General features: G+C 69.1%; 111 protein-coding genes and 1 tRNA gene (1 of these 112 only partly in view). 34 read left to right on the top strand and 78 right to left on the bottom strand.

Translation table 11 applies throughout. The features are described from left to right. Nucleotides 1-15: 15 nt before the first annotated feature. From EAT49_RS21835 to EAT49_RS16025, 5 genes are all read left to right on the top strand, one after another. On the top strand, nucleotides 16-129 hold the full coding sequence (locus EAT49_RS21835) for a 2-oxo acid dehydrogenase subunit E2 (protein WP_425459536.1): 114 nt from the start codon (nucleotides 16-18) through the stop codon (nucleotides 127-129). Between the two features lie 328 nt (nucleotides 130-457). After that, nucleotides 458-793 (top strand): TfoX/Sxy family DNA transformation protein, encoded by a 336-nt coding sequence (locus EAT49_RS16010; protein ID WP_123643312.1) that lies wholly within the window; start codon nucleotides 458-460, stop codon nucleotides 791-793. A gap of 69 nt (nucleotides 794-862) precedes the next feature. Further along, the gene (locus EAT49_RS16015) at nucleotides 863-1,033 is read left to right on the top strand and encodes a YqaE/Pmp3 family membrane protein (protein WP_123643313.1); all 171 of its coding nucleotides are present in this window, start codon (nucleotides 863-865) and stop codon (nucleotides 1,031-1,033) included. Next, a complete protein-coding gene (locus tag EAT49_RS16020; RefSeq protein WP_123643314.1) occupies nucleotides 1,033-1,431 on the top strand; it encodes a DUF4112 domain-containing protein in 399 nt (132 codons plus the stop codon). Before EAT49_RS16015 ends, EAT49_RS16020 begins: the two co-directional genes overlap by 1 nt. Nucleotides 1,432-1,539: 108 nt before the next feature. Continuing rightward, complete coding sequence (locus EAT49_RS16025) at nucleotides 1,540-2,583, top strand: cytochrome-c peroxidase (RefSeq protein WP_123643315.1); 1,044 nt, start codon at nucleotides 1,540-1,542, stop codon at nucleotides 2,581-2,583. A gap of 420 nt (nucleotides 2,584-3,003) precedes the next feature. Here the strand turns inward: EAT49_RS16025 and ndk are convergent, their stop codons facing one another. Together ndk and EAT49_RS16035 are read right to left on the bottom strand one after the other, a co-directional pair. Further along, nucleotides 3,004-3,426 carry a nucleoside-diphosphate kinase gene (ndk, locus tag EAT49_RS16030; protein ID WP_123643316.1) on the bottom strand — a complete coding sequence of 141 codons (423 nt, stop codon included), beginning with the start codon at nucleotides 3,424-3,426 and terminating at the stop codon, nucleotides 3,004-3,006. 118 nt (nucleotides 3,427-3,544) lie between these two features. After that, nucleotides 3,545-4,021: a PRC-barrel domain-containing protein gene (locus tag EAT49_RS16035; protein ID WP_123643317.1), complete on the bottom strand. Its 477-nt coding sequence runs from the start codon at nucleotides 4,019-4,021 to the stop codon at nucleotides 3,545-3,547. A 206-nt stretch (nucleotides 4,022-4,227) separates the two neighbouring features. Between EAT49_RS16035 and EAT49_RS16040 the strand changes: the two genes are divergently transcribed. Genes EAT49_RS16040 through EAT49_RS16050 form a run of 3 tightly spaced genes read left to right on the top strand, consistent with a single transcriptional unit; the run spans nucleotide 4,228 to nucleotide 7,371 of the window. After that, nucleotides 4,228-6,081 carry an ABC-F family ATP-binding cassette domain-containing protein gene (locus tag EAT49_RS16040; RefSeq protein WP_123643502.1) on the top strand — a complete coding sequence of 618 codons (1,854 nt, stop codon included), beginning with the start codon at nucleotides 4,228-4,230 and terminating at the stop codon, nucleotides 6,079-6,081. 37 nt (nucleotides 6,082-6,118) lie between these two features. Continuing rightward, nucleotides 6,119-6,736, top strand: coding sequence for a MarC family protein (locus EAT49_RS16045; RefSeq protein ID WP_123643318.1), 618 nt, complete (start codon nucleotides 6,119-6,121; stop codon nucleotides 6,734-6,736). Nucleotides 6,737-6,792: 56 nt separating this feature from the next. After that, nucleotides 6,793-7,371, top strand: a complete 579-nt coding sequence (locus EAT49_RS16050) for a retropepsin-like aspartic protease family protein (RefSeq protein WP_123643319.1) — start codon at nucleotides 6,793-6,795, stop codon at nucleotides 7,369-7,371. A gap of 542 nt (nucleotides 7,372-7,913) precedes the next feature. On the opposite strand, the gene EAT49_RS16055 is transcribed toward EAT49_RS16050, so the two are convergent. Continuing rightward, nucleotides 7,914-8,378 (bottom strand): DNA polymerase III subunit chi, encoded by a 465-nt coding sequence (locus EAT49_RS16055; protein ID WP_123643320.1) that lies wholly within the window; start codon nucleotides 8,376-8,378, stop codon nucleotides 7,914-7,916. 4 nt (nucleotides 8,379-8,382) lie between these two features. Then, entirely contained in the window at nucleotides 8,383-9,852 is a 1,470-nt protein-coding gene (locus tag EAT49_RS16060; RefSeq protein WP_123643321.1) for a leucyl aminopeptidase, read from the bottom strand. 245 nt (nucleotides 9,853-10,097) lie between these two features. Between EAT49_RS16060 and lptF the strand changes: the two genes are divergently transcribed. From lptF to rsmA, 6 genes are read left to right on the top strand one after another with little or no spacing between them, the layout of a single operon-like run. Then, a complete protein-coding gene (gene lptF / locus EAT49_RS16065) occupies nucleotides 10,098-11,228 on the top strand; it encodes an LPS export ABC transporter permease LptF (RefSeq protein ID WP_123643322.1) in 1,131 nt (376 codons plus the stop codon). Continuing rightward, nucleotides 11,225-12,325 (top strand): LPS export ABC transporter permease LptG, encoded by a 1,101-nt coding sequence (lptG, locus tag EAT49_RS16070; RefSeq protein ID WP_123643503.1) that lies wholly within the window; start codon nucleotides 11,225-11,227, stop codon nucleotides 12,323-12,325. Before lptF ends, lptG begins: the two co-directional genes overlap by 4 nt. Then, nucleotides 12,325-14,427, top strand: coding sequence for an LPS-assembly protein LptD (locus tag EAT49_RS16075; RefSeq protein ID WP_185020792.1), 2,103 nt, complete (start codon nucleotides 12,325-12,327; stop codon nucleotides 14,425-14,427). The genes lptG and EAT49_RS16075 overlap by 1 nt, the downstream gene beginning before the upstream one ends. Before the next feature lie 30 nt (nucleotides 14,428-14,457). After that, nucleotides 14,458-15,657 (top strand): peptidylprolyl isomerase, encoded by a 1,200-nt coding sequence (locus EAT49_RS16080; protein ID WP_246003887.1) that lies wholly within the window; start codon nucleotides 14,458-14,460, stop codon nucleotides 15,655-15,657. Continuing rightward, entirely contained in the window at nucleotides 15,654-16,616 is a 963-nt protein-coding gene (gene pdxA / locus EAT49_RS16085; protein ID WP_123643324.1) for a 4-hydroxythreonine-4-phosphate dehydrogenase PdxA, read from the top strand. The genes EAT49_RS16080 and pdxA overlap by 4 nt, the downstream gene beginning before the upstream one ends. Continuing rightward, nucleotides 16,616-17,455, top strand: a complete 840-nt coding sequence (rsmA, locus tag EAT49_RS16090) for a 16S rRNA (adenine(1518)-N(6)/adenine(1519)-N(6))-dimethyltransferase RsmA (RefSeq protein WP_123643325.1) — start codon at nucleotides 16,616-16,618, stop codon at nucleotides 17,453-17,455. The genes pdxA and rsmA overlap by 1 nt, the downstream gene beginning before the upstream one ends. 112 nt (nucleotides 17,456-17,567) lie before the next feature. On the opposite strand, the gene EAT49_RS16095 is transcribed toward rsmA, so the two are convergent. The 5 genes from EAT49_RS16095 to speB form a co-directional block, all read right to left on the bottom strand. After that, nucleotides 17,568-18,176 (bottom strand): DUF4167 domain-containing protein, encoded by a 609-nt coding sequence (locus EAT49_RS16095; protein WP_123643326.1) that lies wholly within the window; start codon nucleotides 18,174-18,176, stop codon nucleotides 17,568-17,570. Between the two features lie 214 nt (nucleotides 18,177-18,390). Continuing rightward, nucleotides 18,391-19,254 (bottom strand): peptide chain release factor N(5)-glutamine methyltransferase, encoded by an 864-nt coding sequence (gene prmC / locus EAT49_RS16100; protein WP_123643327.1) that lies wholly within the window; start codon nucleotides 19,252-19,254, stop codon nucleotides 18,391-18,393. Beyond that, complete coding sequence (prfA, locus tag EAT49_RS16105; RefSeq protein ID WP_123643328.1) at nucleotides 19,251-20,306, bottom strand: peptide chain release factor 1; 1,056 nt, start codon at nucleotides 20,304-20,306, stop codon at nucleotides 19,251-19,253. The genes prmC and prfA overlap by 4 nt, the downstream gene beginning before the upstream one ends. Nucleotides 20,307-20,318: 12 nt before the next feature. Then, the gene (locus EAT49_RS16110; protein WP_123643329.1) at nucleotides 20,319-20,789 is read right to left on the bottom strand and encodes a DUF1499 domain-containing protein; all 471 of its coding nucleotides are present in this window, start codon (nucleotides 20,787-20,789) and stop codon (nucleotides 20,319-20,321) included. Between the two features lie 30 nt (nucleotides 20,790-20,819). Beyond that, on the bottom strand, nucleotides 20,820-21,788 hold the full coding sequence (gene speB / locus EAT49_RS16115) for an agmatinase (RefSeq protein ID WP_123643505.1): 969 nt from the start codon (nucleotides 21,786-21,788) through the stop codon (nucleotides 20,820-20,822). A 260-nt stretch (nucleotides 21,789-22,048) separates the two neighbouring features. Here speB and mazG point away from each other — a divergent pair, with 260 nt between their 5' ends. Beyond that, complete coding sequence (mazG, locus tag EAT49_RS16120) at nucleotides 22,049-22,858, top strand: nucleoside triphosphate pyrophosphohydrolase (protein WP_123643330.1); 810 nt, start codon at nucleotides 22,049-22,051, stop codon at nucleotides 22,856-22,858. A gap of 99 nt (nucleotides 22,859-22,957) precedes the next feature. Here the strand turns inward: mazG and EAT49_RS16125 are convergent, their stop codons facing one another. Next, entirely contained in the window at nucleotides 22,958-24,160 is a 1,203-nt protein-coding gene (locus EAT49_RS16125; RefSeq protein ID WP_123643331.1) for a CapA family protein, read from the bottom strand. 176 nt (nucleotides 24,161-24,336) lie between these two features. Continuing rightward, nucleotides 24,337-26,202 carry an ABC-F family ATP-binding cassette domain-containing protein gene (locus tag EAT49_RS16130; protein ID WP_123643332.1) on the bottom strand — a complete coding sequence of 622 codons (1,866 nt, stop codon included), beginning with the start codon at nucleotides 26,200-26,202 and terminating at the stop codon, nucleotides 24,337-24,339. A 118-nt stretch (nucleotides 26,203-26,320) separates the two neighbouring features. Here EAT49_RS16130 and EAT49_RS16135 point away from each other — a divergent pair, with 118 nt between their 5' ends. Next, complete coding sequence (locus tag EAT49_RS16135) at nucleotides 26,321-27,439, top strand: Gfo/Idh/MocA family protein (protein WP_123643333.1); 1,119 nt, start codon at nucleotides 26,321-26,323, stop codon at nucleotides 27,437-27,439. A 117-nt stretch (nucleotides 27,440-27,556) separates the two neighbouring features. On the opposite strand, the gene iolG is transcribed toward EAT49_RS16135, so the two are convergent. The 6 genes from iolG to EAT49_RS16165 all read right to left on the bottom strand — a co-directional run bounded on the left by iolG (nucleotide 27,557) and on the right by EAT49_RS16165 (nucleotide 33,618). Beyond that, nucleotides 27,557-28,564: an inositol 2-dehydrogenase gene (gene iolG, locus EAT49_RS16140; RefSeq protein ID WP_123643334.1), complete on the bottom strand. Its 1,008-nt coding sequence runs from the start codon at nucleotides 28,562-28,564 to the stop codon at nucleotides 27,557-27,559. Nucleotides 28,565-28,596: 32 nt separating this feature from the next. Next, entirely contained in the window at nucleotides 28,597-29,430 is an 834-nt protein-coding gene (locus EAT49_RS16145) for an ATP-binding cassette domain-containing protein (protein ID WP_123643335.1), read from the bottom strand. Nucleotides 29,431-29,443: 13 nt separating this feature from the next. After that, entirely contained in the window at nucleotides 29,444-30,523 is a 1,080-nt protein-coding gene (locus EAT49_RS16150; protein WP_123643336.1) for an ABC transporter permease, read from the bottom strand. Between the two features lie 90 nt (nucleotides 30,524-30,613). Next, nucleotides 30,614-31,561 (bottom strand): sugar ABC transporter substrate-binding protein, encoded by a 948-nt coding sequence (locus EAT49_RS16155; protein WP_123643337.1) that lies wholly within the window; start codon nucleotides 31,559-31,561, stop codon nucleotides 30,614-30,616. Nucleotides 31,562-31,639: 78 nt separating this feature from the next. Next, complete coding sequence (locus EAT49_RS16160) at nucleotides 31,640-32,458, bottom strand: TIM barrel protein (protein ID WP_123643338.1); 819 nt, start codon at nucleotides 32,456-32,458, stop codon at nucleotides 31,640-31,642. A 128-nt stretch (nucleotides 32,459-32,586) separates the two neighbouring features. Beyond that, entirely contained in the window at nucleotides 32,587-33,618 is a 1,032-nt protein-coding gene (locus EAT49_RS16165) for a LacI family DNA-binding transcriptional regulator (RefSeq protein WP_123643339.1), read from the bottom strand. Nucleotides 33,619-33,793: 175 nt separating this feature from the next. Here EAT49_RS16165 and EAT49_RS16170 point away from each other — a divergent pair, with 175 nt between their 5' ends. The 3 genes from EAT49_RS16170 (at nucleotide 33,794) to EAT49_RS16180 (ending at nucleotide 36,120) form a co-directional block, all read left to right on the top strand. Then, the gene (locus EAT49_RS16170) at nucleotides 33,794-34,108 is read left to right on the top strand and encodes a MocE family 2Fe-2S type ferredoxin (protein ID WP_123643340.1); all 315 of its coding nucleotides are present in this window, start codon (nucleotides 33,794-33,796) and stop codon (nucleotides 34,106-34,108) included. A 62-nt stretch (nucleotides 34,109-34,170) separates the two neighbouring features. After that, a complete protein-coding gene (locus EAT49_RS16175) occupies nucleotides 34,171-35,184 on the top strand; it encodes an NAD-dependent epimerase/dehydratase family protein (RefSeq protein WP_123643341.1) in 1,014 nt (337 codons plus the stop codon). A gap of 150 nt (nucleotides 35,185-35,334) precedes the next feature. After that, nucleotides 35,335-36,120 carry a metallophosphoesterase family protein gene (locus EAT49_RS16180; RefSeq protein WP_123643342.1) on the top strand — a complete coding sequence of 262 codons (786 nt, stop codon included), beginning with the start codon at nucleotides 35,335-35,337 and terminating at the stop codon, nucleotides 36,118-36,120. Between the two features lie 6 nt (nucleotides 36,121-36,126). Here EAT49_RS16180 and EAT49_RS16185 read toward each other — a convergent pair whose 3' ends face one another. Beyond that, the gene (locus EAT49_RS16185) at nucleotides 36,127-38,169 is read right to left on the bottom strand and encodes a GumC family protein (RefSeq protein ID WP_185020793.1); all 2,043 of its coding nucleotides are present in this window, start codon (nucleotides 38,167-38,169) and stop codon (nucleotides 36,127-36,129) included. Nucleotides 38,170-38,543: 374 nt separating this feature from the next. Between EAT49_RS16185 and EAT49_RS16190 the strand changes: the two genes are divergently transcribed. Beyond that, nucleotides 38,544-39,917, top strand: a complete 1,374-nt coding sequence (locus EAT49_RS16190) for a UDP-glucose dehydrogenase family protein (RefSeq protein ID WP_123643344.1) — start codon at nucleotides 38,544-38,546, stop codon at nucleotides 39,915-39,917. A gap of 32 nt (nucleotides 39,918-39,949) precedes the next feature. Here EAT49_RS16190 and EAT49_RS16195 read toward each other — a convergent pair whose 3' ends face one another. From EAT49_RS16195 to EAT49_RS16210, 4 genes are all read right to left on the bottom strand, one after another. Next, on the bottom strand, nucleotides 39,950-41,062 hold the full coding sequence (locus EAT49_RS16195; RefSeq protein ID WP_123643345.1) for a glycosyltransferase family 4 protein: 1,113 nt from the start codon (nucleotides 41,060-41,062) through the stop codon (nucleotides 39,950-39,952). A gap of 105 nt (nucleotides 41,063-41,167) precedes the next feature. Next, nucleotides 41,168-41,515, bottom strand: coding sequence for a response regulator (locus EAT49_RS16200; RefSeq protein WP_123643346.1), 348 nt, complete (start codon nucleotides 41,513-41,515; stop codon nucleotides 41,168-41,170). Nucleotides 41,516-41,545: 30 nt separating this feature from the next. Beyond that, nucleotides 41,546-45,031 carry a chemotaxis protein CheB gene (locus EAT49_RS16205; protein ID WP_123643347.1) on the bottom strand — a complete coding sequence of 1,162 codons (3,486 nt, stop codon included), beginning with the start codon at nucleotides 45,029-45,031 and terminating at the stop codon, nucleotides 41,546-41,548. 275 nt (nucleotides 45,032-45,306) lie between these two features. After that, a complete protein-coding gene (locus tag EAT49_RS16210; protein ID WP_123643348.1) occupies nucleotides 45,307-45,999 on the bottom strand; it encodes a molybdate ABC transporter substrate-binding protein in 693 nt (230 codons plus the stop codon). A gap of 205 nt (nucleotides 46,000-46,204) precedes the next feature. Here EAT49_RS16210 and EAT49_RS16215 point away from each other — a divergent pair, with 205 nt between their 5' ends. Further along, nucleotides 46,205-47,437 carry an MFS transporter gene (locus tag EAT49_RS16215; RefSeq protein WP_123643349.1) on the top strand — a complete coding sequence of 411 codons (1,233 nt, stop codon included), beginning with the start codon at nucleotides 46,205-46,207 and terminating at the stop codon, nucleotides 47,435-47,437. Between the two features lie 138 nt (nucleotides 47,438-47,575). Here EAT49_RS16215 and EAT49_RS16220 read toward each other — a convergent pair. Then, nucleotides 47,576-47,651, bottom strand: a tRNA-Thr gene (locus EAT49_RS16220). Nucleotides 47,652-47,790: 139 nt separating this feature from the next. Between EAT49_RS16220 and EAT49_RS16225 the strand changes: the two genes are divergently transcribed. Next, nucleotides 47,791-48,666, top strand: coding sequence for a hypothetical protein (locus EAT49_RS16225; RefSeq protein WP_123643350.1), 876 nt, complete (start codon nucleotides 47,791-47,793; stop codon nucleotides 48,664-48,666). 155 nt (nucleotides 48,667-48,821) lie between these two features. On the opposite strand, the gene EAT49_RS16230 is transcribed toward EAT49_RS16225, so the two are convergent. Then, nucleotides 48,822-49,097: a DUF2312 domain-containing protein gene (locus tag EAT49_RS16230; RefSeq protein WP_123643351.1), complete on the bottom strand. Its 276-nt coding sequence runs from the start codon at nucleotides 49,095-49,097 to the stop codon at nucleotides 48,822-48,824. Nucleotides 49,098-49,222: 125 nt separating this feature from the next. On the opposite strand from EAT49_RS16230, the gene EAT49_RS16235 reads away from it, so the two are divergent. Next, nucleotides 49,223-49,435 (top strand): hypothetical protein, encoded by a 213-nt coding sequence (locus EAT49_RS16235; RefSeq protein WP_123643352.1) that lies wholly within the window; start codon nucleotides 49,223-49,225, stop codon nucleotides 49,433-49,435. A 3-nt stretch (nucleotides 49,436-49,438) separates the two neighbouring features. Here the strand turns inward: EAT49_RS16235 and EAT49_RS16240 are convergent, their stop codons facing one another. After that, nucleotides 49,439-50,527, bottom strand: a complete 1,089-nt coding sequence (locus EAT49_RS16240; protein WP_246003888.1) for an ABC transporter ATP-binding protein — start codon at nucleotides 50,525-50,527, stop codon at nucleotides 49,439-49,441. 200 nt (nucleotides 50,528-50,727) lie between these two features. Here EAT49_RS16240 and EAT49_RS16245 point away from each other — a divergent pair, with 200 nt between their 5' ends. Continuing rightward, on the top strand, nucleotides 50,728-50,994 hold the full coding sequence (locus tag EAT49_RS16245) for a hypothetical protein (RefSeq protein ID WP_123643354.1): 267 nt from the start codon (nucleotides 50,728-50,730) through the stop codon (nucleotides 50,992-50,994). 160 nt (nucleotides 50,995-51,154) lie between these two features. On the opposite strand, the gene EAT49_RS16250 is transcribed toward EAT49_RS16245, so the two are convergent. After that, complete coding sequence (locus EAT49_RS16250; RefSeq protein WP_123643355.1) at nucleotides 51,155-51,934, bottom strand: SDR family oxidoreductase; 780 nt, start codon at nucleotides 51,932-51,934, stop codon at nucleotides 51,155-51,157. A 149-nt stretch (nucleotides 51,935-52,083) separates the two neighbouring features. On the opposite strand from EAT49_RS16250, the gene EAT49_RS16255 reads away from it, so the two are divergent. Next, entirely contained in the window at nucleotides 52,084-53,100 is a 1,017-nt protein-coding gene (locus tag EAT49_RS16255) for a Hint domain-containing protein (protein WP_123643356.1), read from the top strand. 16 nt (nucleotides 53,101-53,116) lie between these two features. Here EAT49_RS16255 and EAT49_RS16260 read toward each other — a convergent pair whose 3' ends face one another. The 3 genes from EAT49_RS16260 to EAT49_RS16265 all read right to left on the bottom strand — a co-directional run bounded on the left by EAT49_RS16260 (nucleotide 53,117) and on the right by EAT49_RS16265 (nucleotide 54,377). Beyond that, the gene (locus EAT49_RS16260; RefSeq protein ID WP_123643357.1) at nucleotides 53,117-53,380 is read right to left on the bottom strand and encodes a DUF7218 family protein; all 264 of its coding nucleotides are present in this window, start codon (nucleotides 53,378-53,380) and stop codon (nucleotides 53,117-53,119) included. Nucleotides 53,381-53,485: 105 nt separating this feature from the next. Beyond that, complete coding sequence (locus EAT49_RS21285) at nucleotides 53,486-53,623, bottom strand: hypothetical protein (RefSeq protein ID WP_185020794.1); 138 nt, start codon at nucleotides 53,621-53,623, stop codon at nucleotides 53,486-53,488. A gap of 169 nt (nucleotides 53,624-53,792) precedes the next feature. Then, a complete protein-coding gene (locus tag EAT49_RS16265) occupies nucleotides 53,793-54,377 on the bottom strand; it encodes a HupA family protein (RefSeq protein ID WP_123643358.1) in 585 nt (194 codons plus the stop codon). A gap of 157 nt (nucleotides 54,378-54,534) precedes the next feature. Between EAT49_RS16265 and EAT49_RS16270 the strand changes: the two genes are divergently transcribed. The 3 genes from EAT49_RS16270 to EAT49_RS16280 are packed head-to-tail and all read left to right on the top strand — an operon-like array spanning nucleotide 54,535 to nucleotide 57,268. Then, nucleotides 54,535-56,130, top strand: coding sequence for a peptide chain release factor 3 (locus EAT49_RS16270; protein WP_123643359.1), 1,596 nt, complete (start codon nucleotides 54,535-54,537; stop codon nucleotides 56,128-56,130). Continuing rightward, nucleotides 56,127-56,819 carry a hypothetical protein gene (locus tag EAT49_RS16275; protein WP_123643360.1) on the top strand — a complete coding sequence of 231 codons (693 nt, stop codon included), beginning with the start codon at nucleotides 56,127-56,129 and terminating at the stop codon, nucleotides 56,817-56,819. Before EAT49_RS16270 ends, EAT49_RS16275 begins: the two co-directional genes overlap by 4 nt. Further along, a complete protein-coding gene (locus EAT49_RS16280; protein WP_148078745.1) occupies nucleotides 56,798-57,268 on the top strand; it encodes a DUF6869 domain-containing protein in 471 nt (156 codons plus the stop codon). The genes EAT49_RS16275 and EAT49_RS16280 overlap by 22 nt, the downstream gene beginning before the upstream one ends. Before the next feature lie 5 nt (nucleotides 57,269-57,273). Here EAT49_RS16280 and EAT49_RS16285 read toward each other — a convergent pair whose 3' ends face one another. Next, nucleotides 57,274-58,314, bottom strand: coding sequence for a glycosyltransferase family 8 protein (locus tag EAT49_RS16285; RefSeq protein ID WP_123643362.1), 1,041 nt, complete (start codon nucleotides 58,312-58,314; stop codon nucleotides 57,274-57,276). A gap of 329 nt (nucleotides 58,315-58,643) precedes the next feature. Between EAT49_RS16285 and EAT49_RS16290 the strand changes: the two genes are divergently transcribed. Together EAT49_RS16290 and EAT49_RS16295 are read left to right on the top strand one after the other, a co-directional pair. Further along, nucleotides 58,644-60,053, top strand: a complete 1,410-nt coding sequence (locus EAT49_RS16290) for a DEAD/DEAH box helicase (RefSeq protein WP_123643363.1) — start codon at nucleotides 58,644-58,646, stop codon at nucleotides 60,051-60,053. Between the two features lie 92 nt (nucleotides 60,054-60,145). Beyond that, entirely contained in the window at nucleotides 60,146-60,553 is a 408-nt protein-coding gene (locus EAT49_RS16295; RefSeq protein WP_123643364.1) for a PilZ domain-containing protein, read from the top strand. A 166-nt stretch (nucleotides 60,554-60,719) separates the two neighbouring features. On the opposite strand, the gene EAT49_RS16300 is transcribed toward EAT49_RS16295, so the two are convergent. From EAT49_RS16300 to EAT49_RS16405, 22 genes are all read right to left on the bottom strand, one after another. Continuing rightward, nucleotides 60,720-62,384: a ribonuclease J gene (locus EAT49_RS16300; RefSeq protein WP_123643365.1), complete on the bottom strand. Its 1,665-nt coding sequence runs from the start codon at nucleotides 62,382-62,384 to the stop codon at nucleotides 60,720-60,722. Continuing rightward, nucleotides 62,381-63,154 (bottom strand): type III pantothenate kinase, encoded by a 774-nt coding sequence (locus EAT49_RS16305; RefSeq protein WP_123643366.1) that lies wholly within the window; start codon nucleotides 63,152-63,154, stop codon nucleotides 62,381-62,383. The genes EAT49_RS16300 and EAT49_RS16305 overlap by 4 nt, the downstream gene beginning before the upstream one ends. 12 nt (nucleotides 63,155-63,166) lie before the next feature. Next, complete coding sequence (locus EAT49_RS16310; RefSeq protein ID WP_123643507.1) at nucleotides 63,167-63,850, bottom strand: biotin--[acetyl-CoA-carboxylase] ligase; 684 nt, start codon at nucleotides 63,848-63,850, stop codon at nucleotides 63,167-63,169. 52 nt (nucleotides 63,851-63,902) lie between these two features. Further along, nucleotides 63,903-65,342 carry an NADH-quinone oxidoreductase subunit NuoN gene (nuoN, locus tag EAT49_RS16315; RefSeq protein ID WP_185020795.1) on the bottom strand — a complete coding sequence of 480 codons (1,440 nt, stop codon included), beginning with the start codon at nucleotides 65,340-65,342 and terminating at the stop codon, nucleotides 63,903-63,905. Between the two features lie 4 nt (nucleotides 65,343-65,346). Then, nucleotides 65,347-66,927 carry an NADH-quinone oxidoreductase subunit M gene (locus EAT49_RS16320; RefSeq protein WP_185020796.1) on the bottom strand — a complete coding sequence of 527 codons (1,581 nt, stop codon included), beginning with the start codon at nucleotides 66,925-66,927 and terminating at the stop codon, nucleotides 65,347-65,349. Then, nucleotides 66,927-69,086, bottom strand: a complete 2,160-nt coding sequence (gene nuoL, locus EAT49_RS16325) for an NADH-quinone oxidoreductase subunit L (protein WP_123643368.1) — start codon at nucleotides 69,084-69,086, stop codon at nucleotides 66,927-66,929. The genes EAT49_RS16320 and nuoL overlap by 1 nt, the downstream gene beginning before the upstream one ends. Nucleotides 69,087-69,090: 4 nt before the next feature. Further along, nucleotides 69,091-69,396: an NADH-quinone oxidoreductase subunit NuoK gene (gene nuoK, locus EAT49_RS16330; protein ID WP_123643369.1), complete on the bottom strand. Its 306-nt coding sequence runs from the start codon at nucleotides 69,394-69,396 to the stop codon at nucleotides 69,091-69,093. Between the two features lie 97 nt (nucleotides 69,397-69,493). Further along, complete coding sequence (locus EAT49_RS16335; RefSeq protein WP_123643370.1) at nucleotides 69,494-69,928, bottom strand: hypothetical protein; 435 nt, start codon at nucleotides 69,926-69,928, stop codon at nucleotides 69,494-69,496. Next, nucleotides 69,925-70,383 (bottom strand): hypothetical protein, encoded by a 459-nt coding sequence (locus tag EAT49_RS16340; protein WP_123643371.1) that lies wholly within the window; start codon nucleotides 70,381-70,383, stop codon nucleotides 69,925-69,927. Before EAT49_RS16340 ends, EAT49_RS16335 begins: the two co-directional genes overlap by 4 nt. Then, on the bottom strand, nucleotides 70,380-70,994 hold the full coding sequence (locus EAT49_RS16345) for an NADH-quinone oxidoreductase subunit J (RefSeq protein ID WP_123643372.1): 615 nt from the start codon (nucleotides 70,992-70,994) through the stop codon (nucleotides 70,380-70,382). Before EAT49_RS16345 ends, EAT49_RS16340 begins: the two co-directional genes overlap by 4 nt. Continuing rightward, nucleotides 70,991-71,401 (bottom strand): carboxymuconolactone decarboxylase family protein, encoded by a 411-nt coding sequence (locus tag EAT49_RS16350; protein WP_123643373.1) that lies wholly within the window; start codon nucleotides 71,399-71,401, stop codon nucleotides 70,991-70,993. The genes EAT49_RS16345 and EAT49_RS16350 overlap by 4 nt, the downstream gene beginning before the upstream one ends. Then, on the bottom strand, nucleotides 71,398-71,892 hold the full coding sequence (gene nuoI / locus EAT49_RS16355; protein WP_123643374.1) for an NADH-quinone oxidoreductase subunit NuoI: 495 nt from the start codon (nucleotides 71,890-71,892) through the stop codon (nucleotides 71,398-71,400). The genes EAT49_RS16350 and nuoI overlap by 4 nt, the downstream gene beginning before the upstream one ends. Before the next feature lie 21 nt (nucleotides 71,893-71,913). Next, a complete protein-coding gene (locus EAT49_RS16360) occupies nucleotides 71,914-72,324 on the bottom strand; it encodes a hypothetical protein (protein WP_123643375.1) in 411 nt (136 codons plus the stop codon). Nucleotides 72,325-72,411: 87 nt separating this feature from the next. Beyond that, nucleotides 72,412-73,452, bottom strand: coding sequence for an NADH-quinone oxidoreductase subunit NuoH (nuoH, locus tag EAT49_RS16365; protein ID WP_123643376.1), 1,041 nt, complete (start codon nucleotides 73,450-73,452; stop codon nucleotides 72,412-72,414). A 21-nt stretch (nucleotides 73,453-73,473) separates the two neighbouring features. Beyond that, nucleotides 73,474-73,869 (bottom strand): hypothetical protein, encoded by a 396-nt coding sequence (locus EAT49_RS16370; protein WP_123643377.1) that lies wholly within the window; start codon nucleotides 73,867-73,869, stop codon nucleotides 73,474-73,476. A 59-nt stretch (nucleotides 73,870-73,928) separates the two neighbouring features. Further along, nucleotides 73,929-75,950, bottom strand: coding sequence for an NADH-quinone oxidoreductase subunit NuoG (gene nuoG, locus EAT49_RS16375; protein WP_123643378.1), 2,022 nt, complete (start codon nucleotides 75,948-75,950; stop codon nucleotides 73,929-73,931). Nucleotides 75,951-76,432: 482 nt separating this feature from the next. Next, entirely contained in the window at nucleotides 76,433-77,515 is a 1,083-nt protein-coding gene (locus EAT49_RS21745) for a Gfo/Idh/MocA family protein (protein WP_123643379.1), read from the bottom strand. Between the two features lie 3 nt (nucleotides 77,516-77,518). Then, complete coding sequence (locus EAT49_RS16385; RefSeq protein ID WP_123643380.1) at nucleotides 77,519-78,340, bottom strand: sugar phosphate isomerase/epimerase family protein; 822 nt, start codon at nucleotides 78,338-78,340, stop codon at nucleotides 77,519-77,521. A gap of 40 nt (nucleotides 78,341-78,380) precedes the next feature. Further along, nucleotides 78,381-79,451, bottom strand: coding sequence for an ABC transporter ATP-binding protein (locus EAT49_RS16390; RefSeq protein WP_123643381.1), 1,071 nt, complete (start codon nucleotides 79,449-79,451; stop codon nucleotides 78,381-78,383). 5 nt (nucleotides 79,452-79,456) lie between these two features. Continuing rightward, a complete protein-coding gene (locus EAT49_RS16395; RefSeq protein ID WP_123643382.1) occupies nucleotides 79,457-80,317 on the bottom strand; it encodes a carbohydrate ABC transporter permease in 861 nt (286 codons plus the stop codon). Beyond that, nucleotides 80,314-81,183: a carbohydrate ABC transporter permease gene (locus tag EAT49_RS16400; protein WP_123643383.1), complete on the bottom strand. Its 870-nt coding sequence runs from the start codon at nucleotides 81,181-81,183 to the stop codon at nucleotides 80,314-80,316. Before EAT49_RS16400 ends, EAT49_RS16395 begins: the two co-directional genes overlap by 4 nt. Nucleotides 81,184-81,256: 73 nt before the next feature. Continuing rightward, nucleotides 81,257-82,495 (bottom strand): ABC transporter substrate-binding protein, encoded by a 1,239-nt coding sequence (locus tag EAT49_RS16405; RefSeq protein ID WP_123643384.1) that lies wholly within the window; start codon nucleotides 82,493-82,495, stop codon nucleotides 81,257-81,259. Between the two features lie 253 nt (nucleotides 82,496-82,748). Here EAT49_RS16405 and EAT49_RS16410 point away from each other — a divergent pair, with 253 nt between their 5' ends. Next, the gene (locus EAT49_RS16410; protein WP_123643385.1) at nucleotides 82,749-83,768 is read left to right on the top strand and encodes a LacI family DNA-binding transcriptional regulator; all 1,020 of its coding nucleotides are present in this window, start codon (nucleotides 82,749-82,751) and stop codon (nucleotides 83,766-83,768) included. 132 nt (nucleotides 83,769-83,900) lie between these two features. Here the strand turns inward: EAT49_RS16410 and EAT49_RS21290 are convergent, their stop codons facing one another. The 17 genes from EAT49_RS21290 to EAT49_RS16490 all read right to left on the bottom strand — a co-directional run bounded on the left by EAT49_RS21290 (nucleotide 83,901) and on the right by EAT49_RS16490 (nucleotide 96,195). Further along, complete coding sequence (locus EAT49_RS21290; RefSeq protein ID WP_185020797.1) at nucleotides 83,901-84,056, bottom strand: hypothetical protein; 156 nt, start codon at nucleotides 84,054-84,056, stop codon at nucleotides 83,901-83,903. A gap of 32 nt (nucleotides 84,057-84,088) precedes the next feature. Further along, entirely contained in the window at nucleotides 84,089-84,484 is a 396-nt protein-coding gene (locus EAT49_RS16415; protein ID WP_123643386.1) for a DUF5333 family protein, read from the bottom strand. 51 nt (nucleotides 84,485-84,535) lie between these two features. Further along, nucleotides 84,536-84,850: a putative antibiotic biosynthesis monooxygenase gene (locus EAT49_RS16420; protein ID WP_123643387.1), complete on the bottom strand. Its 315-nt coding sequence runs from the start codon at nucleotides 84,848-84,850 to the stop codon at nucleotides 84,536-84,538. A 280-nt stretch (nucleotides 84,851-85,130) separates the two neighbouring features. After that, entirely contained in the window at nucleotides 85,131-86,414 is a 1,284-nt protein-coding gene (nuoF, locus tag EAT49_RS16425) for an NADH-quinone oxidoreductase subunit NuoF (RefSeq protein ID WP_123643388.1), read from the bottom strand. Between the two features lie 24 nt (nucleotides 86,415-86,438). After that, nucleotides 86,439-86,657: a DUF5337 family protein gene (locus tag EAT49_RS16430; protein ID WP_123643389.1), complete on the bottom strand. Its 219-nt coding sequence runs from the start codon at nucleotides 86,655-86,657 to the stop codon at nucleotides 86,439-86,441. 10 nt (nucleotides 86,658-86,667) lie between these two features. Then, nucleotides 86,668-86,967, bottom strand: coding sequence for a hypothetical protein (locus EAT49_RS16435; protein ID WP_123643390.1), 300 nt, complete (start codon nucleotides 86,965-86,967; stop codon nucleotides 86,668-86,670). A gap of 1 nt (nucleotide 86,968) precedes the next feature. Beyond that, the gene (locus tag EAT49_RS16440) at nucleotides 86,969-87,835 is read right to left on the bottom strand and encodes an NADH-quinone oxidoreductase subunit E (RefSeq protein ID WP_148078746.1); all 867 of its coding nucleotides are present in this window, start codon (nucleotides 87,833-87,835) and stop codon (nucleotides 86,969-86,971) included. A gap of 109 nt (nucleotides 87,836-87,944) precedes the next feature. Next, nucleotides 87,945-88,841: an NADH-quinone oxidoreductase subunit E gene (locus EAT49_RS21780; protein WP_342773827.1), complete on the bottom strand. Its 897-nt coding sequence runs from the start codon at nucleotides 88,839-88,841 to the stop codon at nucleotides 87,945-87,947. A 157-nt stretch (nucleotides 88,842-88,998) separates the two neighbouring features. Then, nucleotides 88,999-90,234 (bottom strand): NADH-quinone oxidoreductase subunit E, encoded by a 1,236-nt coding sequence (locus EAT49_RS16450; protein ID WP_123643392.1) that lies wholly within the window; start codon nucleotides 90,232-90,234, stop codon nucleotides 88,999-89,001. Nucleotides 90,235-90,288: 54 nt separating this feature from the next. Next, nucleotides 90,289-90,630 carry a cytochrome c family protein gene (locus EAT49_RS16455; protein WP_123643393.1) on the bottom strand — a complete coding sequence of 114 codons (342 nt, stop codon included), beginning with the start codon at nucleotides 90,628-90,630 and terminating at the stop codon, nucleotides 90,289-90,291. Between the two features lie 85 nt (nucleotides 90,631-90,715). After that, nucleotides 90,716-91,936: an NADH-quinone oxidoreductase subunit D gene (locus EAT49_RS16460; RefSeq protein ID WP_123643394.1), complete on the bottom strand. Its 1,221-nt coding sequence runs from the start codon at nucleotides 91,934-91,936 to the stop codon at nucleotides 90,716-90,718. A 7-nt stretch (nucleotides 91,937-91,943) separates the two neighbouring features. Beyond that, on the bottom strand, nucleotides 91,944-92,342 hold the full coding sequence (locus EAT49_RS16465; RefSeq protein ID WP_123643395.1) for a nuclear transport factor 2 family protein: 399 nt from the start codon (nucleotides 92,340-92,342) through the stop codon (nucleotides 91,944-91,946). Next, entirely contained in the window at nucleotides 92,339-92,947 is a 609-nt protein-coding gene (locus EAT49_RS16470) for an NADH-quinone oxidoreductase subunit C (RefSeq protein WP_123643396.1), read from the bottom strand. Before EAT49_RS16470 ends, EAT49_RS16465 begins: the two co-directional genes overlap by 4 nt. Before the next feature lie 11 nt (nucleotides 92,948-92,958). Then, nucleotides 92,959-93,492 (bottom strand): NuoB/complex I 20 kDa subunit family protein, encoded by a 534-nt coding sequence (locus tag EAT49_RS16475; RefSeq protein WP_123643397.1) that lies wholly within the window; start codon nucleotides 93,490-93,492, stop codon nucleotides 92,959-92,961. 377 nt (nucleotides 93,493-93,869) lie between these two features. After that, a complete protein-coding gene (locus EAT49_RS16480) occupies nucleotides 93,870-94,235 on the bottom strand; it encodes an NADH-quinone oxidoreductase subunit A (RefSeq protein WP_123643398.1) in 366 nt (121 codons plus the stop codon). Nucleotides 94,236-94,304: 69 nt separating this feature from the next. After that, nucleotides 94,305-95,510 (bottom strand): DegT/DnrJ/EryC1/StrS family aminotransferase, encoded by a 1,206-nt coding sequence (locus EAT49_RS16485; protein WP_123643399.1) that lies wholly within the window; start codon nucleotides 95,508-95,510, stop codon nucleotides 94,305-94,307. Nucleotides 95,511-95,550: 40 nt separating this feature from the next. Beyond that, nucleotides 95,551-96,195: an HAD-IA family hydrolase gene (locus EAT49_RS16490; protein WP_123643400.1), complete on the bottom strand. Its 645-nt coding sequence runs from the start codon at nucleotides 96,193-96,195 to the stop codon at nucleotides 95,551-95,553. 100 nt (nucleotides 96,196-96,295) lie between these two features. Between EAT49_RS16490 and glmU the strand changes: the two genes are divergently transcribed. Beyond that, a complete protein-coding gene (glmU, locus tag EAT49_RS16495) occupies nucleotides 96,296-97,639 on the top strand; it encodes a bifunctional UDP-N-acetylglucosamine diphosphorylase/glucosamine-1-phosphate N-acetyltransferase GlmU (protein WP_123643401.1) in 1,344 nt (447 codons plus the stop codon). A 3-nt stretch (nucleotides 97,640-97,642) separates the two neighbouring features. Beyond that, a complete protein-coding gene (glmS, locus tag EAT49_RS16500; RefSeq protein WP_123643402.1) occupies nucleotides 97,643-99,460 on the top strand; it encodes a glutamine--fructose-6-phosphate transaminase (isomerizing) in 1,818 nt (605 codons plus the stop codon). Here the strand turns inward: glmS and EAT49_RS16505 are convergent, their stop codons facing one another. After that, nucleotides 99,461-99,976 (bottom strand): D-galactarate dehydratase, encoded by a 516-nt coding sequence (locus EAT49_RS16505; protein WP_185020798.1) that lies wholly within the window; start codon nucleotides 99,974-99,976, stop codon nucleotides 99,461-99,463. Between the two features lie 84 nt (nucleotides 99,977-100,060). Between EAT49_RS16505 and moaA the strand changes: the two genes are divergently transcribed. Next, the gene (gene moaA, locus EAT49_RS16510; protein WP_123643403.1) at nucleotides 100,061-101,065 is read left to right on the top strand and encodes a GTP 3',8-cyclase MoaA; all 1,005 of its coding nucleotides are present in this window, start codon (nucleotides 100,061-100,063) and stop codon (nucleotides 101,063-101,065) included. 60 nt (nucleotides 101,066-101,125) lie between these two features. Here moaA and murD read toward each other — a convergent pair whose 3' ends face one another. From murD to EAT49_RS16550, 8 genes are all read right to left on the bottom strand, one after another. Continuing rightward, entirely contained in the window at nucleotides 101,126-102,520 is a 1,395-nt protein-coding gene (murD, locus tag EAT49_RS16515) for a UDP-N-acetylmuramoyl-L-alanine--D-glutamate ligase (RefSeq protein WP_123643404.1), read from the bottom strand. 100 nt (nucleotides 102,521-102,620) lie between these two features. Then, nucleotides 102,621-103,703 carry a phospho-N-acetylmuramoyl-pentapeptide-transferase gene (gene mraY / locus EAT49_RS16520; protein ID WP_123643405.1) on the bottom strand — a complete coding sequence of 361 codons (1,083 nt, stop codon included), beginning with the start codon at nucleotides 103,701-103,703 and terminating at the stop codon, nucleotides 102,621-102,623. Nucleotides 103,704-103,708: 5 nt separating this feature from the next. Continuing rightward, nucleotides 103,709-105,151 carry a UDP-N-acetylmuramoyl-tripeptide--D-alanyl-D-alanine ligase gene (locus EAT49_RS16525; protein ID WP_123643406.1) on the bottom strand — a complete coding sequence of 481 codons (1,443 nt, stop codon included), beginning with the start codon at nucleotides 105,149-105,151 and terminating at the stop codon, nucleotides 103,709-103,711. Further along, on the bottom strand, nucleotides 105,151-106,647 hold the full coding sequence (locus tag EAT49_RS16530; protein WP_123643407.1) for a UDP-N-acetylmuramoyl-L-alanyl-D-glutamate--2,6-diaminopimelate ligase: 1,497 nt from the start codon (nucleotides 106,645-106,647) through the stop codon (nucleotides 105,151-105,153). The genes EAT49_RS16525 and EAT49_RS16530 overlap by 1 nt, the downstream gene beginning before the upstream one ends. A gap of 15 nt (nucleotides 106,648-106,662) precedes the next feature. After that, nucleotides 106,663-108,453, bottom strand: a complete 1,791-nt coding sequence (locus EAT49_RS16535; protein WP_123643408.1) for a peptidoglycan D,D-transpeptidase FtsI family protein — start codon at nucleotides 108,451-108,453, stop codon at nucleotides 106,663-106,665. Further along, complete coding sequence (gene ftsL, locus EAT49_RS16540) at nucleotides 108,450-108,800, bottom strand: cell division protein FtsL (protein WP_123643409.1); 351 nt, start codon at nucleotides 108,798-108,800, stop codon at nucleotides 108,450-108,452. Before ftsL ends, EAT49_RS16535 begins: the two co-directional genes overlap by 4 nt. Then, nucleotides 108,797-109,756 carry a 16S rRNA (cytosine(1402)-N(4))-methyltransferase RsmH gene (gene rsmH / locus EAT49_RS16545; protein ID WP_123643410.1) on the bottom strand — a complete coding sequence of 320 codons (960 nt, stop codon included), beginning with the start codon at nucleotides 109,754-109,756 and terminating at the stop codon, nucleotides 108,797-108,799. Before rsmH ends, ftsL begins: the two co-directional genes overlap by 4 nt. 4 nt (nucleotides 109,757-109,760) lie before the next feature. Continuing rightward, nucleotides 109,761-109,899 carry the final stretch of a division/cell wall cluster transcriptional repressor MraZ gene (locus EAT49_RS16550; RefSeq protein ID WP_185020799.1) on the bottom strand. It continues 284 nt past the right edge of the window, so 139 of the gene's 423 nt are visible here — the last part of the coding sequence; its start codon lies off the right edge, out of view; its stop codon occupies nucleotides 109,761-109,763.

A 109,899-nucleotide genomic window follows, 5' to 3' on the forward strand; every position in this document is an offset into this window, starting at 1 on the left:
TGGGAACCCGCCCGAATGCTCCCCCTCTCCCTCTCCTACGACCACAGAGCCATCAACGGAGCCCTCGCCGCAAACCTCGCAACACACATCAAATCCCTCATCGAAAACCCAAAAGACATGATGCTGTAAGCGGAGACCCGCCCGCTCCGGGCCCATCTCGGCGCCCGGCCGCCCACCGCCGCCCGCAGCCGCTTTCCCGCGCCACAGTTTCGCCTTAATGACCGTCCATCCTGACCGGTACGGCTTCTCGAAGAAGGGCCACCTGGGCGGGAAAAGATCGCAGGACGCGAAAGGCAGACCGATGGCGACAGGCACCCAGACCCCGAGCAAGGGCAACGAGACCCAGCAGACGGCGCAAGGCGGCGGCAAGGACGGGACCCCCCAGAAACCCGTGTTCCGCGACTTCGCGAGCATCTGACCGCTTGCGGGACCGGCCGGGGCGGGACATCCTCCGGCCATGGCCCCCGTAAGCAGCATCCGCAATCTCGGCCCGGCGATGGAGGCCGCCTTCTCGGGCGCCGGCATCGACAGTGCCGAGACGCTCCGGTCCCTCGGTGCGGACAGCGCCTATGCGCGGCTGATCGAGAGCGGCCACAGGCCCCATTTCATGGCCTACCTCGCCCTGGTGACCGGCCTGCAGGGCCGCCCCCTGGGGGAATGCACCGGTGCCGAGAAGGCCGCGCTGCGGGCCCGGTTCGATGCGCTGCGCTCCGCGGGCCCCCATCCCGGCACCGCCTTCGAGCGCCACCTCGACGCGCTCGGCGTCCGCCCGCCCCGGCGACCCTCCGTCTGATCCCCAGCGCGGGGAACGCCCGTCCGCCTTCGTCGTTGGGTCGCCAACCGACACGAAAGGACGAACGCCATGGATCTCATCCGCATCATCGCCGCCGTCATCCTGCCGCCACTCGGCGTGTTCCTGCAGGAAGGCCTCGGAAAGCACTTCTGGCTCAACATCCTGCTCACGATTCTCGGCTACATCCCGGGCATCGTTCACGCAGTCTGGATCATCGCCCGGAACCCGAGGGCCGCGTGATGCCCGACCCCCGGGAGGCCGAACTCGAGCGTCTCGACCGGCTGGCGCACCGGATGGACGCGGCCTTCCGCGTCCCGGGTACCCGGCTGCGAATCGGGGCGGATTCGATCATCGGACTGGTGCCGGGAATCGGCGACGTGCTGGCTCTCGCACCGGGGGCGTGGATCATCTGGAAAGCCCGCCAGATGGGCGCTCCCCCGGCCCTTCAGGCCCGCATGATCGCGAATTCGGCCGTCGACACGGTGATCGGATCGATTCCCCTGCTGGGCGACATCTTCGACGTCGGGTGGAAGTCGAACCTGCGCAACATGCGACTGCTGCGCGACCATTTCGGGATCCGGAGCGAAACCCCGCCGGACATCCGCGACCAGGGTCCCGAACTCACCCGCACCGGCTGAGCGCCGCGACGGAAGGGCAGGTCCGGGCCCGGCATTTGACGGAGGTCAAGGCGGACGGGTCCAGGGCCATGGCATCACGGCGCCGTGTACACAACCATGGAGACCGTGATGATCCGTACGATCTGGACCGCGACGGCCGTGGCCCTCGTCGCCACTGCCGCCGCAGCGCAGGACGACGCCGCGCTGCGTGAAGAGGCCCTGTCGTGGTTCGAGCCGATTCCCCTGAATCCGCCCGATCTGCCCGACAACCTCGTGACGCGCGACCGCGTCGATCTGGGCGCGATGCTCTTCTTCGACCCCCGCATGTCGGCCTCCGGGCTGTTCTCGTGCCAGACCTGTCACAACGTCGGCCTCGGCGGCGACGACGGGCTTCCGGTCTCGATCGGCCACGGCTGGCAGCGCGGCCCGCGCAACGCGCCCACCGCCTTCAACGCGGTGTTCAACTCCGCCCAGTTCTGGGACGGCCGCGCGGCCGATCTCGCGGAACAGGCGATGGGTCCCGTTCAGGCCGGCGTGGAAATGAACAACACGCCCGACAACGTCATCGCCACGCTGATGTCGATGCCCGAATATGTCGAGGCCTTCGAGACCGCCTTTCCGGGCGAGGAGAACCCCGTCACCTTCGAGAACTTCGCCAGGGCGATCGAAAGCTTCGAGGCCACGCTGATCACGCCGAACTCGCGGTTCGACCAGTGGCTCAACGGGTCGGACGGCGCGCTGACGGATGTCGAGAAGGCCGGTCTGAACGCCTTCATCGAGGAGGGCTGCGCCTCGTGCCACAACGGGATCAACCTCGGCGGGCAGGACTACTATCCCTTCGGCCTGATCGAGCGTCCCGGGGCCGACATCCTGCCGCCGGGCGACCGCGGCCGCTACGAGGTGACGAAGACCGTCTCCGACGAATACGTCTTCCGCGCCTCGCCGCTGCGCAACATCGGCCTGACCGCCCCCTACTTCCACTCGGGCGCGGTCTGGTCGTTGGAAGAGGCGGTGGCGATCATGGGGTCCGCCCAGCTCGGCATCGACCTGACCGAGACCCAGGTGCAGGAAATCACGGCCTTCCTCGAGACGCTCGAGGGTGAGCAGCCCGAGGTCGTCCACCCGGTGCTGCCGAGGCGCACCGAGACGACGCCGCTTCCGTCGGACTTCTGACCGGTCCCGCAAGGACGGACGGCCCCCGGTGATCCGGGGGCCGTTCCTCATCTCCCGCGGCCACAGCCCTCCCGCTCTTCCTGCGGAGAGCTGACACCTGCAGGGCCGGACCCGAAGCCGCAGCGCCGGCAGACCTTTAAGAGTCGCGGCTCGACATCCTGCAAGACCCGTCCACGCCCCCCGCTCCCTCGCATGGCGAACGGCGCGCCGGACCATGTCCGACGCGGTGCCGCGGCGACGAGAGGCCGGCGCAATCCAGAGCTCCGGAACGCAGGCATGAACCCGGACATCCCGGCCGAGGGTCACGACACCGACGCGCTTCCCGCTCTCGATGGCACGGTCTCGGCGCCCTGACCCCCCTTCAACGACAAAAGGCCCCCGGTCTCCCGGGGGCCCCATCCGTCGCAAATCGACCCGGCGTCAGCCGACCAGCTCGAGCCCCGAGAAGAAATAGGCGATCTCCTCGGCCGCCGCCTCGGGCGAATCCGAGCCGTGGACCGAGTTCTCGCCCACGGACTGCGCGAACTCTGCGCGGATCGTGCCGGGGGCCGCATCGGCGGGGTTGGTCGCGCCCATCACTTCGCGGTTCTTCATGATGGCGCCCTCGCCCTCGAGAACCTGCACGACCACGGGGCCCGAGGCCATGAACTCGGTCAGCTCGCCGAAGAACGGCCGCTCCTTGTGCACGGCGTAGAAGGTGCCCGCCTGCCCGACCGTCAGAAGGATGCGCTTCTGCGCCACGATGCGCAGACCCGCCTCCTCGAACTTGGCGTTGATCTTGCCGGTCAGGTTGCGGGCGGTGGCGTCGGGCTTGATGATCGACAGGGTGCGTTCGATGGCCATGAGCGGTCCTCTTGCAGGTGCAGAAATCGCGGGCCTGCTAGCATGGACCCTTGGCCGTGGAAAGCGCGAAGGCGGCCCCCGAGGGGACCGCCCGTCCCGGTTCCGATCGTCCGGAGGCTCAGAACGTGCTGCCGGTGGTGCCGGTCCCCATCCCGCCTGTGCCGCCGGTCGTTCCTGTGCCGGTCCCGGTGCCCATGTCGGGCTGGGGCTCGTACTCGCGGTCCCGGAAGACATAGGCCTCTGCGGCCTCCGCCTCGTCGCGCGTCAGGTCGAGCTCGATGACGTTCGCGTCATAGTCAATCTGCAGCTCGTCCCAGTCGAGGGCGATGGACTTCGAACCGATCCCGAGGAACCCGCCGACCGAGACGATGGCAGCGTTCACGGCGCCGTCCTCCTCGTCGAGGATCAGGTCCTCGATAGACCCGATCCGCTCCCCTTCCAGCGAATAGACCCGGCTGCCCAGAACCCAGTCGACGCGAAGCTCGCTGCCACCCTGTTCCGGGACGATGACCTCCTCGGCATCCTGCGCCAGCCCGGGGGAGGCTGCTGCAAGGCTGCCGGCGGCGACAAGGGATGCGATGATGCGCTTGGACATGATGTTTCTCCTTTTTCTGGTCCAGCCCGGCGCTGCGGCACCGGGACCTCTGTGGACCAAACGGCCGTTCCCTGGCTCCGGTTCTCGCCCCGGACCGGGCTGCGCGGGCTCATGCCGGTCCGTCGCCTCCGCAGCGGCACCTTTCCGCCGCCGCCGCTGCTGACGCACGGATTGACAATCCCCGCCCCTTGGCTCAGCCCCCCGCCATGCTGCGCATCGACACCATCTCCTATTCCGTCGAGGGCCGCCCCCTGATCGAGGGCGCCTCCGCGACGATCCCCACCGGCCACAAGGTCGGCGTCGTGGGCCGCAACGGCACCGGCAAGACCACCCTCTTCCGCCTCATCCGCGGCGAGCTCGCGCTCGAGGGCGGCGACATCCATCTGCCCAAGGGCGCCCGCATCGGCGGCGTGGCCCAGGAGGTTCCCGCAAGCAAGACCTCCCTCCTCGACACCGTCCTCGCCGCAGACACCGAGCGCGCGGCGCTGATGGCCGAGAAGAGCGACGACGCCCACCGCATCGCCGAGATCCAGACGCGGCTCGCCGACATCGACGCGTGGTCCGCCGAGGCCCGCGCCGCCACGATCCTCAAGGGCCTCGGCTTCACCGATGCCGAGCAGGCCATGCCCTGCCGCGCCTTCTCCGGCGGCTGGCGCATGCGCGTGGCGCTGGCCGCCGTGCTCTTCTCCGAGCCTGACCTGCTCCTCCTCGACGAGCCCACCAACTACCTCGACCTCGAGGGCGCCGTCTGGCTCGAAAGCTACCTTGGCAGATACCCCCATACCGTGCTGGTGATCTCCCACGACCGGGACCTGCTCAATCGCGCCGTGGGCGGCATCCTCCATCTCGAGGACCGCAAGCTGACCTACTACGCCACGCCCTACGACGCCTTCGCCGCCACCCGCGCCGAACGCCTGCGCGTAGCCGAGTCGGAAAACCGCAAGGCCGAGGCCCGCGTCGCCCATCTGCAAAGCTTCGTCGACCGCTTCCGCGCCAAGGCCTCCAAGGCAAAGCAGGCGCAATCCCGGCTCAAGATGATCGAGAAGATCACCCTGACCGCGACCCCCCAGGAGGCGGCCCTCCGCGCCTTCAGCTTCCCCGAACCCGAAGAGCTCTCTCCCCCCATCATCGACATGGAAGGCGTCTCGGTCGGTTACGAGGGCCGGGCGGTGCTGGAAAAGCTCACGCTCCGCATCGACCAGGACGACCGCATCGCGCTCCTCGGGCGCAACGGCGAGGGCAAGTCGACCCTCTCGAAACTCCTCGCCGACCGCCTGCCGCCCATGTCGGGCAAACTCCGCCGCGCGAACAAGCTGCGCATCGGCTATTTCGCCCAGCACCAGATCGAGGATCTCTACCCCGAGGAGACCCCCATCGAGCATGTCCGCCGCCGCCGCCCCGACGAAGGGCCCGCACGGCTGCGCGCCCGCCTCTCGGGCTTCGGCCTCCAGGCCGCCCAGGCCGAGACCCCCGCCGCGCGCCTCTCGGGCGGACAGAAGGCGCGGCTCTCGCTGCTCCTCGCCACCATCGACTCGCCGCACCTGCTGATCCTCGACGAGCCCACCAACCACCTCGACATCGAAAGCCGCGAGGCGCTGGTGGAGGCGCTCACCGCCTACACCGGCGCGGTGATCCTCGTCAGCCACGACATGCACCTCCTGAGCCTCGTGGCCGACCGGCTCTGGCTGGTGAAGGGCGGTCGCGTGGCGCCCTACGAGGAGGATCTCGACGCCTACCGCCGCTCGCTCCTGGTCTCCGAAACCCCCAAGTCCCAGCGCGCGAACGCCGCCCCCGCCCGGCCCGCGGCCCGCCCCGGCCGCGAGCGCCTGCAGGAGCTGCGCTCCGAGGCCCGCAAATGCGAGGCCCGCGTGCGCAAGATCGAGGAGATGCGCGACAAGCTCAGCCGCAAGCTCGCCGATCCCGAGCTCTACGAGGACGCCCGCGCGGGCGAGCTGGCCACCTGGAACCGGAAATACGCAGAGATCATGGAGGGTCTCGACCGCGCCGAGACGCTCTGGATGGCCGCCCTCGAGAAGCTCGAGGCGGCCGAGACGCCATGATCCCGACCCGCCGCCCCCGCCGCGGCCCTGCGGCCCCATGAGCACGGCGGAGCTTCTCGCCGCCTTCACCGCGCTCTTCGTGGTGATCGACCCCATCGGCCTCACGCCGATCTTCGTGGCGCTCACCCGCGGCATGCCCGACCGGGACCGCCGTCTCCTCGGCCTGCGCGCCACGCTGATCGCCGCGCTCCTGCTGCTCCTCTTCGCGGTCTTCGGCGAGGCGCTCCTCGGCGCCGTGGGCATCGGCATGCCCGCCTTTCGCATCGCGGGCGGGGTTCTGCTGTTCCTGACCGCTCTCGACATGCTCTTCGAGCGCCGCCGCGCCCGGCGCGAGGACACCGCCGAGGAGGACCCCTCCGACGATCCCTCGGTCTTCCCGCTCGCGATCCCTCTCATCGCCGGTCCCGGCGCGATCGCGACGATCATCCTGCTCGCGGGCCGCGCCGAGGGCCCCGCCGAGTTCGCCTCCGTCCTCGGCGTGACCGCCGCGGTCCTCGCCATCGTGCTCCTGCTGTTTCTCGCGGCCGGCCCCATCGAGCGCGCCCTCGGCAAGACAGGCGTCAACGTGGTGACCCGGCTTCTGGGGATGCTGCTCGCCGCGCTGTCGGTCCAGTTCATCCTCGACGGCCTGCGCGATTTCGGCCTCGCGGGCTGACCGCCGCTGCGTCCGGGCAGTGGACAAGCCCCCGGGCCACCCCCATATCCTGCCGCATGACCGGAACCGATTACGGCCAGCTCGCCTATCTCGTCCTGCTGCTCTGCGCGGTGGGCGGCTTCGTTCTGGTGCAGAACCGCCGGAACGTGGGCCGGATGGCGAAGCAGGCCGCGGTCTGGGCGCTGATCTTTGCAGCCGTCGCCGGTCTCGTGGGCTTCGGCAACGACCTGGGGCGCGAACTGCAGACCCGGCAGGCGGTGATCGCCGAAGGGACGGTCGAGGTGCCGCGCGGCCGGGACGGCCATTACCACCTGACCCTGACGATCAACGGCGCGCCCGTCGACTTCATCGTGGACACGGGGGCGACCGACATGGTTCTCAGCCTCGCGGACGCCCGCGCCGTGGGCATCGACCCCGACCGGCTGATCTTCTCGGGTCGCGCGCTGACGGCCAACGGCGAGGTCGGAACGGCCCCGGTCCGTCTCGACGAGGTCGCCCTCGGCCCCATCGTGGACCGCAACGTCCGCGCCGTGGTGAACGAGGGAGAGCTCTTCGGCTCCCTCCTCGGCATGGGCTACCTCCAGCGCTTCGACCGGATCTCCATCGAGAACGACCGCCTCCTGCTGGAACGCTGACCCGCCCCCCGCCTACCCCGGCCCGCACCGCGCCCGACCCCGCACCGGACATCCCCCGCCCAAGCTGCCACCGCCGCCCTACCGCGCGCCCCTTCCCCTCCTCATCTGGCCGAAAATACCTCTCGGGGGGACGTCGCCCGCGCAACGCGCTGGCGACGGGGGGGCAGACAGCCCCCCGCCCGGCCGCCACCGGGTCCTGCGCCCGGATCCGGGAGGCCGCGGCAGAAAGGCCTGCCCCGGGCGGATGCCACGCCGTCCGCCAGCCCCGGCGCCCGCGCTGCCGACTTCCCGTCCGGCGCAGCCTCCCCCGTCCCGGCGCGCGCCGCCCCCTCCCCGCGCGCCTCTTTCCCCTCATCTGGCCGGAAATACCTCTCGGGGGGACGCCGGACGCGCCCCGCGCGTCCGGCGGGGGGGCAGACAGCCCCCCGCCCCCGCCGCCGCCGGGCGCCACGATCCGAAGGCCGCACCGGCCCGGAGCGGCAATGTCAGGAATAGTCAAGCAAATTCAATATACTGCGGGGCGTTTCATCGTGTAACGCCCCTCAGCCGCCGCGCTCCGCCCTCTTTTCCCAGCGCCCGCCCTCCTGGCTCCAGTACTGCGCGGCGCAGCCCGCCTCCACCAGACGCGCCCACTGCCCCCGCGCGACCTGCACCGCCGCGGGATCGCCCCCGTCGAAGAGAATGCAGACCCGCTCCAGCGCCGCCACCTCGCCGGGCGCCACCTCCGCGCCCTCCACCGCCATCACGCAGACCGCGCCGTTCGACGCGGCCTCGCCCGCCGTCAGCAGCACCGGCTGGCGCGCATCCTCCGTGCCACCCGCGCGCCCGTGGGGCAGGAAACCCTCCTCCGGCCAGAGCCAGAGCTGCGCGTCGAGCCGGTCCATCGCCGCCGCCGTCCGTCCCCGCACCTCGCAGGCCCAGCCCGCCGCCAGCGCCTTCTCAAGGAGCACCGGCAGCGTCCGCTCCAGCGGATCGCGGGTCAGGTGATAGAAATAGGCCGCGCCCACGACCTCACGCCTCGTAGCGGTCCGCCACGAGCCGGTTGAGCGCCATCACCCCCCAGCCCGTCGCTCCTGGCGGCGAGAGCGGCCCCGCATCGTCCCGCGAGGCGACCCCCGCGATGTCCAGATGCACCCAGGGCGTGCCCTCCTTCACGAAGCGCTGCAGGAACTGCGCCGCGGTGATCGACCCGGCCCAGCGCCCGCCCACGTTCTTCATGTCCGCGATCCGGCTCTTCAGCAGCCTGTCGTAGGCCGGCGCCAGCGGCATCCGCCAGGCGCCCTCGCCCTCCGCCGCGGCGGCCTTCAGGAAGGCCTCGGCCAGTCCGTCGTCATTGGCGAAGACCCCCGCCTTCTCGTGGCCCAGCGCCACCAGCATCGCGCCGGTCAGCGTCGCCAGATCGACGATCCCCGCCGGCCGGTAGGTCTCCTGCGCATACCAGAGCACATCCGCAAGCACGAGCCGCCCCTCGGCATCGGTATTGATGATCTCCACCGTGTCGCCCTTCATCGAGCGCACCACGTCGCCGGGCCGCGTCGCCCGGTCGGACGGCATGTTCTCCACGAGCCCCACGAGGCCCACGACATTGGCCCGCGCCTTGCGCAGCGCCAGCGTGCGCATCACGCCCGCCACGACGCCCGCGCCGCCCATGTCCATGGTCATCGCCTCCATGCCCGCCGCCGGCTTCAGCGAGATGCCGCCCGTGTCGAACACGACGCCCTTGCCCACCAGCGCGAGCGGGGAGGCCTCCCCGCCGCCCTTCCATTCCATGACCACCACCTTCGAGGGGCTGGCCGAACCATGTCCCACCGAGAGCAGAAGCCGCATCCCGAGCGTCGCAAGCTCCTCCTCATCGAGGATCGTCACCTCGAGTCCCAGCTCCTGCATCGCGGCGAGCCGCGCCGCGAAATCGTCGGTGGTCAGCACGTTCGCGGGCTCGTTCACCAGATCCCGGGTGAAGAACACACCCTCCGCGACCGCCGCCTGGTCCCCCGCCTCCCGCGCGACCGCCTCGGGATTGGTCACCATGACGGAGATCTGCGCGGGGTCGGCTGGCGCATCGCCGGTCTTGTGCACGTCAAATCCGTAGCCGCGCAGCACCAGACCGAAGGCGATCTCGCCCGCCGCCTTGTGCGCTCCCGCCACCAGCAGGAGCGGGTCCTTGCCGCGCATCCGCGCCAGCGCGGCGCCTGCCGCCCGCGCCGCCTCCACGCCCGGTTTCCGGCCGAGCTTCAGCACAAGGATGCCCCGCGCGGCCAGGCCGCCGGGCCAGCCGATCTCCAGCGCCTCGCCCGGTTTCAGCTTGCCGAAGGCATCGCTGGCAGCGGCCCGTGCCACGGCCTGCCGGGAGGCCGCGTTGACGCGCCGCGCGCCCGCGTCGAGCCGCCCGTCCTCGTCCACGATCACCGCGAGACGGCCGCTCCAGGCGGCGATGCTGGGGCTGTCCATCTCGATGAAACGCAAGGGCGCGGGGGCTGTCATGGGCGGGCTCCTCTGTCGACGACGGCAGAGGTAGCCTGCCCCCGGGGGGATGACCAGTTCCCCTTCGGCTCCTCACGGGCCGGACCGGCGCGCGCCCGACGCAACGCGGACCGTCCGATGGCCGGGCGGGCGGGTGCCGCCGCAGGCGCAGTCGACCGCCCGGTTCACCGCCCTGTCGCGCGGCCCGGCCTTGCCGTGCCGGTCTCCCCGGGGATAGATGGACCACGTCTGCGCATGGGGGGCCCTTGGGCCGGTTCGACCGATACCTATTCCGGCAACTGATGACGCTGTTCGGCTTCTTCAGCCTCGTGCTGATCCTGCTCTACTGGGTCAACAGCGCCGTGGGACTCTTCGACGAGCTGATCGGCGACGGCCAGTCGGCGCTGGTGTTTCTCGAATTCTCCGCCCTCTCCCTGCCCGGCATCATCCGCTTCGTCGTGCCGCTCTCGGCCTTCGTGGCGGCGCTCTACGTCACCAACCGTCTCAGCCGCGAGAGCGAGCTCGTCGTGGTCCAGGCCACCGGCTTCTCGGCCTGGCGGCTGGCTCGGGCGGTCGGCGCCTTCGGCCTCGTTGTCATGCTGCTCATGGCCAGCCTGACCCATGTGCTCTATCCGGCCGCCCAGGCGAAGCTGTCGGAGCGCGAGGACGAGATCGCGCGAAACGTGACCGCGCGGCTGCTCAATCCGGGCGAGTTCCTGACACCTGCCGAGGGCGTGACCGTCTACATCCGCGAGATCGACGAGACCGGAGCCCTGCGCGACCTCTTCCTCGCCGACACCCGCGATCCGGACTCGCAGGTGATCTATACCGCGGCGACCGCCTATCTCGTGCGCACGGACCGCGGCCCGCAACTCGTGATGATCGACGGGCTGGCCCAGACGCTCCGAACCTCGGACCAGCGGCTCTTCACCACGCGCTTCAGTGACTTCACCTACGATCTGGCGCGTCTGATCCGGTTCGACGGCGGCGGGCGACTGCGCCGCGGGCATCTCCCGAGCTGGCATCTCGTGGCGCCGGACGCAGCCCTGCTCGAGGCGACCGGCGACAGCGCCGAGCGGTTCCGGACCGAACTCCATGAGCGGACCAACCGCGCGGGCATGGCGCTCGTGGCGGCCCTTCTCGGGTTCTCCGCCCTTCTCGTGGGTCCGTTCAGCCGCTTCGGCGTGGGCCGGCAGGTGGTGCTGGCCGTGGTCCTCATCGTCATCGTCAACTCGGTCGACGCCCTCGCCGACCGCCTGCTTTCCATGAGTCCGGGCGCCTGGCCCGCGGCCTATCTGCCCACGGCGACGGGCCTTGGGCTCTCCGCGCTGTTCCTGACGCTGGCGACCCATCCCGAGTGGGGTCCATGGCGCTGGCGGCGGAGGGCCACGGCATGACCCTTCACTGGTATTTCGCGCGGCGGACGGCGGCCTCCTTCGGGGTCGTCGGCGGGCTCTTCTTCATCCTCATCAGCCTCGCCGACCTGATCGAGCAGGCCCGCCGCCATGGCGACGAAGGCGCGGGTCTGCGCGAGGTCGTGAGCCTCACGCTCTTCAACGCGCCGGGATCGCTCTACGAACTGCTGCCGCTTTTGGTGATCCTGTCGGCCATCGCGTTGTTTCTCGGGCTCGCGCGATCCTCCGAGATGGTGGTGACCCGGGCCGCAGGCCGCTCCGCGCTTCGCGCACTGCTGGCGCCCGCAGCCGTCGTCCTCGTGATCGGGCTTCTCGCGCTCGCCGTCCTCAACCCTCTCGTCGCCGCCACCCAGACCGAGTACGAGGACCGGGCCTCTGCGCTCGACGACCGCGGCGCAAGCGTGATCGCAGTGGATGCGAGCGGGCTCTGGCTGCGGCAGGACGGTCCCGGCGACGGCCAGACCGTGATCCGCGCCGCGCGCGCCAGCGGCGACGCCACCCGACTCTCGGGCGTGACCTTCGTCACCTTTTCCCCCTCGGGCCGTCCCACGAGCCGCATCGACGCCCGCGCCGCGGAACTCGTCCCTGGCGCCTGGAGGCTCCATGATGCCAAGACCTGGCCGCTCGGAGAGGCGGCCGTGCCCGAAGCCGCCGCGACCGAGCAGGAGATCCTCGACCTGCCGTCGAGGCTCACCCCGGAGGAGATTCGCGACAGTTTCGGCGCCCCCGCGCTGATCCCGATCTGGGACCTGCCGCGCTTCATCGACCGGCTCCAGGCCGCGGGGTTCTCCACGACGCGCCACCAGATGCATTTCCAGTCCGAGCTGGCGATGCCGATGTTCCTGCTGGCGCTCGTCGCGATCTGCGCCGTCTTCACCCTGCGCCAGTCGCGGGGCAGCCGCACCGGCCTTCTCGTGCTGACGGCGATCGGCGCCTGCTTCCTGCTCTACTTCCTGCGCAACTTCGCGCTCGTCCTCGGCGAGACCGGCCAGATCCCTGTCTGGCTCGCCGCCTGGGCGCCACCCCTTGCGGGGGCGGCGCTGGCCCTGGGCGGCCTCCTGCACCTGGAAGACGGATGATGCGCCGCCTCGCCCTTGCGCTTCTCTTCTGCCTCGCCGCCACGGCGGGGGCGGCGCAGGGCGTGGCGCAGCTCGTGGCCGACAGCGTCACCGTCGAGGAGGACGGCCGCCTGGTCGCGCGGGGTAACGTCGAGGCCTTCTACGAGGGTACACGCCTCTCCGCGACCGAGATCGCCTACGACGAGGACGCGGACCGTCTGACCATCCTGGGGCCGATCCTGATCCGCACCGAGGACGGCACGATCTTCACCGCAGAGCGCGCGGAGCTCGATCCGCAGTTCGAGAACGGCCTTCTGCGCGGGGCGCGTCTGGTGCTCGAGGACCGGCTGCAACTCGCCGCCGCGCGCATCGACCGGCGGGACGGGACGGTCACCCAACTCACGCGCACCGCCGCGACCTCCTGCCGGGTCTGCGGCGACCGTCCCCCCCTGTGGGAAATCCGCGCCACCCGCGTGATCCGCGACGAGACGGCCGAACGGCTCTATTTCGAGAACGCCACCCTGCGCATCGGCGGCCTGCCCGTGGCCTACATCCCCCGGATGCGCCTTCCCGAACCCGGCGTGACGCGCGCCACGGGTCTTCTCGTGCCCAGCATCCGCAGGACCGACAGGCTGGGAACCGGCGTGCGCATCCCCTATTTCATCACCTTCGGACCGTCCCGGGATCTCACCCTGACACCCTATCTGTCGCCCAACACGGCGACGCTGGAATTCGCCTATCGTCAGGCCTTCCTGCGCGGCGATCTCCGGATCGAGGGCGCCCTGACCGACGATACGATCTCCCCCCAGAGCGAGCGCGGCTACCTCTTCGCCGATGCCGATTTCGTCTTCGAAGGCGGCTGGCAGCTCGAGGCGGAAATCCGCGCGACATCCGACAAGGCCTATCTCGTGGACTACGGCTTCTCCGGCGCTGACCGGCTCGACAGCTTCGCCGAGCTGCGCCGGATCGAGGCGGACGAGCGGCTCTCCTTCGGCGTCTCCGTGGTCGAGAGCCTGCGTGAGGGCGACGTCAACGCCGAGCAGCCCTCGATCCTGCCGCGGGCCCGGTACGAGCGCATTCTCCGTCTTCCGCGTCTGCCCGGCCGCTTTACCTTCGGGGCGAGCGCCGATGCCGCGATCCGCGAGTCCCCCGCCGACGCCCGGGGCCGCGACACGGGCCGGCTCGGCGTCAACGCCGACCTGACGCTGACGCCCGTGCTGCCGGGTGGCCTCCTCGCCACGGTCTCCGCCGGGATCGTCGCCGATGCCTACCGGATCGAGGACGACCGCCGCTTCGACACCAGCGCCACACAGGGCACGCCCTACCTCGCCGCCGATCTGCGCTGGCCTCTCGTGCGCAGCGGCGCGAACGGCGTGATCCAGGTGCTGGAACCGGTCGTGGCGCTGTCCTGGTCGGAAACCTACGGCCCGGCCGTTCCGAACGAGGACAGTCAGGTGGTGGAACTCGATGAGGTCAATCTCTTCGGCCTCTCGCGTTTTCCCGGGGAGGACGCGCGCGAGGACGGCCTGCGCGGCGCCGTGGGCCTGACCTGGGGGATCGAGGTGCCCGATCGTCTTTCCGGACGGCTGACCTTCGGCCGGCTCTACAGGGCCGAGCGCGATCCCCGGCTCTCGCCGGGCACCGGGCTCGACGGACTGCAATCCGATATCCTGCTGCGCGCGGGGCTGGAGCTGGAGACCGGCCTCGCCTTCGACATCCGGATGCTCGTCGATCCGGACTTCGAGTTCAGCCGGAGCGAAGCCCGGCTTTCCTGGGAGAATGCCCGCACGGCGCTCGCCGCCACCTATACCGAGCTGAGCAAGGCGCCGGGAGAGAACCGCGACGCGGCCGTCGCCGAATGGGCCGTCGATGCGGCCTACCGCGCCACTCCTTCCTGGACCATCCTCGGAGAGGCCCGCTATGATCTCGTGGCCGAAGAACCCATCGAAGGGACTTTCGGGCTGCGCTACCAGAACGAATGCATCACGGTCGGACTTTCGGTCTCGCGCCGCTTCACCTCCTCCACTACCCTTGAGCCGGAGACCGACTACGGGATAAGCGTGTCGCTCGACGGCTTCGCCGCGGACGACGGCTTCGCACCTGCGCCGCGGGCCTGTCGCTAGACCGGACCGCCGCAGGACGAGACGAGAAGGATGACGACCAGAATGCTGCCCAAGCGCCTAATCGCCGCCCTCCTGGGGCTCTGGATCGCCACGGGTTCCACCGCCGTCGCGCAGTCCTCGTTTAACCCCGCGATCATGGTCAACGAGGATGCGATCACCTTCTACGAGATCGACCAGCGCATCCGCCTGCTGGAGCTGTTCAACACGCCGGGCGACCTGCCCTCGCTCGCCCGCGAGCAGCTGATCGACGACCGACTGCGCAGCCAGGAGCTGCGCCGCGCCCGCCTTTCCCTCAGCGAGGAGGCCCTCGCCCGGGAGCTCGAGGCCTTCGCCGGTCGCGCCGATCTGCCCTATGACCAGTTTCTTGGCGTGCTCGCCCAGAACGGCATCGCCGAGGAGACGCTGCGCGATTTCGTCGAGATCGGGGTGAGCTGGCGCGACTTCGTGCGCAGCCGATACACCTCCCGCTCCGCGGTGAACGAGCGCGACATCGACCTCGAGATCGCCAACCTCGGCGGCGGCGGCAGCCGGATCGAGGTGTTGCTGAACGAGATCATCATCGCCGCCCCGCCGCCCCGCGCCGCCCAAGCCGCCGCCGCGGCCGAGCGGATCAGCCGCCTGACCACCATCGGCGCCTTCCAGGCCGCCGCGCGCGAGGTCTCGGCCCTGCCGTCCCGCGAACGGGGGGGTGCGCTCGACTGGGCGCCGATCGACAACTACCCGCCGCAGATCGGGACGCTGCTCCTCGCCCTCTCTCCCGGCGAGGTGACCCAGCCCTTGCCCATCCCGAACGGCATCGCGCTCTTCCAGCTGCGTGCCGTCCGCGAGGTGGCGGTGCCGCGCGCGGCGCCCGCGCTCATCGACTACGCCGTCCTGACCGTGGCGGGCGGGCCGGCCGAAGCGCAGGCCGTCGCCGCCCGCGCCGACACCTGCGACGATCTTTACGGTATCGTCCCCCCCGCATCGGTCGCCCGCGCCGAGACCGCGCCCGGCCAGATCCCCGGTGACATCGCCCTGCGACTCGCGCCGCTCGACCCCGGAGAGATCGCCTTCGACACTGCCCCGGGCGGCACGCGCCTCGTGATGCTCTGCAGCCGCACTCCCGAGGTCGAGGGCGGCATCGACCGCGAGGCGATCGAGAGCCGCCTGCGCTCCCAGCGTCTCTCCGGCTTCTCTGACCAGCTTCTGGCGCGGCTTCAGGCCCAGGCGACGATCCGCCGCTTCGAATGACCCTCGTCCTGACCTGCGGCGAGCCCGCGGGGATCGGTCCCGAACTCGCCGCCGCCGCCTGGGCGGCGCTCCGCGCTGAACGCGCCTTTCTCTGGATCGGCGATCCCGCGCACCTGCCGTCGGGCACGCCCTGGCGCAAGGCCACCCCGGAGACCGCGGCGGCCGTCATGCCCGAGGCCCTGCCGGTCCTGCCCCGCGACTTCGGCGCGCCTCGCCTTCCCGGTCAGCCCCAGGAGATGCACGCGCGCCATGTGGTGGACGCCATCGCGGAGGCCGTGGCGCTGGTGCAGGCGGGCCGCGCCACGGCGCTCTGTACCCTGCCGATCCACAAGGAAGCCCTGATGATCGGCGCGGACTTCACTTATCCGGGCCATACAGAATACCTCGCGGCCCTTGCCGGAACGGATCGCGCGGTGATGATGCTGGCCTGCGACGCGCTGAAGGTCGTGCCCGCGACGATCCACATTCCCGTGGCCGAGGTCCCCCGCGCCCTCACCGCCCGCCTGCTGACGGACACGATTCTCATCACCCATGCCGCGCTGATCCGCGATTTCGGCATCCCCCGGCCGCGCATCGCCGTGGCTGGCCTCAACCCCCATGCGGGCGAAGGCGGCAAGATCGGGCGCGAGGAACAGGACCTGATGATCCCCACCCTCGACGCCCTGCGGGCCGAGGGGCTCGACATCCGCGGGCCGCTCTCGGCCGATACGATGTTCCACCCCGAGGCCCGCGCGCGCTACGATGCCGCCGTCTGCGCCTATCACGACCAGGCGCTGATCCCGATCAAGACCATCGATTTCTCGGGCGGCGTGAACGTCACGCTGGGTCTGCCCTTCGTGCGCACCTCGCCCGACCACGGCACGGCCTTTGACATCGCGGGAAAGGGCCTCGCCGATCCCACCTCGACCCTCGCCGCGCTCCGGCTCGCCGCGCACATGGCGGCGGCGCGGGCGGGCTGATGGCGCGCATCGACGATCTGCCGCCCCTGCGCGAGGTGATCGCGCGGCACGGCCTCTCGGCCCGCAAGTCCCTTGGGCAGAACTTCCTTCTCGACCTGAACCTGACGGCAAAGATCGCCCGCGCCGCAGGGGATCTGACGCAAGCCGACGTTCTCGAGATCGGCCCCGGCCCCGGCGGGCTGACCCGCGGCCTTCTCGCCTCCGGGGCGCGGCACGTCGTGGCGGTGGAGAAGGACGCGCGCTGCCTGCCGGCCCTCCACGAGATCGCCGAGGCCGCGCCCGGCCGGCTCACGGTGATAGAGGGCGACGCGCTCTCCGTCGATCTGGCCGGGCACCTGACGCCCCCGGTGAAGATCGCCGCGAACCTGCCCTACAACATCGGCACGGAACTGCTGGTGCGCTGGCTGACCCCGCCCGACTGGCCGCCGTTCTGGGACAGCCTCACGCTCATGTTCCAGCGCGAGGTGGCCGAGCGCATCGTGGCCCGGCCCGGGGAGAAACACTGGGGCCGCCTCGCGATCCTCGCGCAATGGCGCTGCGAGGCGCGGATCGTGCTCGACCTGCCGCCCCAGGCCTTCACGCCGCCGCCCAAGGTCTCGTCGAGCGTGGTGCACCTGACCGCCCTGCCCGCGCCGCGCTATCCGGCCGATCCCGCCATCCTGTCGCGCGTGGTGGCGGCGGGCTTCAACCAGCGCCGCAAGATGCTGCGGGCAAGCCTGCGCGGCATCGCCCCCGATATCGAGGATCACCTGGCCGAAGCGGGTATCGACCCGACAGACCGCGCCGAACGGATCGACCTCGACCGTTTCTGCGCCCTGGCGCGAAGTCTCGCGCGCTGAGAGCGCTCAAGAGGCAGTCACGGGGATGCGCCGACAGGCTCCGGATGTCACCGAACAGCCGGGATCGGCCCATGCCGCTCCTCCCCCCTTCCTGCGGAGGGACGCCGGCCGGCTATTCCGCAGCCTGTTTCTGTGAACCGCCGTCGCCGGGCGCGCCGTCGGCGCCGTCCTCGGCCTTGGGCTTCTTCGCACGGGACCGCCGGGGCTTCTTCGCCGGCTGCTCGCCCTGCGGCTCGTCTGACCGCTCCGCGGCTTCGGGCCGCTCGCGCGCCTCGCCCCGCGTCTCGGGCGTCTCCACGAGAGTGCTGTCGCCGCTGTCGCCCTCGCCCGTCTCCAGGCTCGACGGATCGGCCGCAGCGCGCTCCTGGGCCTTCAGGCGCTCCGCCCGCTCGCGGTCCCGCTCGGCCTGCCGGTCGCGATCGGCCTGCCGCTCGCGGTTCTGCTGGTCCTGCTGCTCGCGCTGCCTGTCGATCTCGCGCATCGCCTCGGCCAGCATCCGCGTGTAGTGCTCGGCGTGCTGGGCATAGTTCTCGGCATCGACCCGGTCCCCCGCCAGCGCCGCGTCGCGGTGCAGCTGGTTGTACTTGTCGATGATCTGCTGTGGCGTTCCGCGCACCTTTCCATCGGGACCGGAGCTGTCGAAGACCCGATTGACGATGTTTCCGCCCGTAGGCCGGTTGCGGTTCTTGTTCCCGCGCGAGCGCGATTTGGATGATCTCATGAACTGTCCGTTCCGCCTTGAAGTCTGTCTGCAGGACGCTGCCGCGTGTCACGCAGCTAATCGAAGCGTCCGGGCTGTGTACGGCAACCTGATCGGGGGTGGCCGACTGGCCAGCTTCCCGCGATAAACTCGACTAAACACGGCTGGGCGGGGCATTCAAGCCTATTCTGCCCCGCCAGGGCCCGTCTCCTGCTCCCTGCGCCGCTTTTACGACCTAGCGTCGCGCCACGACAACGCGGTCGCGGCCATCAAGGTCCGTCACGACATGCACGGGGCCAAGCCCTGCCGACGTCATCAGCTCCGTGACCGCCGCCCCCTGCCCGGAGCCGATCTCCACGATGAGCCGTCCTCCGGGCCGAAGCCGCCCCGGCGCCCCCTCCACGATGACGCGATAGGCGTCGAGCCCATGCACGCCCCCCACGAGCGCCCCGCGCGGCTCGAACCTCCGCACCTCGGGCTCAAGCCTCTCCCACTCCGCCTCGGTCACGTAGGGGGGGTTCGAGACGATCAGATCGAACTGCGGCGCGTCCCTTCCGAAGGCCTCCGAGAGGGGCGCGAACCACGACCCCTGAAGCAGCACCGCGCGATCCTCGAGGCCCATCGCATTGCGGTTCCACCATGCCACTTCGTAAGCCGCCGGGCTCACTTCAACCCCCGTGCCCAGCACGCGCCGCCCCATCCCCTCCATTTCCGCGATCAGGGTCAGCAGGATGCAGCCAGATCCCGTGCCGAGATCGAGCACGTCCGCAAAGGGCTCCGCCAGAGCAGTCTCGATCAGCGTCTCCGTCTCCGGCCTCGGGTCGAGCACATCGCCCGTCACGAGGAACTCCCGCCCGTAGAAGGCGCGCCGCCCGGTCAGCTGCGACAGCGGCACCCGCTCCGCCCGCCGCGCGACGAGCGCCTCGAATCCCGCCTCGGCCTCCGCCGCCAGGCCCTCGCCCAGCATCAGCGTCAGCCGGTCCGGCGGCACCTTCATCGCATGGGCCAGAAGCCGCCGCGCATCCCGCCCCGGATCGGGGACGCCCGCCTCCGCCAGCTTCCGCGTGGCGCGCACCAGCGCGTCCCGGGCCAGGCTCACCCCTCCATCTCCGCCAGCTGCCGCGCCTGGGTCTCGGAAATCAGCGCGTCGATCACCTCGTCGAGATCACCGCCCATGATCTCCCCCAGCCGGTAGAGCGTGAGTCCGATCCGGTGGTCCGTCAGGCGCCCTTGCGGGAAGTTGTAGGTCCGGATCCGCTCCGACCGGTCACCGGACCCCACCTGCGCCTTCCGCGCCGCGGCCCGATCGTCCGAGGCCTTCTGCCGCTCGAGATCGAAGAGCCGCGTCTTCAGCACCTGCATCGCGATCTCGCGGTTCCGGTGCTGGGATTTCTCCGAACTCGTCACCACGATCCCCGTGGGCAGATGGGTGATCCGGACCGCCGAGTCGGTGGTGTTCACATGCTGCCCGCCCGCCCCCGAGGCGCGCATCGTGTCGATGCGGATGTCCTGCGGCGCGATGGCGACGTCCACGTCCTCGGCCTCGGGCAGCACCGCCACCGTCGCCGCCGAGGTATGGATGCGCCCGCCCGATTCCGTCTCGGGCACCCGCTGCACCCGGTGCACACCCGACTCGAACTTGAGCCTAGCGAACACGCCGTCCCCGGCGATCCGCACCACGGCCTCCTTCACCCCGCCCAGCTCCGTCGCGCTTTCCTCCAGGACCTCGAAGCGCCAGCCCCGCCGCTCGGCATAGCGCGCGTACATACGCAGAAGATCCCCCGCGAACAGCGCCGCCTCCTCGCCCCCCGTGCCCGGCCGGATCTCGATCAGCGCGGGCCGCGCATCGGCACTGTCCCGCGGCAGCAGCGCGAGGCGCACCGCGGCCTCGGCCTCGGGCAGGGCCTCCTCGATCCGCGCGATCTCCTCCCGGGCAAGGTCCCGCATCTCGGCATCGCCCAGCATCGCCTCGGCTTCCGCCCGACCCTCCATGAGCTCCCGCCAGCGGGCAATGGTCTCCACCACCGGCTTCAGCTCGGAATACTCCCGCGCGAGCGCGACCATCGCGGCGCCCGCTGCGCCTTCGGCCATGCGCGCCTCGAGGTAGTCGAACCGGGCGGTGATCTGCTCGAGCGTGTCTCTGGGGATCATCCGCGTCCTGTCTCAGGTGCCGGAGGAGGGGTCAAGCCGCTCCGCGACCTGGCGGCTCCAGTCCTCCACCCGCGCCCGGTTCACGCCCATGTCCGAGCTGCCGAACCGCAGCCGCGCCAGCACCGTCAGCCGCGTGCCGCCCTCGGCCGGCGTCGCGGCGACGGTGGTGTAGTCGGGAAACCCCCAGAGCCGCGAGCGCGTCACATAGGTGATCCGCCCCTCCGCCGCGCTGCCCGCCAGCCGCGCCGTCCGCGGGGTGTCCGCCGCCACGGCCTCCACCGCCTCGAGCACCGCCCGGGGCGGCGCCGCGAAGACCGGCCCCTCGGCATCGGCCGGCGCCTCCCCGGCCTTCCAGCCCCCGGCGCCCGGAGGCCCGGCCCGCACCGGATCGACATGCCAGGCCGCCGCATCTGACGGCGCGAGCCGCACCCAGGCTGCAAGACCCAGCACCGTCAGAACCCCAAGAGCGACCACAAGACGCATGACCCGTCCCTTCCCGACAGGACGAGAAGACTAGCGCGTTTCCCGCCGGGGCCACAGGGCGAGGCAGCAAAGTTCCGTCGCCACATGGGCCCCCGCCACCGCCGTGATGCCCCCGCTGTCGAAGGGCGGCGAGACCTCGACGACATCCCCGCCCTTCAGATCGAGCCCCGCGAGATCGCGCAGGATCGCCGCGGCCTGCCAGCTCGCGAGGCCGCCCCAGACCGGCGTGCCCGTGCCCGGCGCGAAGGCGGGATCGAGCGCGTCGATGTCGAAGCTGACATAACAGGGCCGCCCGCGCACGATCTCGGTGATCCGCGCCGCGGTCCAGTCCGGCCCCCGCTCGTGGACCTGCCGCGCGCCGATCTGCCGGACGTCCCGCGTGTCGGGCGTCACGGTGCGGATGCCCACCTGCACGGAGCTCGCCCCGTCGATCACGCCCGCGTCCAGCGCCTTGCCCACGAAGGTGCCGTGATCCACCCGGGCGGGGTCCCGGTCCTCCCAGAGGTCGGTATGGGCATCGAACTGCACCAGCGACAGTGGGCCATGCCGCGCGGCCAGCGCGCGCAGCACCGGCAAGGTCACCGAATGGTCCCCACCCAGGATCACCGGGATCACCCCCGCCGCCACGATCGCCGCCACATGGGCCTCGATCAGCCCCGGCGTCTCGCCCATGCGCGCGTAGTCCAGCGCCATGTCCCCGTAATCGACGATGGCGAAGTCCTCGAGCGGCGAAAACTCCCATCCCCAGGGCGGATCGCCCGCCTGCAGCGCCGAGGCCTCGCGGATCGCCCGCGGCCCGAACCGCGCGCCGGGCCGGTTCGTCACTGCCTGGTCGAAGGGGATTCCGGTCACCGCCAGATCGACGCCCGCGAGGTCCTTCGTGTAGCGCCGCCGCAGGAACGAGGGCGCCCCGGCGAAGGGGTTCTCGAACGACAGTCCTTTCAGCCCCTCGCGGACGAAGGCGCCGTCCACATCGCGTTTCGCATCCTCGAGCGCCAAACCGGCCTCCCCGTCATCCGGCGCCCCGCGCTTCGAACGCACCACGCCCCATTCTCATCTGGCCCGAAATACTCACCTTGCCCGGCCCTCCACAAGGGCCGCACCCGGAGATGGATCGCCGTCGCCCCCCGCCCCACCCGCCGAACACCGCGCCCTCGTCGTCTCGCCCCGCAAACTCGCCTTGCCCTGCCCTCCCCGGGGCCCGCCGCACGGGGCAGTTTGCCGTTGCACCCCCGCCGCCCCGGCCTATGGTCCCGCCCATGTCAGACCTCGTCCACGATCCCCGCGGCGGCCTGCCACGGCTCATCGCGATCATGGCGCGCCTGCGCGATCCCGACACCGGCTGCGCCTGGGATCTCCAGCAGGATTTCGCCACCATCGCCCCCTACACGATCGAGGAGGCCTACGAGGTCGCCGACGCGATCACGCGCGAGGCCTGGGACGACCTGAAGGGCGAGCTCGGCGATCTTCTGTTCCAGTCGGTCTTCCACGCCCGCATGGCCGAGGAGCGCGGTCTCTTCGACATCCACGACGTGGCCGACGCCATGTCAGACAAGATGGTCGCCCGCCATCCCCATGTTTTCGGCGACGAGGGCCGGGGCAAGACCGCCGAGGAGCAGACCCGCGACTGGGAGGCGGTGAAGGCCGCCGAACGCGCCGCGAAGTCCCAGGACAGGACGCTCGACGGCGTGGCGCTCGGGCTTCCCGCGCTCATGCGGGCGGTGAAGCTGCAGAAGCGCGCCGCGCGCGTGGGCTTCGACTGGCCCGAGACGGCCCAGGTGCTCGACAAGCTGACCGAAGAGGCGCAGGAACTCGTGGCCGCGCGCGACACTCTCTCGACCGACGAGATCGAGGACGAGATGGGCGATCTGCTGTTCGTCCTCGCCAATCTCGCGCGCCATCTCGGCGTCGATCCCGAGGCCGCGCTCCGGCGCACGAACTCGAAATTCACGCGCCGCTTCGAGGCGGTCGAGGACGCCCTCGCCGCCCGCGGCCGCCGCCCCGCGGACTCGACGCTGGAAGAAATGGACGCGCTCTGGACCGAGGCCAAACGCTCCGAACGTCCGTAGGATCGGAATTCAGCCCACCCCTCGCGCCCCGCCCGCCAAGCCTTGCAGCATGGGTTCCCAGCCCGGCTCAACCAGCGCCCGAACGTGTCGCCCGTGCCCTCAGCGCAATCCGGTCTCCATCGCCCCAGCTCCGGGGCACTCGAGCCGCGGCATCAGCGCCCGCCCGGGCACCCGGCTCTCGATGATCCGGTGCGAAGGGAGCGCCGCCTCTGCCACGCCCGCCTGGTCGGCAATGATCAGCTGAAGCGCCTCGGGCGTCCGGGCCATGCGCATCGCCACCCAGCCCGCGCGCTCCACCGCCAGCGGCGCCGCCTGCCCCCGGCAGAGCGTCAGCCAGGCCAGCATCCCGGTCTGCCGCTCGAGCCCCACCTGCCCCGAGACGAAATTGCCCGTGGAATAGATCACCGGCGCGGCGATGCCGCGGCCGGAAAGCAGCTCCCAGTCCTGCACGACGTGGGGATGGGTTCCGATCACCGCCACGGCGCCCGCTGCCACAAGGTCGCGCGCCAGCGCCCGCTCCGTCTGCGCCGCGCGGGTCTGGTACTCGTTCCCCCAGTGCGGCAGCACGATCACTCCCGCCACGCCCGGCCTTGCCGAGGAGGCCGCGACCAGCGCCAGCAGCGCCGCCCGCTCCTCGTAGCAGGACAGCACCTGCCCCGCGCGATCCTGGATCCCGTTGGTCGAATAGGTGCAGGCGATCCAGACGATCGTGCCGAGTGGCGTCCGGCTTTCCGCGGTGAACACGCGCGGGCCCTCCGACGGGGCCGTGCCGACGAAGGCCATCCCGGCCCGGCGCAGCTCCGCCACCGTGAGGTCCGCGCCGATCGCATGGCGGTCGAGCGCGTGGTTGTTCGCGGTGGTGACAAGATCCACGCCCGCCGCCTTCAGATCGCCGATCACCCGGGGATGGTAGTTGAACATCGGGTAGGAACTGTAGACCGTATCGTCGAAGACCGGCCCCGGGTCCGCCCGCTGTCCGCCGCTGCGCAGGATGCCGGGCGCGGTGGGTCCCTCGAGATTGGCGATGGCGATGTCGGCGCTCCTGAGGAACGGCACCGCCGCGTCCCAGACGCTGCCGAAGCCCCGCGCATAGCCCTGCACCTGGAGCCCGCGGTGCAGCAGGACATCTCCCACGACTGCGAGGCTGACCCTCGGGCCACCCGCGCAGGCGTTCATCGCGGGCGGTACGGCCTGAAAGACCGGCCGGCACTGGGCCCATTGCGCCTCGGCCGCCCCCGCAACGAGTGCAAGGCCGAGGCCGGCAAGAAGTCCCCTCAGAACGGCCGTCCCCCCAGTCCGCATCCTGTCCCCGTTCCGCCCTCCCGTCCGGCGACGATGATCCGGGACCGCGCTGGGCGCGCCCGGACCGCACCCCGGCGGAGGCCATTGACAACAGGGGATTGCGCAAGGTCAAGCCAAGCCAGGCAATGGGCCATGTCCGCGGCGACTTGGCGGCCCGCTGTTGCGCTTCTGCGGGGTCAGGAGGCCTCGGCCCGCTCCGCAAGCTCGAGCCATTCCTCCTCGGCGGCCAGCAACCGCGCCTGCCGCTCGGCCAGCGCCTCCGTGGCCTTGCGGAACTTCACCGGCTCGCGGGCGAAAAGGTCGGGATCCGCCAGCAGCCCCTCGAGCTTGCCGATCTCCGCCGTCAGCCGGTCGATCACGCCCGGCAGGTCCGCCAGACGGTGCCGCTCGGTGAAACTCAGCCCCCCGGCCTTCCTTCCTGTCCCGGCCGCCGGGGCACCGTCCTGCTCTCTTTTCTGGCCGGAAGTATCCCGGGGAGCCCGAGGGGCAGGGCCCTCGGTCCCGCCGCCTGCCGCTGCGCCCGCGATCCGAGCATCGCCCCGCTGCGCCACGGCATCGCTCCAGCCCCCGGCATAAAGCGTCGTGCGCCCCTGCCCCTCCATCCAGACAGTGGTCGTGGCCACGCGGTCGAGGAAATCCCGGTCGTGGCTGACCAGCAGGACCGTGCCGTCATAGCTCCCGAGCAGGTCCTGCAGAAGGTCCAGCGTCTCGATGTCGAGGTCGTTCGTCGGCTCGTCGAGCACCAGCAGGTTCGACGGACGCGCCATCAGCTTCGCCAGGAGCAGCCGCGCCCGCTCCCCGCCCGAGAGCGCCCTGACCGGCCCCCGCGCCTGGGTCTCGTCGAAGAGGAAATCCTTCAGATAGGCCACCACATGCCGCGGCTCGCCGCGCACCATGACCTGGTCGGCGCGGCCCGACACGCGCATCTCCGTGTCGCCCGTCAGGCTCTCCCAGAGCGTGGCGTCGGGATCGAGCTGGGCGCGCGCCTGGTCGAAGACCGCGATCTCGAGATTGGTGCCGTGCCGCACCTCGCCCGAATCGGGCGCGATCCGCCCCAGCAGCATCCCGATCAGGGTGGTCTTGCCCACGCCGTTGGGACCCACGAACGCCACCCGGTCGCCGCGCTGCACCGTCAGGTCGAACCCTTGGGCGATGGCCCTGTCGCCGAAGCGCTTGGTCACGCCCTCGGCGACGATCACCTTTTTCCCCGACCGCGTCCCGGTGCCGAGATCCATCGCCGCCGTGCCCTGGCGCCGGATCATCGCGGCGCGCTCCGCCCTCAGGTCCTGCAGCGCCCGGAGCCGCCCCTGGTTGCGCTTGCGGCGCGCCGAGATGCCCTCGACCGCCCAGCGCCCCTCGGCCCTGATCCGGCGGTCCATCTTGTGCGCGCGCGTCTCCTCCTCCTTCCAGACCGTGTCGCGCCAGTCCTCGAAGGCGTCGAACCCCTTGTCCTGTCGCCGCACCTCGCCCCGGTCGATCCAGAGCGTGGCCCGCGCCAGCGCCCTCAGGAACGCCCGGTCGTGGGAGATCAGCACATAGCCGGCGCGTGTCTCCGCGAGCGTCCGCTCGAGCCAGCCCACCGCCTCGATGTCGAGATGGTTCGTCGGCTCGTCGAGGAGCATCAGCTCCGGCGCCTCGGCCATCAGCCGCGCCAGCGCCGCGCGCCGGCGCTCCCCGCCCGAGGCGAGCGCGGGATCGCGGTCCAGGTCGAACTTCAGCCCCTCGGCCACCGCCTCCACCCGCCAGCTTTCGGACGGGTCGAGCCCGCGCGCCGCGAAATCGCCGAGCGTGGCGAAACCGGCCATGTCGGGGTCCTGCTCGAGATAGCCGACCCGGGTCCCCGGAGAGACCACGACCTCGCCCGCATCGGGCTCGATCAGCCCGGCCATCACCTTCATCAGCGTCGATTTTCCCGACCCGTTGCGCCCCACGAGGGCGACCCGGTCGGCGGGCTGGATGACAAGGTCGAGACCTGAAAAGACGGGCGCGCCGCCGAAGCCGAGGGTCAGACCGGAAAGCTGGAGAAGCGGGGCGCGGGCCATGGCGCGCACCTATGCCCGCACGGCGCGGAGAGCAAGCCGCCGCGCGCGCGGCGCGGCCTCTGGCACGACCTGCGCGACCGGTCTATCGCTGGGGTAACAGGGGACGAGGGAGGGGCGCATGACACTGGGATTCGGGCTGATCGGGACGGGGTTCATGGGCAAGACCCATGCCTTGGCCATGGGCAGCGTCAAGGCGGTCATGGGCGACGTGCCGGACGTGCGCCTTGCGCTCCTCTGCGACACGCCGATGGCGCAGGCCGAGGCCCGCGCGGCGCAGTTCGGCTTCGCCCGCGCCACCTCCGACTGGCGCGCGCTGGTGACCGACCCCGAGGTCGACATCGTCTCGATCACCACCCCGAACGGGCTGCACAGGGAGATGGCCCTCGCCGCGCTCGCGGCCGGAAAGCATGTCTGGTGCGAGAAGCCCATGGCGCTGACGCTTCAGGACGCCCGCGAGATGGCCGAGGCGGCAGAGCGGGCCGGGACGGTCACGCTCACGGGCTACAACTACATCCACAATCCCGCCTTTCTCCATGCGCAGCGGCTGATCGAGGGCGGCCGCATCGGGCGGCCCGTGCATTTCCGCGGCTGGGTCGACGAGGATTACCAGGCCGACCCGGACCTGCCCTGGACCTGGCGCGCGACGCTCGCCGACGCGGGCCTCGGCGCGCTTGGCGATCTCGGCTGTCACCTCGTGTCCTTCGCCGTGGGGCTGATGGGCCCGATCGAGAGCCTGATCGCCGACACCCAGGTGATCCACGAAACCCGGCCCCTTCCGGATGGCAGCGGCCTCGCGGCGGTCGAAAACGAGGACACGGCGACCGCCCTCCTGCGCTTCGCCTCCGGCGCGCAGGGGTCGCTCTCGGCCTCCCGCTCCGCCTGGGGCCGCAAGAACAGGCTCGATTTCGAGGTGCACGGGACGAAGGGCATGATCGCCTTCGCCCAGGAGCGGATGAACGAGCTGCAGCTTTACGTGAACGAGGGGCCCCGGTCGGAACAGGGCTTCCGTACCATCCTCACGGCGCCCGACCATCCGCCCTTCGGCGCCTTCGTGCCCGCGCCCGGACACCAACTGGGCTTCCGCGACCTCAAGGTGCTCGAGGCGCGGGTCCTCCTGCAGGCCATCGCCGGGGGCGCCGCGCCCTATCCGGCCTTCCGCGACGCGCTGGTCTTCGAGGAGGTGATCCACGGCATCGCGCAAAGCGCGCGCGAGGAGCGGCGCGTGCGCTTTGCCTGAGCGGTTTCGCCACGCCTGCGGCGTGGCGATCCGCCGGGGGGCGCTGCCCCCCGGACCCCCCGGAGGTATTTCCGGCCAGATGAGGGAGGGGCGCGGGACAGGACCCCCGCGGGGCGCTCAGGCCGCCAGCACCTCGGCGAGCGCGACGGTCCGCCCCTCCGAGGCCGAGAGAACCGCGGCATCGGCCAGCGCCAGCGCCATCAGCCCGTCGTGGCCCGTGGTGGGCGTGGGCGCGCCCTCGGCGACGGCGGCGGTGAAGGCCGCGATCTCGGCGGCATAGGCGGCGGCATAGCGCGACATGAAGAAATTCTCGAGCGGCGGGCGCAGGTAGCCCGCAGCCCCCGCCTCCTCGACCCGGCTTTCATGGACATTGCCCACCGAGACGAGCCCCCTGTCCCCCAGCACCTCGATCCGCTGGTCGTAGCCATAGGTCGCGCGGCGCGAATTGGTGATGACCGCCTGTCGCCCCGAGGCGGTGCGCAGGAGCACGTTGACGCTGTCCCAGTCGCCCGCGGCCCCGATGGCCGGATCGACCAGCACCGAGCCCATGGCCGCCACGCTCTCCACCTCCTCGCCCAGAAGCCAGCGCGCCACGTCGAAATCGTGGATCGTCATGTCTCGGAAGATGCCGCCCGACCGCTCGATATAGGAGATCGGCGGCGGCCCGGGATCGCGGCTGGTGATGGTGATCATCTCCACCTTCCCCGCGGCGCCCGCGTCGAGCCGCGCCTTCAGCGCCCGGAAATCGGGATCGAAGCGGCGGTTGAAGCCGACCATCAGCACGGAGCCCGTCTCCTCGACCACCTTCAGGCAGTCGCGCACGCGCGCGAGCGAGAGATCCACGGGCTTTTCGCAGAACACCGCCTTGCCCGCCCGCGCGAAGCGCTCGATCAGATCGGCATGGGTGTCGGTGGGGGTGCAGATCACCACCGCATCCACATCCTCCGCGGCCTCGATGGCGTCGATGCTCCGCGCCGCGCCGCCATGGGCGGAGGTCACCGCCGCCACCGCCTCGGCCACCGGATCGGCGATGGCCGTGAGCGCCGCACCCGGAACGCTGGCGATGGCGCGCGCATGGACCTGCCCGATCCGGCCCGCGCCAAGAACGGCGAAGTTGACTGTCATGTCTTTGGTCTTTCCTTGGGGGTGGGTGGGGGTCAGGCGGCGGCGTCGGCATAGGCGGGCTGGGTCTTGGCCCCGGTGATGTAGGCGACGACATCCTGCCCGTCGGTCTCCTCCTTCCTCAGGTTCGCCACGATCCGGCCGCGGCGGAACACCACGATCCGGTCCACGAGATCCATCACCTGCCGCATGTTGTGGCTGATCAGGATCAGCGGCTCGCCCTGGTCCTTCAGCGTGCGGATGATGTTCTCCACCTGCGCCGTCTCCTGCACGCCCAGCGCCGCCGTGGGCTCGTCCATGATCGTCAGCTTCGAATGGAAGGTAGCCGTGCGCGCGATGGCGACGCACTGGCGCTGGCCGCCCGACATGTTCTGGATCGTGTTGCGCACGTTGGGGATCTTCACCCCCGTCTTCTGCAGCGCCTTGAGCGTATCCTCCCGCATCGCCCGGTAGTCGAGGATGCGGAACGGGCCGAGCCAGTTCCATTTCGTCTTCTCGCGCCCGAGAAAGAGGTTGTCGGGCACGTCGAGGTGATCGGCGAGCGCCAGCGTCTGGAACACCGTCTCGATGCCTGCGTGACGGGCATGGAGCGGACCCTCGAAATCGACATAGGCGCCGTCGAACCAGATCTTGCCGCGGGTGCGCTGTTCCACCCCCGTGATCTGGCGCACGAAGGTGGACTTGCCCGCGCCGTTGTCGCCCATGATCGCCACGTGTTCGCCCCGGCGGATCTCGAAATCCGCCTCCTCGAGGGCGTGCACCCCGCCGTAATGCTTGGTCAGACCCTCGGTGCGCAGGATCACCTCCCCGAGAGCATGCGTGTCCCGGGGCCGCGCGTGGCCATCCTGGCTGATATCGACGTCACTCATCCCGTTTCTCCCCTCAGGCCCTGGCCGCTGCCTTGCGCTGGCGATACTGGTCGAGCACCACGGCGCCCACGATGATCGCGCCCTTCACCATCTCCTGGTAGAAGGCGTCGAGACGCAGGAAGGTGAAGCCCGAGATGATCACCCCGAAGATCAGCGCGCCGATCACCGTCCCCACGATGGACCCGCGCCCGCCCTGAAGTGAAATGCCGCCGATCACCGCCATGGCGATGGCGTCGAGCTCGTACATCACCCCCATGCCCGATTGCGCGGTCAGGTTCTTCGAGCTGAGCACGATGGCCGCCACGGCCGCGAGCACGCCCGCGATGGTGTAGACCAGCACGAGATGGCGCTGCACGTTGATGCCGGACATCCGCGCTGCCGCCTCGTTCGAGCCGATGGCGTAGGTGTGCTTGCCGTAGACGGTGTAGCGCATCACGAGGTGGAACAGGATCGCCAGGACGAGGAAGATGATGACGGGATTCATGCCCGCGCCGATGGCGGCATAGCTCTCGGTGGGAAAGGACACGGGCTGCCCCTCGGTCCACCACTTCGCCACGCCGCGCGCGGAGACCATCATGCCAAGCGTCGCGATGAAGGGGGGGATCTTGGTGTAGCCCACGAGGAGGCCGTTGATGCCGCCGGCGACAAGCCCGCACAGGAGCCCCACGACGATGGGCACGATCACCGGCAGGTCGACCCAGCCCTGCTCCATGAAGACGCCCTTGGGGTTCGGAAAGCCGTTCACCTCGGCCACCTGGGCGAAGGACATGGCGATCATCGCCGTGGCCCCGACGATGGAGCCGGAACTGAGATCGATACCGCCGGTGATGATCACCTGCGTGACGCCCAGCGCGATGATGCCGACGATGGCGACCTGCAGGATGATGATCTGCAGCCGCTGCTCGTTGAAGATCGAGTCGAACCGCCCCGCGCTGTCGAAGAGGAAGCTCTGGTCCATGATCAGGAAGCCGAGCAGCTCGAACACCGCGACGATGAGAAAGAGCGCGATCAGGACGTTGAGTTCGGCCGGTCGCTGCCTCTTGGAGTGATCGTATTTGAGCCCGCCGACACCGTGGGCCGCCTGGTCCGCCATCGCGCTGTCCTCCCGAAGGCCCGGTTTACCGCCGGGCGGCGAGCCCCCGGGCGCGGGACGCCCGGAGGTCTCTGTTCCGCCTGACGCGGATCAGTTCGCGCTCATGAAGTCGGCCATGTTGGCCGGCGTCACGAGCTGGAAGGGAATGTAGACCTTCTGGTCCACGTCCTCGCCGTTCACCAGGGCAATCGCCGCCTCGATGGAGCCCGAGCCCTGACCGGCGGCATCCTGGAACACGGTCACGTCGAGATCGCCCTGGGACATCGACACCAGCGCGTCCTGGGTGGCGTCGACGCCCGTCACCACCACGTCATCCATGGAGATGCCCGCGGCCTTCAGCGCCTGGATCGCGCCGATGGCCATCTCGTCGTTGTTCGAGAAGACGACGTGGAACTCCTCGCCCGACGACAGCCAGTTGGTCATCAGGTCCTGGGCCTCGTCGCGCGACCAGTTGGCTGTCTGCTCGTCGATCAGGGTGATGAAGTTGCACATGGACGTGCCGAGGATGTCCCGCACGTCGATGCTGCGCTGCACCGCGGCCTGGTTCGACAGCTGGCCCATCAGCATGTAGCCCCGCGCGCCGTTGCCGAGGCCCTGGGCCCGCAGCATCTTGCAGGCCTCGAAGGCCGCCAGCGTGCCCGACTCGATCTCGTTGGAGGCAACGAAGGCCTGGTTGTCCGGCAGCGTGTCCACGTTGATCGGCTCGCGGTTCACATAGACCAGCGGCACGCCCGCGCCTTCGGCGGCGGCCGACATCGCCTCGGTCGCCGAGGTATCGACCGCGTTCACGATGATCGCGTCGACGCCGCTTGCGATGAAGTTGTTGATCTGGTCGAGCTGGCGCGCCACGTCGTCCTGCGCATCCTCGATCTGCAGATCGACACCGTCGAGCCCCGCGGCATACTCCTCCATCCCGTTGCGCAGGACGGTCAGGAAATTGTCGTCGAAGCGGGACATGCTCACGCCGATCTGCTGGGCCATCGCCGTGCTGCCCAGCAGGGCCGAGGCGAAGCCCGCGGCGATCAGGGTCTTTTTCATATGGTTTCCTCCCTAGCGGGTGTCCGGCGCACCCTCCTCCTTGAACCGGAACCCCCCGTGCGGGGGATCTCTCTCCCGTCAGGCCGGGACCGTCTGCAGCCCGGCGTTCAGATGCTCCATCGACCCGCGCAGCGCCGCGACCGGGTCCGAAAGGCCATGCACCTCGGGCGCGAAGCACTCGAAACTGACGGGTCCGTCATAGCCCGCCTCGGCCAGCGCCCTGAGCTGCGCGACGTTGCCCAGCCGGTCCGCACCGTCGACGAGCACGCGATGCGCGTCCTCCATCTCGTCGAAGGTGGGGCCGGGATCGGTGACGCCCGAGACATGGACCATCCCCGTCAGCCCCGCGAAGATCGGCCCGCCGCCCGCGAGGGCATGGTGAAACGTGTCGTGCACCAGGGCGAACGTGTCCTCCGCGCCGAGGGCGGTGATGACGTCGACCGCTTCCTGCTTGTGCCGGAGCGCGCAGCTCGCAAAGCCCAGGGGCTCGACAAGGCCCTTCAGCCCCGCCTCCTTCAGCATCGGCTCGAGCTCGCGCAGCGCGATCCTGAGGTTCGCCTGCCGCTCGCCGTTGCCCATCCCGCCGCCATCGTTGCGCGGGATCAGGGCCACGCCCTCGGCGCCGGCGGCGCGGGCCGTGGCGATCAGGGCCGCCGCCTCCTCGGCGCGGGCATCGGACCAGTCGTTGAACCGCTTCACCTCGGCGAGCGCGAAGAGTCGCAGTCCCGCGTCGCGCAGCCTCCGCCCCGCCTCTGCCGGGTCGAGACCGTCGAAAAGGGGGCCCGAAAGGTCGGTCCTCGCCTCGACCCCTTCGGCACCGGCGGCACATGCGACGTCGATCAGCTCGGCGAAGGACGCCCGGGCGACCGTCATGTGATTCAGTGCGAAAGCCGGCATGTCCCCCCTCCGACGACGCGAAGCTCCCGAACGGTGCGTCCGCGGCGAACCACCGGTCAAGTCTGCGGGAGGCATTCCCTTCCAGAGATGACGGGTTCTGAAAGTCCCGAATGAGAGGATTCCATCATTCAGATCGACTCCGGGAGGTAGAGATCGGGCCGCAGGAAATGCTGCCCCGGCACCGGCGCCGTATCCCTTTGCTGGCCGGACAATGCCAGTCCCATCAGGTCGTCGCAGACACGTTGCAGCGGCGTGGCGATGGCCATGGCGACATAGCGGTCGGCAAGGCCCAGCCGGCTTTCGGGCGTCAGCTCGTTGACCACCAGTTCCACCTCCCCCGGCGCCCGAGCCTCGCGGAGCGCGGCGATGGCCCCCTCCATGCCACCGCCCGCGCAGTAGATGCCGCGCAGGTCCCGGTGCCGGTCCAGAAGATCGAGCGTCGCCTCGTAGGTCAGCTGCCGCGTCTCGAGGTTCACCAGCGTGTCGAGCACCGTCATGCGCGGCCCGTACTCGCGCATGTAGGACCGGAAGCCCGCCTCCCGCAGCTCGTGCCCGTGCCAGCGGTAGCCGCCCACGAAGACCGCGATCTTGCCCTCCTTGTGGACCGATTTCAGGATCATGTGCGCGGCGATCCGGCCCACCTTCAGATTGTTGAGCCCGATGTAGCTTTGCCGGATTCCCTGGGCGAAATCGTTCAGGAGCGCATAACAGGCGATCCCCTGCTCCTGCAGCCGTGCCACGCAGTCGCTCACGGCCACATGGCTGACCGCGGTGCCCGCCATCACGTCCACCCGGGGGGCCAGCGCCTCGAACTGCGCCACGAAATCCTGCGGCGCCTGCGACGGCGAGAAGGCGATGCGCACCCGCGCATGCACTCCCTGGGCCCTTTGCGCCGCCGCCTCCAGCTCCGCGCGGAACGCCTGGTAGAAGGCCTGCCGCTCCTTGTGCAGCACCACTCCCACCGTCAGCTCCGGCAGGACCGGCAGGAGCCTCTGCCCGATCAGCCCCGCCGCGTGATAGCCGATGCGCTGCGCCGCCTCGTAGACCTTGCGCGCGGTCTCCTCGCGCACCTTGGCGCGCCCGTTCAGAACCCGGTCGACCGTGGTGACGCTGACGCCCGCGGCCTCGGCAAGGTCGGGTATCGTCGGTCTGCGCGCCATATCTCACCCCCTGCCGACCCGCCATGGATGGCGGAAAACCCTCATTCCCGAGAAGGAAGGTGAGGGGTTTTGACGGTTTGGGCAAGACGCGGAGCGCCGCGCATGTCCCCGACGCTTGCCTCGCCGCGTGGAATGTGAGGACTAGGTGCAAACCGCCAGCAGAAGGAGGACGGCGATGCCCTGGATAGACGCCTGCGCGAAAGACGACATCGAGGAAGAGGACCTGATCCGGTTCGACCACGGTGACAGGACCTATGCGATCTACCGTTCGCCCCACGACGAGTTCTTCTGCACGGACGGGCTCTGCACCCACGAGAACGTCCATCTCGAGGACGGTCTCGTCATGGATTACGTCATCGAATGCCCGAAACATAACGGCCAGTTCGACTACCGCACCGGAGAGGCCCTGCGCGCACCGGTCTGCGTGAACCTCGGAACCTACCCCGTCAAGCTCGAGGGCGGCCGCGTGATGATCGACCTGCCCGGCTGACACCGCTTTCCCTGCATCTCCTGCCGCGCTAAGCCCCGCTTGGCAGTGGACAGGAGAGGCTCATGCCCCGCGCGCTCGTCACCGGCACGGCCGGCTTCATCGGCTTTCATCTCGCCCGCGCCCTTCTGGACGCGGGATGGGAAGTGGCGGGCTTCGACGGCATGACCGACTATTACGACGTGACGCTGAAACAGCGGCGCCACCAGATCCTGCTGCAGAAGCCCGGCTTCACCGCCACCGAGGCGATGCTGGAGCAGGCTGGCGCCGTCCGCGATTTCGCCGCACGGGTCGCGCCCGACGTCATCGTCCACCTCGCCGCGCAGGCCGGCGTGCGCTACAGCCTCGAGCAGCCGCGCGCCTATCTCGACGCGAACGTGATCGGCACCTTCGAGGTGATGGAGGCCGCCCGCGAGGCCGGGGTCCGCCATCTTCTCATGGCCTCCACCAGCTCCGTCTACGGCGCCGAGACCGCCCTTCCCTACCGAGAGACGCAGAAGGCCGACACACCGCTGACGATCTACGCCGCCACCAAGAAGGCCAACGAGGCGATGGGTCACGCCTGGGCCCATCTCCACGGACTGCCGGTGACAATGTTCCGCTTCTTCACGGTCTACGGGCCCTGGGGCCGGCCCGACATGGCGCTCTTCAAGTTCACCCGCGCGATCCTCGAGGGCGAGCCCGTCGACATCTACAACCACGGCGAGATGTGGCGCGATTTCACCTATGTGGACGACCTCGTGCGCGGCATCGTCGGGCTGATCGACGCGGTCCCGCCCCTCCCGGATACAGGGACGGAGCCCGTTCCCGGCGACACGCTCTCGCCCGTGGCGCCCTTTCGGATCGTGAACATCGGCAACGGCGAGAGCGTGAAGCTCATCGATTTCGTCGAGGCGATCGAGGCGGCGACGGGCCGTCCCGCCCTCCGCAACCTGATGGAAATGCAGACCGGCGACGTGCCGCGCACCTGGGCCGACGCGAGCCTCCTGCGCGCCCTGACCGGCAGCGCGCCCGCGACACCGGTGGCCGAGGGCGTGGCCCGGTTCGTGGCCTGGTATCGGGAATATTACCGGGTCTGACGTTTCCGGCGCTTGACGAAGGGTACGGCAAGGCTGGACACGCGCCTTCGGGGCGGCGATCCTCGCCGCGCCGGACACTGGCCCCGACGACAGAAGAGAAGACCCCATGACGTCCAGATCCGCCGCTCAGGCCAATCCCGCGCACGCCGCATGAAGCTGCCCTGGAAACGACGCGCCGACGACGCGGCCGCGCCGGCGCCCACGCCGGGGTTCGGTCCGCCCGAACCCGATGCGCCGACCTATGTGGTGGGCGATATCCACGGGCGCTCGGACCTGCTCGACCGGATCCTCGGCCTGATCGACGACGACATCCATGCGCGCGGCGTGGCCGAGACCGCCCGCGTGGTGATCGTGGGCGATTTCGTCGACCGCGGCCCGGACACGAAACAGGTGATCGAGACGCTCGTCGACCTCACGCGCCTGATGCCCCGCCGGGTCACGCCGCTCCTCGGCAATCACGAGCGGATGATGCTCGATTTCCTCGACCGCCCCGAGGGCCGCGCGCGGTCCTGGCTCAAGCACGGCGGGCTCGATACGCTCTTCTCCTACGGGGTCGGCGGGGTCGGTCCCACCCCCTCGCCCGAGCGCGCCATCGAGGCCGCGAACCGGCTCGCGGAGGCGCTGACGCCCGAAGTGCATTCCTGGCTCGCCCGGCTTCCCATGCAGGACCGGTCGGGCAATCTCGGCATCGTCCATGCCGGCGCCGATCCCGACTCGCCCTTCGATCTGCAGAGCCCCGCTGACCTGACATGGGGCCATCCGGCCTTCCTCGATAAGCCGCGCCGCGACGGGCTCTGGATCGCCTATGGTCACACCGTCGTGGAGGAGGCCCACGCGCGCGACGGCCGCATCGCTGTCGACACGGGCGCCTGGGAAAGCGGCAAGCTCACCGCGGCCGCAATCTGGCGCGGCGAGGTCCGGTTCCTGCAGACCTGATCCGGCTCAATCGCGGTAGTACTCGGTGCCGTAACCGCCATAGGCCCCCATCCTTTCGGCATGGCCATACCGCCGCATCCCCCTGGGATCGACGCGGGCGAGCACGAGCCCGAGCCTACGGCCCGGCACGCCCCGGAGGAGGCGCAGCGTCTCCGCCACCTGCACCCGCGTCGTCGCGTCCCAGCGCACGCACAGAAGAAGGCTGTCGAACCGCGGCGCGACGATGCGGAAATCCGGCACGGCGAGGACCGGAGGAGTGTCGAGGATGACGAAATCGTAGCGCGCCGCAAGGGCCTCGAGCAGCCGGTCGAACCGTGCCGAAGACAGCAGGTCCGCCGGATTGCCGGGGGCCGAGCCGCCATGCATGACGTCCGCACCGAAGGCCGCGGGCCGCGCGATCAGCACCTCGGCGGGCAGGTCCCCGGACAGGTGCTCCGCAAGTCCCTCCTTCGGCAGGTCGTCGAAGTAGAGATCGAAGACCCGCCGCCGGATATCCCCCTCCACCACGATCACGGACCGGCCGAGCCGCGCGATGTTGTCGGCCAGCGCCAGCGCCGTCGTGGTCTTGCCCTCCGCCGGAACCGAAGACGTGACCGCGATGGTGCGCGGCGGCCGGGCCGGGTCCAGCATCATGACACTGGTGCGCAGCGCGCGGATCGCCTCTGCCTGTGCCGATTGCGGATGATCGCGCAGATGGGCCAGGACCTCGCGCCGCCCCTGCCCCGGGATCAGCGGCACCTCGCCCGCCACCACCCGGCCGGTGATCTCCTCGAGCTCGCTGCTCGTGCGCAACCCCCGGTGCAGCGTGTGCCGCGCAAGCACGACCGCAAGCCCGCCGAAAAGGCCGAGGATCAGCGCCGAGGCGGCCATCAGCGCCGTGCGCGGCGAGGAAGGAGCCTGCGGCACCGTGGCGGTGGAGAGAATCCGGCTGTCCGGCTGCTGGATGCCCTGCTGCGCCACCGCGCCGTTCAGCCGGGTCAGTAGCTGCTCGTAGAGCAGCCGGATCGCTTCGGCCTCCCGCACCAGCTGCTGCAGCCGGATCAGGTCCGCGCCCTGGGACTCGATCCGCGCCTCGAGCTCACGCTCGGACTCCGTCAGCGCTCCCCTCTGCGCATCCATCCGCAGGACATCCGCTTCGGTCGCGGCCAGGAGCTGCGCGAACCGCGCGTCAAAGGCCGTCGCCCCGTCCTCGCGTCCGAGAAGTCGCTCAAGCGCCGCATCCTCCGCCGCTCCGGCCTGCGCGTCCCTGGTCTCCGCGGCCCCCAGCGCCACCCGGCGCGCCTCCGCGGCGCCCCGCCTCTGGTCCAGCTCGGCGATCCTGTCGCGCAGATCCTTGAGCTGGACCTCCAGCATCGCCAGGGCCTCCGCAGACACGAGATCCGTCGCCGCGCTGAACCGCGCACGCGCGACCTCCGCGGCCTCGAGCTGTCCCTGCAGGTCCGCCACGCGCTCCGTCAGCCAGGCGGTCACCTGGTCCATGCCCGCCCGCTTGGCCTCCAGCTGGCTGGCGACATAGCGCTCCGCCACCGTGTCGGCGATCCTCGCGGCCTTCACCGGGTCCTCGCTGGCCACCGTTATGTCGAAGACGAAGGTCCGCGGCCGTACCCGGACGCCGATCCGCTCCTCGAGCGCCTCGATCGTCCGGTCGCGGCTCCGCCGCGCCGCCAGCTCCGGATCCGCCGGGACCTCCTCCGGCCACATCCGCCTGATCAGCCCGCCGATCCGGCCCGGGGGCGCGAGATCCGCGTTGAACTCTGGATCCGCGAGCAGCCCGAGCCGATCCACCACCTGCCCGAGCAACAGCCGCGATCGCAGCACCTCGAGCTCGGTGTTGATCTCCACATCATCGCCAGACAGCCCCGAGACGAGGCCCTCCATGTCGAGAATCGCCGTCTCCGCCGGATCGAGCACCACGACCGCGGTCGCGCGGTAGAGCGGCGTGGCGAAAAACAGCGCATGGACGAGCACGAGGCACAGTGCCACGGCCATCGTCGACGCGACCGTGAGGCGCCCTCGCCAGATCATCCGCCCGATATCGCCGAGGTCCATCGCGCCCCCGCGACCGGGCAGAAAAAAGGGCTCGGGCTCGACAGGCCCCCTGTCCGGTTCGTCGAAAAAGGCCCGCCGTGGAAGGTCCCGCGTCATTTGACTCCACTCATAGGTCAGCCTTAGACTCATGTTGCAACTATGAGTTGCATAGCACGCCCGGCCCCGCCGCGCCAGAGCACTTCCCGTCTTGCTGCATGGCAGCATCACCTGCCGCTAGGACAGGCGCCGAAGCAGGAGCCGCTGTTGATCCGCGCCCCGCGAGCGCCTAATCACGGACTGTCGCGGCGCTCCCACGGGCCCGCCCCCGGCGGGCTTCGGCCTTCCGGGTCCCTGCACAGCGCGGGCGCAGCGCACCCGGCGATGAGGAGTTCAGCATGAAAATCGCGATGATCGGCACCGGTTACGTCGGCCTCGTCTCGGGCGTCTGCCTGTCAGACTTCGGCCATGAGGTGGTCTGCGTCGACAAGGACCCGACCAAGATCGACCGCCTGAACCGCGGCGAGATCCCGATCTTCGAGCCGGGCCTGGACCAGCTTCTCGCGCGCAACGTCGAGGGCGGGCGGCTCAGCTTCACCACCGACCTCGCCCAGGCGCTAGAGGGTGTCGAGGCGGTGTTCATCGCCGTGGGCACGCCCACCCGCCGCGGCGACGGGCATGCGGATCTCACCTATGTCATGGCCGCCGCCGCCGAGATCGCCGCCGCCGCGCCCGACGGCGTCGTGATCGTCACGAAATCCACCGTCCCCGTCGGCACCAACCGCAAGGTCGCCGAAACCGTCCGCGCCACGAACCCCGACCTGTCCTTCGAGGTCGCCTCGAACCCCGAATTCCTGCGCGAGGGCGCGGCGATCGACGATTTCATGCGCCCCGACCGCGTCGTCGTCGGCGTCGAGAGCGAGCGGGCCGCCAGGGTCATGACAGAGATCTACCGCCCGCTCTTCCTGCGCGACTTCCCGATCATCACCACCGACCTCGAGTCGGCCGAGATGATCAAGTATGCCGCCAACGCCTTCCTCGCGACGAAGATCACCTTCATCAACGAGATCGCCGCCCTCTGCGAGAAGGTCGGCGCGAACGTCAAGGAGGTGTCCAAGGGCATGGGCCTCGACGGCCGCATCGGCAACAAGTTCCTCCATGCGGGTCCAGGCTACGGCGGATCCTGCTTTCCCAAGGACACCATGGCCCTTGCGAGGATCGGCCAGGAGCACGCAGCCCCGGTCTCGATCGTCGAGACCGTGATCAAGGTGAACGAGGAGGTGAAGCGCCGGATGATCGGAAAGCTCCTCGATCTCTGCGACGGCAGCTTCAACGGCAAGCGGATCGCCGTGCTCGGCGTGACCTTCAAGCCCAACACGGACGACATGCGCGACGCGCCCTCCCTCACCATCGTGCCTGCGCTGATCGGCAGCGGTGCCGAGGTGCGCGTGGTCGATCCGCAGGGCCGCCACGAGGGAGAGAGACTTCTGCCCGGCGTCCGCTGGCAGGACGATCCCTATGCCGCCGTCGAGGGCGCGCACCTGATCGTCCTTCTGACCGAATGGAACGAGTTCCGCGCGCTCGATCTGTCGGCCCTCGCAGACCGGATGGCCACTCCGAAAATGGCCGATCTGCGCAACATCTACAGCCCTGCAGATGTCGTGGCCGCCGGCTTCTCGACCTATGTCTCCATCGGCCGCAGCGACCATGCCGCCGCCCTGCCCCCGCTCCAGGACATCGCCCCGACGGCCGCCGCCCCGGCGCGGGGCTGAGCTTCCGGCGCCCGGACGGAGCAAGTCGGGGCCTACCGCGCCACGGCGCGAAGCAGCGCCGCCAGCTCCTCCAGCTGGCGCTCTAGCCGGAACCGCGTCTCATAGGCGGCGCGACAGGCCGGACGCATCGCCCTGAGCGCCTGCCGGTCGAGGGACCGAAGCAGCGCCGCGAGGTCGTCGACCGTCAGCGGCACATGCCCCCCCGTTCGTCCCGGCTCGATCAGCGAGGGCAACGCGCCCTGGTCCGAGGTGAAGACCGGCGTGCCGTTGCGCAGGGCCTCGGGCACCACGAGACCGAACGCCTCCCATCGCGACGGCACCACCAGCGCATCGGCCAAGGCATACCAGTCGTCCAACCGCGAGGCCGGCACCCACCCGTGCATCACGATGCCTTCGCCGCCCGAGCGCGCCACACCGTCGCCACGCACCGCCTCGCCCACCACATGGAGCCGCAGATCTGGCCGCCGCGCCCGCTCGAACGCCTCGGCCAGGAGGTCGAACCCCTTCTGCCGGTCGAGCCGCCCGACGAAGAGCAGGTGGATCACTCCCGTCCCGCCGCCAAAGAGATCCGACCGCGCCTCCGCGCGCGGAGGGGGCACTCCGTTCTCGACCACCTCGAACCGGCCCCGGTAGCCCAGCGCCCGCGCAACCTCCCGCTCGTGCTCCGACACGCAGAGCGTCACATCGGCAAGCCCCGATCCCCGTCCCTCCAGGACCCGGACCAGCGCGCGCCGGAGAGGCGCCTCGGCATAGCTCGAGACGGCCCACCCATGGGGACAGTAGACAGCGGGCCTCCGGTCCCCCGCCGCCCGCATCGCGGCGAGCGCGGCCAGAGCGAAGCTGCTGTGAAAGACGCAGACATCCGGGTCCTGCGCCCGCAACCGCGCCCGGAAGGCCGCCAGCATGGCGCGGAGTCCGCGGGATCCCCGTCGCGGTCGCGGAAAGGTCGTCATCGTCAAGTCCGCATCGACTGCCGCGACATGCTCCTGCGCCAGCACGAATTCCATGTCGAAACCCCGCTCCTCCAGCGCCGCGATATGCCGGAAGTAGGACCCCGCCCCGCCTTGCGCGGACTCGCAGAGGTTCAGGACCCGGAGCCGCTCCTTCCCGGCGTCTCCGCCGCCCCGGCGAGATGAGTGATCCATGACTCCGACCCCGGCCTGCGCCCCGCGGCCCCGGCCGCGCCAGCGACAGCCAGATCGGTTCTCCCGGCCATGTCAATGCAGGCCTGCACCGCGAGGCCCGTCGCCTCAGCGCAACGCGTCCTCCAGCGCCCGCCGCAAGTCGCCCTCGTCATAGGGCTTCTTCACGAACCCGTTGGCCAACGCATCCGCTTCGCTGTAACCGCTGACCACGACGAACGGGATCCGTCGCGCCGCGAATTCCTCGGCCAGCGGACGCGAGGAGACGCCGCTCAGGTTCATGTCGAGCGTGGCGACATCCGGACGCTCGTCCGACAGCAGGGCGAGCGCCTTGTCGATGCTCGGCACGGGTCCGAGAACCTCGGCGCCCCAGCCCGAGATCACCGCTTCCAGATCCATGGCAAGCAGCATCTCGTCCTCGACGATGAGGACCCGCATCCCCGCGAGACTCGTCATGCTCTGCTGACCTCGAACCCGGACACGCGGTCACTCCATCGGAAAGGCGATTGCCACTTCCAAACCGGCGGGCTCGAACCGAAGTTCCGCCTCTCCGTCCAGTTCATAGGCACAGGAGCGTTCGATCAGCTTCGTGCCGAAGCCCTTCACCACCTCGGCCCGAACCGGCGGCCCGCCGCTTTCGCGCCAGTCGAGCCGGATTCGGGGCGCGTCCCCGTCGGTGCGGTCCTCGTGCCACCTGACCGACAACTGACCCTCCGGCGTCGACAATGCGCCGTACTTCGACGCGTTCGTTGCCAGCTCATGCAGGATCAGCGCGATCCCGAGCCCCTGCTTCGGCGTCAGCAGAAGCGCCGGACCCTCGATCTCCAGTTGCTGCCCGTCGTCCCGGCCATAGGCCGACAGGGTGTCCTCGATCAGCGTGTGGAGGTCCGCCGACTGCCAGTTGGTCTCCAGAAGCTGGTCATGGGCCCGCGCCAGCGCCCGGATGCGGCCGATGAACCCCTCGCGGTACTGCGCGACCGTCAGATCCTCCGCCCCGGGCTGCCGGGCGAGCGCCTGCACAACCGCAAGCGTGTTCTTGACCCGGTGGCTCAGTTCCCGGGTCAGCAGGTCCTGCTGCTCCTCCGCCTTCTTGCGCTCGCCCACGTCCCGGAACAGCGCGGCGACCCGCGCGGTCCTGCCGTCGCCGGTCTCAAGGCGAAAGGCATAGACCTCGTAGTACCGCCCGAGCGCCTCCGCCGGGGCCTCGAACCGCTCCGCCTTCCCGGTCGTCGCGATCCGCGCATAGCGTTCGAACCAGTGTTCCTCGAGCTGCGGCAGGCGCTCCCGCACGGACCGCCCGACGATGTCCAGCAGACCGGTCTGGCGCTCGAAGGCGGCATTGACCTCGAGAATGCGGTAATCCGGCCTGCCGTCCCTCGCGCGGGTCTCCACGTCCATGATGCAGAACCCCTCGTCGATCGAGTCGAACAGCGTCTCGTAGCGCAGCCGGCTTTCGATCAGATCCCGCTCCGTCCTGCGGCGCGCGGTGACATCGACGAAGGTCAGCACCACCCCCTCGATCCGGTTCTCCACCGTGCGATAGGGGCGGCTTCTCATCATGAACCAGCGCCCGTCGCGGCTCTGGACCTCGCTCTCCGCGGGCGTCAGATCGTGCAGCACGCGCTGGGCCTCTTCCTCGATCCCGTCGGTGGTCAGGCGGTGGGTGAAATCGGTGATCTTCCGCCCGACATCGATCTCGGTGATGTTGAACAGCTCCGCGAGAGGCGGGGTGAACATGCGGATGCGCAGCCGCAAGTCGAGGAACAGCGTCCCGATCTCGGTCGCCCAGGTCAGGTTCCTCAGATCGTTGTGGGCGGTCGAGATGTCCTCCAGCTTCCTCTTCAGTTCCGAGTTCACCGTCTGAAGCTCCTCGTTCGTGGACTGGAGCTCCTCCTTCGAGGTCTCAAGCTCCTCGGAGGTCGACCGGTATTCCTCGTTGATCGACTGCAACTCCTCGTTCGCGGCGCGGAGGTCTTCCATGGCGAACTCGTGTTCCGCCCGGCTCGCGGCCAGGGCCTTCTGCGCTGCCTTCAGCTCGGCCATGAGCCGCCGGACCTCGCCCGGGCTGCGCTCGCCTGCCTCCGCGTCCCCCGGCGCCTCGTCCGCGACGGGTCCGCCGTCGAGGAACAGCACGAGCGCGCTCGGGCTCGCCCTGTCCTTGCGCGGCACCCGCGAAACCTGCAACGAGATGCGCCGGATGCCGTCGTCGAAGCTGACGGGCGTGGGATAGGTCATCGAAGGCAGTTTCGCGCCGAAGGCCCGATCGAGCGCGGCCTCGAGATCCGACCGCAGCTCCGTCCGCACGACGCTCGGCAGACGGGCGGAGAACACGCCGCCCGAATGCTTGATATAGCGTCCTGCCCCAGGGGACAGATGCAGGATATGGTGAGCCTCGTCCACCAGCACACTCGGCGGCGCCATCCGTTCCAGGGCACGCGCGTGGACCTCGAACGATCCCTCCTGGCGGTCCGCCCGACCGGCCGCCCGCGTGCCGGACCGCGGCGCGGGGAGGTGCGACGAGCCATGCGGCAGCGGCGGCATCTTGCGATGCGGCCGGGGGCGCGCCTGGAACAGTCGGGCCTGCCGGTCGAGCGGCGCGAAGAGCTCGCCCGCGGTCTCCGCGCTCTCTGCCGAACCGAGGAACAGCTTCCCCCCGGGGCGGAGCCCGTAGTGGAACAGATCGAGAAGCTGCTCCTGAATGTGACGCTCCAGGTAGATCATGAGGTTGCGGCAGGAGATCAGGTCGAGCCGCGTGAACGGAGGGTCCTTCAGCACGCTGTGGGACGTGAAAAGGACCGTCTCCCGAACCTCCTTGCGGATGCGGTAATGGGTGCCCTCGTCGGCGAAGAACCGGGCCAGCCGCTCCTCGCTGACATCGGCCACGATGGACCGCGGATACCTGCCCTCCCGTGCCGTGCCCAGGGCGCCTTTGTCGAGATCGCTCGCGAAGATCTGGATCGGCATGGTCACCTTCCGTCGCGCCGCCTCCTCGAGCAGAACGATGGCAAGGCTGTAGGCCTCTTCCCCGGTGGCGCAGCCGACGCACCAGACGCGAATGCCTTCGGTGCCCGCCATCTCGAAGAGCGGAGCCGCGACATGCGAGGCGAGCCGCTCGAATGCCTTCTCGTCGCGGAAGAACTGCGTCACCGAAATCAGGAGATCGTCGAACAGCTCATGGGCCTCCTCCGGGGTCGCCTCGACGTAACCGGCATAGTCCGAGAGGCTTGCACTGCGGTGGACCTGCATCCGCCGCAGGACCCTGCGCATCACCGTGGCCCGCCTGTAGCTTGAAAAGTCATGCCCGGTCCGTTCCCGAAGGAACCCGACGATCCGCCGCAGATCGTTCAGGGCGCCCTCCTCGTCGAGCGAGCGCACGATCTCCTTGCTCCGCGACATCTCCGCGATCCGCTCGGCCAGCCGGTCGATCGGCGCGATGTAGCTGGCCACTCCGGTCGCGATGGCGTTCTGCGGCATCGCGGCGAACTCGGTCTCCTGCGGATCCTGCACCAGGACGACGCCGCCGTTCTCGTGCATCGCCCTGACCCCGTTCGACCCGTCCGCCCCCGATCCGCTCAGGATCACGGCAAGCCCTTCCCCCCGTCTCGCGGCGACGGACCTGAAGAACATGTCGACCGGCGCACGACGGGCCCGCGGCTCGGTGAACTCCCGGGCCATGACGCTGTCGCCCTCGATCACCAGCTCGCGGTCGGGCGAGATCACGTAGACGCAATCGGCCTCCAGCGTCAGCCCGTCGTTCACCTGACGAACCGGCATCCCGGTGCAGGAGGAAAGGATCTCCGCCAAGGCGCTCGGTTGCTCCGGTGACAGGTGCAGGATCACGACATACGCGAGGCCCAGATCCTCGGGCAGTTGACGGAACAGCCGGCTCAGCGCCCGCACGCCCCCGGCAGAGGCGCCGATCGCGCAGATCGGGACGGTGCCCCGCAGGTCGTCCTGCTTCGTCTCGTCCATCGTCGCTCCGGCCTGGCGCTTGGAGGTCTTCGAGGGGGAAGCCCGTCTGTCCCCCTGTCGTTCCACATCCCGCAGCGCCCCCGTACCGCGGGGACCGTGCCGACTAGATCAGACCGTTGCGAGTCATGGCAAGGGCCTCCCGCCCCGCCGTCCGGCCCATGCCTCAAGAAGATCCCGCTCGGGTCGGACGCCCGCGGACACGCGCGCAAGACGGCCGCGTCCGCCCGCTCCCTCTTCGTCGGGGACCGGGGGCGCCTCCTGCCGCGGGTCCCACCTCAGCCCGCGAAGCCCGCGGCCGCCCGCGCTGCCGCTGCCTCGGGCGCGGCAAGGACCGCGATCATGGCGCGCGCCGCTTCCGGTCTGGCGGCCCTGGCAGTCACCCCCGCGGTATAGGTCGTGACGAGGTCGCAGCCCGGCGGCAGCAGTCCCGCGAGACGCACCCCCGTGCTGCCAAGGATCTCGGTGACCTGCGTGCATCCGACCGGCCGCACAAGGTCGCTCCGGGCGAGCGCCGCCATCGCCGGGATGCCGCCCGGAAAGGTCCGGAACCGGTCGCTCAGCCTGTCGTGAATGCCCAGACGCTTCAGCACGCCCGCGAAATGGATGCCCGCCGTCGCCTGCTGCGGGTCCGGAAAGAAGATCCCGTCCGCCTCCAGCAGCGCCCCGCGCAGCGCGTCCCCGGTGGCGCAGGACAGGTCCGGGTCCGTCTCGCGCACCGCGATGCCTGTGGCGACATCGCCGATATCGACCAGACTGTCGGCCAGCACATGACCCTGCGCGGCGAGCGATTCGACGAGGCTGCGGGAGAGGATCACGAGATCCGCGGCCTCTCCGGCGGCGATCCGGTCGCGCATCCCTCCGACCGGCCCGTAATCTCCGTCGACCGCAAGCCCGGTCGCCGCCTCTATCTCGGGGGCCAGCGTCGCCGCTATCCCCTGTGCCGCTCCGCCGCCCAAGACCCTGATCATGCCCTGTCCCCCTCGCTCCGCCGGTGTCACGGAACCGACCGCCTTCCGGACAACAGCAGAACTGCGCGGTCCGGACAAGTCGGCTGCCCGGGCATCCGCTCCGCCCCGCCCGGGCAGCCGCCGGAGACGCGCGCCCCTGCCCCCTTGCCGCGGCGCGCAGGTGCGGGAATAAGGCGGCCTGGCCCGGCTGGCCCTTGGAGATTCCGTGGAAGAGGCAACGACAAGGGCCGGCGGCCCCGCGGACGGCCCCCTGCTGGCGAACCGGGACTACCTGCTGTTCCTGGTCTGCCGGGGCTGCACCATGGCGGCATTCCAGACCATGTCCGTCGCGGTGGGCTGGCACGTCTATGTCCGGACCGGCGACGTCCTGAACCTCGCCTATATCGGCCTCTTCATGTTCCTGCCGTTCCTGCTGCTGTTCCTGCCGGCGGGGCTGCTCGCGGACCGGGTGGACCGGCGGCTGATCATCGCGGGCGCGGCCGTCCTCCATGCCGCCGCCATCGCCATGACCGGGCTCTGGCTCTCCTCCGGCCGCGCGGAGATCTGGCCGGTCTTCGCCTTCCTCTTCCTCGACGGCATCGCCCAGGCCTTCCTCTATCCGGCGACGCAGGCGATGCTGCCGACCCTGGTGTCGCGCAAGGACTTTCCGCGGGCGCTCGCGGGAATGAACACGGTGACCAAGACGGCGCATCTCGGCGGTCCCGCGGCGGGGGGCCTGCTGATCGCGCTGATCGACACCGGCGTCTATGCCGTGATCGCAGCGCTCTACCTCCTCGGCTCTGCGGCGGTCTACCGCATCCGCGCGGATCTGAGCATCCGCACCAGCGAACCCTTCGGCATGCAGGTCCTGCTCGGCGGCTTCCGGCACATCCTGCGGACGCGCACGGTGCTGGCGGCGATCTCGCTCGACCTGCTGGCCGTGCTCCTCGGCAGCGTCATGGGGCTGCTGCCGGTCGTGGCCTCCGACATCCTGGAGGTGGGCCCCGAGGCGCTGGGACTGATGCGCGCGACGCCGGCGATCGGCGCCCTGATCGTCGGGCTCGCCCTCGCGCGGTACGGGCTGCCGGGGCACGCCGGACGGATCTTCTTCGCGGCGCTGGCGGCGTTCGGGCTTTCCATCGTCGTGATCAGCGTCTCGACGGTGTTCTGGGTCACGATCCTCGCCCTGGCGATCTACGGCGGCTCGGACATGATCAGCGTGTTCATCCGGCATACCCTCGTGCAGCTCGGCACGCCGGATCCCCTTCGCGGACGGGTCAGCGCCGTGAACGCCGTCTCGATCAACGCCTCGAACCAGATCGGCGATTTCCGCGCCGGTGTCATGGCCGCCATCGTGGGCGCCCCGGCGGCCATCGCCATCGGCGGCGTGGCCACCCTCGCCATCGCCGTGGCCTGGGCGCAGCTTTTCCCCGAGCTCCCGAAGATGGCGCGTCTCTGACCCTCCCGACCTCCCTGCGCGGCGTTGTCCGCTCCGCGCACCTGGCCGCCGGCCGGGAGGACCGCCCCGAGGGAAGCCGGGGCACCCGGGAGAAGGAAGACGGGATACTGCCGGAAGGCCATGGAAACAAGGCGTTGGTGGTGCCCCCAGAGAGACTCGAACTCCCGACCCACTGATTACAAATCAGTTGCTCTACCAGCTGAGCTATAGGGGCGCCGGCGCCGTCGGTTCTGCCAGAGCCGCGCGCGGGGTGCAACGGGAACCGGCGGCGCGGGCCGCCCCGGCGGAAGCCGTTTGCCACGCCCGCCCGCCGGGCCTAAGGTCCGGCACCGGGACAGGACCGAGGGAAACAGTTGCAGATCGTCTATCACATCGGGGCGAATTGCACGGAAGGTGACCGGCTTCTGAAATCGCTCCTCAAGAATGCCGACAGCTTCGCCGCGCAGGGCATCAAGGTGCCCGGACCCAGCAAGTACCGCCGTCTCCTGCGCGAGACGATCCAGAACCTGGACGGCCGCGCGCCGGAACCGGACACCCGCGACATCCTGCTCGACGCGATCCTCGACGACGAAAGCGCCGAGCGCCTCGTCCTGAGCCATGCCGATTTCATCTGCGTGCCCAACCGAATCTTCGAGGGCGGCAGCTTCTACGGGCTGGCGGAGTTCAAGCTCGCCTCCCTCGCCCGCCTCTTCCCGGAGGACGATCTCGAGCTCTTTCTCGCGCTCAGGAACCCGGCCACCTTCATCCCGGCCGCCTATTCGGAATCGAACGCGCCCTCGCCGGAGGCCTTCCTGAAAGGGGTCGATCCTGCCGGGATCCGCTGGTCCGATCTCGTCGCCCGGATCCGCGCGGCCCTGCCCGGCGTGCCGCTCACCGTCTGGTGCAACGAAGACACGCCGCTCCTTTGGGCGCAGCTGATCCGCGAGATCTCGGGCGTGGACCCGCTGACCCGCATCCTCGGCGGATTCGACCTGCTGAACGCGATCATGTCGCCCGAAGGCATGGCCCGCTTTCTCGCCTATCTGAGATCACACCCGCCCCAGACGGAGGTCCAGAAGCGCCGGGTGATCGCGGCCTTTCTCGACAAGTTCGCCATCTCCGACGAGGTGGAGGAGGTGGTGGATCTCCCCGGCTGGACCGAGGAAACCATCGCGTCGCTGACCCGCAGCTACGAAGAGGACGTCTGGCAGATCGAACGGATGCCCGGCGTGACCCTCATCACCCCCTGACGGGACCGCCCGCATGCGGCCTGCGCGCGCACCCGGCGCCGCCCATCCGCAGAGCGGGTTTTCAACCCGCCACGACCGGCCAGCCCAAAAAACCGGCAAAACGGGAAATATAAATCCAGATCAAGGCCTTGCACAAGCGTCCACGCGTGGACGCCTCACATCCCCAGCGCGCTCTTGTACATCTCCAGCACCGCTTCCTCCTCGGCGATATCGTCCGGCTCGCGCTTTCTCAGCGCGATCACCTTGCGCATCACCTTGGTGTCGTAGCCCCGGCCCTTTGCCTCGGCCATCACCTCCTTCTGCTGGTCGGCGATGTCCTTCTTCTCGGCCTCGAGCCGCTCGAACCGCTCGATGAACTGGCGCAGCTCGTCGGCGGTGACGCGGTAGCTGTCGGGGGCGGCAGTGTCTTCGACGACGGAGGCGTCCGACATGGGGCTCACTCTCTGGCTGGATCCACGGGAGATCTTGCTAGCCGCGCGGGCGCAGGCCCGCAAGGGGCAGACTTGCGCCCCGCCCGGCGCCGGGCTACGCGAGGCCGGACGAAGGAGGGCACCGAATGGACTGGCTGATCTGGGGCGGCGCCGCCCTGTCGCTCGCCGGGCTCGCGGGCATCGTGGCAAGCATCCTCAAGGTCCAGCGCGCCCGCCGTGCCGGCCTCTCCGACGAGGACCTCCGCGCCCGCATCCAGTCGGTGCTGCCGCTCAACCTCGGCGCCTTCTTCGCCTCGATCCTCGGCCTCATGGCCGTGGTCGTGGGCGTGCTCCTCTGACCGTCACCCTTTCGGGAAGACGAAGCACCGGTCCCGCCGCACCATCAGCCAGAGCGGCATGCCCGGTTTCGGCAGGAACACCGACGGCACCCGCGCCTTCAGGATCGAGCCGTCGAAATCCATCCGGAATTCCACGATGCTCTCCGCCCCGATGAACCGCGCCCTCTGAACCACGCCCCGCGCCGGCACGCCCTCGGCCGCCGTCGGATGCGGCCCCCGGCCCGAGCGGTCGAAGTCGATCTTCACATGCTGCGGGCGAAAGACGATGTCGACCTCCGTCCCGTCCGGCACGCCCGGCGCCAGGAACTGCCCGAAGGCCGTGTCGGTCAGCGCCCCCTGCACCCGGCCGCTGATGACGTTCACATCCGAGAAGAACGCCGCGGCGGCAAGGTCGGCGGGCGCGTTGTAGATGTTGTAGGGCGCCCCCCGCTGCACGATCCGCCCGTCGCGCATCAGGGCGATCTCGTCGGCCATGCGCATGGCCTCGGCCGGCTCGTGCGTGACCAGAAGCACCGCCGTGCCTTCCGCCTTCAGAAGGTCCAGCGTCTCGTCCCGCACATCGTCCCTCAGCCGGTCGTCGAGACCCGAAAAGGGCTCGTCCATCAGCATCACGCGCGGCCTCGGCGCCAGCGCCCTTGCCAGGGCCACCCGCTGCTGCTCGCCCCCCGACAGCTCGTGGGGATAGCTCCCGGCGTGCCGCGTCATCCCCACCCGCTCGAGAAGTTCCGCCACCCGCGCCCGGACCTCCGCCTTCGGCCCCGAGAGGCCGAAGGCCACGTTCCGCGTCACGTCGAGATGGGGAAAGAGGGCGAAATCCTGGAACATGAGCCCTGTGGACCGCCCCTCCGGCGGCACCGACCCGGCGAGATCGCAGACGATCCTCCCGTCGACGAGGATCTCGCCCCCGTCGATCGGCTCGATGCCCGCGATCATCCGCAATGTCGTGGACTTGCCGCAACCCGAAGGACCGAGCAGACAGGTCACCTGCCCCGGCATGACGGTGAGCGACACCCGGTCCACCGCCACGCGGCGGCCGAAGCGCCGCGACAGGTTGCGGACGTCGAGCCTTGGGGTCGGGGTCTCTGGCTTCACGCGGCCTCGCGCCGGGATGGTTGACCGAACTCGTCGGATATCGCGCCGGGGATAGCGGCTGCGGGCGCGGGCGGCAAGGCTGAGCCCCATCCCCCGAATTGGAACGAAACGCCGCGGCCGTGCCTCCGCCCGGTCCCGCCTCCGCCCCGGTCCGCCGTGCGGAATGACACGCGGGGGCGCAACGAACAGGAGGATCCCCCATGCTCGCCGAGCCCCTGGCCGGCCGTCTGTCCCCGCTTCCGTCCCGCACCGATCCCGCGGATCTCATCCGGCAGCAGAACGAGGCCGCCATCGCCGCCAGCCGCAGGCCCGATCCTCCGGGGCCGACGGACGACCGCCCGCTCCCCGCGCGCCCCGGTACCGAGGCCGCGGTCCGGGCCGGGATGGACCCGCCGGGCCGCCCCCTGCCGCCGCCCGATGCGGCGGCGGGCTACAGGGCCGCACGCCGCGCCGCCGCCCCCGGGTGACCCACGCAACCGGATCGTCCGACCCGGGGTTCATCTGGCCGGAACTACTCCGGGGTCCGGGGCAGCGCCCCGGCCGCTCCTGCCTGCCGCAGGCGGGCAGGAGCTGACCCGGCGCGCCGAAGGCGCTCCTTGTCCTTGCGGCCGTGTCCCTCGGGCCACCTCAGATCGTCGCGTTGGTGGCCCCCCCGTCCAGCAGCAGGTTCTGGCCCACGATGAACTTCGCCGCATCCGAACAGAGAAAGGCGCAGGCCCGCCCGAAATCCGCCGGATCGCCATAGGCCCACGCGGGGATCGTCTGCCGGCGTCGCTCCCGCGCCTCCTCGAGCGTGATCCCCTCGGCCTCGACCACCGCCGCATCCAGCGCATCGGCCCGGTCCGTGGCATGGATCCCCGGGAGCAGGTTGTTGATCGTGACCCCATGGGGCGCAACCTGCCGCGCGGTCCCCGCGACATAGCCCGTCAGGCCCGTGCGCGCGGCATTCGACAGACCCAGCTGCGCGATGGGCGCCTTCACCGATTGCGAGGTGATGTTGACCACCCTGCCCCAGCCGCGCCCGATCATGCCCGGCAGAAGCGCAGTCATCATCGCGATGGGTGCCAGCATGTTGGCATCGAGCGCGGCGATGAAATCCTCCCGTCCCCAGTCGGACCAGACGCCGGGCGGCGGCCCTCCCGCGTTCGTCACGAGGATATCGACCGCACCCGCCGCGGCCAGCACGTCCGTCCGGCCGCCCTCGGTGGTGATGTCTGCCGCGACCGCGGTGACCGCGATGCCATGGGTATCCCGCATCTCTGCCGCCGCCGCCTCCAGCGCCTCCACACCCCGCGCGTTCAGCACGATGTCCACGCCTTCGGCGGCGAGCGCCTCGGCACAGCCCCGTCCCAGCCCCTTCGATCCCGCACAGACGAGCGCCCGCCGTCCCCGAAGTCCCAGATCCATGGTCCAGCCCCTTTCCTCTCAGCGTCAACCCGTCCTGTCGTACCGGGAGATGCCGCAATCGTCACGCCAGTGCCAGATTGTTGACCGCGGGTCGCCCCGTTCCTACTCTACGGCGTTCGGACTGGAGTTCGGACGGAAGGGCTGCCGACATGAACGACGACACCGCGCCGCGCGCCGTGCAGACGTTGCCGGTCTATCGCTGCGACGACTTCCGGGTGATCTCCGGCGTGGCCGAAGGTGATGCGCTCTCGTTCGCCGAGGAACTGGTGCTCGACGACATCTACGGGCTCCTGCCGGAGGCGCGGCGGGTACGGCTCACGGTCACGATGGGGCCGGACCCCCGCTCTCTGTCCGTGGCGGCAGGATGCGAGACGGGCGCGGCGGGCAATCCGGTGGTGCTCGACTGCTGCCTGACCTTCATGGGCGAGGACGGGGCCACCCATGAGGCGCTGGTTCTCGTGGAGGTGGAGGAGGATGCCGCCGCCGGCATCTACATGCTTCCCCTCGCCTCCTTCGCGATCAAGAGCGGCTACCGCCTCGTCGGCATCGACCGCGACGCCGCCGCGACACGGTTCGCCGAAGTCGCCGTGGTGTCGTTCACCCGCGGCACCCACATCACCATGGCCACGGGCGAACAGCGCCCGATCGAGACATTGTCGGTCGGCGACCGGGTGCTGACGAGGGACGACGGGCCGCAGGAGATCCGCTGGATCGGGGCGAGCACCCTGCGCGCCACAGGCAGCTTCGCCCCGGTGGTCATCAGCAAGGGGACGCTCCACAACGAGAACGATCTCGTGGTCTCGCCCGATCACCGCATCTTCGTCTATCAGCGGCAGGACAAGCTCGGCGCGGGCCGCGCCGAGGTGCTGGTGAAGGTCCGCCATCTCATCAACGGGACCACCGTCTACCAGAAGGACGGGGGGTTCGTGGAATACTTCCAGCTCCTCTTCGACGATCACCAGATCATCTATGCCGAGGGCATCGCCGCCGAAAGCCTGATGGTCGATCCCCGGACCCGTGCGGCCCTGCCGCCCGAGGTCATGGCACGGCTCCACTCCGCCGAGCCGACACACGCCCATCGTCCGTATCTCGATTTCGAGGTGCGCGAGCCGCTGGTCTCGGCCCCCGACGCGGCCGACCTGCTGCGCCGCGCCTCCTCGCACTGAGCGGCACGCGGGGAGCTCAGCTCCGGAGCGCCTCGATCAGCTCGTCCTTCGTCATGTCCGAGCGCCCCTCGATGCCGAGTTCCTGCGCCCGTCCGTAGAGCTCGTCCCTGGTCCAGTCCTCGTAGGCCGGCGTCTTGCCACCCTTCTTCGACGGCTCCAATTCCGGATTGGCCTGCGCGTTGGAGATCGCGGCGGCCTTGCCCTTGTCATATCCCTGCTCCCGCAGGTCCTCGTAGGCATCTGGCTTCTTGATCGCGGGTCCGTGGTTCTTGCCGGGCATGTCTGGCCTCTTCCGTGCTGTCACGATGTCACGGAGGGGAAACGCCAGGACGCGCAGCCCGTTCCGGCATCGGCCCGGGACAGGCGCCGACGGACGGGCAACCCTTCAGGGCACCTTCGCCTCCTCCGCACCCGGCAGGAGTGCCCCACCCGGCGGGCGGCGGTTCGCGACGCGCAACCGCCGGTCCATGGCCCCCGTGAGCGCGCGATGCACCGCGGCAATGATCGCATCGTCACGGGCCATGAGCCGTTTCAGCGCCTGCGCGTCCTCTCCGGACGGCCCGCACCGCGCGCGCCGCCTGCCCCAGGACGTCGCTCCGGCCCCTCTGTGTCATGGCGCCGGTACCCCGTCCCGGTTCCGCTGCCCTCGCCGCCGGCCCCGGAGCCCGGAACCGGCGGCTGTCAGGCGCGGGTCAGCGCTCGCCGACCACCTGGATGTCGAACGGAATATTCCGCCCGGGTCCGGTGAACCGGCCGTCGCCACGGGCCCCCACCAGGGTGCCCTGCCGGTGGAACGCGCCGTCCATGTCGCCCGAGACGGCCAGCCGCCCCTGCCCGTCCGTGATCGACCCGCCGAGATCGACCTCGAACGCCGCGAAATTGGTGCCCGCGTTGCGGTTGATCACCCCGTTCGAGATCGTGATCCGTCCGGGAATGGTCGAATTCGCCGTCCGCAGGTTGTCGATGTCGCCGCTGACGCGGTTGGTGCGGAAGTTCACGTCCATGTCCATCTGGCCCAGGATCGTGCCGCCCGGATTGGGGTCGATATCCGCGAAGCCCCGGTACACCGCCGCGCCGCTGGTCGGCAGCGTCGCAGGCGAGGTGATCGTGCTGTTGGCGAAGGCCGAGGCGAGGATATCGCCTTGCCGGTTCATCTCGGAGAATGTCAGCGGCACCGGCTCGACGATCCCCCCGCCGCCTCCGCCGCCCATGCAGCCTGCAAGCGCGAGCAGGGACACCGCCCCCAGCGCCTTTACCGTCATCGTTTTCCGCACCATCCGATACTCCTTGGCAGTCAGCGCCGGTGACCGGCGCCCCCCCTGACGATACACGACGCCGGGGTAACGGAAAGCGCGTTTTCGGGGGGACCGCTCCGGAACGTCGCGGCCAAGCGCCCCGATTGCCCTCCCACCCGCCACAGGCTAAGCCGCGCCCATGTCGAACCGCCCAGAACTCCCCCCCGAGATCGCCCGTCGCCGGACCTTCGCGATCATCAGCCATCCCGACGCCGGCAAGACCACGCTGACGGAGAAGTTCCTGCTGTTCGGCGGGGCGATCCAGCTTGCCGGGCAGGTCCGCGCCAAGGGCGAGGCCCGGCGCACGCGCTCGGACTTCATGCAGATGGAAAAGGACCGCGGCATCTCGGTCTCGGCCTCCGCCATGTCCTTCGACTACCGCACCTTCCGCTTCAACCTGGTGGACACACCCGGCCATTCGGATTTCTCCGAGGACACTTACCGCACGCTGACCGCCGTGGATGCGGCCGTCATGGTGATCGACGGCGCAAAGGGCGTCGAAAGCCAGACGCGCAAGCTCTTCGAGGTCTGCCGCCTGCGCGACCTGCCGATCCTGACCTTCTGCAACAAGATGGACCGCGAGAGCCGTGAGGTCTTCGACATCATCGACGAGATCCAGGAAAATCTCGCCATCGACGTGACACCCGCCTCCTGGCCCATCGGCATGGGGTCCGATTTCATCGGCTGCTACGACCTCCTGCGGGACCGGCTGGAGCTGATGGACCGCGCCGACCGCAACCGCGTGGGCCAGAGCATCGAGATCGACGGCCTCGACGATCCGAAACTGGCGGACCATATCCCCGCTCATCTTCTCGAAAAGCTGCGCGAGGAGGTGGAGATGGCGCGTGGCCTCCTGCCGCCCCTCGACAGCCAGGCCGTGGCAGACGGAACCATGACCCCGATCTGGTTCGGCTCCGCAATCAACTCGTTCGGGGTCAAGGAGCTCATGGAGGGCATCGGCGCCTACGGCCCCGAACCCCAGCCGACCCGCGCCGAGCCGCGCCAGATCGCCCCGGAGGAGCCGCAGGTCGCCGGCTTCGTCTTCAAGGTGCAGGCCAACATGGACCCCAAGCACCGCGACCGCGTGGCCTTCGTCCGCCTCGCTTCCGGCCATTTCGAGCGCGGCATGAAGCTGACCCATGTGCGCACGAAGAAACCCATGACGATCTCCGCGCCCGTACTCTTTCTCGCCTCCGACCGGGAACTCGCCGAAGAGGCATGGGCCGGCGACATCATCGGCATTCCGAACCACGGCCAGCTCCGGATCGGCGACACCCTGACCGAGGGCGAGGCGCTGCGTGTGACGGGGATCCCCTCCTTCGCGCCGGAACTGCTCCAGACCGCCCGCGCGGGCGATCCGATGAAGGCCAAACATCTGGAAAAGGCGCTCTTCCAGTTCGCCGAGGAAGGCGCCGCCAAGGTGTTCAAGCCCGCCTTCGGCTCGGGCTACATCGTCGGCGTCGTGGGCGCGCTGCAATTCGAGGTCCTGGCCAGCCGGATCGAGCTCGAATACGGCCTGCCCGTCCGCTTCGAGGGCTCGCAGTTCACGTCCGCCCGCTGGGTGGCGGGGCCGAAGGACAAGGTCGAGAGGTTCGTGCAGGCCAACAAGGCCCATATCGCCCATGACCACGACGGCGACGTGGTCTATCTCACCCGCCTGCAGTGGGACATCGACCGGATCGAGCGCGACCATCCGGACCTCACCCTCTCGGCCACCAAGGAAATGATGGTGTGAGCCTGCCTACCCGACTTCAAGGAGACACTTGGAGTTCTTTCAAGCAGGCACTTTTGAGTATGGATGTGCAGGTCCAGTCTCGGAACGAAGGTCGGACCAACGAGCAAACAGAGTGGTGGATCGTCCGACGAGTGCTCGGGCGACTTAATCCCCCTGGAGGCTTCACAGATTCTGTAACTCTTATTCACGGTGACCGCCCCGACTTTACGCTTGAAATTTTCAACAGAATTGTGGGAATTGAGATTTCTGAAATATGCAGTCAGAACTTAGGAAAGGCAATGGCGCTCTCTGAGCGGCTTGGGCTGCCATACGACCCTCAGCCCTTCATGGAACAAGGTGAGCCTCTGAGTCAAAAGCAGGTCAAGAGTCTTATGGACGGCGATTACAGAGGTGGATTTCGCGGATTTGAGGCAGAAAGACTATTGATGCGAGAAATAAAGCTTGCCCACAGAAAGAAATGTGAGAAGGTCAAAAATCATAGAAGATCAGACGAGGAATGGCTCTTCCTTTATGATAACTTCTCCATTCCCGGAACAAGATTTGAAGAGATCAACAAAGATCTTGATGCCGAATTCAAGAATTCTGATTTTTGCGCGGTTGGAATCATCAGTGGGGATATGTTCTTCCACTGGGAGCCACGAGGGCCAATCTGGCGACGGCTTATCGAATGCAATTTTCCTCCGGGATAGCGATCCCTAGGAGTGTGGTCGCGGGGGCGCTCGGCGCGCCAGAGGACAGCCTGCCCCCGGGCGATCTGCCGCTCTCGCGCTTCGCCGCGCGCTATCTGGCCAGCCTCGCAGCCCCGGAGGCGGAGGACCCGCCCGAGGCCTGGACACAGCACCTCATCCTCGGCCTTGTCCGCGCCCATCCCCACCTCGCGCTCGCCGCCATCCGCGCCGCGCTCGACCTCGCCCCGGATGCAGACACACTCGCCATGATCGCCGCCGGTCCCCTCGAGGACCTGCTCACGGATCACGGCGCCACGCTGATCGGCGACATCGAGAGGGCCGCCCCGTCCTGCCCCCGCCTGCGCGACGCCTTGACCGCCGTCCCGGGCCACGACCTAAAGCCGCTGCTCCGCGCCCGCCTCGAGGCCGCCAGCGTTGTCGAGACGGGCGAGGACGACCCGCCGCGCTGAGCTCGTCAATCCGGCAGCCGGATCGCCGCCGCGTCGATCAGCTCCTGCATCTTCGCGCGCTTGCCCTCCGCGTCCCGCGTCTCCGCCCGCCGGAGCTTGCGCGCCAGCCGCCGCCGGTAGAGCGCCTGCCGCACCTCCTCGGCAAACCGCCAGCGGTACTTCGGATTGGCAAAGCGCCAGTCCTCCGACCGCATCGCGGGCTTCGGCCGCACCTCGGGAAACCGCTCGTCCAGAAAGCCGCGATACTCCCCGGCGAAGGAGGCGATGTAGGGATGGTCCTGGAGGTTCCACGGCTTGCCGGGTCCCGCGAAATGCAGGACCGCCGGGTCGAACTCCGCCACCCAGCGCCCGTTCAGCCATTCCCGCGAACACCAGTTCATCCGCGGATCGAGCGGCAGGATATCGTCCGCGAAGGCAAGGTTCATCGCCCCCTGGTCCTGGTCCCGGTGCACCGGCAGGAACCGCACGTTCTCCCGAGCCGCCGCGGCAAAACGCCGGGGGCCGTCCATGGCGAGGAACGCCTCGGGCTGAAACAGCAGGACGCCCGCATTGTAATACTGCCCCTCCCTGCCCCCCAGATCGCGGATCTTGGCATCCACCCGCGCCTCCCGTCCCGCGCTGTAGGTCACCAGCCGCTGGAAATCGCTCACCGCCGCCAGCGGCACCTCCCGGTCGATCCCGCCGAAGAGCGCCCCGATCCCCGGTCGCCGCAGATAGGTGTCCGTGTCGAGGTAAAGCACCGTCCGGTAGCGCCCCGCGAGCGTCGCAGGCAGCGTCCAGCGGTAATAGGTTCCGAAGCTGATCCAGTCCTTGACCATCGGCACCTCGGGCAGCGCCGCAAGGTCGATCGTCACGAAACGGGCCGGCCCCCGCCGCAGCCAGTCCGGCACGGCCGAGATGTCGGGCATCGCGATCACCACGTCGAACGCATCGGGCTCCAGCGCGAGGAGGCGCCGCGCGGCGAAGGCGGCGAAGGGCAGATGCCCCATGTCGCAGGCCAGGACGACGGCATCGCCATGCCGCGGCTCTCCGGTCATGTCCTTCATCGCAAAGCCCCCTGCTCAAGCCCCGCCCGATGCCGACCCGGCCCCCGGCCCCTCGGGAGGGCGCCCCCTGTCCGATGCGGCGCGAGACATGCCATGTCCGTCGCCTAGTCCCGCCCCGCCCCCATGTCCAGAACCGGCCTCCTCGGCCCGGATGCGGGCCCCGCTGTCCCCAGCGCGCCGCGCTCCCCCGCCCTCCGCCACGGCTTTCTTGACGCGGCATCCCGTCCGGCGTATGGCGGCCCCGGAACACGGCCCCGGGCAATCCGGCCGGGGGCAGGCCGCGCGGCGCTGCGGCCAACCATGCCGCAAGCGAACCGTGAAAGGCCCGCATGACCAAATTCTCCGATCTGAACCTGAACCCCAAGGTCCTCAAGGCCGTCGAGGAGGCAGGATACGAAATCCCGACGCCGATCCAGGCCGGCGCCATCCCCCACGCCCTCGAGGGCCGCGACGTGCTCGGCATCGCCCAGACGGGCACCGGCAAGACGGCGAGCTTCACGCTGCCGATGATCACCCTCCTGCACCGCGGCCGCGCCCGCGCCCGGATGCCACGCAGCCTCGTGCTCTGCCCGACCCGCGAACTCGCCGCGCAGGTGGCCGAGAATTTCGATATCTACGCCAAGTATACCAAGCTCACGAAGGCCCTCCTGATCGGCGGCGTCAGCTTCAAGGAGCAGGACGCGCTGATCGACAAGGGCGTCGACGTGCTGATCGCCACCCCAGGCCGCCTTCTCGACCATTTCGAGCGCGGCAAGCTCCTGCTGACCGGCGTTCAGATCATGGTGGTCGACGAGGCCGACCGGATGCTCGACATGGGCTTCATCCCGGATATCGAGCGGATCTTCGGCCTCGTGCCCTTCACCCGCCAGACCATGTTCTACTCGGCCACCATGGCGCCCGAGATCGAGCGGATCACCAACACCTTCCTCTCCGGCCCGGCCCGGATCGAGGTCGCCCGCCAGGCCAGCGCCTCCGAGACGATCGACCAGGGCATGGTCTATTTCAAGGCCTCCCGCCGGGACCGCGAAGCCTCGGAAAAGCGCGCGGTCCTGCGCGCCCTGATCGAGAGCGAGGGGGCGGAATGCCGCAACGGCATCATCTTCTGCAACCGCAAGGTCGACGTGGATATCGTCGCCAAGTCGATGAAGAAGAACGGCTATGACGCCGCGCCGATCCACGGCGACCTCGACCAGTCCCAGCGGATGCGCACCCTCGACGGCTTCCGGGACGGGACGCTGCGGTTCCTCGTGGCCTCCGATGTCGCCGCCCGCGGTCTCGACATCCCGAACGTCAGCCACGTCTTCAACTACGACGTGCCATCCCACGCCGAGGACTACGTTCACCGCATCGGCCGGACCGGCCGCGCGGGCCGGCTGGGCCGGGCGCGCACCATCGCGACGCCCCGGGACGACAAGTACATCGACGCGATCGAGAAGCTGATCGAGACCACGATCCCCCGCATCGCGAACCCCCTCGGCGAGATGACCGAGACCGCCGCCCCGCCCCCCGCGGAGGAGACGCGCGCCGAGAAACCCGCCCGCTCCGAACCCGCGCGCGAGGAAAGCTCGAGCCGCCGCTCCTCCTCCCGCAGCGGGTCCTCCTCCCGCGGCGGCTCTTCCCGCTCCCGCGGACAGGGCGGCGGACGGCGCGAGGAGTCCCGCGATGAGGCCGTCGTGGGCATGGGCGAGGACGTCCCCAGCTTCATCGCGCAGAGCTTCGAGGAACGCCTCGTCAGCTGACCGCTGCCTCTTTCGGCAAAGCTAAGGGTTTGTTCACCCCGCCCTGCTAGGTCGGTCCCATGGCACGATTTGGGATGTGAGCCGTGGTGGACATGGCCAGAGGATACGATGCGGGCAACCCGCCCGCCGGGACCGGCACGCCCGACCCCGTACGCCGCCTCCATGTCCGCGCTCCGCTCGACGCCCTCGGCGAACTGACCCGCGACCACGACCTTCTGATCGCCGTGGTGACCGACCTCTCCGCCGGCGGCGCGCGCCTGCGCCTTCACGATGCCGCCTCCAGCCGCTTCTTCGGCGAGGGCTGGACGATATCCAGCCCCATCTTCGGCCGCCTCCCCGTCGATATCCGCTGGCGCCGCCTGGACGAGGCCGGGGTCTCCTTCCCGATCCCCCGCGACCGGCGGATCGCCCTCGACCGACTCGTGCGCGCGCTTCTGCGTCACGGCGCGGGCCTCTCCGCCGACGGCGCGCCGCTCCGCTATTTCGCCTCCGGGCGCTGACGGCAGCCGCGGGGCCGTACAGCCACCCCCCGCCGAGAACCGCCATGTCTGGGGGGCCGCTCGCCCCCGCATGTTCTGGCCTGAACCATCCTGGGGGTGAACGGCGAAAACCGATGGCTTTCGCGGGAAGGGGCAAAGCCTTCTCGACGTCGCCGGACCCGCCGCGTCACGCCAGCCGGCTGATCACCACCGTCACCTCGGGCTTCTTGCCGATCTCGCCCTGGGCCGAGCGCCGCACGATCTGGCGCAACTCCTTCTCCAGCGCCTCGTCGTCGGCCAGCGTCTTGCGATGCGCCCGCGAGACGAACTGGTCGAGATCCGCCTCCAGCACATCGACCAGCGGCGCCCCCGTCTGGCCGGTCTCCGCCAGCCCCATCGTCTCGCACCAAGGTTCGCCCAGCGGCGCGCCGTCCTCGTCGATGATCAGCGTCACCGTGACATGGCCGTTGAGCGCCATCCGGATCCGGTCCCGAACCACGCCGTCCAGCGCGCCCACCAGCACCGATCCGTCGAGATAGGTCCGGCACGTCTCCACATAGTCCACCGCGCGGACCGGATCGGCGGCAAGGTCCAGCACGGTTCCGTTCACCGCCAGCACGCCGCGCCGCCCTGTCGCCTCGGCGAGCCGCACATGGGCCGTCAGATGGCGGTGCTCGCCATGCATCGGCACCACGACCTTCGGCGCAAGAAGCTCGTGCAGCGCCTCGAGATCGGGCCGGTTGGCATGGCCCGAGACGTGATAACGCCCGGAACTGTCGTCGACCACCAGCACGCCCTTTTCAGAGAGCTGGTTGACGATGCGGATCACCCCCCGCTCGTTGCCGGGAATGGTCTTCGACGAGAAGAGGAACGTGTCCCCCGCCTTCAGCTCGAGGCCCAGGTACTTGCCCTGCGCCAGCTGCGCCGAGGCGGCGCGGCGCTCCCCCTGACTGCCCGTCACCAGCAGAAGCAGGTTCTCCCGCGGCAGCATCGCCGCATCCTCGGGCGGCACCACGGCAGGAAAATCCGTGAGCCAGCCGGTCTCCACCGCCGCCTCCACCATCCGCCGCATCGCCCGTCCGAGGAGACAGACCGACCGCCCCGCGCGGGTCGCCGCATCGGCCAGCGTCTTCAGCCGCGCGACGTTCGAGGCAAAGGTCGTGGCGCAGACGAGTCCCTCCGCTTCGGCCATCAGCCGCTCGATATCCGCCCCGATCGACGATTCCGACCGGCCCGGGTGCTCCGAATGCACGTTCGTCGAATCGCACATCAGCGCCAGCACGCCGGGCCGCGCCACCTCCGCCCAGAGGTCGCGGTCGAAGGGCTCGCCCACCACCGGCGTCGGATCGATCTTGAAGTCACCGGAATGCACCACCCGCCCCGCCGGGGTGTCGATGGCAAGGCCCGCGCTTTCCGGGATGGAATGGCTGACCGGCACGAAGGAGACCGTGAACGGTCCCGCCGTCACCGTCTCGGGCCAGGCCCCCACGACCGTCACCGCATCCGCGGGCACGCCGTACTCCTCGAGCTTTGCCCGCGCATGATGGGCCGTGAACTTGCGGGCGAAGACCGGCGCGCGCAGCCGCGCGTAAAGATGCCCCACCGCGCCCACGTGATCCTCGTGGGCATGGGTGATGAAGATGCCGTCGATCCGGTCCCGACGCTCCTCCAGCCAGGCCACGTCCGGCAGGATCAGGTCCACGCCCGGAGATCCGTCCATGTCGGGAAAGGTCACCCCTAGGTCGACGACGATCAGCCGCTCCCTGCCCGGCGCGCCGTAGCCGTAGACATAGCAGTTCATTCCGATCTCGCCGGCACCGCCGAGGGGAAGGTAAATCAGCCGGTCGGTCATGCGGTCTCCTGGTTGTAGGCATGGATGACCCGAAGGCCGTGCATCGTCAGATCGTCCTCGACATGGTCGAACAGCACGTCGCCCGTGCTGAACAGCGGCGCCAGTCCCCCGGTGCCGATCACGCTCATGGGACGGTCGTATTCTCCCCGGATGCGATCACATAGTTCGCGCACGAGGCCGACATAGCCCCAGAACACGCCCGACTGCATGCAGGCAACCGTATTCGTCCCGATCACCGATTGCGGCTTCGTCACATCGACGTGCGGCAGGGCCGCAGCCGCCTCGTGCAGGGCCTGCAGGCTCAGGTTCACGCCGGGCGCGATGACGCCGCCCACATAGGCCCCGTCATGGGCCACCACGTCGAAGGTCGTGGCGGTGCCGAAGTCCACGACGATGAGATCGCCCCCATGCCGGTCATAGGCCCCCGCGGCGTTCACCAGCCGGTCCGGTCCCACTTGCGTGCCCGCATCCACCCGCGGCTCCGTCGGCAGGCGGCACTCGGGCTTGCCCACCACCAGGGGGCGCGCGCCGAAATAGCGGTCGGCGAAGACGCGCAGGTTGAACACCACCCGCGGCACGGTCGAGGAGATGATCACATCGGTAATCCGCGCCTCGATCCGGTGATGCCGCAGAAGCGTGTCGAACCAGACGAAATACTGGTCCGCCGTGCGCTGATGCTCGGTCGAGGTCCTCAGCGTGACGAGGAACCGCTCCCCGTCCCAGATCGCGAAGACGGTGTTGGTATTGCCGCAGTCGATGCACAGAAGCATGGGGAGCCGCCCTCAGAAATAGACGTCGGCTGCCGGGATCGTCCGCCGTCCGCTGCCGGTCTCGAGCACGAGACATCCCTCGTCGTCCACCGTCTCGAACCGCCCCGTGATTTCCTCGCGCCTGGTGCGGGCGGTGATCACCTCGCCCAGACGCGCGGCATGCTCCAGCCATTCGTCGCGCACCCGGGCAAAGCCCAGCCGCGCCAGCATGCGCTCCTGCGTGGCGTAGTGCTGGGCGAGCATGGTCAGGAACTCCTCGGGCGTCACCGCCTCGCCCCCCTGCTGGGTCAGGCTCACCGGCCGGAACGCCTCGCGCCGGTCGTCGGGCGGGGCGGTGGCGAGGTTGACGCCGATCCCGATGGAGAGCCAGTCCACATATGGCCCTCGCCCCGAGCTCTCGAGCAGGATGCCCGCGACCTTGCCGTCGTTCAGCAGCACGTCGTTGGGCCATTTCAGCGCCAGCGCATCGCGGTCCACATAGATCGCCAGCGTCTCGAACAGCGCATTCGCGGCAAGGAACGACCGCCGCGCGGCCTCGGAGGGCGTGCAGGCGGGTTGCATCAGCAGCGTCGCCGCGAAATTGCCCTCGCCCGAGATCCAGACATTGCCGCGCCGCCCCCTGCCCCCGGTCTGACGCCGGGCGAGGATCCACGTCGGCGCATCCAGTGTGCCCGCCCGCGCACTGGCTTCCGCCATGGTGCTGGCCGCCTCCTCGAGGATGAGGCGGCCGTACCCCTGGGGCCAGAGATCAGTTGACAAGCGTCGCGGCCGCCGCAGCGGCGAGCGGCTCGATACCGAAGAGATTGACCACGCCGAAGACCATCACCACCGCCGAGGCCATCAGGAAGGACCACAGCACCGGGTTCTTGCCCCCGTCCATCGCCTCCCGCTCGTCGCCGAAATACATGTAGAAGACGATCCTGAGGTAATAGAAGGCCGCGATCACGCTCGCGATCACCCCCGCCACGGCCAGCCAGCCCAGCCCCGCCTCGTAGGCCGCCCGCAGAACGTAGAACTTGCCGAAGAAGCCCACCAGCGGCGGCACGCCCGCAAGGCTGAACATCAGCACCAGAAGCGCCAGCGCCTTCGTCGGCTCCTTCGCGGAGTACATCTGCAGCGCGTCGATATCGGTCACCGGGCGCCCGTCCTTCTCCATCGACAGGATGAAGGCGAAGGTGCCCACGTTCATGGCAATATAGATCACCATGTAGACCAGCATCGCCTGCACGCCGAAGGCCGTCCCCGCCGCGAGGCCCATCAGGGCAAAACCCATGTGCGTGATCGACGAATAGGCCATCAGCCGCTTGATGTTGGTCTGCCCGATCGCGGCGATCGCGCCGAGGAACATCGACACCACCGCGAGGAAGGCCACGATCTGCTGCCAGTCGCCCACCACGCCGCCGAAGGCGTCGTGCACGACCCGCGCGAAAAGGCCCATCGCCGCCATCTTCGGCGCCGTCGCCATGAAGGCGGTGACCGGCGTCGGCGCGCCCTCGTAGACGTCCGGCGTCCACATGTGGAAGGGCGCGGCCGAGACCTTGAAGGCAAAGCCCGCCGACATGAACACCAGCCCGAACAGCAGGCCCAGCGGCACGTCCCCCTCGCCCACCGCCGCGATGATCCCGGCGAATTCGGTGGTCCCGGCGAAGCCGTAGGTCAGCGAGGCGCCGTACAGCAGCAGACCCGACGAGAGAGCGCCGAGGATGAAGTACTTCAGTCCCGCTTCCGTCGATTTCGCGCTGTCCCGGCGCAGGGTCGCCACGACGTACATCGCCAGCGACTGCAGCTCGAGCCCCATGTAGAGCACGATCAGGTCTCCCGCGGAAACCATGACCATCATCCCCACCGCGGCGAGCGCGATCAGCACCGGGTATTCGAACCGCAGAAGGTCCCGCCGCGCCATGTAATCCTGGCTCATCACCAGGATCGCTGCGGCGCTCAACAGGATCACGACCTTCGCGAACCGCGCGAAGCCGTCGTCGATGAACGTGCCGAAGAAGGCGGTCCGCGTCTCGTTCGGACCGTAGCCGATCCAGAGCGCCACCGCGACGAAGACCGCCGCCGTGGTCCACAACAGCAGCCCGCCCACGCGGTCCTTGCCGCCATAGACGCCGAACATCAGCGCCAGCATCGCGTAGGCCGCGATGAGGATTTCCGGCAGGACGGTCTGAAGGTCGTCGGCGATCATTGGCTCACTCCGAAAGGTCGGCGGCGGCTTCGGCCACGCGCGCGACGGGCTGCCATTCCGCCTGCGCGGTCTCGACGCCCGCGACGAGGTTCTCGACCGAGGGGCCGATGATGTCCGTGATCAGCGCCGGATAGACACCCAGCAGGATCGTCATGACGATGAGCGGCGCGAAGATTGCCCGCTCCCGGCGGTCCATGTCGGTGATCGACTTGAGGCTCTCCTTGATCAGATCGCCCATCACGACCCTGCGATAGAGCCACAGCGCATAGCCCGCCGACAGGATCACGCCCGTCGCCGCGACCGCCGCGATCCAGGTGTTGACCTGGAACACGCCCATCAGCGTCAGGAATTCGCCCACGAAGCCCGAGGTGCCCGGCAGGCCCACGTTGGCCATGGTGAAGAGCATGAAGATCGCCGCATAGGCCGGCATCCGGTTCACGAGCCCGCCATAGGCGTCGATCTCGCGGGTATGCATACGGTCGTAGATCACGCCCACGCAGAGGAACAAGGCGCCCGAGATGAACCCGTGGGAGATCATCTGGAAGATCGCGCCGTCCACGCCCTGCTGGTTCACCGCGAAGATGCCCATGGTGACGAAGCCCATGTGCGCCACCGACGAATAGGCGATCAACTTCTTCATGTCGGCCTGCACCAGCGCCACCAGCGAGGTGTAGACGATGGCGATGGCCGACAGCCACAGCACCAGCGGCGCCATCACCTCCGTGCCCACCGGGAACATCGGCAGGCTGAACCGCAGAAAGCCGTAGCCCCCCATCTTCAGCAGGATCGCCGCCAGGACCACCGATCCCGCGGTCGGCGCCTGCACATGCGCGTCGGGCAGCCAGGTGTGCACCGGCCACATCGGCATCTTCACCGCGAAGGAGGCGAAGAAGGCGAGCCACAGCAGCGTCTGCAGGCCCCCCACGATCTGGATGCCGAGGAGCGGGAAGGTCTCGGCGGCGAAGGTGTATTCGAGCAGCGGCACGACGTCCTCGGGACAGGCCGCGATACAGGTCGTGCCCGCCTGCGCGAACATCGCGACCATCGCCACCAGCATCAGCACCGAGCCGAGGAAGGTGTAGAGGAAGAACTTGAACGACGCGTAGATCCGCTCCTTGCCGCCCCAGATCCCGATGATCAGGAACATCGGAATGAGCCCGCCCTCGAAGAAGAGGTAGAAGAGCACGAGGTCGAGCGCCATGAACACGCCCAGCATCAGCGTCTCGAGGACGAGGAAGGCGATCATGTACTCCTTCACCCGGTGCGTCACCGTCCAGCACGAGGCGATGACCAGCGGCATGAGGAACGTGGTCAGCATCACGAAGAGCACGCTGATCCCGTCCACGCCCATCCGGTAGGACATTCCGAGCAGCCAGTCATACTCCTCGACGAACTGGAAATCGGTGTTCGACGGATCGAAGCCGAAGAGGATGAAGAGCGAAATGATGAAGGTCGCCGCCGTGGTGGCCAGTGCGACCCATTTCGCATTGGCCTGCGCCGCCTCGTCGTCGCCTCTCAGGAACAGCGCCAGGATGGCCGCGCCCAGAAGGGGGAAGAAGGTCGTCAGCGAAAGGAGGTTGCCCATCAGTTCGCCCCCCCGAAGATCGTGAACCAGGTGATCAGGAGCGCAATGCCCAGCACCATCAGGAAGGCATAGGTGAAGATGTAGCCCGACTGCAGCCGCCCGAGCTGGCGCGTGAAGAACGGAATGATCCCCAGCGCCACGCCGTTGATGCCGCCGTCGATGACGTTGCCGTCACCCCGCCGCCACAGGAGACGCCCCAGTCCCACCGCAGGTCTCACGACAAGCGCGTCGTAGATCTCGTCTACATACCACTTGTTGAGCAGGAAGAGGTAAAGCGGCCTCTGGTTCTCCGCGAGCTTCGCCGGAAGCTCGGGACGCCGGATATACATCTGGAAGGCCAGGGCAAGGCCCAGCAGCATCGCCACGAAGGGCGAGACCTTCACCCATGCCGGCGCCGCGTGCGCGTCGTCGAGAACGTGGTTCTCCGGCCCGATGTAGATCGCGCCGTCGCCCGGCGCGCCGCCGAAGGCGAAGTGGTGATGCTCGCCCTCGCCCTCGCCGCCGGTATCCTCGGTGATCGCCTCGACGGCCGCGCCGACATCGCCCTCGGCCAGTTCCTCTGCCGCGGCACCCAGGCCCTCGTCGGCGTGCTCGGGCGCGTCCGCCATCTCCTCGGCTGCGGGGATGTTGAAGAACGTCGCGATCTTCTCGTTCTCGCCGAAGAAGGGCTTGTACCAGATCATGCCCGCAAAGATCGCTCCCAGCGCCAGCACACCGAGGGGGGCCAGCATCACCTTCGGGCTCTCGTGCGCATGCTCATGGGTGTGCCTGTCGCCCCGCGGCTCTCCATAGAACGTCAGGAACATCAGCCGCCAGGAGTAGAAGCTCGTCATCGCCGCAGCCACCAGCAGCGTCCAGAAGGCGAAGCCCGCACCACTGCCGGCCCAGGCCACCTCGATCACCGCGTCCTTGGAGATGAACCCGGCAAAGCCCACCGGAAACCCGATGTAGAGCAGCGGGATGCCCACGCCCGTGATGGCCAGCGTCCCGATCATCATCGCCCAGAACGTATAGGGCATCTTGTGGCGCAGCCCGCCGTAGTTCCGCATGTCCTGCTCGTGGTGCATCCCGTGGATCACGGAGCCCGCGCCGAGGAACAGCATGGCCTTGAAGAAGGCGTGGGTGAAGAGATGGAACATCGCCACCGAATAGGCGCCCAGCCCCGCCGCCACGAACATGTAGCCCAGCTGCGACATGGTCGAATAGGCGATCACCCGCTTGATGTCGGTCTGCACGAGGCCGATCGTCGCCGCGACAAAGGCCGTGGCCGCCCCGAGGAAGGTCACGAAGGCCAGCGCCGCGGGGGCGAATTCCATGACCGGCGACATCCGGCAGACCAGGAACACGCCGGCGGTCACCATGGTCGCCGCATGGATCAGCGCCGACACCGGCGTCGGGCCCTCCATCGCGTCCGGCAGCCAGGTGTGCAGGAAGAGCTGCGCCGACTTGCCCATCGCCCCGATGAAGAGCAGCACCGCCACCACCTCGGCCGCGTTCCACTCGCGCCAGAGGAAGGTCATCTGCGTCTCGGCGATCTCGGGCGCCGCGGCAAAGATGTCGTCGAAGTTAATCGAGTCGACGAGGAAGAACAGCGCGAAGATGCCGAGCGCGAGGCCGAAGTCGCCGACCCGGTTCACCACGAAGGCCTTCATCGCCGCGGCGTTTGCCGAGGGCTTCCTGTAGTAGAACCCGATCAGCAGATAGGACGCGAGGCCCACCCCCTCCCAGCCGAAGAACAGCTGCACGAGGTTGTCCGCCGTCACCAGCATCAGCATCGCGAAGGTGAAGAACGACAGGTAAGCAAAGAAGCGCGCCTTGTAGTGCTCGCCTTCCCTGAAGTTGTCGTCATGGGCCATGTAGCCCATCGAATAGAGATGCACGAGCGCCGACACGCTGGTGATCACGATCAGCATGATCGCCGTCAGCCGGTCCAGCCGGATCGCCCAGTAGGTGTCGAGCGAGCCTGACGAGATCCAGCGCATGATCTCGATCTGCTGGGTCTCGCCCGGCAGCGTCAGGAAGATGATCCAAGAGAAGAGCGCCGCAACGAAGAGCAGGCCCGTGGTCACCCACATCGCTCCCTGCTCGGAGATGATCCGCCAGCCGAAGCCCGCGATCAGCGCGCCAAGCAGAGGCGCGAACAGAACGATCTGCGCCATGACCTCAGCCCCTCATCACGTTGACGTCTTCCACGTCGATGGACCCGCGGTTGCGGAAGAAACAGACGAGGATGGCAAGCCCGATGGCCGCCTCCGCGGCGGCCACGGTCAGCACGAAGAGCGTGAAGACCTGGCCCGTCAGATCGCTCAGATAGCTCGAGAAGGCGACGAGGTTGATGTTCACCGCCAGCAGCATCAGCTCGATCGACATCAAGAGGATGATCACGTTCTTGCGGTTCACGAAGATCCCGAAGATGCCGATGACGAACAGCGCCGCCGCGACCGTCAGATAGTGTTCAAGTCCGATCATCTTCCTCGTCCTTCGGGCGTCCGGCGCCCTTCGATCATCGCTTTCGGCCGATGTCCATGCCGCAGAAGAGCTGCGGAACGGGCAGACCCGCCCGCCGTCACAGGCCGAGCTCCCGGCAGATGCAGTCGCCCCATTCGCCCCTGCCGATGCGGGCCCCCGCCCCGAGCGGTGCCACGGCCTCGCCCAGTTGCCGCAGGGTGTAGCCCCGCTCCTCGCCAAGCATCGTGAAGAAGCGCTCGAAGACCACGGCCGAGACCGCCGGGGGCGCCACCACGAGCAGGAAATCTCCGGTCGGGCAATGCTGCAGCACCACCCGCTCGTCGGCGTCGCCGCTCCACGAATAGGTGACGAAATCGTTCGCCCAGACATGCGCCGACGTGATCGGACGCGCCTCGGCCGCAGAGGTGGCGAGCCTGCCCGCATCCATGTCCATGACGCAGCCGGGCACGTCGATCACGGTGGCCCGGCCCGGTCCCGCCAGCATGGCCAGCAGCGCCAGAAGGGATCCCGAGAAGGCCGCGGTCGTCCTCATTCCGGTGCCTCCCATGGCGTCTTCTCCCCCCGTGCCTCGGGGTAGAACACCGCGCAGGGGCAGTTCTCGGAATTCGACTGGCGCAGCTGCGCCGGCGCTCCCAGGTCGATGAACCGCTCGACCAGGTCCTGACCGGTCTCGGACTCGCCCGAGGCCAGCGCCTCGCGCATGACGTCGATCAGCTGCTCCGGCGCGGGCCGACCATCGGGAAACTCGATCCGCCCCGCGATGAGCCGGAAGCCGCTGTCGCACTCGGTGAACACGACGAACGGATCGGGCAGACCCGCAGCCACCGCCTCGAAGCTCTGCGCGACGAAGCCGTCGCCCAGGTCGACAGGCGCCTCGCCGACCTCGACACCGTCGAGCACCGGCACGCACACCTGCGGCTCCAGCTCCTGCGCCAGCGCAGGTCCCGCGACGGCAAGCGCCGCGAAGAGGCAAAGCCCCCGCCTCACCGCTGCAGCCCCTGCCCCGGCTTCACGTCCTTCAGCTCCATCGCCGTCTTCGGATCGCGGTACATCTGCGCCAGCACGTTCTGCCGCTTCACGTCCGACCGGTGCCGAAGGGTCAGGACGATCGCGCCCACCATGGCCACCAGCAGGATCAGGCCCGCGAGCTGGAACAGCAGGATGTAGCGGTCATAGAGCACCAGCCCCAGCCCCTGCGTGTTGTGGATTCCGCCCTCCACGGGAACCGCCCGGCGCATCTCCGCGCCCTCGCTGATGGTCCAGGCCCCCAGGGCGATGCCGAGCTGCATCAGCAGCACGACCCCGATCAGCAGCGCCAGCGGCATGTAGCGCGCCATCTCCGCCTTGAGCGCCGCGAAATCGATGTCGAGCATCATCACCACGAAGAGGAACAGAACGGCGACCGCGCCGACGTAGACGATGATCAGCAGCATGGCCACGAACTCGGCCCCCAGCAGCACGAACAGCCCCGCCGAGCTGAGGAACGCGAGGATCAGCCACAGCACCGAATGCACCGGGTTGCGGGCGATGACGGTGAACAATCCGCCCGCCAGCGTCGAGACGGCGAAGAGGTAGAAGGCGATCACGGCTGGCGTCATTTGCTCTTGTCCTTGTCCTCGTCGTCCATCCCGGCCTGGGCGATCTCCATCGCCTTCGCCATCGCGGGCACGCCGCCGAAGGCGGCCGCCGTGGCGATCGTCTCGGCGATTTCCTGTTTCGTGGCGCCCGCCTCGCGGGCATGGCGCACGGTGAGCCGGATCTGCGCCTCGGCCTGCGCGCCGAGGATCGTCAGACCCATCAGCGTCAGCAACAGCCGCGTCTTGGCGTCCAGGCCCTCGGGATTGAGGGTCTTGCCCATGAAGGCTTCCATGAACTCGGCGGGCACCGTGGGCCACATCGCCTCGAACCCCTTCGGCGTGAACGACTCGAGCGCCGGATTGAGCGCCTTTGCCCAGTCCTGCCCGGCCTTCATCATCGCCTCGAAGGGGTTTTTCGGATCGGTCATCTGTAGGGCGCATCCATCTCGAGGTTGCGGGCGATCTCGGCCTCCCAGCGATCGCCGTTCTCCAGAAGCTTGGCCTTGTCGTAGTACAGCTCTTCCCGGGTCTCGGTGGAGAACTCGAAATTCGGCCCCTCGACGATGGCATCCACCGGGCAGGCCTCCTGGCAGAAGCCGCAGTAGATGCATTTCGTCATGTCGATGTCGTAGCGCGTGGTGCGGCGGCTGCCGTCCTCGCGCGCCTCGGCGTCGATGGTGATGGCCTGCGCCGGACAGATCGCCTCGCACAATTTGCAGGCGATGCAGCGTTCCTCGCCGTTGGGATAGCGGCGCAATGCATGCTCTCCCCGGAATCGCGGGCTGAGCGGCCCTTTCTCGTGGGGATAGTTCACCGTCGCCTTGGGCTTGAAGAAGTATTTCAGCCCGAGCCTGAAGCCCTGGAACACGTCCTGCAGCAGAAAGTACTTCGCTGCACGGGTATAGTCGATCTGCGTCATCTCTGGCCTCCTTTCAGGGGGTCAGCTCGTCGGCCCGTCGGGCCCCAAGGGGCCCGCACCGAAGGAATTCGTCTGCATCTGCGGCTCGTACGACGGCTGGCCCGGATCGGCCATCGCCGTGTCCCCGCCCGTGGGCGCCGGGTCGCTCATCGGCTGAAACGGGGCGTCCGCCGGCGCGGACATGTCGGCTCGCGCCTGTCGCGCCTCGGCCAGCGCCCTGCCCGGTCCTCGTCCCATGGCCACGGCGATGGTCTCGTCGATGTCCGAGGCCGCCCAGCGGAACACCGCGGCCGCCAGCGCCTGCTGCTGCGGCCCCGCCAGTTCCGCGGCCTGCGCGGGATCCTCGCCGAACTCGGCGATGAGACTGCCCGCGAGGTCGATCAGGTCGATGTATTTCGCGTCGAGGATCGCGGCCCTGAGATCGTTGTCCATGTCAGCCCTCCTCGTTCCCCAGCTTCGTTTCCGCCCGTCGCGCCTTCAACTGCGCGAGGATCAGGTTCTCCACCTTGTCGTCCATCCTCAGCCCCCCACGGTCCAGCGCGCCCAGGCACCGCCCAGAACCTCGAACTTGGCGAGGAAGGACACGATCACCACCCAGGCGAGCGACATCGGCAGGAACACCTTCCACCCGAGCCGCATCAGCTGATCGTAGCGGTAGCGGGGCGTGATCGCCTTCACCATCGCGAAGATGAAGAAGCAGAACACCATCTTGCCGGCCATCCAAAGCACGCCGTCCGGCAGGCCCGGGATCGGCGAGAGCCAGCCTCCGAGGAACAGAAGGCTGACAAGGGCGCACATCAGCACCACGGCCATCAGCTCCCCGATCATGAACAAGAGGAACGGCGTCGAGGAATACTCCACCTGGTAGCCTGCCACGAGTTCCGATTCCGCCTCGGGCAGGTCGAACGGCGGCCGGTTCGTTTCGGCCAGCGCCGAGATGAAGAACAGGAACAGCATCGGGAAATGCGCGAGCCAGTACCAGTTGAAGATGCCCCAGTCGCCATCCTGCGCCCGCACGATGTCCGTCAGGTTCAGCGAGCCGGTGGAGATGATGACCCCGATGATGATGAGCCCGATGGACACTTCGTAGGAGATCATCTGCGCCGCCGACCGCAGGCTGCCCAGGAACGGATACTTGGAGTTCGACGCCCAGCCGCCCATGATCACGCCGTAGACCTCGAGGCTCGAGATCGCGAAGATGTAGAGCAGCGCCACGTTGAGATCGGCCAGAACCCAGCCATCGTTGAACGGGATCACGGCCCAGGCGACGATCGGCACGATGAAGGCGATCATCGGCGCGAGGAAGAAGACCGACTTGTCGGCGCCCGCGGGCACCACGATTTCCTTGACGATGTATTTCAGAAAATCGGCGAAGGACTGCAGCAGGCCGAAGGCGCCCACGATGTTCGGCCCGCGCCGCATCTGCACCGCGGCCCACACCTTGCGGTCGGCATACATCAGGAAGGCCAGGCTCACGAGGATCGGAACCAGCACCAGCAGGCACTGCCCCAGCACCAGCAGCACGATGCCCAGATTGGTGGTGGTAAAGAAGTCTACCATGGAAATCCTTCCGATCCTCCGTCAGACCGTCGGAACGCCGGCGCGTTCGCAGGTTGCGACGGTAAAGCCCGCGTCGATGGTCTGCAGGCCCTGGGGCAGGCCCGGCGAGACGGTGTAAACAGCATCCGCAGTCCAGTTTCCACCCTCTTCCTCCACTGTTGTCCTGACGTGCCGGACAAAGTCGAAGCCGCGGATGAGAGCATACTGCGCAGCCGCGCATTCCGCATAGAGACGCAGGTCGACGGGACCCTCGGCGCCGCGCATCGAGACGCGGAAATTCACCAGATCGTCGTCGAGTAGCCGCGTTTGTATGCCGCCGTACACCTTTTGTGCCGCCGGTTGCCCGAGCCGCCCCGTCTCGGCGCCGCAGCCGCCCACCGCGACCAACGCAAGGCCTGCGGCGACGCGCCGCAGCATGGTGCTCCGCGCGCGCCCCGCTCGAAGGTCATCGCCCACCCCGGCGACCCTCACGGACGTCATTCCGCGGCGATCGGCGCCTCGGCCCGGTCGCGGGCCGATCTCGAGAGTTCCGCCATCAGCGCGCTCGCCCGGGCGATCGGGTTGGTCAGGTAGAAGTCCCGCACCGCCTCTTCGAAATCACCCGAACCCATCGGCCGCTTCTTCATCAGCTTCAGCGGGTTCTCCGGAACCTCGTCCAGCTTCGCGAGGTGCGGCACCTCGGCGATCAGCTTCCGCCGCAGCTGCGGCAGGCTGTCATACTCAAGCGGCTGGCCCGCCTCCGCCGACAGCGCGCGCAGAATCGCCCAGTTCTCCTTGGCCTCGCCCGGCGGATGGACGGCCCGCAGCGCCAGCTGCGGCCGGCCTTCGGTGTTCACGAAAAGACCGTTCTCCTCGGTATAGGCGGCGGCCGGCAGGATCACGTCCGCGCGGTGCGCGCCGCGGTCGCCGTGGCTGCCCTGGTAGATGACGAACGGTCCTGCGTCGATCTCCACCTCGTCCGCACCGAGCGAATAGACCACGTCCGCGCCCTCGAGCGCGCCGGGCAGGCCCCCCTTGGAGAAACAGCCGACATCCAGCGCGCCGACACGGCTCGCCGCGGTGTGCAGGATGAGGAGACGTCCCTCGATCGCCTCGACCAGTTCAACGACGCGGGCCATGACCGCCAGCCCGTCGCCGCCCTTCAGTGCCCCCTGCCCGACGATCACGAGCGCGCGTTCCCCCTGCCACGCGGCAAGATCGCCCGAAGCCAGCCGCTCCAGCGCCTCCCGCCCGGTCCCGAGCTCCTCGACATCATAGGTCAGCTCGGCGCGAGGGCCGATCCGCGCCACATGGGCACCGCGCAACCAGGCCTTGCGGATGCGCGCGTTCAGCACCGGCGCCTCGTTCCGCGGGTTCGAGCCGACCAGCAGGATGCGGTCCGCGCCGTCGATGTCGGCGATCCGGGCAGTGCCGGCATAGGCCGCGCGGTTCTGGCCATGGACCATCGCCCCGTCGACCCGCGCCTCCACGGCGCCGCCCAGCCCCTGCACCAGTTCCCGCAGCGCGAAGGCCGCTTCGGTCGGGGCAAGATCGCCCACGAGACCCGCCACCTTCGAGGCGCCCTTCAGCGCCTCGGCGGCCCGGCCAAGCGCCTCGGTCCAGCTCGCAGGACGCAGCTTGCCGTTCTCGCGAACATAGGGCCGGTCCAGTCTCTGCCGCCTGAGCCCGTCCCAGACGAACCGCGACTTGTCCGAGATCCACTCCTCGTTCACGCCGTCGTTGTTGCGCGGAAGGATGCGCATGACCTCGCGCCCCTTGGTATCCACCCGGATCGCGCTGCCGAGCGCGTCCATCACGTCGACGCTCTCGGTCTTCGTCAGTTCCCAGGGCCGCGCGGTGAAAGCGTAGGGCTTCGATGTCAGCGCCCCGACCGGGCAGAGATCGATGATGTTGCCCTGCAGGTTCGACTCGAGCGTCTGGTCGAGATACTGCGTGATCTCCGCATCCTCGCCCCGGCCGGTCTGGCCCATCTGGGTGATCCCCGCCACCTCGGTAGTGAAGCGCACGCAGCGTGTGCAGGAGATGCAGCGCGTCATGTGCGTCTCCACGAGCGGACCGAGGTCCAGCTCCTCGGCGGCGCGCTTCGGCTCGCGGTAACGGCTGAAATCGACGCCATAGGCCATGGCCTGGTCCTGAAGATCGCATTCCCCGCCCTGGTCGCAGATCGGACAGTCGAGCGGGTGGTTGATGAGCAGGAACTCCATCACCCCCTCGCGCGCCTTCTTCACCATGGGGGAATTGGTCTTCACCTGCGGCGGCTGGCCCTCGGGGCCGGGACGCAGGTCCTTGACCTGCATGGCGCAGGAGGCGGCGGGCTTGGGCGGGCCGCCCACGACCTCCACAAGGCACATCCGGCAGTTTCCGGCGATGGAGAGGCGCTCGTGGTAGCAGAACCGCGGGATCTCGATCCCCGCAACTTCGCAGGCCTGGATGAGCGTCATCGCTCCGGCCACTTCGATCTCGGTTCCGTCGATGACAACCTTGCGCAGGTCGGACATGGATCTGGTCCTTCGCAATTCCGGGGCGGCACGCACCGCCGCATCGGTCCCCGTCTACCCCCTCACAACGCGCGATGCCAGTGCCTGCTCCCTGCCCCGGCGGGCGAAAACGCCGCAACCGGATGCTGTCGGACGGCGCGCCCGGGACGCGCGCTGTGTCGTCCTCTACTTGGACTTCGGAGTGCATCCGGCGCCGCCTGTGATCGACGCTCCCCCCGCAATCTCGACTGTCCTCTCCGCTTACCCGCCCCTTTTGGCCGCCCGCGCCGGGCCGGGATGCAGACCGCCATCCCCTCGGCCGTCACGACGTCCAGAAACCCGTCGGCATCCTGGCCCCGGTCCTCGAGAAGGAGGCTGGCGTACGGTCGCGGACCCGGCAACGCGGGCCCGCCTTTCGCATCGCTCATGCGGCCTGGCGCACTGTGTCTGCCTGGCCGGATGTCCCCCGGCTATCTCAGCGGCCAAACCCCTCGGGGCTCGAGTCAGGCTCGGCGGATCGTGGCGGCAGCGGCGTCCGCCGCGACGGACTGGATCGCCGCGATCACCGCGAAGTTGAAGCGCAGGTCCGCGGCTGCAAGCGCATTCGACGGTCGCCCCGCGACCGCCGCCGCCATGGCAAGGAGCGGCTGGTGATGGAAATGCGGATGCTCCCCCATCGGCAGGGTCTCGACCTCGCGCTCGACCTTGCCGCCGCCGTCGACGAACCGGGTTACGCGCGTGGCGTCGCCATCGTAGGGCGGCAGCCATTGCCACGACAGGCCCCCGGTCGTCCCTTCGACCGAGAGTTCGGCATGGGCCGGTCCGTTCACCCCGTTCGCCCGTTCGTAGAGGCAGGGCACCGTGGCGCCGTCCGGCAGGACAAGCCGGAGCATCGCCGCGACGTGGCTCTCCACCCGCGGGGGATGATCCGGGGGATCGTCCCGCCCTTCGATCCGCGCCAGATGGGCCGCGTCCACCCTTACCTCCGTCGGGCGGAGCACGTCGAACAGCATGGCGAGGTCGTAGACCGACCAGTCGACCAGGACGCCGCCCCCCGCAAGATCCGGGTCGAGGAACCATCGGCTCGCCGGCTGGTATTCGATCCCCGGCCGGCCCCGCACGCTCCGGTGGATCATGCGGACGAGATTGAGCTGCCCGAGCGCCCCTTCCCCGATCAGCGCCGAGGCCCTCCGCATCGACGGCTGACCGTTGAAGCGGATCGCGCAGTCGCCGAGGCGTCGGCCCGCGGTCTCGGCCGCGGCGAGCATCCCGTCGAGTTCGGCGAGGGTGCGCGCAACCGGCTTTTCGCAGAGCACGTGAAAGCCGGCCTCGAAGGCCATGAGCGTCATCGGCGCATGGAGCCACGGCGGCACCGCCACGACGACGATGTCGTCCCGGCCGGCCGGGGCTGAGGCGAGCATCGCCTCCGGCGTCTCGAAGATCCCGGCCTCTGGATAGGCCGCCGAGAAGCGGGCCCGGGCCTCGGCCGATGGGTCCGCGGCAAGGATCGCCTCCGCCGGGATCAGGCGGGCGGCCGCGGCGTGATGGTGGGCGATCGCGCCCGCACCGATGAGAAGGACCCGCATCGCTCAGGCTCCGATCGGGCCGAAGAGGCGGGCCACAGTCTCGACGGAGGCCGCATGGGCTGCGATCAGCTCCATCGTCATCGGCGTTCCGTCCTCGTAGGCATGCTCGATCACGAGCAGCGGTCGTGCCCCCTGCTCGGCCAGCATCTCCGCGACGCGCGCGAGATCGATGTCCCCCTCGCCGATGGACTGGTCCCAGACGCCGCCGCGGCTCTGCCGCAGGTGGAGCTCGGAGACGCGGGAGCCGTAGAGGCGGATCACGTCCTCCAGCGCGACCATCGAGTTTCCGGCCCCGCGCCAGATCCAGTGAACGTCGAGGCAGAGCCGGACCGCCGCGGGATCGGTCGCCGCGAGCATGTGGTGGAACTCGCGGGCCGCGGCCCGCATCTCGGGCGCATGGGTATGGAAGAGCAGCTCCGCCCCTCGCTCCGCCAGCGACCGGCCGAGCGACTCGAGCGCTGTGCGCTGGATCCGGAGCTGCGCGTCGGACTTGAGCGCGCCCTCGGGTAGCGGATCGGGATTGGAAATGTAGCGCGCCACTCCGTGCGGCTGAAGGACGTCGGCAATGGCCAGTGCCGTCTCGGTGGCCTCCCGGGCCGGCGCCTCGTCGTGGAAGGCGCCGAAGACGTAGACCGACCCCATCGACAGCCCCTCGGCGGCCGCATCCTCGGCCACGCCGGCGGCCTCTTCTGGGGTCCGCACCGCGTCCTCCCAGCCAGTCAGGCCCGCCTCACGCGCGGACCGCATTGCCGCGCGCCGGTCGAAGGGCCGGTCCGCAAGCTGCGCGAGCTGCTTCCAGCCGTAGACGTTGGTTCCGATAAACATGATCCGCTCCGAGCAATCAGTGAATGGGATGGCCGCGCCCCTAGAGCCGCGCGCCGCTGTCGGGGTCGAAGAGCGAGACGCCCTCGATCTCGAAGTCGAGGTGAAGGGATTGCGGCAGCCCGGCCGCCGCCTCCGGCGTGAGCCGGGCCGACAGCCGCTGTCCCGAGAGTTCTGCCCAGACGAGCGTGTCCGCGCCGTGGGGCTCTATGCCGCGCAGGCGCGCAGCGACGGTGGCGGTGCCGGGGACGGGCGCGACGCTCACGCGCTCGGGCCGGACGCCGAAGACGACGGACCCGGTCCGGGGCGCACTGCGCCAGGCATAGTCCGGGACCGCCACGGTATTCTCGCCGATCCTGACGCGATCCGGCGCGACGAGCTCGCCCTCGAGGAAGCTCATCGCCGGGGCACCGACGAAGTCGGCCACGAACCGGGTCGCGGGCCGGCGGTAGATCTCGTCGGGCGTGTCGACCTGCTGGATCACGCCCGCGTCCATCACGGCGATCCGTGTGGCAAGCGTCATCGCCTCGATCTGGTCGTGCGTGACGAAGACGAAGGTGACGCCCAGACGCTCGTGAAGCGCCTTGATCTCGTTCCGCATCTCGGTGCGGAGCTTGGCATCCAGGTTCGACAGGGGCTCATCGAAGAGGAAGAGCCGCGCCTTCCGCACGAGGGAGCGTCCGATCGCGACCCGCTGGCGCTGCCCGCCCGAGAGCTGGCCGGGCTTGCGGTCGAGGAGATGGCCGATCTGCAGGAGGTCGGCCGCCCAGCGCACGCGCTCCTCCTGCTCGGCACGGCTCGCGCCGACCACGCGGAGCGCGAAGGCCATGTTCGCCCGCGCCGTCATCGTCGGGTAGAGCGCGTAGGACTGGAAGACCATGCCGATCTCGCGCGCGCTGGGCTCCAGCCGCGTGACGTCGCGGTCGTCGAACAGGATGCGCCCGGCCTGCACTTGGTCGAGCCCGGCGATGGCGGAGAGCAGCGTCGATTTCCCGCAGCCGGACGGGCCGAGCAGAACGAGGAACTCGCCGTCTGCTATGTCGAGCGAGATGTCCTTCAGAACGGCATGGGCTCCGTAGCTTCGGACGAGATTCTCGATTCGGACGCGGGTCATGGAGCCTATCCCTTCACGGCCCCGGCGGTCACGCCGCGGACGAAGTACTTGCCGGACAAGAGGTAGAGGAGGAGCGGCGGCAGCGCCGTCAGCAGCGTCGCGGCCATGTTGACGTTCTGCTCGGGCACGCCGCTCGACGCGGTGGCGGACAGCGAGGCGACCGAGACGGTCATGGGTTGCCAGTTCTGGCCGCTGAAGATCAGACCGAGGAGGTAGTCGTTCCAGACGCCGGTGACGGAGAGGATACCCGCCACGATCGCCACATTGAGCGACAGGGGAAGGATGACCAGCCGCCAGATCTGGAAGAAGCCGGCGCCGTCGACCCGCGCCGCCTTGATCAGTTCGGGCGGCAGGCCGACGTAGTAGTTGCGGAAGATCAGCGTCAGGATCGGCAGCCCGAAGAGGACGTGGACGATCACCACGGCGGCCAGCGTCTGGTGGATGCCGCCGACCGCGAACATCCGCACCAGCGGGTAGATCATGATCTGGTAGGGCACAAAGGCCCCGACGAGCAGGAGGCCGAGGACGAGTCCCGCCCGGCGGAGGTTCCACAGCGCGAGCGCAAAACCGTTCAGCGAGGCGAGGAGCAGCGAGATAGACGTCGCGAGCGCGGTGATGACCACCGAGTTCCAGAACCGGCCGCCGATGCCGTTGCAGTCGCGACCGATGCAGGCGCTCGACCACGCCTTGGAGAAGGCCTCGAGATCGGGCGAGCGCGGCAGGAGGAAGATCGAGGCCCCCCGCGCCTCGTCGGCGTCCTTGAGCGCGGTCAGGACCACGATGACCAGCGGGATCGCGAAGAAAAGCGCGGTCGTCACGAGGAAGAGATAGAGGCCGATGCGGCCTGCGCGTCCGGCGGGCGTCATGCCGCCTCTCCCCGCCGCCGCAGAAGCCCGACGAGGGCGAAGAGGACCACGACGGTCAGGAGGAGGAGCGTCGCCGCCGCCGAGGCAAGCCCCACGCTCTGCCGCTCGAAGTAGTGGTCGACGATGAACTTGGCAGGCACGTCGGTGGAGAAACCCGGTCCGCCCCCCGTCAGCGCCACGACGAGGTCATAGCTGCGGACCACGTTCATGCCGAGAAGCACGAGGCAGGTGACGACCATCGGCCAGAGCATCGGCAGGACGACATGCCGGTACATCCGGTGCCGTGGGATGCCGTCGACGCGCCCGGCCCGCCAGATCTCCTGGTCGACCGATTGCAGTCCGGCGAAGAGGATTACCATGACGAGTCCCGCCGAATGCCAGACTCCGGCGATGACAAGGGTGAAGATCGCCCGCTCGGGACTCGACAGCAGGTCGAGCGAGAAGGACTCGAAGCCCAACGAACGGACGTAGTCCTGCAGCCCCGTCGTGGGGTTGAGCAGCCATCGCCAGGCCAGGCCGGTGACGATGAAGGACAACGCGATGGGGTAGAGGAAGATCGTCTGGTAGACGCTGCGCCCCTTCACCCCCTGGTCGAGCGCGATCGCGAGCAGAAGCCCCGCGGCGAGGCAGAAGCCGATGTAGAGCCCGCCGAACACGAACAGGTTCGTGTAGGCGACCTGCCAGCGTTCGGTGGAAAGCAGCCGCTCGTACATGTCGAGACCCGCCCAGCGAGAGACCGGGAGGATGCGCGAGGGAGTGAAGGACAGGCCGATCGTCCAGAGAATCGATCCGTAGTAGCCGACGACCGTCAGCAGGATCGTGGGCACGAGCACGAATCGTGCCGTCGCCTGGGGTGTAATCGCCATGGGCGGTGCCTTCCGGGATCGGCAGGGCGGCCGGTTCGGCCGCCCTGCCCGTTCCGAAGCGAGGGAGGACGCTTCAGAAGTCGTTCAGGATGATGTCCGCGAACTGGGCGGCGGCGGATTCCGGCGTCACCGACGTGTCGGCCCAGAAGTTCATCAGAAGGTCGCCGATCTGCCCGGCCGCGTCGCCGCTCAGGAGCGCGTTGGGGTTCGGCAGGCCGCGCCCCTCAGCCATGCCCTCGGCCACCTTCAGGGAGCACTCGGAAAGCCCCTCCGTGCTCGCATCTGTGCGCGACGGGATGGAGCCCTTGTCGATGGAAAACGCCGTCTGCGTCGCAGGATCGAGCAGCGCCCGGACGAAGTCGTCCTGACCGGTCGACTCCTGACCCAGATCGGGGATCATGAACCCGGTCGTCCCCACGATCCAGGTGTCGCCGCCCGCCATCGCGCAGCCCCAGTCGGTGCCGTAGGTCTCGCCCATCGCGGCGAGCTCGCCCCCGGCCCAGCTGCCCATGACCTGCAGCCCCGCGCGGCCCTCGGCGACGAGCGAGAGGGTATCGTTCCACGACCGGTTGGAATTGCCCTGGTCGGCCAGGACGGACAGCTCCCGCAATATGCGGAAGGACTCGACGATCGCGTCGCTCTCCGCCATCGCGGGATCCTGGTCGCGGTAGAGCGCATTGAATCCGTCCTGGCCGAACTCGGCGGTCAGGATCGAGAAGTGCAGGATGTTGAGCTGCCAGGGCTGGGCGCCGACGGCGATCGGGATGATCCCGGCCTCTTGCAGCGCCGGCGCCGCGGCGAGGAACTCGCCCCAGCCGGTCGGCGGCTCGACGCCGGCCGCTTCGAAGGCCGGGATCGAATACCACATGAAATTCTGCGTCTCGAAGGCGAGCGGCACGGCGTAGAGTTCGCCGCTCTCGAGGCTCGCGATCTCGAGCGCGAAGGCGGGAACCGAGTCGATCAGGCCCTCGGCTTCGACGAAGGGACGAATGTCGCGGAGGATCCCCTGCTCGCCGAGGTCGATCGCCTCCTTGCCGACAGAGGCGAACAGCGCGCCCGGCGGATCGCCGCCTCCGATCCGCGAGGTGAAGAGAGCGCGGGCTCCGGCACCGCCGTCGGGGGGAACCAGCTCGACCCAGGTCGTCCCGAGGTCCTCGACCTTGTCCGCGACGTGCTGGATCGCAGCCGATTCGCCGCCGGTGACGAGCCAATGGATGACCTCGACCTCCTCGGCCGCCGTGACCGCGGGCAAGGCCGTGCCGCAGGCAAGCGCGATCGCTCGCCCGACCCGGGCGCCATTTTTCTGTTGCATTTCGTCCTCCCTTGCAGCGCGGGCTCTGAATGGCCCGGCACCAACCGTTCGGGTCCTGCCGGAGTCGCCGGCGGTCCTTGGGATCACATTGTCGCAGCAAGTCGGAATCGGCAAAGGCAGAAACCATCAGATCGCATCACATAAGTCATGGTCTCATCACATTACATCATTGGATCACCTCAGATTCTCGCAGGATTCTGTTGACGTGCATTGCTTCGGCTGCGACTGGATTGGGCGAGAGACCAGGGTATCCATGCGCGCAACCATCCACGACATCGCCAGCCGCGCAGGTGTTTCCGCAGCGACCGTCGATCGGGTGCTGAACGGCCGGAAAGGGGTGTCGGCGGCCAACAGGCAAAGGGTGATGCGGGCGGCGCAGGAGTTGCGCTACCTGCCGACCGATGGACAGGCGGCCCTTCCTGTGCGTCCCGCGCAGCTGGAGTTTCTGATCCCCCGGGCGCGGCAGGTCTTCCTCTCGGATCTGGCAGAACAGATCGAGGAATTCGCGGCCACCCTCCCCGTGGTGTCACGCGCTAAGGTCCATGCGGTGGAAGACCTCAGCCCCGAGGCCTTCGTCTCGGCCCTTGGGCGCATCGACACCGGCACGCAGGGCGTCGGGATCGTGGCGGTCGACCACCCGCTGACGCGCCAGGCGGTGCGCGACCTCACCGACGGTGGCGTGAAGGTGGTCACCATCGCCTCCGACCTGCTGACCACGCCGCGCAGCGCCTATGTCGGCCTCGATGACCGCGTCGCCGGCCGGACCGCCGGACTCGTCATGGGTCACGTCGCGGGCCGATCGGGCGGCAAGGTCGCCCTCTTCGTGGGCCAGCAGGCCTTCCAGGGCCAGCGAGAGCGCGAGATCGGCTTCCGCACCATCATCGAGCAGGAATTCCCGACACTGGAACTCCTGCCGTTGTTCGACACCCGCTCCGACACCGGCATCGCCCGGAGCGCGACCGAACGGCTGCTGGCGGCCGAGCCCGATCTGGCCGGCATCTACGTGATGGGCGGCGGGCGCTCGGGCGTGGCGGAGGCGACGGCCAGGGTGGACCGAAGGAAGCGGCCGTTCGTCATCCTCCACGACCTGTCCGACACGACCAGGCGCTACCTTTCGGAAGGAAGCATCGACCTGATCATCGACCAGAACGTCCGGCTGCTTGCGGAGCAGGCGGTGATCCGGCTCCTGACCGCGATCGCCGCGGAGCGCCTGTTCCTGCCGGAGCATTTCATCGAACCGCGCCTGATTTTCCGCGAGAACATCCCGATGTAGGCCGACAGGCAAAGGCGCCTGCCTCAAGACCTGCCAGCCGGCGACGCCTCGAAAGTCCGCTCTGGTAGAAGTGCGGGTGGGCGCGCTCCGCTTGCTCCCCCCTGGTCGCACGAGGGATCGGCTTGTGGTTCTTCAGGCGACCGGAGTCGCCGGGACGCGGTCGGTCTCCAGATCGAGCCAGGCGCATTCCTCGGGCTCGAGAGCGAGCGAGAGCGCGATCGGGCTCAGGTCGGGCGGCCTGAGACAGAGCTCCTGCGGAGGTATTTCCGGCCGGATGAACTCCGGCACCGGCACCGGAAGAGGCCGGCGCGCCCGTCGCCTCAGCGCAGGAACTGGCCGATCACGCTGCCCGCCGCGATCTCGGCCGCGCCCACGCGACAATGGCTTGCGTCGTCGCCCCGCACCGCGCCCATGGCGGCGAGCCGTGCGCGGGCCTCGGCCTCGAGCCGGTCGGCCGCTGCGTCATCGTCGAGGAAGGCCTCGATCTCCGCCTCCGAATAGCCCAGCCTGCGCGCCTCTCCCCTCAGGGCGTTCAGATAGGCAATCCCCTTCAGACGCCGCGCCTCGATCCGGTCGCAGCGGTCGGAGATCTCCACCGCGATTCCCACGGCGATGAGGCCCTCGCGGATCGCGGGCTCCGCCTCGAGACCGGCCTGGGCCAGGGCGGCGGGCGGCGCGGCAAGGAGGGTCAGGATCAGGGCGAACATTGGGCGCATGGGGCCTCTCCGGTCAGTCTGGTTGCGCCCGGCATGACCTGCCCGGCTCTGCTATTCAATGTCAGCCCCGGCCCGGCCCCGCTTTGAGCGGCTCTCCGCGCCTTCGTCCGGCTCCTCCACCCGCCGCGCCTCGGCGTGCTTGATGTCCGAGCGGCTTTCCCCCTTCATCCGCGCGATCCGGGCCTCGATCAGGGGCTGGGCCACGAAGGTGATCAGCGGCACTGTCAGCGCGGTCGACACCAGAACCTCCGCCCAGAGCGGCCAGTCGATCCCCAGCCAGACGAAAGCGTAGCTGAACAGGCAGACACAGGGAAAGACCGCCAGCCAGACGGCGAGAAGCTGAAGAAGGCGCTCGCTGAGGGACATCTCATGAGGCCCGACGCGAAACCCGCGGCGAAGTTCCGGCGTGCGGCGTCAGGGCCGCCACGGCAAGGGGCCCGGCGGCCGGTCGAAGCGCCGGATGCCGCATCACGCCGCGCCGGCAGGTCCACCGGGATGTCGGGCAGCACGCCGTATGCCCGCGTCGCCGCAACGGTCGAGGCCGGCAGGCGCCGCCCCGGGACCGGATCCATCCGTCGCGGCCGGGGTCGGTCTCACGGTGTCCCTTGGCGCCTACGGCGGCGTCGGCCCGCCGCCAGCCTCCGCTTCACTCCGCCGCGATCGGCGCGCGTCCCCTGATGCGGTCCTCGATCTCCTCGCGGAAGTTGCGGATCAGCCCCTGGATCGGCCAGGCCGCGGCATCGCCCAGCGCGCAGATCGTGTGGCCCTCGACCTGCTTCGTCACCTCGAAGAGCATGTCGATCTCCTCGACCGCCGCCTCGCCCTTCACCAGCCGGTCCATCACGCGCATCATCCAGCCCGTGCCTTCCCGGCAGGGCGTGCACTGGCCGCAGCTCTCGTGCTTGTAGAATTTCGACAAACGCCAGATCGCCTTGATGATGTCCACCGACTGATCCATCACGATCACCGCCGCCGTGCCGAGCCCGGAGCCCAGCTCGCCGCGCAGGTAGTCGAAATCCATCACCGCGTCGCGCATCTTCTCGCCGCGCACGCAAGGAACCGAGGAGCCGCCCGGGATCACCGCCTTGAGGTTGTCCCAGCCGCCGCGAATGCCGCCGCAGTGCTTTTCGATAAGCTCCTCGAAGGAGATCGACATCGCCTCCTCGACCACGCAGGGGTGGTTCACATGGCCCGAGATGGCGAAGACCTTGGTGCCCGCGTTCCGCTCCCGTCCGAAGCCCGCGAACCAGGTGGCGCCGCGCCGCAGGATCGTCGGCACCACCGCGATGCTCTCCACGTTGTTCACCGTGGTCGGGCAGCCGTAAAGACCGGCGCCGGCCGGGAACGGCGGCTTCATCCGCGGCATTCCCTTCTTGCCCTCCAGGCTCTCGATCAGGGCGGTCTCCTCGCCGCAGATGTAGGCCCCCGCGCCGTGGTGCAGGTAGAGATCGAAGTCCCAGCCCGACCCGGCGGCGTTCGCCCCCAGAAGCCCCGCGTCATAGGCCTCGTCGATGGCCGCCTGCAGCGCTTCCTTCTCGCGGATGTATTCGCCGCGGATGTAGATATAGGCCGAATGCGCTCCCATCGCGAAACTGGCGATCAGGCAGCCCTCGATCAGCGTGTGGGGATCGTGGCGCATGATCTCCCGGTCCTTGCAGGTCCCGGGCTCGCTCTCGTCGGCGTTCACGACAAGGTAATGGGGCCGCCCGTCGCTTTCCTTCGGCATGAAGGACCACTTGAGCCCCGTGGGAAAGCCCGCGCCGCCCCGGCCGCGCAGACCGCTCGCCTTCATCTCGTCCACGATCCAGTCACGTCCCTTCTGGATCAGCCCGGCCGTGCCGTCCCAGTGGCCGCGTGCCTTCGCACCCGAAAGGCTGCGGTCGTGCATTCCGTAGAGGTTGGTGAAGATGCGGTCTTCGTCCTTGAGCATATCTGGTCTCCAGCCCGACGGGTCTCAGCGCTTTCTCGTCTTCTGCCAGATAGTCCAGGTGACGACCAGCGCCCAAACGAAAGCCGCCAGTGCGACGAGATAGAGCAGGACCTCGAACCGGAGCGGCAGCCCGGCGACGCGCACCAGCATCGGCGCAAGGATCGCCAGAAGACCGCCTCCCGCGATGGCCAGCGCGGCCCTGCGGGCCTGTCGGGCGATCCGCCGGTCGTCGTCCTCGCTCATCGCGCGGCCGTCATGCGTCGGGCACGGCGTCCGGAACCGCCGCCAGCGTGACAGGCCCCGCGCGTCTCCTGCGTGTCGGAGCGGCAGGGCGCTTGCGCTCCGGCGCCTCCGTCGGGGCGACCGCCCGCAGATACGGCGCGGGTGCTGCCCCTGCCCGACCGAGCCCCGTGGCCAGCATCGGTCCCGCCACGGCGTGGCGCCACAGCACGAAACCGGGCGTCAGCATGGCTGCCAGCGGCATCGCCCCGAGGACGATCATCGGGGCCGCGACCCTCAGCCAGACCGCCTCCTCTGGCCAGGCCGACGACATCTCACGCGGTCCCGGACAGCACCGCAGCCGCTGTCACCCAGTCGCCGCGGCTCGCGCGGCCGCCGGGAACGCCGAGGTTCTCGTCCATCCAGGCGACATGGGCCGGGGTCCAGGCCGCGATCTGGTCGAAATGGTGGATGCCGAAGCCGTTCAGCGTCTCGGCCAGCTTCGGCCCGACGCCCGCAAGGAGCGTCAGGTCGTCGCCCTTGCCCCCCCGCGGCGCCGCGAGCGCGGGCGGCTGGACAGGGCCTTCGGGCCCGGCCGCCTGTGCCGGTTCGGACTTCGGAGGCGCTTCTTTCGAGGCCTCGGTCTTCGGCGTCTCCGCCTTCACCGGCTCGGTCTTCGGAGCCGCCGCCTTGGGTGCGTCCGCCTTCACCGGCTTGGCCTCGGGAGCCGCCGTCTTGGGCGCCTCCGCCTTCATCGGCTCGGGCTTGGGAGCCCCGGCCTTGGCCGTTTCCGCCTTGACCGGCTCGGGCTTCGCAGCCGCGGGCTTCGACACGTCCGCCTTCACCGGCTGGGGCTTCGCTGCCGCGGGCTTGGGCGTCTCGGCCTTCGCAGGATCGGCCTTCGGAGTCGCGGCCTTCGGTGCGTCCGATTTCACGGCCGCAGGCTTCGGCGTCACGGCCCCGGGCGCCGCGACCTTCTCGACGGCCTTGGGCCTCGCCTTGTCCGCGGTCGTCTCGGAGACGGCGCCCCTGCCGGACGACACCCGCATCGCCAGCACCGGGCCGGCCATAGCCATGCGCCAGACATAGCCCTGAACGGCTATCGCGCTCGCCATGCCCAGGACCACCGGGGACCCGAAGGTCAGCGCGGCGGTGGTCTGCATCATGCTCGGAATACGGTCGGAAGAATGGGTTGCGGTCACGTCGGGCCTCCATCAATGGACTGGCGGCGGGCCGGCCGCCCGACCGTCAGCCTGCCCCAGATGCCGCACTGCAGCAAGTGCGTTATTGCACCGCAGCGCGGCTCTCCGCCTAGTAGACGTCGCCGCCTTTGACCTTCTCGGAAAAGGAGGTGCTTCCGCCGTCCGCGAGCGTCCTCGCCTGACCGACCCAGTCGTCGCGGCTGGCCCGGCCCTTGAAGCCTTCGAGGTTGGAATCGACCCAGGCGAGTTCGCGGTCGGTCCAGGCCGCGACTTGGTCGAAGTGGTAGAAGCCCATGGAATTAAGAAGCTTCTCGAGCTTCGGACCGACGCCCTTGATCTGCTTGAGGTCATCCGCCCCGCCCTCTCTCGGGGCGTCGAGCGTCGCGGGACGGTCCGCATCGGTGGGTTCGTCAGGGGCGGCCTCGGGCGTATCCGCCGTGGCCGGGGCCGGCGGAGTTTCGCCGCCCGTCTCCACAGGCATCGCCGACGCGGCGCCCGCGCCCGCCACACCGGCCGCCGCCGAAGGTGCCGCCGCCGCAGCCTGTTCGGACCGGGAGGCGTCCGGCTCCGGGCTCGCCGCTTCGGTGCCGGAGGCCCGCACCCCCGCATCCGCATCGCTCCCGGACGTGGCGGAGGCCGCCGTCTCGCTCCCGGGTGAGGAGGAAGCCGGCCCTGATGCGGTCGACGCGGGCGCCGTCGAAGCGGGCGCCGCACCGCCTGTCGTCGCCGGTGCGCTGGACGTCATCGTGCCCGGGCGCGGTGCTGCGGGTTTGGTCCGGCCCACCGTGGGCGCCGTCCCCGCGCCCATCGCGGGCGGCAGCGGCTTGCACAGCAGTACGCTGAGAAGCACACCGAGCACCGTCGCGATCAGCAGCCCGACAAAGATTGCACCGATGACCGACAGGCCGCCGAACAGGAGCGAGATCGCGATCCCGACAATCCCGATGATGCCCCCGGTGATCCAGCAGCCGGCCTGACATCTCAGCCGTCCGGTTTCGTCCGCCATGGTCTTCGTCTCCCCCACAGGATGCGCGACCGACGCCCGAGGCGCCGCCCGCCTTCATGCTCTCCGGGAAAGCATACGCATTCTGTGCCACATGACTACCGTCTGCGGACAGCACCGCCGAAACCGGAGACGAGGGCGCGGCACCGGGGCCGCAGGGTCACGATTCGGTGGCGAAGGCGCGCGCCTGGGACACCCAGTCGTCCCGCTCGATCCGGCCCTTGAACGTCAGACGCGAGTCGACCCAGGCGATCTCCTTGGGGCCCCATTCCGCGATCTGGTCGAACCGGTAGATGCCCAGAGCGTTCAGCATTCCCTCGAGCTGCGGTCCGACGCCCTTGATCCGCTTCAGATCGTCGGTTCCGGTGGTCGGCGGCGAGTCGAACAGCGCGGGTGGCGTTTCCGGCACGCCGGATGGGGGCGCGGCAGCGGGCGGCGCCTCGGCTGTCGGGCTGGCCAGCGATTCGGACGTCGAATCATCGGCGGGCTGCACGTTCTCGGGCGGGCGGCCCGTGGCCTCGGCGTCCGGGGCCTCTCCGGGGGCCTCCGAGACCTTGTCGCTGGCCTCGCCCCGGTCCCTCGGAGGCGGCGCCTCGCCGGGCACGCGGCCAGCCTGGGGATGCGGACCGTCCGGCCCGCGCGGCCCCATCAGGTCGTCGCGCACCCGCCCGCCCTCGGCCCGCGCGCCCTGGTCGCCCCAGGGCGCGCGCAGCGGCTCCTCGGTGCCGTCGATCCGGGCGATGGTGTCGCCCTTCTCCAGCGCGAGACCCACACTGGCGTTATGCGCCATCCGCCCCTCGTTCCACTGGCCGAGCGAGGTAAGCCCCGAAGCGGGCTCCGAGGCATAGCGCCCGTTCTGCGGCCCCGGCGCGGGCACCCGGCCCGCCGCCATCTCGTCCAGCAGCCAGGCCAGCCGCTCGGCGGTCAGGTCCTCGTAGTAGTCCTTGCCGATCTGCGCCATCGGCGCGTTGGCGCAGGCGCCGAGGCACTCCACCTCTTCCCAGCTGAACTTGCCGTCCGCCGACAGCATGTGCGCCTCGGGCGCGATCCGCTCCTTGCAGACCGCCACAAGGTCCTCCGCCCCGCAGATCATGCAGGACAGCGTCCCGCAGACCTGCACATGGGCGACCGAGCCCACGGGCGACAGCTGGAACATGAAATAGAAGGTCGCCACCTCCAGCGCCCGGATATGCGCCATCCCCAGCATGTCCGCGACATGCTCGATGGCGGGGCGGCTCAGCCAGCCCTCCTGCTCCTGCGCGCGCCACAGCAGCGGAATGATCGCGCTGGCCTGACGGCCCTCGGGATACTTGGTGATCTGCGCCTCGGCCCAGGCCCGGTTCTCGGGCGTGAAGGCGAAGCTGTCAGGCTGCTCTTGATGCAGGCGTCTGAGCATCTGGGCGGGCTCCTGTCTCTGTCGCCCCCCAGCTATCCCCGCCCCCCGGGACGGTCAACCGGCGCCGGACGCGACCTCTGCGCACGTCCCGCTGGCCAGCACGAACCCGGTGTCCCGGGCATCGACCAACTCGCCCTGGCCGGCGAGATACTCGACCACGTCGCGCAGCTGGTCCTCGGTCAGCCCTGTCCGGGCCTCCACGACGGCGGCTTCCTCGGCATTGGTCACCCGGCACCCGGCCTCGACCACCGCGGCGCGGAATGCTGCCAGCTCCGCGTCACCGATCCCCGCAGGCCTCGGCGGCGAGGCGCCGGCGAGCCCGAAGGGCGCACCGCCCGGACCGGCCTCGCAGGCGGCCAGCACAAGAAGGGGAATGATCAGAAATGCGCGTCTCACCGGCGTCCCTTTCGCAGCTTGCAGCGTGGTCATGCCCCGGCCGAGAGGTCCGATGCAAGGGCTCAGGACGCCTGCCCCGTAGCCCTCAGCGGTCGATCTCTCCGAACACGATGTCGATGGACCCGAGAATGGCCGAGACATCCGCCAGCTGGTGCCCCTTGCAGAGGTGATCCATCGACTGGAGATGCTGGTACCCCGGCGCGCGGATCTTCGCGCGGTAGGGCCGGTTGGTGCCGTCGGCCACCAGATACACCCCGAACTCGCCCTTGGGCGCCTCGACCGCGGCATAGACCTCGCCTTCGGGGACATGAAAGCCCTCGGTGTAGAGCTTGAAGTGATGGATCAGCGCTTCCATCGAGGTCTTCATCTCGCCCCGCTTCGGCGGGCCGATCTTGCCCCGGGTCATCACGTCGCCCTGGTTTTCGGGCATCCGCAGCTTCTCGCAGGCCTGCCGGATGATATGCGCCGACTGCCGCATCTCCTCCATGCGGATCAGGTAGCGGTCGTAGCAATCGCCGTTCTTGCCCACGGGGATCTGGAAATCGAACTCGTCGTAGCACTCGTAGGGCTGCGCACGCCGCAGGTCCCAGGCAAGGCCCGAGCCGCGCACCATGGGCCCCGAATAACCCCATTCGAGGATGTCCTCCTCGGTGACGATGCCGATATCCACGTTGCGCTGCTTGAAGATGCGGTTCTCGGTCAGCAGCCCGTCGATATCGTCGAGCACGCCGGGAAACTCCTGCGCCCAGACGTCGATGTCGTCCACGAGCTTTCGCGGCAGATCCTGGTGCACCCCTCCGGGCCGGAAATAGGCGGCATGGAGTCGTGCGCCGCAGGCCCGCTCGTAGAACACCATCAGCTTCTCGCGCTCCTCGAAGCCCCAGAGAGGCGGCGTCAGGGCGCCCACGTCCATGGCCTGGGTCGTCACGTTGAGCAGGTGGTTCAGGATGCGCCCGATCTCGCAGTAGAGAACCCGGATCAGCTGTGCCCGCCGCGGCACCGGCGTCTTGGTGAGCCGCTCGATGGCGAGGCACCAGGCATGTTCCTGGTTCATCGTGCCCACATAATCGAGCCGATCGAAATAGGGCAGGTTCTGGAGGTAGGTGCGGCTCTCCATCAGCTTCTCGGTGCCGCGGTGCAGAAGGCCGATATGCGGGTCCGTGCGCTCCACGATCTCACCGTCGAGTTCAAGCACCATCCGCAGCACGCCGTGCGCCGCAGGGTGCTGGGGCCCGAAGTTGATGTTGAAGTTGCGGATCTTCTGTTCCTGCGTCTGGGCGTCGTCGAAGCCCTTGGAGCCGTCCATCATTCTCTCACCCTTCCAGCGCAGGACCGGACAGTGTCCGGTACAGCTTGGTGATCAGTTTCCATTCGCCGCCGAGCTTCACGAAGCCCAGGTAATCCGAATACCGCCGGGGCGGCACATCCACCCAAAGCCGCACATGGGCGATCTCGCCGCCCGCCACATCCACCGCCTCGATCCCGAAAGCCGGGTCGCCCCCGAACGCCTCGCGTCCGCCGACCCGCTCCAGAAACGTGGCCTTGTCCCAGTGAAGCGCGGTTCCGGCGGGTGTCGGCGCCGACATTGCGAACCGCGGATGACAGAGCGCATCGAGTGTCGCGGCATCGGCCTCATGCAGCGCGACGCAATAGGCGGACGCCGCCGCGCGGACCGCTGCCTCTTCGCCAGCAGACCCCGCGCCGTCCATCATTTCGCACTCTCGCCTTTCTCGTCGCCCGGAAGCACATAATCCGCGCCTTCCCAGGGGGACATGAAGTCGAACTGCCGGTACTCCTGCACCAGCTTGACCGGCTCGTAGACGACGCGCTTCTTTTCCTCGTCATAGCGGACCTCGGTATAGCCCGTGGTCGGAAAATCCTTGCGCAGCGGATGCCCGCGAAAGCCGTAGTCGGTCAGGATGCGCCGCAGGTCGGGATGGCCGGAGAACAGCAGCCCGAACATGTCGAAGACCTCGCGCTCGAACCAGTTGGCCGAGGGATGCACCGGGGTGATCGAGGGGACCATGTCCTCCTCGCGCACGGCGACCTTCACCCGGATGCGGTGGTTCCGGTACATCGACAGGAAATGATAGACCATGTCGAACCGCTTCGCGCGGCCGGGCCAGTCCACGGCGGTGATGTCGATCAGCGTGGAAAACCGGCAGGTCGGATCGGTCTTCAGGAAGTCGATGAAGCCGACAAGGCTCGACAGCGTCGCCTCCACCGTCAGCTCACCGCCCGTCACCTGCCAGGACACGACGCAGTCGGGACGCCGCGCCTCGATATGCTCGCCCAGTTCTCGCAGCGCTTCGCTCATTGCGGATCTCCTCAGCGGACGATGGTGCCGGTGCGGCGGATCTTCCGCTGCAGCTGCAGGATGCCGTAAAGCAGTGCCTCCGCGGTGGGAGGGCAGCCAGGGACATAGATGTCCACCGGCACGACCCGGTCGGCGCCGCGCACCACCGAGTAGCTGTAGTGATAGTATCCGCCGCCGTTCGCGCAGGAGCCCATCGAGATGACGTAGCGCGGCTCGGGCATCTGGTCGTAGACCTTGCGCAGTGCCGGCGCCATCTTGTTCGTCAGCGTGCCCGCGATGATCATGAGGTCCGACTGCCGCGGGCTTGCCCGAGGAGCGGTGCCGAACCGCTCCAGATCGTAGCGGGGCATGGAGGTATGCATCATCTCCACGGCGCAGCAGGCCAGTCCGAAGGTCATCCAGTGCAGCGAACCGGTGCGGGCCCAGTTGATCACGTCCTCGGCCGAGGTGACGAGAAAGCCCTTGTCCTGCAGTTCCCTGTTCAGCGCCTGCGTCGTGACCTCCCGGTCCTCGCCTGCCGCATAAGGTGTGGTGGCAACGCCCATGTCGTCCTCTCCGGGTCGTCCGGGCCTTTCGGCCCGGGGGTGGGCACGGCTCGCGCCGCTTGCCCGTCAGATACTGCGCCGTCCTGGCCCGGTCAACGCGGGCGCGGCAATTCGCACCGGGCCGGCCCCGCCGTCCCCGCACGACCCCGTAGGGCTGCGCGTTCATGCGCACCTTCCCCCGCCCCAGAACAACGCCGTAGGGTGCGTTTTCAACGCACCGCCCGCCCCGCCCCGACGGCACCCGCCCCTCGTCGCAAGGCGCCGCAGCCCGCGCAGGATGCCTGTTCATGCGCACCCCACACCCGCCAAAAAACGGCCGCTAACGAATTTCTCGTTCAGGATCAGACTGTTGTGAGGCGTTTCATCGTGAAACGCCCTCACTCCCAGTCCAGCGCGCCCTTCTTCCACTCGTAGGCGAAGCCGATCGTCAGCACCCCGAGGAAGACCATCATCGACCAGAACGCCAGATCCGACAGCCCCCCGAAGGCCACTGCCCAGGGAAAGAGAAAGGCGATCTCGAGATCGAAGATGATGAACAGGATCGACACCAGATAGAACCGCACGTCGAACTTCATCCGCGCGTCATCGAAGGCGTTGAACCCGCATTCGTAGGCCGACACCTTCTCGGGGTCCGGATTGCGGACCGCCACCAGCGCCGCGGCGAGGATGAAGACGAGGCCCAGCACGATGGCGAGGCCGAGGAAGACCACGATCGGCAGATACTCTCGCAGCAACTCTTCCATGACCGCTTCCCTTCTCGCTCGCCCCCCGCTTATCCCGCACCCCCGGGCCGGTCAACGGGGCCGCCTGCCTCACTCCGCCGCGGCACGCCCCTGAAAGACCGCCGACACCTCCGCCCGGATGATCCGCGCGATCAGGGCGCAATCCTCGAGGCTGAAGGTCAACGGCAGCCGCATGTCGAGAAGCCCCGCCAGCACCCGGTCCGTCTGCGGCAGGTGCGGCACCTCCGCATACCTCCAGCTGTCGTACCGCGACGTGAAGGCCACGGGCTCCGCCGCGCCGAACCACTTCAGCTCCACCCCCCGCGCCGCGCAGCGCGCGACAACGGCCTGCACATCCTCCGCCGCCCAGCCATCCAGCAGCAGCTGGATCGACGAGCCGACGAAGCTCTCCTCCTCCGGACGCTCCGGCAGCCGCAGCCCCGGCGTGTCTCTCAGCCCCGCCTCCACGACCCGGTACCGCTCAGTCCAGCGCCGGCACTGGTCCGGCAGCACAGCCAGCTGCGGCCGCAGGATCGCCGCCCGCAGGTTGTCCATCCGGCTCGACACGTTGGGCGTCTCCAGCCGCACCCGGCGGAACACCTCCTCCCCCGGCGCGGCAAGATGCCGCCCGTAGAGCATGTAGCTGCCCGACCCCACGATGGCCCGCGCAGCGATCTCCGCATCGTCGGTGACGAGGAACCCGCCCTCGCCCGAATTCATGTGCTTGTAGGTCTGCGTCGAATAGCAGCCGACCGCCCCGTGCCGCCCCGACGGCACGCCGCGCCACGCCGCCCCCATCGTGTGGGCGCAATCCTCGATCACCAGCACGCCCGCCGCATCGCAGATCGCCATGAGCCGGTCCATGTCGCACAGATGCCCGCGCATGTGACTGAGCAGCAGGACCCGCGCCTCCCAAGCCTTCGCCTCCAGATCGTCGAGGTCGATCCGCAGGTTCCCAGTGGTCTCGACATAAACCGGCGCCGCCCCCACGCCCGCGATCGCCCCGGGTACCGGGGCCAGCGTGAAGGCGTTGGTCAGCACCCTGTCCCCCGGCCCGATCCCCACCGCGCGCAGGGCCGTGGTCATGGCCGACCCGCCCGAGGCCGTCGCGAGGCAGTAGCGCGCCCCGAGGAAGTTCGCGAACTCCTGCTCGAGGAGCGCAACCTCGGCGAGTTCTCCGGAGACCGTGTTGTACCGGTGCAGCCTCCCGCTGCGCATGACCGCGAGGGCCGCCTCGATCCCCTGCTCGGGAATGGGTTCCTGTTGGGTGAAACTTCCGGTGAACCGTTCGCTCATGCCCGCAGTCATGGGCCGCAGCGTCAGCCCGGTCAACGCCTCAGAGGTCGAGAGCCTTCACCACGTCGAAAAGCGCGTCGAAATGCCCGATCGTTGCCTCGGGAAGCAGGGCCTTCACGCGGTCGCCCGAAGGCCCGAACTCCACGAGGATCGACGGCACGCCCGCGGCAGCGGCGGTATGGCGGTCGGTGTCCGTATCGCCCACAAGACAGGTCCGCCGTGGATCGCCGCCCAATCTGCGGACGGCTTCCGTGAGCGGCGCGGGGTCCGGTTTCCTGACCGGCAGCGTGTCGGCACCGACGAGAGCGCCGAACGCGTCCCGCACGCCGAGCGCGACCAGCAGCGCCTCGGCCAGGGCCTCGGGCTTGTTGGTGCAGATGCCGACGGCATAACCCGCGCCGCTCAGCCGCGCGACGGCCTCCATCGCGCCGGGATAAAGCCGTGTCTCCACGCAGAGCGCCGCCCCGTAACGGTCGAGCAGCAGCGGATACTGCCCCTCCACCTCGTCCTCCGAGAGCCCGCCCGCACGCAGCATCGCACGTCCTCCGCGAAACGCGGTCTCGGCATCGCGCGCCGGGTCGAGCTCCTCTCGTCCCAGGCTCCTGAGACAGGCATTGGCCGCCGCGATCAGATCGGCGGAGGTGTCGGCGAGGGTGCCGTCGAGATCGAAGATGACTGAACGCATGCCCGCGACGTAACCCGACGACACGAGAAGTGAAAGGCGCGCGGTTGCGCGGGCTGCGTCACGCGGTAGATACGGGCCCAAGACCAAGGGACAGGCGGACATGGCAACGGCACTCATCGTTCTGGCGGCGGGCAAGGGCAGCCGCATGGAGTCGGACCGCCCCAAGGTGCTGCACGAGATCGGCAGCGCGCCGCTTCTGGCCCATGCCCTTGCCACGGGCCGCGCTCTGGAGCCGTCGCGTATCGTCGTGGTGGCGGGCCATGGCGCGGACGAGGTGCGCAAGGCTACGGCCCACTGGGCGCCCGAGGCCGAAGTGGCCGAGCAGACCGAGCAACTGGGCACCGGCCACGCGGTGGCCCAGGCGGCGCCTGCGCTCGAGGGGTTTGCGGGCGACGCCGTGGTGCTCTACGGCGACACACCCTTCGTGCGGCCCGAGACGCTGCGCCGCCTCGCCGAGGCCCGCGCCCAGCATGACGTCGTTGTCCTCGGGTTCGAGGCCGCTGATCCGGGCCGCTACGGTCGGCTCGTGACCAAGGAAGAGGCCCTGCTCCGGATCGTCGAATTCAAGGACGCGACCGACGAAGAACGCGCCATAACCCTCTGCAACTCAGGCCTTGTCGCCGCAGACTCCGCGACGCTCCTGTCCCTCGTCGCAGACCTGTCGAACGACAATGCCGCGGGCGAGTACTACCTGACCGACATCGTCGCCCTCGCGCGGGACCGCGGCCTGTCCGCGGGAGTGGTGACCTGCGACGAGAGCGAGACACTCGGTGTGAACACCCGCGTGGAACTTTCTGCCGCCGAAGCGATCTTCCAGACCCGCGCCCGCGCCGAGGCGCTTGAGGCCGGGGTCACCCTCGTGGCGCCGGAGACCGTCTTCTTCGCCCAGGACACCTGCATCGGCCGGGACGCGGTGATCGAGCCTCATGTGGTCTTCGGCCCCGGTGTCACGGTCGAGACGGGCGCAACCATCCGCGCCTTCTCCCATCTCGAGGGGTGCCATGTCAGCCGCGGCGCTGTCGTCGGCCCCTATGCGCGCCTTCGCCCCGGCGCGGAACTGTCCGAGGGCGTGCGCGTCGGCAATTTCGTCGAGGTCAAGAACGCGGTCGTGGCCGAGGGCGCAAAGATCAATCATCTCAGCTACATCGGCGATGCGGAGATCGGCGCGGGCGCCAATGTCGGCGCCGGGACGATCACCTGCAATTATGACGGGGTCTTCAAGCACAGGACCACCGTCGGCGCGGGCGCCTTCATCGGCTCGAACACCATGTTGGTCGCGCCCGTCACGGTGGGCGCCGAGGCGATGACCGCCTCGGGATCGGTCGTCACTTCCGACGTGCCCGACGGCGCGCTCGCCATTTCCCGGGCGCGGCAGGAAACCAAGGCTGGATTTGCACGAAGATACTTCCAGAAGCTGCGGGCCCTCAAAGGGAAAAAGGATTAGACCATGTGCGGGATCGTCGGTGTTCTCGGCAATCACGAGGCAGCCCCCCTCCTCGTCGAGGCCCTGAAGCGGCTGGAATATCGCGGCTATGACAGCGCGGGCATCGCCACGGTCGACGGCACCGCGCTGACGCGCCGCCGCGCGGTCGGCAAGCTCGTGAACCTGTCCGACGCCCTCGTCCACGCGCCCCTGCGCGGCAAGGCAGGGATCGGGCATACCCGCTGGGCGACCCACGGCGCGCCGACAGAGGCAAACGCGCATCCCCACGGCGGCGGCAAGGTCGCCGTCGTCCACAACGGAATCATCGAGAACTACAAGGCGTTGCGGTCCGAACTTGAGGCGTCGGGCCTCACCTGCCAGACAGAGACCGACACGGAAACCGTGGCCCTTCTGACGGAGCATCACCTCGCCCGCGGCCTGTCCCCTCGCGAGGCCGCCGCAGCGACAGTGGCCCGGCTCGAAGGCGCCTATGCACTCGCCTTCCTCTTCGACGGCGAGCCTGACCTCCTCATTGCCGCGCGCAAGGGCTCTCCGCTGGCGATCGGGTACGGGAACGGCGAGATGTTCGTCGGCTCCGACGCGCTCGCGCTGGGCCCGCTCACCGACCGGATCACCTACCTCGAGGAAGGCGATTTCGCTGTCGTCACGCGCACGTCGGTCGAGATCACCGATGCGGGCGGCCATCCGGTGGAGCGCGCGATCCGGACCGTGCGGCCGGAACAGGCGCTTGTCGACAAGGCCGGTTTCCGACATTTCATGGCCAAAGAAATCGCCGAGCAGCCAGCGGTCATCACGCGAACGCTCGACGCCTATCTCGATAACGGGCGCATTGACCTGCCCGCACCGGGCCTTGATTTCAATACTCTCGACCGGCTGACGCTCGTGGCCTGCGGCACCGGCCATTACGCCTGCTATACCGCGAAGTACTGGTTCGAGGCGCTGGCCCGCATCCCCGTCGACATCGACGTCGCCTCGGAGTTCCGCTACCGCGAACCGCCGCTCGACCCGGCGTCCGCGGCACTTTTCGTATCCCAATCGGGGGAGACCGCCGACACGCTGGCGGCCCTGCGGTACTGCAAGGGCAAGATCTCGACCATCGGCGCGGTCGTGAACGTGACCGAAAGCTCGATCGCCCGCGACAGCGACCTCGTCTTTCCGATCCATGCCGGGGCGGAGATCGGGGTGGCCTCGACGAAGGCGTTCACCTGCCAGCTGGTGGTCCTCCTGCTCCTGGCGCTCGAGGCCGCCCGGCAGCGCGGTACGCTGACCGAAGAGGAGGTCACGGGCCGTCTGACGGAACTGCGCGCCCTGCCCGGCCTGATCAACCATGCACTCGCCCTTGAAGAGCGGATCGGCCGCCTCGCCCGGCGCGTCGCCGAGGCTCGTGACGTGCTCTTCCTCGGACGCGGAGCAATGTATCCTCTCGCCCTTGAAGGCGCGCTGAAGATGAAGGAAATCAGCTATATCCACGCCGAAGCTTACGCATCTGGCGAACTGAAGCACGGTCCGATCGCGCTGATCGACGAGCATGTGCCTGTTGTGGTCATGGCCCCTACGGACACGCTCTTCGACAAGACGGTGAGCAACATGCAGGAGGTCATGGCGCGCGGCGGCCGGGTCCTGCTGATCACCGATGCTGAAGGAGCCTCTGCCGCCGGGGATGGCGTCTGGGAGACGCTGATCCTGCCGGAGGTCGCGCCGTTCCTGGCCCCGATCCTTCATGCGATCCCGGTGCAATTGCTGGCCTATCACACGGCAGTCGAGAAGGGCACGGACGTGGACCAGCCCCGGAACCTGGCAAAATCCGTCACCGTCGAGTGATCAGCGAAAGACGGAAAGCTCCACGATCTCGGTCAGCGGCGCCTCGATGAGCCGCATCGCCGCAAGGCTGATCTGGCTGCCCGCCCCCACTTCGCCGCCGGACGGCCGCAGTTCGACGTTCACCGACCTGCCCTGATATTCGACCCGGCCCATCACGGCCTCGCTCACGAGGGGCGTCTTGACCCAGATGCCGGGATCGGCAGGAGAGCCGAGAGTGGCCTGTGTAACCCCAAGCGCTTCGCTCTCGGCCTCCGGTTCTGGCGCGGCCACCGCCTCGGCGCGGTCTTCCTCGGTCGTGGTGTCGAAATCCTCCACAGTACGCGCAGTCTCGGGCGGAGGCGGCGGTGGATCGGGGTCGAGGGTCGGCTCGGGTGCCGAAAGCGCGGAAAGCGGTGCACCCGTGGGCTCGGCCGCTTGCGGTGTGGCGGTGAGACTGCCCGGAAAGTCGAATCCAGGCAGAGACGGACCCGCGCAACCGGCGAGCGCAACGAGAGAGAGGATCGGCAGAGCGCGCATGGGACCAGCCTAAAAGCCCCACCCGCCGGAGGCAACCGGCCGGGGCGGCTTGTCACCGCATCGGACGGCCCATAGGTTCCGCACATGACTGCCCCGCTCGTCGATCCCTTTCACCGCGCTATCCGTTACCTGCGCCTGTCGGTCACCGACCGCTGCGATTTCCGCTGCGTCTATTGCATGTCGGAGACAATGACCTTTCTTCCGAAGAAGGAGCTGCTGACGCTGGAAGAGCTCGACCGGCTATGCTCGGCCTTTATCCGGCTCGGCGTCGAAAAGCTGCGCATCACCGGCGGGGAGCCTCTTGTCCGGCGGGATATCCTGACATTCTTCCGGGCCATGTCGCGCCACCTCGACAGCGGCGCGCTGAAGGAGCTGACGCTGACCACGAACGGCTCGCAGCTGGAACGCTTTGCCGTCGATCTGGCCTCTCTGGGAGTGCGCCGGATCAACGTCTCGCTCGACACGCTCAACGAGGCGAAATTCGCCGAGATCACGCGCTGGGGCCGCCTGCCGCAAGTGCTGCGCGGGCTCGACGCCGCCCAATCGGCGGGACTGAGGGTTAAACTGAACGCCGTGGCGCTCAAGGGCTTCAACGAGGACGAGCTGTTCACCCTGACGGAGTTCTGCGCCGCGCGCGGCATGGACCTGACCTGGATCGAGGTCATGCCCATGGGCGACATCGGCAACGAGGACAGGCTGGGCCAGTACTGGCCGCTGAGCCACCTCCGCAGACGGCTCGCCGAACGCTATAGCCTCACCGACCTTCCTGAGAGCACCGGCGGACCCGCGCGCTATGTCCGGCTGGAGGAGACGGGCCAGAAGATCGGCTTCATCACCCCGCTCAGCCACAATTTCTGCGAAAGTTGCAACCGGGTGCGGGTCACCTGCACCGGAGAGATCTACACCTGCCTCGGTCAGGAGGGCCATTCCGACCTTCGCGCGCCCCTGCGGGCCTCGGAGGCCGATGCCCCGCTCGAGGACGCCATCCGCGCCGCCATCGCGCTGAAGCCGAAAGGCCATGACTTCGACTATTCGCGCCAAAGCGTGGATGGCCGGGTCAGCCGTCACATGAGTCATACGGGGGGCTGAGGCGCCGGGGGTGGCTTCCGGCCGGGCGGCCGGGGTGAAGCCCGGGCTACTGAGCGCACGTCAACTCAGGGCTTCGACCAGCATCGCGAAATCCTCGCCGCGCCGTTCGAAGTTGTCGTACTGGTCGAAGCTCGCCGCGGCGGGCGCCAGCAGCACTACATCACCCGGTTCCGCCTCCTCTGCGGCCCGCTCGACGGCGCGGGCCATAGTGGTACAGACCTCCGCCTCGATTCCGGTCAGCTGCATGGCAAAGGCCTCTGCCTCACGGCCTATGACATAGGCCTTCACCACCGACCCGGCCGAGGGCAGAAGCGCGGCGAGCCCACCCTCCTTCTCCAGCCCGCCGCAGATCCAGCGGATCCGCGGATAGGCCTCAAGCCCCCTCGCGGCGCTGTCCACATTCGTGGCCTTGCTGTCGTTCACCCAGGTCACGCAGTTCCGGACGGCGATCACCTGGCTGCGGTGGGGAAGGCCGGGATAGGTCTCGAAGGCCGCGCCGATCACGCGCGGAGCGAGCCCGAGGCAGCGTGCGGCGCCATAGGCCGAACAGGCGTTCTGGTGGTTATGGACGCCCGGAAGGCCTGCGATGTGCCGAAGGTCGATGGATGCCGCCTGCCGCCCCCTGCGGTACTCCGAAAGAAAGCCCTTCCTGGCGAAGACCGCCCAGCCCTCTGTCAGCTTCTGCGTGACCGACACCCGGATCAACCGGTCGTCGCCCCGGCCCTCGACAAGCTGGTTCGCCAGATACAGCCCCTCCGGTTCGTCGATGCCCACCACCGCCCTGTCGGGACCGCCTTCGGCGAAAAGGCGGCGTTTCGCGGCAAAATACCCGCCGAGCCCGCCATGCCGGTCGAGGTGATCGGGCGTGAGGTTCGTGAACACCGCGATGTCAGGCGTCAGCGCCCGCGCGAGGTCCGTCTGGTAGGAACTCAGCTCCAGCACCACCAGCCCGCCGTCCGGAGGCGGCGCGATATCGAGCACGCCGCGTCCGATGTTACCGGCCAGTTGGCTTTGCAGTCCCGCCTCGGTCAGCACATGATGCAGCAGCGCGGAGGTGGTGGACTTGCCGTTCGAGCCGGTGATGGCGACGATCCGGGGCGGCCGGTCCATCTCGTGCCAGTCGGACAGCGCCACCGACCGGAAGAAGAGGCCCACGTCGTTGTCCACCGGCACGCCCGCCTCCATGGCTGCGCGGATCGCGGGATGGGGGGCGGGGTAGAGATGCGGGATACCCGGAGAAACCACGAGCACCGCGACCCCCTCGAGCCCGTCCGGACGGGAGAAGTCGGCGAGGGCGATCCCCTCCGCCTCGGCCGCCGCCCGGCCCGCCGGACCGTCGTCCCAGGCCACGACCCGGGCGCCGCCCGCCAGAGCCGCCCGCGCGGTGGCGAGGCCGGACCGACCGAGGCCGAGGATCGCGATGGTCTGGTCTTCATAGCCGCGCACAGGGATCATCGACAGCTCCGGATGGAGGGGTTTCGCCGCCTCCGGCGGCGATCCGCGGGGGCTTTGCCCCCGCACCCCCAGGATATTTCAGGCCCGAAGAGCGCCGGGATCAGCGCACCTTCAGCGTGGCGAGCCCGATCATCGCGAGGATGAGCGAGATGATCCAGAACCGGATCACGATCTGCGGTTCGGCCCAGCCCTTCTTCTCGTAGTGGTGGTGGATCGGCGCCATCAGGAAGACCCGCTTGCCGGTGCGCTTGAAATAGAGCACCTGGATGATGACCGACAGCGCCTCTACCACGAAGAGGCCGCCGACGATGGCCAGCACGATCTCGTGCTTGGTGGCCACCGCGATCGCTCCCAGCGCCCCGCCCAACGCAAGGCTGCCGGTATCCCCCATGAAGACCGCCGCCGGCGGCGCATTGTACCACAGGAAGCCGAGCCCGCCGCCGATCAGGCCCGCGGCGAAGATCAGGATCTCGCCGGTGCCGGGCACGTAATGGACGCCCAGATACTCGGTAAAATCGATCCGGCCCACGGCATAGGCGATGACGCCGAATGTGCCGGCCGCGATCATCACCGGCATGATCGCCAGCCCGTCGAGCCCGTCCGTCAGGTTCACCGCATTGGCCGCGCCGACGATGACGATCACCGCGAAGGGCACGAAGAGCCATCCCAGGTTCAGCAGGAAATCGGCGAAGATCGGCACCGCGAGCTGGTTCGTCAGCTCCTCGGGGTGGTACTGCGCCGCCCACCAGCCCGCGAGCGCCGCGATCGCGAACCCAAGGAGCAGCCGCACCCTGCCCGACACGCCCGCCGAACTCTGCTTTGTCACCTTGGCATAATCGTCGGCAAATCCGATCAGGGCGAAGGACAGCGTCACGAAAAGCGTCATCAGCACGAAGGGGTTGTCGAGCCGCGCCCAAAGGAGGGTCGAGGTGGTCAGCGCCCCGACGATCAGAAGCCCGCCCATGGTGGGTGTGCCGGCCTTCGAGAAATGCCCCTCCGGACCGTCCGCGCGGATCGGCTGGCCCTTGCCCTGCCGCTTGCGCAGCACGTTGATCAGGGGTGGACCGAAGAGGAAGCCGAAGACGAGGGCGGTCAGGAAGGCGCCGCCGGCACGGAACGTGATATATCTGAAAAGATTGAAAAAATCCCCGCCATCCGAGTAGTTGGTGAGCAGATAGAGCATAGCCCTCAGGTCTCCTGGTCGGGGGTTTCGGTGCGATGCCCCAGTTTTCGGATGGCGTCAACGACGAGCGAGACCCTGCTGCCCTTTGACCCCTTGACGAGCACCACGTCACCCGGATCCACGAGATGGGCGGCGTCCTCGGCGAGGCTTTGGGCATGGCCGGTCCAGCGCCCGCGGCGGCCTTCCGGCAGGGCGGCATGAAGGTGGCGCATCCGGGGGCCGACGCAATGCACGCAGTCGACGGAGTCCATGGCGGGATCCGCCGCGAGGGCGGCGTGGAGGTCCGCCTCCGAAGGACCCAGTTCCAGCATGTCGCCGAGGATGGCGATGCGGCGGCCCTTGCCGATGCGGCCCACGTTGTCCCTGGGCGCCGCCGCCGCCAGCACGGCGAGGGCAGCCGCCATGGAAGCGGGATTGGCGTTGAAGGCGTCGTCGATCAGGTCGATGGTCCCCGCCGTCACCCCGTCGTCCAGCGTCAGCACCTCCCGAGCGCCGCGCCCCGCCGGCGGCGCCCATGAGGCGAGGGCCATCAGCGCGCGGGTGCGGTCCGCGCCGAGGGCACCGACGACCGCCATGACCCCGAGGGCATTAAGTGCGAAATGCCGGCCTTCGGTGGCGACCTTCAGGTGCACCGGAGTTCGCCAGAGCCGTGCAGTCCCCACCGTCGCTCCCGCCCTCACCTGCACCTCCAGCAGGCGATGGTGGTTGGTCGCACCCGCCCCGAAGGTCAGGGTCCTCGCACCCCTGGCGCGAGCCGCCTCGAGAAGGATCGCCGCGGTCGGAATGTCGCCGTTCAGCACCGCGACGCCCCCCTCCTCCAGCCCTTCCACGATGGAGGCCTTCTCGGCCGCGATACCCTCGATGTCGTCGAATGCCTCGAGATGCGCGGGCGCCACGGTGGTGATCATCACCACGTCGGGCCGGGCCTGGGCCGAGAGCGGCGCGATCTCGCCGGGATGGTTCATCCCGATCTCGATCACCGCGAAATCTGTCTCGGCGGGCATCCGCGCCAGCGTCAGCGGCACGCCCCAGTGGTTGTTGTAGGAGGCCTCCGCCGCATGGACCCGCCCCGAGGGCGCGAGGGCCGCCCGCAGCATCTCCTTGGTCGAGGTCTTGCCCACCGATCCCGTAACCGCTACGACGCGCGCCCGGGTGCGCGCCCGTGCCGCACGGCCCAACGCCTCGAGCGCCCCCTGCACGTCATCGACCAGGAGAAGCGGCGCGTCCTCGGCCACGCCATCGGGCACGCGGGAGACAAGCGCCGCCGCAGCTCCGGCGTCCAGCGCCTGCGCGACGAAATCGTGCCCGTCGCGGGCCGCCGTCAGCGCCACGAAGAGGTCACCCGGTGAGAGGGTGCGCGTGTCGATCGAGACGCCACCGGCCCGCCAGTCGCACAGATTGCGCCCCCCGGTGGCCCGGGCGGCCTCCTCCGAAGTCCACAGCGCCATCAGATATGCCCGTCCAAAGCCGCAACGGCGACCGAGGCCTGCTCGACATCGTCGAACGGGTGGATGGCCGTGCCGACCACCTGCCCGGTCTCGTGTCCCTTGCCGCAGATCAGCAGCGTGTCGCCTGCCTCCAGCATGTCCACGCCGCGCAGGATCGCTTCGGCCCGGTCGGCCACTTCCAGCGCGCCTGGCGCGCCCGCGAGCACCGCCGCACGGATCTCTGCGGGGTCCTCCGAGCGAGGGTTGTCGTCGGTGACGATCACCGCATCCGCATGATCCGCCGCCGCGGCTCCCATCAGCGGGCGCTTGCCGCGGTCCCTGTCGCCTCCGGCGCCGACGATGGCCACGATCCGGCCCATGACATGAGGCCGAAGGGCCGTGATCGCGGTCGACACGGCATCGGGCGTGTGGGCGTAATCCACGAAGACCGCCGCCCCGTTGTCCCGTGTCGCCGCGAGTTGCATCCGCCCCCGGACCGTGGCAAGCCGCGGCAACGTGTCGAAAACCTCCGCTGCGTCGCCCCCTGCGCCGATCACGAGGCCCGCAGCCATGAGGACGTTCTCCGCCTGGAACCCGCCCACGAGGTTCAGTCGCATCAGCTTCGTCCGGCCCTGCCAGGTGAACCGAAGCTCCTGACCGGTGGCGTCGAACCGTTGGCCAAGCAACCGGAGCCGGGCCTTCTCTGACCGGCCGATCCCGATGACCTCTTGCCCGCGTTCTTCGGCGATCTGCGCCATGAGCCGCCCGCGGTCGTTGTCGAGATTGATGACGGCGACGCCGTCATCGGCAAGAACCCGGGTGAACAGCCCCGCCTTGGCGTCGAAATAGGCCTCCAGCGTCTCGTGATAGTCGAGATGGTCCTGGGTGAGGTTCGTGAACCCCGCCGCCGCGAGCACCATTCCGTCGAGCCGGCGCTGGTCGAGGCCGTGCGACGAGGCCTCCATCGCCACATGGGTCACTCCATTGCGTGCAGCCTCCGCCAGAACCCGGTGCAGCGTGATCGGGTCGGGCGTCGTATGCCGGAGCCCGTGGGTCCAGACCCCCTCGACGCCGGTCGTGCCGAGGTTCACCGCCGCCTCGCCCATTTCGACCCAGATCTGGCGGCAGAAGGTGGAAACGGAGGTCTTGCCGTTGGTGCCGGTCACCGCCACCACCGTTCCGGGGTGCCGACCGAACCACAGCGCCGCGGTCTGAGCGAGCGTCTGGCGGGCATCTTCCGCGACGACAACGGCGGCATCCGCCGCTTCGATCGCCGGTCCGGCAATACGCGCACCCTCGGCATCGGTCAGGATCGCGGCGGCCTGGTTGTCGAGCGCGGTGGAGGCGAACTGCGCGCCGTGAACCTGGCTTCCGGGCAGGGCGGCAAAGAGATAGCCCGGCCGGATCTCCCTGCTGTCCACCGCGAGACCGGTGATCCGCACCTCGCGTCCTCCCAGGGCCGTCAGGCCGAGGTCACCGAGGGTCTTGCTCTGTTCATCCGGCCTTGCGCTCGACATGCGCACCCCCCGTGGTCAATCCGCGGTGAGAGTTACACCCGTCGGCCGCAGACTGTCCATGTCGGGCCTGAGCCCCAGCAGCGGAGCCGCGCGCCGGATGATCTCGGCCGCGACTGGCACCGCCGTCCATCCCGCCGTGCGCCGTGGGAGGTCGCCGCTCGTCTCCACCGGCTCGTCGAGCGAGACCACGAGAACGTACTGCGGATCGTCGGCCGGAAAGACGCTGGCGAAGGTCGCGATGACCTTGTCGTCATAGTACCGGCCCCGCGCATCGGGCTTGTCGGCGGTGCCGGTCTTGCCGCCGACCCGATAGCCCGGAACCTCGGCGAAGCTTGCCGTGCCGTGGTCGGCGGAGACGACCAGCCGCAGCATCTGCCGCATGATCGCAGAGACCCGTTCCGAGATGACCCGCTCGCCCGGCACCGGCCCGGTCCGGCGCAGGAGCGTCGCCTCGACCCGGGTGCCGCCGTTGACGATGGTGGCATAGGCCTGCGCGAGATGAACGGGCGAGGACGAGATGCCGTGCCCGTAGGAGATCGTGCCGATCGAGGCCTCGCCCCAGTTCCGGTCCGCCGGAAACTGCGGTCGCGCCGTGGTCGCCTCCACCATCTCGACGGGCGTCGGCTCTAGCAGACCGAGATTGCGCAGGAATTCCCGCTGCCGCTCCGCTCCGATCTGGATGGCGAGTCGCGCCGTCCCGATGTTCGAGGACTTCACGATGACGTCGGTGGTCGACAGTTGCGGCCCGTAGTTGCGGAAATCGCGTATCGGAAATCCCCCGATCCGCATCGGACCCTGGGTGTCGATCATAGTTTCCGGCCCCACCAGTCCCAGTTCCAGCGCCTGCGCCACGGGGAAGATCTTGAACACCGAGCCGAGTTCGTAGAGCCCTTGGAGGGCGCGGTTGAAGATCGGGCTGTCTGCGCGGTCGCCCATCGTGGCCACGGGCCGGTTGTTCGGGTCGAAGTCCGGCAGGCTGACCATCGAGAGGATCTCGCCGGTTTGTGCGTCCATCAGGACGGCCGAGGCGCCCTTGGCGTTCATCAGCATCATGCCGCCCGCCAGCACCTCCTCGACTGCCGACTGCACCGTGAGGTCGATCGACAGCATGAGCGGCGCGCCTTCGTTGGCAGGATCGCGAAGGTAGGCGTCGAAATGCTTCTCGACGCCGGCCGTGCCCTCGATCTCCGCCATGTCGACCCACTGCTCGCCGTATTTCGTGCCCCCGAGAATGTGGGCCGCAACCGGCCCGTTCGGGTAAAGCCGCATCTCGCGCGGGCCGAACAGAAGCCCCGGCTCGCCGATCTCGAACACGGCCTGCATCTGCTCGGGGCTGATTTCCGTCCGGACCCAGCGGAACGCGCGGTCGGTGTCGAAGAGTCCGTCGAGCTCCTCGGGCGTCATCTCCGGAAAGATCTCCGCAAGACCGGCCTTGGCGGCTTCCGCATCGACCACCTCGCGCGGATGGACGTAGAGCGAATGCGTGTCGAGATTCGTGGCGAGGATTCGCCCGTTGCGGTCCACGATATCGGCCCGCGTCGCGATCACCGGGTTTCCGCCCGCGCTCGCAGTCGGCTCGGCGGCCTCGGAGGCCGCGAGCACGCCCATGCGCCCCCCGATTGAAGCAAAGGCGAGAAAGAACATCGCACCCAGTACCACGAGCCGGCCTTCGGCCCTGGCCCGGTCCCGGTCGCGCATCTCCTCGTGCCGCAGCCGCTTGTTCTCTGCCTCGATGGCGTCGGGATTCCCTCCCTCCGCACGCGCGCGCAGGATTCGGGCCAGAGGGCGCAGGGGTCGGCGGATCATGGGAACTCCATCCCGTCTTCGTGGGAAATCTGAACCGGGTCGGTAATGTGCGAGAAGGTCGGCAGCGGGAAGTTCACCCGTTCCACATCGGCAAAGGCCTCGGGCATGAGCGGCAGGAGTCCCAGCCGGTCATAGTTCAGATCGGCAAGGTCGCGCAGCCGGTCGGGACGGTTGAGATAGGCCCATTCGGCCCTCAGAACGCCCAGCCTCTGATGCGCGCGACCGATCTCCCGGTGCAGTTCGCGCACCTCGGCGATGGCCTCCTGGGTCTGGTAGTTCTGCCGGTAGGCCCAGTAGGCGAGGCCGATCACGGCAAGCGCCGTGCACAGATACATGAGCGTTCTCATGAGTTCAGTCCCTTGACGATGGGCATTGCAATGCTGGCGGGATCGATGGCCGCGGCCGGCGCGTCGGTTCGCCGGGCAATGCGCAGCTTTGCCGACCGCGCGCGCGGATTGCGGGCGACTTCCTCTGGCGTCGGTCCGACGGCCTTCTTCGTGACGATCTCGAAGGCCGGCGGCGCACTCTCCACAACGGGCGCATGGCGGCTCGGCCCGCCGGTCTGGCCCGAACGGGACTGCATGAAGCGCTTGACCATGCGATCCTCCACGGAATGGAAGGTCACGACCGCCAGGGCTCCGCCCGGCGCGAGCGCCCTCTCGGCTGCGGTCAGCCCTTTAGCCAGCTCTCCGTACTCCGCGTTCACCGCGATCCGGAGCGCCTGGAAACTCCGCGTCGCCGGATGGGACTGCCCCGGTTTCGGGCGCGGCAGGCAGCGCTCCACGATGGCGGTCAGCTCGGCCGTGGTCTTGAGCGGCCGCGCGGCCACGATCGCCCGCGCGATCCGGCGCGAAGCCCGTTCCTCTCCATAGTGATAGAGGATGTCCGCCAGCATCTCCTCCGTCGCTCCGTTGAGTATGTCCGCAGCCGTCGGCCCTTCCTGGCTCATCCGCATGTCGAGGGGACCGTCCGACTGAAAGGAAAAGCCCCGCTCCGCTTGGTCGAGCTGCATGGAGCTGACCCCGAGGTCCAGCACCACGCCCTGCAGGGCCTGCCCGTGAGAGTCGAGGCTAGAAAAGGTGTCCTGCACCAGCGTCAGCCGGGGGTCTTCCCGTGCCCAGACGGCCATCTCGTGCGCCAGCGGGTCCCGGTCGATCCCGATGACATGCTCCGCGCCCGCGTCCAGCAGAGCGCGTGCGTAACCCCCTGCGCCGAAGGTACCGTCAAGCCAGGTTCCCGCAATCGGGGAGACGGCCGCGATCAGCGGGTCGATGAGAACGGGGACGTGAGACGCCGCCGCCATGGCGTCAGTCCTCTGCCAGCGCGGCCAGAAGGTTGAAGCCCTCGCCCTGCTCGGCCAGCCAGGCTTCGTCCTCGACCTCGACACGCTCGACATAGTCCGGTGCCGGCCAGACCTCGAACCGGTCGCCGAGGCCGACATAACGC

The organism is Histidinibacterium lentulum, from assembly GCF_003789055.1.
GTDB lineage: Bacteria > Pseudomonadota > Alphaproteobacteria > Rhodobacterales > Rhodobacteraceae > Oceanicola > Oceanicola lentulus.

Excerpts from the sequence above, each read along its gene's own strand:
- EAT49_RS21835 (WP_425459536.1), top strand. The coding sequence starts at position 16 with ATGCTCCCCCTCTCCCTCTCCTACGACCACAGAGCCATCAACGGAGCC.
- EAT49_RS16010 (WP_123643312.1), top strand. The coding sequence starts at position 458 with ATGGCCCCCGTAAGCAGCATCCGCAATCTCGGCCCGGCGATGGAGGCC.
- EAT49_RS16015 (WP_123643313.1), top strand. The coding sequence starts at position 863 with ATGGATCTCATCCGCATCATCGCCGCCGTCATCCTGCCGCCACTCGGC.
- EAT49_RS16020 (WP_123643314.1), top strand. The coding sequence starts at position 1,033 with ATGCCCGACCCCCGGGAGGCCGAACTCGAGCGTCTCGACCGGCTGGCG.
- EAT49_RS16025 (WP_123643315.1), top strand. The coding sequence starts at position 1,540 with ATGATCCGTACGATCTGGACCGCGACGGCCGTGGCCCTCGTCGCCACT.
- ndk (WP_123643316.1), bottom strand. The coding sequence starts at position 3,426 with ATGGCCATCGAACGCACCCTGTCGATCATCAAGCCCGACGCCACCGCC.
- EAT49_RS16035 (WP_123643317.1), bottom strand. The coding sequence starts at position 4,021 with ATGTCCAAGCGCATCATCGCATCCCTTGTCGCCGCCGGCAGCCTTGCA.
- EAT49_RS16040 (WP_123643502.1), top strand. The coding sequence starts at position 4,228 with ATGCTGCGCATCGACACCATCTCCTATTCCGTCGAGGGCCGCCCCCTG.
- EAT49_RS16045 (WP_123643318.1), top strand. The coding sequence starts at position 6,119 with ATGAGCACGGCGGAGCTTCTCGCCGCCTTCACCGCGCTCTTCGTGGTG.
- EAT49_RS16050 (WP_123643319.1), top strand. The coding sequence starts at position 6,793 with ATGACCGGAACCGATTACGGCCAGCTCGCCTATCTCGTCCTGCTGCTC.
- EAT49_RS16060 (WP_123643321.1), bottom strand. The coding sequence starts at position 9,852 with ATGACAGCCCCCGCGCCCTTGCGTTTCATCGAGATGGACAGCCCCAGC.
- lptG (WP_123643503.1), top strand. The coding sequence starts at position 11,225 with ATGACCCTTCACTGGTATTTCGCGCGGCGGACGGCGGCCTCCTTCGGG.
- EAT49_RS16075 (WP_185020792.1), top strand. The coding sequence starts at position 12,325 with ATGCGCCGCCTCGCCCTTGCGCTTCTCTTCTGCCTCGCCGCCACGGCG.
- EAT49_RS16080 (WP_246003887.1), top strand. The coding sequence starts at position 14,458 with ATGACGACCAGAATGCTGCCCAAGCGCCTAATCGCCGCCCTCCTGGGG.
- pdxA (WP_123643324.1), top strand. The coding sequence starts at position 15,654 with ATGACCCTCGTCCTGACCTGCGGCGAGCCCGCGGGGATCGGTCCCGAA.
- rsmA (WP_123643325.1), top strand. The coding sequence starts at position 16,616 with ATGGCGCGCATCGACGATCTGCCGCCCCTGCGCGAGGTGATCGCGCGG.
- EAT49_RS16095 (WP_123643326.1), bottom strand. The coding sequence starts at position 18,176 with ATGAGATCATCCAAATCGCGCTCGCGCGGGAACAAGAACCGCAACCGG.
- prfA (WP_123643328.1), bottom strand. The coding sequence starts at position 20,306 with ATGATCCCCAGAGACACGCTCGAGCAGATCACCGCCCGGTTCGACTAC.
- EAT49_RS16110 (WP_123643329.1), bottom strand. The coding sequence starts at position 20,789 with ATGCGTCTTGTGGTCGCTCTTGGGGTTCTGACGGTGCTGGGTCTTGCA.
- mazG (WP_123643330.1), top strand. The coding sequence starts at position 22,049 with ATGTCAGACCTCGTCCACGATCCCCGCGGCGGCCTGCCACGGCTCATC.
- EAT49_RS16125 (WP_123643331.1), bottom strand. The coding sequence starts at position 24,160 with ATGCGGACTGGGGGGACGGCCGTTCTGAGGGGACTTCTTGCCGGCCTC.
- EAT49_RS16130 (WP_123643332.1), bottom strand. The coding sequence starts at position 26,202 with ATGGCCCGCGCCCCGCTTCTCCAGCTTTCCGGTCTGACCCTCGGCTTC.
- EAT49_RS16135 (WP_123643333.1), top strand. The coding sequence starts at position 26,321 with ATGACACTGGGATTCGGGCTGATCGGGACGGGGTTCATGGGCAAGACC.
- iolG (WP_123643334.1), bottom strand. The coding sequence starts at position 28,564 with ATGACAGTCAACTTCGCCGTTCTTGGCGCGGGCCGGATCGGGCAGGTC.
- EAT49_RS16145 (WP_123643335.1), bottom strand. The coding sequence starts at position 29,430 with ATGAGTGACGTCGATATCAGCCAGGATGGCCACGCGCGGCCCCGGGAC.
- EAT49_RS16150 (WP_123643336.1), bottom strand. The coding sequence starts at position 30,523 with ATGGCGGACCAGGCGGCCCACGGTGTCGGCGGGCTCAAATACGATCAC.
- EAT49_RS16155 (WP_123643337.1), bottom strand. The coding sequence starts at position 31,561 with ATGAAAAAGACCCTGATCGCCGCGGGCTTCGCCTCGGCCCTGCTGGGC.
- EAT49_RS16160 (WP_123643338.1), bottom strand. The coding sequence starts at position 32,458 with ATGCCGGCTTTCGCACTGAATCACATGACGGTCGCCCGGGCGTCCTTC.
- EAT49_RS16165 (WP_123643339.1), bottom strand. The coding sequence starts at position 33,618 with ATGGCGCGCAGACCGACGATACCCGACCTTGCCGAGGCCGCGGGCGTC.
- EAT49_RS16170 (WP_123643340.1), top strand. The coding sequence starts at position 33,794 with ATGCCCTGGATAGACGCCTGCGCGAAAGACGACATCGAGGAAGAGGAC.
- EAT49_RS16175 (WP_123643341.1), top strand. The coding sequence starts at position 34,171 with ATGCCCCGCGCGCTCGTCACCGGCACGGCCGGCTTCATCGGCTTTCAT.
- EAT49_RS16180 (WP_123643342.1), top strand. The coding sequence starts at position 35,335 with ATGAAGCTGCCCTGGAAACGACGCGCCGACGACGCGGCCGCGCCGGCG.
- EAT49_RS16185 (WP_185020793.1), bottom strand. The coding sequence starts at position 38,169 with ATGGACCTCGGCGATATCGGGCGGATGATCTGGCGAGGGCGCCTCACG.
- EAT49_RS16190 (WP_123643344.1), top strand. The coding sequence starts at position 38,544 with ATGAAAATCGCGATGATCGGCACCGGTTACGTCGGCCTCGTCTCGGGC.
- EAT49_RS16195 (WP_123643345.1), bottom strand. The coding sequence starts at position 41,062 with ATGGATCACTCATCTCGCCGGGGCGGCGGAGACGCCGGGAAGGAGCGG.
- EAT49_RS16200 (WP_123643346.1), bottom strand. The coding sequence starts at position 41,515 with ATGACGAGTCTCGCGGGGATGCGGGTCCTCATCGTCGAGGACGAGATG.
- EAT49_RS16205 (WP_123643347.1), bottom strand. The coding sequence starts at position 45,031 with ATGGACGAGACGAAGCAGGACGACCTGCGGGGCACCGTCCCGATCTGC.
- EAT49_RS16210 (WP_123643348.1), bottom strand. The coding sequence starts at position 45,999 with ATGATCAGGGTCTTGGGCGGCGGAGCGGCACAGGGGATAGCGGCGACG.
- EAT49_RS16230 (WP_123643351.1), bottom strand. The coding sequence starts at position 49,097 with ATGTCGGACGCCTCCGTCGTCGAAGACACTGCCGCCCCCGACAGCTAC.
- EAT49_RS16235 (WP_123643352.1), top strand. The coding sequence starts at position 49,223 with ATGGACTGGCTGATCTGGGGCGGCGCCGCCCTGTCGCTCGCCGGGCTC.
- EAT49_RS16245 (WP_123643354.1), top strand. The coding sequence starts at position 50,728 with ATGCTCGCCGAGCCCCTGGCCGGCCGTCTGTCCCCGCTTCCGTCCCGC.
- EAT49_RS16250 (WP_123643355.1), bottom strand. The coding sequence starts at position 51,934 with ATGGATCTGGGACTTCGGGGACGGCGGGCGCTCGTCTGTGCGGGATCG.
- EAT49_RS16255 (WP_123643356.1), top strand. The coding sequence starts at position 52,084 with ATGAACGACGACACCGCGCCGCGCGCCGTGCAGACGTTGCCGGTCTAT.
- EAT49_RS16260 (WP_123643357.1), bottom strand. The coding sequence starts at position 53,380 with ATGCCCGGCAAGAACCACGGACCCGCGATCAAGAAGCCAGATGCCTAC.
- EAT49_RS21285 (WP_185020794.1), bottom strand. The coding sequence starts at position 53,623 with ATGGCCCGTGACGATGCGATCATTGCCGCGGTGCATCGCGCGCTCACG.
- EAT49_RS16265 (WP_123643358.1), bottom strand. The coding sequence starts at position 54,377 with ATGGTGCGGAAAACGATGACGGTAAAGGCGCTGGGGGCGGTGTCCCTG.
- EAT49_RS16270 (WP_123643359.1), top strand. The coding sequence starts at position 54,535 with ATGTCGAACCGCCCAGAACTCCCCCCCGAGATCGCCCGTCGCCGGACC.
- EAT49_RS16280 (WP_148078745.1), top strand. The coding sequence starts at position 56,798 with ATGCAATTTTCCTCCGGGATAGCGATCCCTAGGAGTGTGGTCGCGGGG.
- EAT49_RS16285 (WP_123643362.1), bottom strand. The coding sequence starts at position 58,314 with ATGAAGGACATGACCGGAGAGCCGCGGCATGGCGATGCCGTCGTCCTG.
- EAT49_RS16290 (WP_123643363.1), top strand. The coding sequence starts at position 58,644 with ATGACCAAATTCTCCGATCTGAACCTGAACCCCAAGGTCCTCAAGGCC.
- EAT49_RS16295 (WP_123643364.1), top strand. The coding sequence starts at position 60,146 with ATGGCCAGAGGATACGATGCGGGCAACCCGCCCGCCGGGACCGGCACG.
- EAT49_RS16300 (WP_123643365.1), bottom strand. The coding sequence starts at position 62,384 with ATGACCGACCGGCTGATTTACCTTCCCCTCGGCGGTGCCGGCGAGATC.
- EAT49_RS16305 (WP_123643366.1), bottom strand. The coding sequence starts at position 63,154 with ATGCTTCTGTGCATCGACTGCGGCAATACCAACACCGTCTTCGCGATC.
- EAT49_RS16310 (WP_123643507.1), bottom strand. The coding sequence starts at position 63,850 with ATGGCGGAAGCCAGTGCGCGGGCGGGCACACTGGATGCGCCGACGTGG.
- nuoN (WP_185020795.1), bottom strand. The coding sequence starts at position 65,342 with ATGATCGCCGACGACCTTCAGACCGTCCTGCCGGAAATCCTCATCGCG.
- EAT49_RS16320 (WP_185020796.1), bottom strand. The coding sequence starts at position 66,927 with ATGGGCAACCTCCTTTCGCTGACGACCTTCTTCCCCCTTCTGGGCGCG.
- nuoL (WP_123643368.1), bottom strand. The coding sequence starts at position 69,086 with ATGGCGCAGATCGTTCTGTTCGCGCCTCTGCTTGGCGCGCTGATCGCG.
- nuoK (WP_123643369.1), bottom strand. The coding sequence starts at position 69,396 with ATGATCGGACTTGAACACTATCTGACGGTCGCGGCGGCGCTGTTCGTC.
- EAT49_RS16335 (WP_123643370.1), bottom strand. The coding sequence starts at position 69,928 with ATGAGGACGACCGCGGCCTTCTCGGGATCCCTTCTGGCGCTGCTGGCC.
- EAT49_RS16345 (WP_123643372.1), bottom strand. The coding sequence starts at position 70,994 with ATGACGCCAGCCGTGATCGCCTTCTACCTCTTCGCCGTCTCGACGCTG.
- EAT49_RS16350 (WP_123643373.1), bottom strand. The coding sequence starts at position 71,401 with ATGACCGATCCGAAAAACCCCTTCGAGGCGATGATGAAGGCCGGGCAG.
- nuoI (WP_123643374.1), bottom strand. The coding sequence starts at position 71,892 with ATGACGCAGATCGACTATACCCGTGCAGCGAAGTACTTTCTGCTGCAG.
- EAT49_RS16360 (WP_123643375.1), bottom strand. The coding sequence starts at position 72,324 with ATGGACAACGATCTCAGGGCCGCGATCCTCGACGCGAAATACATCGAC.
- nuoH (WP_123643376.1), bottom strand. The coding sequence starts at position 73,452 with ATGGTAGACTTCTTTACCACCACCAATCTGGGCATCGTGCTGCTGGTG.
- EAT49_RS16370 (WP_123643377.1), bottom strand. The coding sequence starts at position 73,869 with ATGCTGCGGCGCGTCGCCGCAGGCCTTGCGTTGGTCGCGGTGGGCGGC.
- nuoG (WP_123643378.1), bottom strand. The coding sequence starts at position 75,950 with ATGTCCGACCTGCGCAAGGTTGTCATCGACGGAACCGAGATCGAAGTG.
- EAT49_RS21745 (WP_123643379.1), bottom strand. The coding sequence starts at position 77,515 with ATGCGGGTCCTTCTCATCGGTGCGGGCGCGATCGCCCACCATCACGCC.
- EAT49_RS16385 (WP_123643380.1), bottom strand. The coding sequence starts at position 78,340 with ATGTTTATCGGAACCAACGTCTACGGCTGGAAGCAGCTCGCGCAGCTT.
- EAT49_RS16390 (WP_123643381.1), bottom strand. The coding sequence starts at position 79,451 with ATGACCCGCGTCCGAATCGAGAATCTCGTCCGAAGCTACGGAGCCCAT.
- EAT49_RS16395 (WP_123643382.1), bottom strand. The coding sequence starts at position 80,317 with ATGACGCCCGCCGGACGCGCAGGCCGCATCGGCCTCTATCTCTTCCTC.
- EAT49_RS16400 (WP_123643383.1), bottom strand. The coding sequence starts at position 81,183 with ATGGCGATTACACCCCAGGCGACGGCACGATTCGTGCTCGTGCCCACG.
- EAT49_RS16405 (WP_123643384.1), bottom strand. The coding sequence starts at position 82,495 with ATGCAACAGAAAAATGGCGCCCGGGTCGGGCGAGCGATCGCGCTTGCC.
- EAT49_RS16410 (WP_123643385.1), top strand. The coding sequence starts at position 82,749 with ATGCGCGCAACCATCCACGACATCGCCAGCCGCGCAGGTGTTTCCGCA.
- EAT49_RS16415 (WP_123643386.1), bottom strand. The coding sequence starts at position 84,484 with ATGCGCCCAATGTTCGCCCTGATCCTGACCCTCCTTGCCGCGCCGCCC.
- EAT49_RS16420 (WP_123643387.1), bottom strand. The coding sequence starts at position 84,850 with ATGTCCCTCAGCGAGCGCCTTCTTCAGCTTCTCGCCGTCTGGCTGGCG.
- nuoF (WP_123643388.1), bottom strand. The coding sequence starts at position 86,414 with ATGCTCAAGGACGAAGACCGCATCTTCACCAACCTCTACGGAATGCAC.
- EAT49_RS16430 (WP_123643389.1), bottom strand. The coding sequence starts at position 86,657 with ATGAGCGAGGACGACGACCGGCGGATCGCCCGACAGGCCCGCAGGGCC.
- EAT49_RS16435 (WP_123643390.1), bottom strand. The coding sequence starts at position 86,967 with ATGTCGTCGGCCTGGCCAGAGGAGGCGGTCTGGCTGAGGGTCGCGGCC.
- EAT49_RS21780 (WP_342773827.1), bottom strand. The coding sequence starts at position 88,841 with ATGGCGGACGAAACCGGACGGCTGAGATGTCAGGCCGGCTGCTGGATC.
- EAT49_RS16450 (WP_123643392.1), bottom strand. The coding sequence starts at position 90,234 with ATGCTCAGACGCCTGCATCAAGAGCAGCCTGACAGCTTCGCCTTCACG.
- EAT49_RS16460 (WP_123643394.1), bottom strand. The coding sequence starts at position 91,936 with ATGGACGGCTCCAAGGGCTTCGACGACGCCCAGACGCAGGAACAGAAG.
- EAT49_RS16465 (WP_123643395.1), bottom strand. The coding sequence starts at position 92,342 with ATGATGGACGGCGCGGGGTCTGCTGGCGAAGAGGCAGCGGTCCGCGCG.
- EAT49_RS16470 (WP_123643396.1), bottom strand. The coding sequence starts at position 92,947 with ATGAGCGAAGCGCTGCGAGAACTGGGCGAGCATATCGAGGCGCGGCGT.
- EAT49_RS16475 (WP_123643397.1), bottom strand. The coding sequence starts at position 93,492 with ATGGGCGTTGCCACCACACCTTATGCGGCAGGCGAGGACCGGGAGGTC.
- EAT49_RS16480 (WP_123643398.1), bottom strand. The coding sequence starts at position 94,235 with ATGGAAGAGTTGCTGCGAGAGTATCTGCCGATCGTGGTCTTCCTCGGC.
- EAT49_RS16485 (WP_123643399.1), bottom strand. The coding sequence starts at position 95,510 with ATGAGCGAACGGTTCACCGGAAGTTTCACCCAACAGGAACCCATTCCC.
- EAT49_RS16490 (WP_123643400.1), bottom strand. The coding sequence starts at position 96,195 with ATGCGTTCAGTCATCTTCGATCTCGACGGCACCCTCGCCGACACCTCC.
- glmU (WP_123643401.1), top strand. The coding sequence starts at position 96,296 with ATGGCAACGGCACTCATCGTTCTGGCGGCGGGCAAGGGCAGCCGCATG.
- glmS (WP_123643402.1), top strand. The coding sequence starts at position 97,643 with ATGTGCGGGATCGTCGGTGTTCTCGGCAATCACGAGGCAGCCCCCCTC.
- EAT49_RS16505 (WP_185020798.1), bottom strand. The coding sequence starts at position 99,976 with ATGCGCGCTCTGCCGATCCTCTCTCTCGTTGCGCTCGCCGGTTGCGCG.
- moaA (WP_123643403.1), top strand. The coding sequence starts at position 100,061 with ATGACTGCCCCGCTCGTCGATCCCTTTCACCGCGCTATCCGTTACCTG.
- murD (WP_123643404.1), bottom strand. The coding sequence starts at position 102,520 with ATGATCCCTGTGCGCGGCTATGAAGACCAGACCATCGCGATCCTCGGC.
- mraY (WP_123643405.1), bottom strand. The coding sequence starts at position 103,703 with ATGCTCTATCTGCTCACCAACTACTCGGATGGCGGGGATTTTTTCAAT.
- EAT49_RS16525 (WP_123643406.1), bottom strand. The coding sequence starts at position 105,151 with ATGGCGCTGTGGACTTCGGAGGAGGCCGCCCGGGCCACCGGGGGGCGC.
- EAT49_RS16530 (WP_123643407.1), bottom strand. The coding sequence starts at position 106,647 with ATGTCGAGCGCAAGGCCGGATGAACAGAGCAAGACCCTCGGTGACCTC.
- EAT49_RS16535 (WP_123643408.1), bottom strand. The coding sequence starts at position 108,453 with ATGATCCGCCGACCCCTGCGCCCTCTGGCCCGAATCCTGCGCGCGCGT.
- ftsL (WP_123643409.1), bottom strand. The coding sequence starts at position 108,800 with ATGAGAACGCTCATGTATCTGTGCACGGCGCTTGCCGTGATCGGCCTC.
- rsmH (WP_123643410.1), bottom strand. The coding sequence starts at position 109,756 with ATGGCGGCGGCGTCTCACGTCCCCGTTCTCATCGACCCGCTGATCGCG.